We start from the raw sequence: 102067 nt of genomic DNA on the forward strand, positions 1-102067 counted from the left end.
ATGGTCATAATGAGCTCCTTGATGGTGGGTCCCAGCGTAGGAGCCGCCGCCGCCGTTGGGAACACCCGGGAAGTTGGGAATACCCCCGGCATGATTACCCACCCATTGCAGGCGGAGCGGGCGGGCGGAAGAATAGCCCTAGCGTGCTTTCTCGGCAGATCGGACCAAAAGCATGACCCGCATCCTGCTCATCGGCCCGCCCGGCTCAGGCAAGGGCACCCAGGCGCACCGGCTCAGCGGACAACTGCACATCCCGGAGATCTCCACCGGCGACATGTTCCGCAGCCATCTGGCCAACGGTTCACCCTTGGGCCGGGAAATCAAGGAATTCCTCGACGCCGGCAACCTCGTCCCGGATAATCTCACCACCGCCATGCTGCGGGACCGGCTGCAGGAACGGGACGCGAGGAACGGCTTCCTCCTGGACGGCTACCCGCGCACCGTGAGCCAGATGGACGACCTCGACGGCATCCTGGACGCCACCGGGACCAAGCTCGATGCCGTGGTGGAAATTACCGCCGACGACGATGAGATCGTCCGGCGGCTACTGCTCCGCGCCGAGGCCGAAGGGAGGGGCGACGATACTGAAGACGTCATCCGCCACCGGCTGGAGCTGTACCGGCGGGAAACGGAACCGGTCATCGCGCGCTACGGCCGGCGCAGCCTGCTGGTGAGCGTCGACGGCACGGCGGACATTGACGGGGTCACCGTGAGCGCACTGCAGGGCATCGAAGCCGTCAGGGCGCAGCCCTGAACACCCTGGACACAGCCCTGAACAGCGGGCGGCTCACCCGGCCTTCCACACATACCTCCGCTCGGGGCGTCCGACGCCATACTTGAGCGTCACGTCCACCAGCCCCTCGTCGTTGAGGTACTCCAGGTAGCGGCGCGCGCTGACGCGCGACGTCCCCACCTGCACAGCCAGTTCTGCGGCCGACACGTCGCCGCCACCGGAGCGCAGCGCCTTCTCCACTACCTGGAGCGTCTCTGCGCTGCAGCCCTTCGGCAGCGGCCGGTCCGCGCGTTCCAGCCCAAACACGCGGTTGACGTCCGACTGCTCCGCCACATCTTTGGACGAATCGAGGCTCTGGTAGGTGGTGCGGTAGTGCTCCAGCCGCTCCTGCAGGTCGGTCTGGGAAAACGGCTTGATCAGGTAGTGCACTATGCCGCCGCGGAGCGCCTTCCGCACCGTCTCCACCTCGCGCGCGGCGCTGATCACCAGCACGTCCAGCTCGGGCGCCACTTCGCGCAGTTGGTGCATCAGGTCCAGGCCGTTGACGTCGGGCAGGTGGATGTCCAGCAGCACCAGGTCCGGTTGCAGCCGTTCGGTCTCCAGCACCGCCTGCGCGCCCGTGTTCGCCACTCCGACGACGGCAAACCCCGTCGTGCGCTGGATAAAGCCGGCGTGGACTTTGGCCACCATGAAGTCGTCGTCGACGATAAGTACCTTGATCAAGGCCGCTCCTCCCTAAGCATCGGCAGTTTTGCGCATCAGCAGTGCCGTAAACACCGCACCGTGGTCGTTCCGCACGGCGAGCCGGCCGCCGCGCCGCTGGCAGACCACCCTGGCGAGCGCAAGGCCGTAGCCGCGGCCGCCGTCGGGCGAATTCTTGGTACTGAACCCCTGCCGGAAAATGTCGTCCATGACCTCCACCGGGACCCCCGGTCCCGAGTCCTGTACGTCAACCCGCACGCCGCCGTCGTTCTCTCCGATCAGTACCTCGACCTTCGCTTCGGCGGTGTTGGTGACCGCATCGAGTGCGTTGTCCACCAGGTTGCCCACCACGGTGGTCAGGTCGCGGGACAGTTCCTCATCCACCTTGCCCAGCCGGGATTCCTCGGCGAGCTGCAGGGACACCCCGCGCTCCGCGGCGAGGCTCGATTTGGCAATCAGCAGTGCGGCGAGGGCGGGGTCCTCGATCCTGCTGGTCACGTCGTCGTTCAGGCGGGTCCGGTTCGACGTAGTGCCATTGACGAACTGGACGACGGCGTCATACTCGCCGATCTGGATCAGGCCGGAGATCGTGTGCAGCTGGTTGGCGAACTCGTGTGCCTGCGCCCGGAGGGTGTCGGTGGCCGTCCGCGTCGTGCCCAGCTCGCGTTCCAGCGAAGCCAGCTCCGTCCGGTCGCGGAGGGTGGTGACGGAGCCAATCACGCGTCCGTGCGAGCGCATCGGCATCCGGTTCAAGACCACCAGCTTTTCCCCCACCAAGACCAGCCGGTCCGGGCCGGGCTGGTCCTGGGTGAGGACCTCGCGCAGCGCCGACGGCACCTCTAGAGCGGCCAGATTCTTCCCGACGCAGTCGTTCGGCAGACCCAGCAGGCTCCGCGCACTGTCGTTGACCACCGTGATCCGCTGCTGGGGGTCCAGCGCCACCACGCCTTCCTTGAGCCCGTGCAGCATCGCCTCCCGGTTCTCCACGAGGCCGGTGATCTCGTCCGGCTCCATACCCAGCGTCTGGCGTTTGACGCGGCGGGCCAGCAGGAGCGAGCCTGCCACGCCCAGGACGCTCGCCACTCCCAGGTAGGTCAGCAGGTTCGGGACGGCATCGCCCAGCCGCTCGAGCACCGAGGGGTAGCTCCTACCGACGACGGCGATCCCTACCATCTTGCCGGCGTCGTCCAGCACCGGCACGTGGGCCACCACGGCCTCCTCTGCCCCGGTTCCGACCACCCCGGTCCATGCCCGCCCGGACATCACCGCACTGTCGCCGAGTTCCAGCTGGTGGCCCACCAGAGACGGATCCGACGACGTCACCATCGTCCGGTCGGACCGGGCCAGCGCAACCTGGGAGGACCCCGAAATCGTGCGCACCGCTTCGGACACCGAGGGAAGCACCGATCCGCTTTGCGGCTGGGCATCCGGCAGGAGGCTTCGCACCGCGGGGGTAGCCGCCAGCGTCTCCGCAGCAGAAAGAGCCCGTCGGCCCTCGACCCGTTCAAAAGCTGCCGCCGACTGGGCCAGCGAAATCGCCACCACGGCCACCAGCACGGCCAGCACAATCAGGAGCTGCAGCCGAAGATACTGCCCCGCAAGGGACATTCCTCGCCGTCGAGTCATGTGCTGCTGTTCTTCCTGTGGGTTCGCGGGTGGGGGGTGAACTATACGGGACACGCTACCGGACTTTGGGCGCTGTGTTCCGCGGAGTCCGCAGCGCCTGGACCCTGTACGGGACGCCTCATGGGCAACTTGGTTGGGGGCCGGAAACGTGAACGAAATGAACTTAACTTTCTCTGCTTACACAAGCGTGAGCCCCGTCACGTTCGGCCCTAGCATCGGAAGCACCCGATCAAACGGATCAAAAACGAGAAGAGGAACAACATGCGCGGAATGAGCGCACTGCGCGTGGCCGCAGTAGCCGCAGGCATCGCCCTGATGGCGTCCGGCTGCGGAGCAACCGGCAAGACTGCCGCCGGCCCCTCCACGAGCGGAGCAAGCACCGCACCCCTTGCCGGGCTTCGCATCATGGTGCCGAACACGCCCGGCGGCGGCTACGACACCACGGCGCGCGCCGCGGCGAAGGTTCTCGAGGACGAGAAGCTTGCCACCAACCCCGAGGTCTTCAACCTGGCCGGCGCCGGCGGCACCGTTGGCCTGGCACGCATCGTCAACGAAAAGGGCAACGGCGACCTCGCCATGCTCATGGGCCTTGGCGTCGTCGGCGCAAGCTACACCAACAAGTCCCAGTCGAAGCTGACCGACACCACCCCGCTGGCCCGGCTCATCGAAGAGCCCGGCGCCATCATGGTCTCCAAGGACTCGCCGTACAAGACCATCGACGATCTGGTGACGGCGTGGAAGAAGGACCCGTCCAAGGTCAGCGTCGGCGGCGGTTCCTCAGCCGGCGGCCCGGACCACCTCCTGCCGATGCAGCTCGCCGGTGCCGTCGGCATCGATGCCAAGAAGGTTAACTTCGTTTCCTACGACGGCGGCGGCGATCTGCTTCCGGCCATTATCGGCAACAAGCTGGGCTTCGCGGCTTCCGGCGCCGGTGAATACATCCAGCAGATCAAGGCAGGCGATATCCGGGTCCTGGCAACCAGTGGCGAGAACCGGCTTGAGGGAGTGGACGCCCCCACGCTCAAGGAATCCAACATCGACCTGGTCTTCACCAACTGGCGCGGCATCGTGGCCCCTCCCGGCATCAGCGACGCCGACCGCGACGCCCTGATCGCCACCCTGGAGAAGATGCATGAATCAGCATCCTGGAAGGAGACGCTGAAGACGCGGGGCTGGACCGACGCCTTCGTCACGGGTGACGAATTCAAGTCCTTCCTCACCGACCAGGACAAGCGCGTTGCCGACGTTCTGACGAAGCTCGGCCTGGCGTGACCTCCTTGGCCTCCCGCCTCAAGGGCCGCTCCGAGCTGGGTGTCGCAGCCCTGCTCGGGGCGGTCGGCGTCCTGGTCCTCATTGACGCAGCGCGCCTGGTTGTGCCGTATTCCCAGTCGGATCCGGTAGGCCCCAAGGCCCTGCCGATGATCGTGGGAGGACTCCTGCTCATCTGCGCCGTATTGCTGGCAGTGAACGTTCTCCGGGGCGGAAGCGGTGAGGCCGAGGCCGGCGAGGACGTCGACCTGACCCACCCGAGCGACTGGAAGACCGTCCTACCTCTGGCTGGCGCCTTCATCGCCAACATCCTGCTGATCGACTGGGCCGGCTGGGTCATCTCCGGAACGGTGCTCTTCTGGGGCAGCGTTTGGGCGCTCGGAAGCCGCCATTACGTCCGCGACGGACTGATCTCCCTGGCTCTGGCGCTCCTGACCTTCTACGGCTTCTACCTCGGCTTGGGCATCGCCCTTCCCGCCGGGCTCCTTGAAGGGATTCTCTAGATGGACGTCCTGTCCTCACTCATGGACGGGTTCGCGACCGCGCTGACCCCCATGAACCTCCTGTACGCCCTGATCGGCGTCATCCTGGGCACCGCCGTCGGCGTCCTGCCCGGCATCGGCCCGGCGATGACCGTGGCACTGCTGCTCCCGGTGGCCACCGTCCTTGAACCGACCAGCGCGTTCATTATGTTTGCCGGCATCTACTACGGCGGCATGTTCGGCGGTTCCACCACCTCGATCCTGCTTAACACCCCCGGCGAGTCGTCCTCGGTGATCACCGCCATCGAGGGCAACCTGATGGCAAAGGCCGGCAAGGCTGCCCAGGCATTGGCGACGGCGGCCATCGGCTCGTTCGTCGCCGGCGCCATCGGCACCGCGCTCCTTGTGGTCTTCGCCCCGATCGTCGTGCAGTTCGCCGTGAGCCTTGGCGCCCCAAGCTACTTCGCCATCATGGTCCTGGCCCTGCTCGCCGTCACCGCCGTCCTGGGCTCGTCCAAGCTGCGCGGCTTCGCGTCCCTTGGACTCGGTCTGGCAATCGGCCTCGTCGGCCTCGACTTCGTATCCGGCCAGGCCCGCCTCACCTTCGGCTTGCCGCTGCTCTCCGACGGCCTCGACGTCGTCGTGATCGCCGTGGCGATCTTCGCCGTCGGTGAAGCCCTGTGGGTGGCGGCGCACCTGCGCCGCACCCCGCTGCAGATCATCCCGGTCGGCAGGCCGTGGATGGGCAAGGAGGACTGGAAGCGGTCCTGGAAGCCGTGGCTGCGCGGCACTGCCCTCGGTTTCCCCTTCGGCGCGCTGCCCGCCGGCGGCGCCGAGATCCCCACCTTCCTCTCCTATGTGACCGAGAAGCGGCTCTCCAAGCACCCCGAGGAGTTCGGCAAGGGCGCCATCGAAGGCGTCGCCGGGCCCGAGGCAGCCAACAATGCGGCCGCAGCCGGCACCCTGACCCCGATGCTGGCCCTTGGCCTGCCGACCAACGCCACCGCCGCCGTCATGCTGGCCGCCTTCACCCAGTTCGGCATCCAGCCGGGGCCGCTCCTGTTCCAAAACGAGGGTCCGCTGGTATGGGCGCTGATCGCCAGTTTGTTCATCGGCAACTTCCTGCTGCTGCTGGTCAACCTCCCCCTGGCCCCGGTCTGGGCGAAGCTGCTCCGGCTGCCGCGCCCCTACTTGTACGCCGGCATCCTCTTCTTCGCCACGCTGGGCGCCTACTCGGTGAACCTGCAGGCGTTCGACCTCATGCTCCTGCTGGTCCTGGGCGCGCTTGGCTTCATGATGCGCCGCTACGGGCTGCCTGTCCTGCCGCTCATCCTCGGCGTGATCCTGGGACCTCGCCTCGAAAAGCAGCTCCGCCAGGCGCTGCAGCTGAGCGCCGGCGACGTGTCCGGCCTGTGGAACGAACCGATCGCCGTCGTGGTCTACATCATCGTGGCACTGGTACTCCTCTGGCCGCTGGCGGCACGGCTCTGGCGCGCCCGGCGTCCCCGGACGGGCGGGCTCGTCGTTGCCGGCGGACCTGCTGTTGAGGGACCTGCTGTTGACGGACCCGCCGCCGGACCCGCTGCCGCACCCTCCGTCGAGGCGCCTGCTGCTGAGGCACCCGCTGATCGGGGGCCTGATGCAGGCCGCCGCCGCGCGGACGCCACCCATGCCAACCACGGACAGGAGAAATCGTGAGCATCATTGTCGGCTATATCCCCACGGCCGAGGGCACCGCAGCCCTGGATCGGGCCATCACTGAGGCCCAGAAGAACCAGAGCCGTCTGGTCATCATCAACTCCTCCCGGGGAGACGCCATCGTTGACAAGCGCTACGCCCAGGCTGAGGACATTTCCGCATTGACGGAGCGGCTGGACCGGGAAGGGATTGAGCATCTGGTCCTGCAGCCGGTGCGCGGCAACGATGCGGCCAACGAGGTGCTGGAGGCGGCGGAGAAGTACCGGGCTGAACTTATTGTGATCGGCCTCCGGCGCCGCACTCCCGTAGGCAAGCTGATCATGGGCAGTGCTGCGCAGCAGATCCTGCTGGAGGCATCCTGTCCGGTGCTGGCCGTCAAGGCCAGCTAGTCCCGCAACCAGGCACCACTCGACTAGCCTCAAGAGGTAGGGGCCCGCTCCGGCGGGTTCCTGCCTCTTTGGTCTTAAGGCAGAAGGACAGCATGCAGCAGCTCGCGATTCTCGATGACTACCAGCGCGTGGCCCACAGCTTCGCCGACTGGAGCTCCCTCGAACAGCGTGGCGTCGATGTCACCGTGTTCAACCAGCACCTCGCCACCGAAGCGGAGGTTGTGGAAACGCTGCAGGACGCCAGCATCATCATTGCCATGCGGGAGCGAACGGCCTTTCCCGGCCGGATCCTCGAACAGCTGCCCCGGCTGAAACTGCTGGTCACCACCGGTGCCGCCAACGCCTCGATCGATGTGGAGGCAGCTGCACGGCTGGGGATCACCGTCTGCGGAACGGACGGCTCCCCCACGGCTGCGCCCGAACTGGCATGGGCGCTGCTGCTGGCGTTTGCCAGGGACCTGACACAGGAGGAAGCCGCCCTGCGTGAGGGGCGCTGGCAGACCGGCGTCGGCTTCGAACTGGCCGGCAAGACCCTCGGGATTGTAGGGCTGGGGAAAATCGGGAAGCGGATCGCCAGCTACGGCCTGGCCTTCGGGATGGAGGTACTGGCCTGGAGCCAGAACCTGACCGAAGAGGCCGCCGCGGCGGCAGGCGCCCGGAAGGTCGGCAAAGACGAGTTGTTCCGGTGGTCCGACGTCGTGTCCCTGCATCTGCGGCTGTCGGCGCGTTCGGCGGGAACAGTCGGTGAACGTGAACTGCGGCTGCTCGGCCCGGACGGCGTGCTGGTGAATACTGCCCGCGGTCCCCTGGTGGAGCAGCAGGCGCTGGTCACCGCACTGCATGAGGGATGGATCCGCGGAGCGGCGCTCGACGTGTTCGATCAGGAACCGCTGCCGGCCGGCCATCCCCTCCTTGGCGCGCCACGGACCCTGCTGGCTCCGCACCTGGGATATGTGACCGACGCCAGCTACCGGGCCTTCTTCGGCGGCGCCCTCGAGGACGTCACCGCATGGCTGGACGGCTCCCCGATCCGGGTGCTGACGCCGTAGGAAGAAGCTGACTCGGAGACAACGAAAAGTGGGTAGCACTTCAGGGCGTTCCCAGCCCTGAGAACGCCCTGAAGTGCTACCTAGTTGGACGGTTGCCCGCACCTTCAAGCGCACCGTCACGCCCGACGGCAACCGGAACCGTCGAGCGTGACGGTGCCGGCGTCGCCGTCGACCGTCACCTGCTGTCCGCTGGCCACGCGCTGGGTGGCCACGCCCGTTCCCAGGACGGCGGGGATGCCGTACTCCCGGGCGACGATCGAGCTGTGGCTCAGTGGGCCGCCAACGTCCGTGACCACGCCGGCCGCCATCGCAAACAGCGGTGTCCAGGCGGGGGTGGTCATGCGCGCCACCAGCACCTCGCCCGGCTGCATGCTGGCAAAGTCGTCGGGGCCGTGCAGCAGCCGGGCCGGTGCGCTCACGTGTCCAGAGCTGGCGCCGACGCCGGTAATGACGTCCCCCGCCAGTTGCTGGGTACGTGCGGGCATCATGCTGCCAAACGCACGCTCCATCCAGCGGCTTTCGGGCAGCAGTTGCGGGGCCGAGGCTTTCCGCTGCCCCCGCCACAGCATCTTGCGCTGCTCAACGGCTTCTGCCCGCACGGGCCGGTCCGTGCCGGTGATGGCCGCGCCCGGCGCGGCCAGACCGAACTCGATGGCGTTGCGGAGCTCGTCGAAGCGTAGCCAGAAGATGTCGGACGGAGTGGCGATGACGCCCGAGGCCGTCAGCCGCTCCCCTAGTTCCAGCAGCATCCGGCGCATCAGCGGCCAGGCCAGTCCGACGTCGGCCAGTGCGTCCTCACGGACGGGCGCCGCTTTCTGCGCCCAACGCAGCAACCTGCGGAAGACGGCGCGGCGGCGCGGCCCCAGCCTGGTGCTGATCAGCTGGCTCTGCTCCTCCCGCCGGTCGGCAGACCGCTGCTGGCGCTCATACGGATCCTTCCCCTGCCCCCGCACGAAGTACCTCAGGGTCTCGAGCAGGGCGGAGGGGTCATCCGCCGGCACAGGGTTGACGAAGTCAAGGTTGTAGACGGCGTGCCCGTAACGGTCCAGGTGCCGCTGGAGGCGGGAACGCCACTCGTCCCACTGGCCCTGATCCACGCCCGCGCCTCCGCCGGGCCCTGAGGGAGGCGTGCCGCTGCGGAGAGCTGCGGCGATGCCGGCCGCTGATCCCTCCGTGATGGCCGAGGCAAGCTGCGGCCTTTCGCGCGTCCACACCGCCAGGTCATACAGGGATTTCTCCGCGCGGATGGGCTCGCTGTCGTAGCCGAGGAGGAAGACCTCCGCGGACGGGTCGCCGGCCTGCCGGACGAGCTTGTCGTAGTAGCTCCGGAACATGATCTCGCTGGTTGCGGCGATGGGGATGATCGACTGCACCGCGGTGTAATACGCCGCGCCCGCGTCCAGCAGCGCGGAAATGCCCTCCAGCAGTTCAGGGGCAGGACGGTCCGCCGGCTGTTTGGCCGCCCAGAACTTCACGAGTCCGCGGTACGTCGGGTGCGAGTGGTCGCGCCAGCCCTTAATCCCCATGTGGGCCTTGCCCTGCGCCAGCGCCCGCATCGCCGTCAGCGACCTGCCCATGACCCGCCGCATTCCGGCGCTGTTGTAGTAGTAGTACGCGTAGCCGTTGACGGTGGGCAGCGAGACGTCCCCGGGCCGGACCACGCTCTTGCCGAATGCCTCGTTCAGCAGGGCGTTCAGCGACCGCACCACGGCGCCGTCGATGAGGTCGGCGAACAGGGGCGACAACGGGTCGGGCAGCTGCTCGACGATGCTGGCCCGGAAGTACATCCCGTTCGGATAGGGCAGCGGCCACTCCGTCGGAGCATCGGCCGAGGGCTCGGGCAGCGCGGTGATGGGACGGGCCTGCAGGATGAAGAAGTCCCCTGCCGCCTGCGCCCACTCGATGTCATGGGGCACCCCGAAGTGCTGCGCAACGGCCGTTCCCTGCCGGGCCAGCGCGGCCGCCGCGTCGTCCCCGAGCACGGGCGCCCTGCGTTTACCTTCGGGCACCGGCTGCTCCTTGGTGCCCGTTCCGTCGTAGACCGTCATGACGTCTTTGTCCGCCGTCCGGCGCTGCCCTACCCGGCCCGTCGCGGCATCCACTATGACGTCGTCCGTGCTGACGGTCCCGCTGACCACGGATTCACCCAGCCCCCAGGCGGCGCTGATCACTACCTCGTCGCGGCGGCCGGTGGCGGGGTTGGCGGTGAACAGCACGCCGGCGGCCTCGGCGTCGACCATCTCCTGGATTACCACCGCGAGGCGCACCGTGGACGAATCAAAGCCGTTTCTTGCGCGGTACGCCATGGCGCGGGCATTCCACAGCGACGCCCAGCAGTTGATGACGGCGGCGGCGACGGCGTCTGGCCCGGCGACGTTCAGGTACGTGTCCTGCTGGCCGGCGAAGCTGGCCGAGGCGAGGTCCTCCGCTGTGGCCGAGGAACGCACCGCCACCCGCGCGGCGTGGTCGCCGCTGGACTCTCCACCGGCCACTTCTCCTAGGGCCGCCGCCTGGTGGCTCAGCCGGCCGTAGGCTGCGCGGAGTTCGGCGCCAATCTCCTCGGGCATCGCGCTCTCGGCGAACAGGGAGCGGATCTGCCGCGCGGCGGCCTCGTAGTCGTCGTTCGAAGCGCCGGCGGGAAGGGCGGCGAGCTCGAGGATGCGGCCGGCGATCCCATTGGCGTTGACGAAGTCCTGATAGGCCAGCGTGGTGAGTACGAAACCAGGCGGCACCGGAAAACCGGCCCGGGCCAGGTCGCCGAGGTTGGCACCCTTGCCGCCTACCTCGTCCAAATCACTGCGTCCCAGCTGGTCAAAGTCCTTGATGTAGGTCATGACCCCGCGTCCCTTCTGTCCGGGAGCCGGGACCGCGGCATTGCGGCTGGTGACCCCATTCCGGCGCTGCACCCTATCTTTGGCACTGCCCGCGATTCTGGCAATGGGGGAAGGCCAGCGGGAATGGCTACAAAGGGGAGCTGGCTAGGCGTCGCCCCGCGGCCGCCACACCACTACAGCCTGCGAACGGGGCCGGGGCCGCTGGCCGCGCGCCAGGCTCACCACGTCCCCGGCGGTGCCGGCGGCGAAAATCCGGGATTCCAGCGGCGCACGACGGCGGGACAGTTCCTCGGTCAGCTCGGTCACCCGGTGCTGCAGGGCAGCAACCTGGTTTTCGAGCTCCAGGATGCGTTTGATCCCCTCGAGCGATACGCCCTCATGGGATAGCCGCTGCACCTCACGGAGCCGGTTCACGTCCCGCTGGGAGTAGCGGCGGGACTTGCCCGGCGCCCTGCTGGGCGAGACGATGCCCAGCCGGTCGTACTGGCGGAGCGTCTGCGGGTGCATCTCGGCGAGCTCGGCGGCCACCGAGATGACGAAGATCGGCTGATCGAAGTTGATGTCCAAGGCCGGCACCCGTCGCTAAAGCCGGGCCTTGGCTGCCAGGCCCTGGCGGACGTCCGCGCCGGTGGTGGCGGCCGCAAATGCTTTCACGGCCTCCTCGGCTTCCTTGCTCAGGTTTTGCGGTACGGCGACGTCGATGGTCACCAGCAGGTCACCTGTAGCCTTCGACGTCTTTACGCCGCGGCCCTTCACCCGGAGCGTGCGCCCCGACGGAGTGCCGGCGGGAACGCGGACCCGGACGTGTTCGCCGTCGATCGTGGGAACCTCGATGTCGGCGCCCAAAGCAGCTTCCGGGAACGAGACGGGCACATGGATCCGGAGGTTGTCGCCGTCGCGCGTGTAGAAGTCATGGCTCTTGACGTTGACGGTGACCAGCAGGTCGCCGTTGCCCGCCGGGCCGTACTGGCCCTTGCCGCGGACGCGCACCTTCTGGCCGTCCTTGATGCCCGCGGGCACCCGGACGTCGATCACCTCGCCGTCCGGTTCACGCAGCCCGATGGTGGTTCCGCGGATGGACCCGGCGAAGGAGATGCTGGTGCTGGCCGTCCGGTCGGCGCCCTTCTGGGGGGCGCGCTGGTAGCCCGCCGGGCCGCCACCGAAACCGCCGCCGAACAGGTCGGCGAACTCGGGCGGGACGCCGCCAGCGGGGCTGAACCCGCCGGACTGGCGGCCACCGCCGCCGGTGAACAGGCCGCCGAAGAGGTCCTCGAAGCCGCCGTTCGCGGTGCTGCCCGCGCCGTGCGGGGCAAAGCGCGCGCCGCCGCCCATGGCCCGGATGGCGTCATACTGCTGCCGCTCATCAGGATCCGACAGAACGGAGTACGCCTCGGAGATGTCCTTGAACTTCTTCTCCGCAGCAGTATCCCCGGAGTTCGTATCAGGGTGGTATTGCCGCGCGAGCTTCCGGTAAGCCTTCTTGATGTCAGCGTCGGAAGCGTCCTTGGCAATACCAAGGATCTTATAGAAGTCCTTGTCCACCCAGTCCTGGCTAGCCAATGGCGTTTCCTTTCAAAAGTTACGGGTCGGTGGTTGAGCTTGTCGAAACCCGGTTTCGACAAGCTCAACCACCGAAGTAAATCTACGCCGGTACAGCCACAATCACCTGCGCAGCCCGGAGGACCCGCTCACCTGACTTGTAGCCGGAGCGGAGCACCTGGCTGACGGTGTCAACCTCGATGTCATCGCCGGGCTGCTGGATGAGGGCCTCGTGGATGGTCGGATCGAACTCCACGCCGGTCTCATCGATGCGGGTCAGGCCGTACGTCTTCAGCGCGTTCTCCAGCTTGGTGGCGATCGCGGCGAACGGGCCGTCCGCGAGGTCGCCGTGCTGGCGGGCGGCGTCGACGTCGTCCAGTACCGGCAGCAAGGAGTTCAGCACGCCGATGACGGCCATCTCCCCTGCCACGGCGCGGTCGCGTTCAACGCGCTTGCGGTAGTTGACGTACTCAGCCTGCAGGCGGAGCAGGTCGTTCTTCAGCTCCGCCGCCTCGGCGCCGGTGGTTGAGCCTGCCGAAACTCCCTGCGCCACGGACTCCTCGGCGGGAACCTCGACCTGGTTGAGGATTTCCTCAGCCTGGGCGAGGGCGTCGCCGTCGGAATCCGCAGAAGCGCCGGCTTCCGGCGGAGAGGACTGTCCGCCCTCCGGGTGCCGGGCTTCCCCGGTCACCGGGTCCACCTTGCGGTGGTCCCGGATGATCGGCTCGTCGCGGTTGCTGCCCTGGTCTCGGGAAGAGTTGTGCTCTTCTTCGTTACCGTGATGCGGCATGGTTACTTCTTCTCTTCTTCGTCGACGATCTCGGCGTCCACGATGTCCTCGTCAGCTCCCTTGCCGCCGGCGGGGGCGCCTTCGGCACCTGCAGCGCCGGTGGCGCCGTCCGGGGAACCGGCCTGGGCGTAGATGGCCTCGCCGAGCTTGGTCTGGGAAGCCTGCAGCTTCTCAAACGCGGTCTTGACGGCGGCGTCGTCGGTGCCTTCGAGGGCCTTCTTGAGGGCGTCGACGTCAGCCTGGACCTCGGTCTTGACCTCTTCAGGCAGCTTGTCGGCGTTGTCGGCGATCAGCTTGTCCACGGAGTAGGCGAGCTGCTCGGCGGTGTTCCGGGTGTCGGTGGCTTCGCGGCGGGCCTTATCGTCGGCTGCGTGCTCCTCGGCGTCCTTGACCATGCGGTCGATGTCTTCCTTGGAGAGCGCGGTGCCGCCGGTGATGGTCATGGACTGTTCCTTGCCGGTGCCCTTGTCCTTCGCCGAAACGTGCACGATGCCGTTGGCATCGATGTCGAAGGTGACCTCGACCTGCGGGACGCCGCGCGGAGCCGGTGCGATGCCGGTCAGCTCGAACGTGCCCAGCGGCTTGTTGTCACGGGTGAACTCACGCTCGCCCTGGAAGACCTGGATGGCCACGGACGGCTGGTTGTCGTCCGCCGTGGTGAAGGTCTCGGACCGCTTGGTGGGGATAGCCGTGTTGCGCTCGATCAGGTGCGTCATGACACCGCCCTTGGTTTCGATGCCCAGGGACAGCGGGGTGACGTCGATCAGGAGAACGTCCTTGCGCTCACCCTTCAGCACGCCGGCCTGCAGGGCCGCGCCAACGGCCACAACCTCGTCCGGGTTGACGCCCTTGTTGGGCTCCTTGCCGCCGGCCAGTTCCTTCACGAGCTCGGAGACAGCGGGCATACGGGTGGAGCCGCCGACAAGCACGATGTGGTCGATGTCGGAAAGCTTGATGCCGGCTTCCTTGATGACGTCGTGGAACGGCTTCTTGGTGCGCTCGAGCAGGTCCTTGGTCAGGTCCTGGAACTTGGCGCGGGTCAGCTGCTCGTCCAGGTGGACCGGGCCGTCCGGGGTGACGGAGAGGTACTGGAGCGAGACGTTGGTGCTGGTGGAGGAGGAGAGTTCCTTCTTGGCCTGCTCGGCAGCTTCGCGGAGGCGCTGCAGGGCAATCTTGTCCTTGGACAGGTCAATGCCCTTGACCTTGAGCTGGTTCAGCAGGTACTCGACGACGCGGTTGTCCCAGTCGTCGCCGCCGAGGCGGTTGTCACCGGCCGTGGCGCGCACCTGGATGGTGGAGAAGTCGTCCTCGTCCTTGCCGACTTCCAGCAGGGAGACGTCGAAGGTACCGCCACCGAGGTCGAAGACCAGGATGAGCTCGTCTTCCTTGCCCTTGTCCAGGCCGTAGGCCAGGGCGGCCGCGGTGGGCTCGTTGACGATGCGGAGGACGTTCAGGCCGGCGATTTCGCCGGCTTCCTTGGTGGCCTGGCGCTCGGCGTCGTTGAAGTAGGCCGGAACGGTGATCACCGCGTCGGTGACCTTTTCACCGAGGTAGGACTCGGCGTCGTTCTTCAGCTTCATGAGGACACGGGCGGAGATTTCCTGCGCGGTGTACTTCTTGTCATCGATGGCCACGGACCAGTCGGTGCCCATGTGGCGCTTGACGGAGGCGATGGTGCGGTCAATGTTGTTGACGGCCTGGCGCTTGGCGATTTCACCGACCAGGACCTCGCCGGACTTGGAGAATGCAACGACCGACGGCGTGGTGCGGCCACCCTCAGCGTTGGCAATAACGGTGGGCTCGCCACCTTCGAGAACGGAGACGACGGAGTTGGTTGTTCCGAGGTCGATACCTACTGCACGTGACATGTGTTGCTTCCTTCTTTCCGTGGAAACTTGGGGTTCGCTCACTCCTTGAGCGATCTGCACTCAACTTTACCCAGCACGGAATTTAAGTCAATCCAGACTTGAGTCAGGTGCGCTCAACTTTGCTCCAGCCCGAAGCCCTCTGGATGCAGGAAACCCCCGGTACGCGGCGGAATTCCGCGGAGCACCGGGGGTTTGATGAGCTGAGGCAGCCTGATTTCGCCCAGCGTGAACGTGCGCCTAGCCCCCCGAGGAGGCGCCGCCGTCGTCCTCCTTCAGTTCTTCAGCGCCGCCTTCGGGGGCTGTTCCGGCAGCACCGTAGTCGCCCTCCGGGTACTCGCCCTCCTCATCCCCGGGCAGCTCCTGGCCGACGGCTCCGGCCCGGCCGTAGTCGCCTTTTGGATATTCGCCTTCGTCCCGCTCAACGGACGGCTCAACCACCCCTGCGTCGCCGTAATCACCCACCGGATAGTCACCCTGGGGCTCGGTGGCTGCCTCATCCCCCGCCATTCCGGCATCGCCGTAGTCACCCTCAACGTACTGTCCGCTGTCCCCCTCGAGCGCCGGATTTTTGGAACCGGTGTGGGCCTTTCCTGCGGCGCCGGACTCACTGTTTTCGGTCATCGGTTGATCACTCCTTCGAAAGGACTGGGCGCGCCTGGTCCGGGCGCAGTGGCAGTCTACTCAGCCGGCGCGGGCCGCAACAGGGGCCGGAGCAGCAACGCCCTCGCTGGAGACGGCCGCCCAGTTCATGGACGCGATGATCGCGGCCACGGTCCAGGCCAGCCAAGAGGCCTCCGCCACGCCCTAGGCTGCGGGCTCCAGCCACCTACCCGAAATGCGGAGAAGGAGTAGCGTTTCCCTATGAGCATGCAGCCGGAAGATGTCTACACTCACGGCCACCACGAGTCCGTGGTCCGGGCCCATGCCTCGCGAACAGCGGAAAATTCGGCCGCGTTCGTCATCCCGCACCTCACCCAGGGCGTATCAGCGCTCGACGTCGGGTGCGGGCCCGGCAGCATCACGTGTGACTTCGCGCTTCTGGTGGCGCCCGGGACAGTGACAGGACTGGACCGCTCCCCCGACGTGATCACCCACGCCCGCGAGCTGGCAGCCGACCGCGGCGTGGAGAATGTGGAGTTCGTGGCGGGCAACATCTACGACCTTGACTTCGAGGACGACACCTTCGATGTGGTCCACGCCCACCAGGTCCTGCAGCACCTGACCGATCCGGTGGAGGCGCTCCGGGAAATGCGGCGGGTGGCAAAGCCCGGCGGCATCGTGGCTGTCCGCGACGCGGATTTCCACGGCATGAGCTGGTATCCCGCCATTCCCGAGCTCGACGAGTGGATGGAGCTCTACCAGCGAATCGCGCGCCGGAACGGTGCCGAGCCCGATGCCGGCCGCCGGCTCGTCTCATGGGCCCAGGCCGCCGGCTTCACGGACGTTGCGCCCACCAGCAGCAACTGGCTCTACGCCACCGGACAGCAGCGCCGCTGGCAGGCACGGGTGTGGGGCGAACGGGTACTGCATTCGGCATTCGCGGAGCAGGCCCTCGAGTACGGCTTCGCACAGGAGGCCGACCTCACGCGCATCTCAGCCGGATGGCACCGCTGGGGCTCCACCGACGACGGCTGGTTCCTCATTCCCAACGGAGAGATCATCGCCCGGGCCTAAGCAGCCCGGGCAAACGCGCCCTCGCCGCGCAAGGCGGGCACCGTCGTCGTCCTTGCACCAAGGCGTCATCCTTTAGCCAATAGTGGCCATCCGCCCAAGCGGCCACTTTTGGTAAATCGCTGCGCGGCACAGCCCGCCCCGCAGACCGACTAAACTTGATGGGTGCAATTCTCCCTTTGGCTGGCCCTCGCGGGCGCCGGCACCCTCATCAGCTTCACTCCGGGCGCAGGCGCCATCAACACCATGAGCAACTCGCTGACCGCCGGGTTCAAGCGCTCCACCTGGGGCATCCTCGGGCAGCAGGCCGCCCTGATTCTGCACGTCATCGTTGTGGCCCTGGGCGTCGGCGTCCTGGTTGCCGGTTCCCCCGTGGCCTTCAATGCCATCCGCTACGCCGGGGCCGCGTACCTTGTGTACCTCGGCATCAGGCAGTTCCTGCGGAAACCGGACCTGGACCAGGAGAAGGTCGCGGCACTCCGGAACGAGCCCGCCTGGTCCATGTTCCGCCGGGGCCTGTGGGTCAACCTGCTCAACCCCAAGGCCATCGTGTTCTTCCTGGCCTTCATGCCGCAGTTCATCCGGCCCGCCAGCCCCCTCCTGCCCCAGTACGCCGTGCTTGCGGCAACCGTGGTCCTCATTGACGTCCTCGTCATGTGGTTCTTCTTCGCAGCGGCGGCAAAATCCTTCCAGCGCTTTACCCACAATGCCCACGGCCAAACCGTGCTCAACAGGATTTTCGGCATCCTGTTCGTCGCGGTGGGTGTGTTGCTGGCGCTCATCCATTAAGCCCCGCCCGGCTCCAGGGCCATTTTTGTGACAGTAAGACCGGCAAACTTTACGCGCCTTGTCGATAATAAGGTCACTTACTAGCCAAGTGGGGCTGGCATCCTCCATGCTTAGCCCATGAACTCAACGACGAGCCCATACCGCGTCATCGCCGTCTGCACGGGCAACATCTGCCGTTCGCCCATGGCCGAGCTGATGCTGAGCGCCGCCTTCGCTGAAGCCGGGCTGGGCGACCTCGTGATCGTCGATTCCGCAGGCACCACGGCCTACGAGGCCGGACGCCCCATCGACCCGCGGGCGGCACGGAAACTCACCACCCACAACCTCTTGTCGGACCGGCATGTTGCACGGGAATGGCGCTCCGAATGGTACACCGAGCGGCACCTGATACTGGCGCTGGACGTGGACCACTACGGTTGGCTCCGGGCCTCCGCCCCCGATGACCAGACGCTGTCCCGGATCCGCATGCTCCGCAGCTTCGACCCCGCCCTGTCGGACGGCGATCCCCTGGAACAGGGCATCGAGGACCCCTGGTACGGCGGCCACGCGGACTTCGAGGCCGTGTGGGACCAGGTCCAGGCGGCCGTCCCGGGCATCGTCCGCTACGTGCAGGACGCAATCGCGCAGGATGCGAACGCGAATGCCGGCAACGAGGCGGCCCCGGTCCGGATAGAAGAGCATCGGGCACGCAACGGCAAGCGTCACAGCCACCCGGCTGGCAGCAGCCCGCTTCACAACGTCCAGGTTCAGGACAGCCAGCAGGTACGCTCTATTTCATGACCCCCGCACCTGTGATCATCGCCATTGACGGGCGGTCGGGCGCAGGTAAAACCACATTGGCCATCGAGCTCGCGGCCACGCTGCGGAACCACCACAAGGTCTCGATGTTCCACCTGGAGGACATCTATCCCGGCTGGGACGGCCTGTCGGCCGGCATCGAACGCTACGTCACCACGGTGCTGGCGCCCCTGAGCCGCGGGGAAGCGGCCACGTGGGTCAGCTGGGACTGGAAAAACCATTGCGACGGTGACCCGCGGGTCACCCTTCCCGCCGAGATCGTGATCGTCGAGGGCGTTGGGGCCGCCGCGGCCGCGGCCAGGCCGCTTCTGGACGCCGTCATCTGGGCGGACTCCCCTGACGGCGAGCGCCGCACCCGCGCGCTGGCACGTGACGGCGAGACGTACGAGCCGTTCTGGGACCAGTGGGCCGGCCAGGAGGCGGAGCTCCTGGCCGCGGACGACATCCCACAGCATGCCCATGTCCGGGTCCTCAACCGCGCGGACGGCACCGCCCCCGCGGACGCCCTGCAGGCACTGACCTACCTCCCAGCACTCACCACGGCGTTGGTTCCCGAGCTCTCCTCGCGGCGCGGCCTGCGCCTGCTGTCCGAACGCATCGAGGCCAGCCCCGATCCCGCCGTACTCTTCCGGGCGCTGTACGGCACGTCCGCCAATGCGGTCTGGCTGGACTCCTCCCTGCGTCCGGCCGGCGCGGACGGTCCCGGCAGGGAAACTCATGCGGCGGAGCGAAGCCGCTTCAGTATTTTGGCGGACGACGGCGGCACCTTCGGCCAGTCGGTCCTGCACAGTTCCGGCGTCACCCGGGTTACTGCCGGGTGCGCCACGGCCAGCGTGTCCGGCCAGTTCTTCCGCTGGCTGGAGACGGTCTGGGGACGGAAGGCGGTGCGCTGCCCCGAGGATTACCCGTGCGAGTTTGCGCTGGGCTGGCTGGGCTACCTCGGCTATGAGCTGAAGCGTGAAACCGGCGGACGGGACGTCCGCTCGGACACACCTGATGCGGGGCTGATCTTTGCCGGCCGGGGCGTGGTCCTGGACCACACGGACAACACGGTGTGGCTCCTTGCCCTCGACGCGCCGGACGCCACGGAGTGGCTTGCCCAAGCCCGTGATGCGGTGACCGCCGCACCGGAAGCCGGCGGCGGCAACGGCGTCGTACTTCCGGCGGCAACTGCCGCAATGCCAGCCGATGCCACTCCGCCGGCATTTGCCGGACGCGACAGTGAGGCGAGCTACAAGCGCAAGATCGCCGAAGCCCAGCACCAGATTGCCGAGGGTAACTCCTACGAGATCTGCCTCACCACCACCCTCTCTGCGGAGGCGCCGGCGCTCGAGCCGTGGGCGGCGTATCTTGCCCTGCGCCGGCGGAACCCGGCACCGTTCGCAAGCTACCTGCGGTTTGGCGGGCTCACGGTGGCCAGCACCTCGCCGGAGCGCTTCCTGCGAATAGCGTCCGACGGCGGCATGCGCGCCGAGCCGATCAAGGGCACCCGCCGCCGGGCTGCTGACCCGGACACCGACGCCGCCCTCCGCCACGATCTGGCCACGTCCCTCAAGGACCGGGCGGAGAACATCATGATCGTGGATCTGCTCCGGAACGATCTCAGCCATTTTGCCGAGCCGGGCTCGGTCACCGTCAGCCGGCTGTGCGAGATCGAAAGCTACGCCACGGTGCACCAACTGGTGAGCACCATCGACGCCGTTCTCCTGCCGGGATCGCCGCGGGCCGAGGCGGTGGCTGCCTGCTTCCCGGCCGGCTCGATGACCGGGGCGCCGAAAATCAGCACCATGGCCATTCTTGACCGGCTGGAGGAGGGACCGCGCGGCGTCTATTCCGGCGCGATCGGGTACTTCTCGCTGAACGGTGCCACCGATCTGGCCGTGGCCATCCGCACCCTGGTGGTGCAGGACGGCGGCCAAGGCGAAAACGTCCGGCTCAGTCTCGGTGTTGGCGGCGCCATCACCGCCGATTCCGTGCCGCAGGACGAGTACGAGGAGATCCGCACCAAGGCCTACGGCGTACTGTCCACCCTGGGTTCCACCTTCCCGGATTGACCAGACCTATTGGACGGTGGCCGTGAGGCGGGCGACGTTGTCCACGTACCTTGCCGCGAGAGGCCGGCGCATCCAGTCCCCGAGCCGGAGCTCGTGTGAGATGTCGCGATAGGTGTCCTCCACCGCGCGCATGCTGTTGACGGCGTCTGCACCCAGCAGCATCACCGAAACCTCCAGGTTGAGCGAGAAGGACCGCATGTCCATGTTGCTGGAGCCCAGGACCGCCACTTCGTCATCGATGGTGAAGTGCTTGGCATGGAGCACGAACGGCGCCTTGTAAAGGTAGATCCGCACGCCGGCCCGCAGCAAGGCCTCATAGTAGGACTGCTGGGCGTGGTGGACCAGGAACTGGTCGCCCTTCTCGGAGACGAACAGTTCCACGTCCACCCCGCGCTGGGCCGCGGTGGTGATGGCGTAGAGCAGGGAATCGTCCGGCACGAAGTAGGGGCTGCAGACGGAAATCCGGTGCTGCGCCGAGTAGATCAGCGTGTTGAAGAGCCGGAGGTTGTTCTCGGTGGTGAAGCCGGGGCCGCTGGGAACCACCTGGGCCGACACGCCGCCCGGCGAGGGCTCGGCAGTCAGCTGCAGCTGGTCCTCGAGTGACTCGTCGGTCTCGCTGAGCCAGTCGGTGGCAAAGACAACATTGAGCGTAGGAACGATCGGACCCCGCAGGCAGGCCATCAGCTCGATCCATTCCCGGCCGGCCTTGCGGTGCTTGGGGTTGTTGTAGGAGGGCTCGATCAGGTTCTGCGACCCCGTGAACGCGACTTCGCCGTCGATCACCATGATCTTGCGGTGGTTGCGCAGGTCCGGCCGGCGCCACTGGCCGTGGATGGGCAGCAGCGGCAGCATCCGTCGCCACTGGATGCGGCTCGCCTTGAGGCGTTTCAGCAGTTTGTTGTACCCCTTCACGCGCAGGGTTCCGATGTGGTCGAACAGCACGCGGACCTGGACGCCGCGGTCCGCCGCCTCTTCGAGGGCCGTGAGGAGGTCGTCCGTGACATGGTCCGTGCTCATGATGTAGAACTCGGCGTTGACGAAGCGCTTGGCTTTCCGCACCGCCTCGGTCATGGCCCGGATGGAGTCCGGGTAGCCGGGTATCAGCTCCACATGGTTGCCGTCCACCAGCGGGATCGATCCGAGCCGGCGGTTGAGTTCGGCCGCGGACCGGACCCATTCGGGGCCGGAATACTCACTGGCGACGTCGGAAAGCACCGCGCTGCCGGCACGGACCCGCTCGTTGACCGCCTGCTGCTGCTCGGTGCGGCGGCGAGACAGCTTGAAGTTGCCGAAGAGCAGGAAGAGGATCAGTCCCAGTGCCGGCACGAAGAAGATGCCAAGCAGCCAGGCCATGGCGGTGGTGGGCCGCCGGTTGCCCGGGATAATGCCGACGGCCAGGACCCTGATGACAAGATCCACGCCGCTAAGCAGCAGGATCAGCCAGGCCGGCAGTGAGTCCGCCAGCGGAAACGGCCACAACACAGTTGAAACCCCCGTTATTTCTTACCATCGCAGCCATTCCGTATGGAGCGGTGAAGCCAGCCTATCGGGCACCGGCCGCACTAAGCTTGAGGCATGACGTCTCGTACCTCCCACACAGTGCTGGTTTTCCTGGATCCGGACTATGAGAACGGCCGGATTGCCGACCCCGAAAAGCCGCAGCTGATGGCCACGGATTTGGGCGCCACCCGCGGTGACGGGGTGTTTGAGTCCATGCTCGCCGTCGCCGGGCACACGCGGAAGATTCAGGCCCACCTGGACCGGCTGGCCCGCTCGGCGCAGGCACTGGACCTTGAGATTCCGGGGCCGGACGACTGGCGCCGTGCAGTCGGGACGGGCGTCGCGGCGTTCCGCTCCGACAACCCGGCACCCTCCCCGGAGCTGGACGAGGCCGTGGTCAAGCTTATTGTCACCCGCGGCGTCGAGGGCGCCGCCGCCCCCACCTGCTGGGTTCAGGTCTCCCCCGTGGCCGTGGCCGGACGGCGCCAGCGCGAGACCGGCATCGACGTGATCCTCCTTGACCGCGGCTATGACAGCGACGCTGCCGAGCGCGCCCCGTGGCTGCTGCTCGGCGCCAAGACCCTGTCCTACGCGGTGAACATGGCCGCGCTGCGCCATGCCCACAAGCAAGGGGCGGATGACGTCATCTTTACGTCCTCGGACGGCCGCGTACTGGAGGGCCCCACGTCCACCGTGCTGCTGGCGAACGTGGAGAAGAACGAGGCCGGAACAACAGTCAAGCGCCTCGTAACACCGCAGCTGGACAGCGGCATTCTCCCCGGAACGTCGCAGGGCGCCCTCTTCGCCGCCGCCAAGGCCGCCGGCTGGGAACTGGGCTACGGCCCGCTGAAGCCACAGGACCTGGCCGATGCCGACGCCGTCTGGCTGATTTCCAGCATCCGCCTCCTGGCCCCGGTCAATCACATCGACGGCCGCGAAATCGGCACGCCGGCACTCCGCAAGCAGCTGACAGCCGAGCTGAACGAACTGTTCGCCGGAATCGAGTAACCCGGACGTCCCGCATAACGAAAAGGCACCGTTCGAAAAAATGTGGGACAAGCCGGTGCCCTGCGTTGTAGTCTTCTTCCACGGCCACTTGCCCACGCCCCGCGGCGGTGATGGCACATGGCTTGGTTCCGGGCTCAGCCGGAATGAGTACGTATAAAGGAATAGCCGATGTCTTGGGATGACAACTCCCTGCACGCATTGACAAACTCACTACCCACGGGCTGGGGGGCCCAGGCAGCGCTGCCGGGGGACATGGGGGAAATTACTGTGCGCTGGCAAGCCCACCAGATCATTACCGAACTGCTCGCCGAAACAGATCAGGCCAGCGAATGGCCGCGAACCCAGTTGCGCGCCCTGTTCGAAGCCCATCCGGATAATCCCGAACACGTGCTGCTTGAGCACCTCACCGCCACCACGGAGCTGGCCAACGCCGAAAACGGCGCCATCCCGGTGAGCGTCTCCTCCCAGGACCTGGCCGCGCCCGAGCCCGTGCCCTTCACCCGGCGCAGCAGGAACCGGATTGAAGCCATCCTTGCCGACAAGATGCTGATGACCGCGTTCCAGCCGATCCGCCGGCTTCCGGAGGGGCACGTGATCGGTGTCGAGGCCCTGACCCGGTTCGTCACCGACGACGGTGCCAGCGCGGACCACTGGTTCAATGAGGCCGAATCCGTGGGGCTGGGCACCGAGCTTGAACTCGCGGCGCTGCACCGGGCCCTTGCTGCGGCGCAGGCCGTGCCCGATCACATGTTCATCGCCCTGAACCTGACTCCGGCAACGTGCGCGGACCCAAGGATCCCGGGGCTGCTGGAACATTCCCAGCTGGCCATGGACCGGATCGTCATCGACCTGAATGGCCCCGTCCCCCTTGAGCAGTACGCGTCGCTAACTTCCGCCATCGCTCCGCTGCGGGGCCGTGGGCTGCGGATCGCCGTGAATGGTGCCGAGGTCGGCTTCACGTCGATGGACCAGGTCCTGGAACTGCACCCGGACATCATCAAGCTGGACCGGAGCTTCATCGCGGGCATCGAGGACTCCCCGGGACAGCGCCTGAGGGCCGCCGCCATGGGTGAACTCGCCCGGCACATTGACGCCGTCATTGGCGCCCAGGGCGTCGAGACTCCCGAGGAACTCGAGGCCGTGACCGAACTTGGCATGACGGCTGCGCAGGGCTACCTGCTGGGCCGGCCCTCCGTCCACCCGCTGGACTGGAATGCCTGGATCCGTTCGGAGAGCGAGACGGCCGCCAGCGGCCCGGCCTCCTGACGGGTTTCACTTCCTCACGGGTTTCCCGAAGGCGAGCTGGCAGTTTTTGGCGCTAGTCCTCCGCAAGGTCGGCGGCCAGGCGGATGTGGTTGTCCGCCAGCCACACCGGGTTGAAGGCCTTGCTCTGGTAGTTGCTGCCGGTGTCCGGGGCGATCGCCACCACCACTGACCCGTGCGGAGCCGCCCTGGCCACCCGAACCGCTGCCGCCACCGTCAGTCCCGACGACGGCCCGAGGGACAGGCCTTCGTCGTTGAGCAGCCGGTGCAGCATGGTGTACACCTCGTCATTCGGAATCCGCAGGAACCGGTCCAGCAGTCCGCGGTCGAAGACCTTCGGCCAGTCGGGCTTGGGCCAGGAGTTGCCCACCCCGTCCACCAGGATCTGGCCTGGATGCCCGCCGCTGTAGACCGAACCGTACGGGTCCGCGCCGATCACCTCCACATGCCCGCCGGACTTCTCCTTGAGGTACCGTCCGTTCCCGGTGATGGTGCCGCCGGTGCCCACGCCTGCGACGAAGTGCGTCACCCGGCCGGCCGTCTGCTCCCAGATTTCCGGCGCCGTCCCCTCGTAGTGCGCCCGTGGGTTGGCCGGGTTGTCGAACTGCAGCGGACGCCACGCGCCGGTAATTTCGGCCGTGATCCGGCCCGCGACCGCCCGCGCATTTTCCGGTGAATCCGAGGGCGCACTCCAGTCCGTAAACACCACCCGCGCCCCGTACCTGTTGAGGGCCTCCAGCTTTTCGGAGGAGATGGAATCACCGGTGACCACCACCACCGGATGGCCGGTCAGCGCCCCGATCAGGGCGAGCCCGATGCCGGTGTTTCCGGAGGTGCTTTCCACGATGGTCCCGCCGGGCTGCAGCTCGCCGCTCCGTTCGGCCGCGCGGACCATGCTCAGCGCGGTCCGGTCCTTGATGGAACCGCCAGGGTTCTCCGATTCAAGCTTGACGAAGACGGTGCTCCCCAGCCCGCGGCTCAGCACGTTCAAGGGCACCAGCGGAGTGTTCCCCACCCGCGCCAGCACGGCGTCAGCGTCCACGCCCGCATCCACGATCGGCGCCACGTGCCTTGGCTGGCGGCCGCTTCCCGTCACCGTGGTCATGATTCTCCTCCCCCATCGCCCCGACCGCCGCCATTGGGCCCCCCGTCATTCGGACCGTCGTCATTCGGACCGTCTGGGTCAGGTGTCCGTAATTCGGGCAGTCGTGCCAGCAGGTCCGCGAGCGCAGCACGAGCACTGTCAACCAGCACCGCTGCCGGCAGCTGCCCGGCCAGCAGCCCCGACAGCCGTGCCACGACGACGCCGGTGCCTGCTCCGGGCTCCCGGATTGCCGCATCCCGCAGATCCGTGTCCTGTGCCTCCGCTAAAAGGTAGGAGGCCGTCAGCGCCTCGATGGTGAGGAGTTTGGCTGCGGCCTCCACCGAGCGCTGCAGCTGCTGGAGGGCAAGGGGGGCCAGCGTGGAGTGGTCCTCCACGTCCGCGGACAGGGTGGGTGCACCCAACGTGGCAGGTGCCGCCAGGAACTTCAGCTCGGCCAGCAGGCCGGCGGCCGAGTACCAGAGCAGCCCCGGCAGGTCCTCGGACGCGAGCGGCGTGCCGGCCCGGGCCGCCTCGAGGTTGAGCTGCCGGATCAGGCGCTGCGGCGGATAGAGCTTGGCGATCCTCCGCTCGCTGCTGATTCCGACGTGGGCCAGTCCCAGCCGCAGTGCCTCGAACGCCATGGCCAGCTGCATGGGCTGGAAGTTTCCGCCGGACACCATCCGGCCCGAGGCCACATCCGTCAGGGGGTTGTCGCCCCGGCCGTTGAGTTCCACCTCGAGCGCCTCGGCCAGGGCTGTCACTTGGGCCCGGAACGCACCGTGCGTCTGCGGCGCGGCGCGGAAGGACAGCGCATCCTGGACAGACACCTGCCGCCGAGGGTCCTCCAGCCAGCCGCCCCGCACCAGGCGCCGGACATTGGCCGCGGAGATGCGCTGGCCGTCCACGGCCTTGGCCGACTGCACGGCCGGCGAAAACGGGCTGAGGTTCCCGCCGCCGTCGTACCTTGCTGTGGCCTCAAGCGAGAGCGCCAGCGCGGTGTCCGCCAAATCGGCGAGCCACTGGATGCGGCGGAGTTCCAGCGCGCCGGCCCCGATCGAATAGGAGTTGGCGCTGACCAGCGCCAGGGCCTCGCCCGGCGCCAGGACCAGCGGTTCCAGCCCGGCGGCGGCGAGCGCCTCCGCGCCGTCCTGCAGGCCGCCGTCGGGAGCAAGCGACTGGCCCTCCCCGATGGCGACGGCGGCAACCGCCGCCAGCTGGGTGAGGTCCGACGAGCCGACGGACCCGTCGGACGGAACAGCCGGCACCACACCCCTGTTGAGCAGTTCGGCATAAAAGCGGGCAGTTTCCGGGCGCACCCCCGAGCCGCCCCGCGTGAATCCGATGAGCCTGGCCAGGATCAGGGCCCGGACTTCATCCCGGTCAAGCAGCGCGCCGACGCCGCTGTGGTGGTAGCGCACCACCTGCAGCTGGAAGTCGAGGATGGATTCCTGCTCCACGGCGGTGTCCCGGCCGGAGCCGAGCAGGGTGTTCAGGCCGTAGACCCGGTGGCCGGAATCGATGGCCGCCTGCACCACCTCGCGGGACAGGCCCACGAGCTCGAGGGCGTCGGCGCTGAGGACCACCTCCACTGCGGGATCGGCCGCCGCGGCAGCCACGTCGTCGGCACGGATGTGGGCCGTCCCGATCAGGAACGTGCCGCGCCCGACCCCCGGCATCAGTCCGTCGTGTCCCCCGGTCCCTGCCATTGCACCAGCCCCGGCCATGGCGTTAGAAGTCCAGCAGGTTCCGGCGGAAGCCGCCATCGCCGTAGCTCGTCCGCAGCAGCCCCCGCCTGCGGAGCACCGGCGCCAGCCTGTCCAGCACCCCGTGAATGGTCGCCGGGTCGACGAAGCCGGAGAAGAGGAACCCGTCTCCGCCCACTGCAGCTCCGGTTTCCTCGAAGTAGTCGGCGATCTCCTCGGCCGTGCCGATGATGCTGTCGCCGGCCCCGCCGCTCCGTGCCTGCAGGATCTGCCGCAGCGTGGAACCCGGCGGCGCGGCCTTGGAGAAGTGCTCCAAGGTGCCCTGGTTGCTGTTGGTGCTTAGCTGCGGGAGCGGCGCGTCCAGGTCGAACTGCTTGAAGTCGATGACGGACAGGTAGGAGATTGAGTTGAGCTGGCTGTCGATGTCCCGCTGGGTCAGCTCCCGGCGCGCGGCCCGCAGCTCCTCCGCTTCGGCCCTGGAACCGGTGACGGTGGGTTTGAGGACGAACAGCACCTTGACGTCGTCGGGGTTCCGGCCGGCCGCGGCGGCCTCGGCGCGGATGGAGTCCCGGTACGCCTTCATGCCGTCGGCGCCGCGGGCTAGGGCGATCGCAACATCCGCGTTCGCACCGGCGAAAGCCTTGCCCCGCGGGGACGCCCCCGCCTGCACCAGCACCGGCTCCTCCGGCAGCGGGGCCGTGTTCAGCGGTCCCCGGACCCTGAAGAACTCCCCCACGTGGTGGATCGGCCGGACCTTGGTGTGGTCCGCGAAGATCCCTGCCCGGGTGTCCTCCAGGATGGCGTCCGGTTCCCAGCTGCGCCAGAGCTTGCGCACGACGTCCACGAACTCCTCGGCCTTCTCGTAGCGGAGGTCGTGCTCAATCTGCTGGTCCAGTCCGTAGTTCTGTGCGGCAAGATCGCTGCCGGAGGTCACCACGTTCCAGCCCAGCTGCCCGTTGGAGAAGTGCTGCAGCGTGGCCAGCAGCCGGGCCGCGGTGAACGGCGGGTAGAAGGAGGCGCTGATGGTGGGCACAATGCCCATGTGCTCCGTGGCGGCGAGCAGGTACGGCACCAGTGCCAGCGGATCGTGCTTCGGTGCAAAGGATGCCTGCGCCAGCGAGACCTCCGCGCTGCCGCCGTAGGTGTCGGGGACGGTGAGGGAGTCCTCGATGATGAACAGGTCCAGTCCCGCCCGCTCAAACTCACGGACCGCATGCTGGTAGGGGGCGGGCTTCCTCCAGTCATAGCCGATTCCGTAGCCGGGTGTCCCCCAGCCCTGGACCCCGAAGCCGTGGCCCACAAACCATCCAAAGTGCAGCATGGGAGTCACTGTATTCGGGGTCGAATCATTCACTGCGGCCTGGTTTCATCCGGCGTTACGGCGGTTCATCTTCCGTCATTATCCTCCCGGCCACCTGCTTTGTAACCGCAACGCGGGGTCACTCACGGCCGCTTCCGCAGCCCCGATTGGGCCGCAAGTGACCCTCCCCACCCGTTGCTGTTTGATGCGTTACGGAAGATGACGACGGCGGCGGTGCGCGCCGCCGTCGTCAGTGTTACGTTTTTGGGGAGTAATGAGTACCGGCACTAAGCCCTGACTGGCCGGTCGGCAACCCTCCTTCCACGGCGGGGTGCCTCAGGTGAATACTCGGCATATCGACCACTTCGAGCTGCAAGCGTGAGAAAAGGAGATCCGTCGTGTCAGACGCCCCCGCCGTTGCAACGCTGCCATCCCAGCAGGATAAACCCGAGGAAAAGCTGTTTTACCGCCTGATAACGGGCCCGGACGACCGTGCGTTCTGTGAGCGCATCTCGGCCGCCCTCGCCGAGGGGTACGTGCTGCACGGCAGCCCTGCCGCCACCTTCAACGGCACCGCCGTCATCGTGGCCCAGGCCCTGATCCTGCCCGCCGCCATCGCCACCGCTGACGCCGCCGTGGCCACCGCCGTGGACCGGCTGGACTCCGACGAGGACCTCGCCGAAGAAGCTTACGAGGGCCACGCATGAGCTACGCCGGAGACCTCACCCCGCAGGACGCCTGGGCCAAGCTCGAAGAGGGCGCCATCCTGGTGGATGTCCGCACCGAGGGCGAATGGGCGCACATCGGCGTTCCGGACACAAAGGCGACGGACAACGATCCCCTGTTCATTCAGTGGACCTTCCCCGGCGGCATTCCCAACCCCGACTTCGTCGAGCAGCTGAAGCAGCAGGCGCCGGAGGACACCGGCGTGGAGCTGATTTTCCTGTGCCGCTCCGGCCAGCGCTCCATCGCGGCGGCAATAGCCGCCACCCAGGCGGGTTTCACCGCCTACAACGTGCTCGAAGGCTTCGAGGGCGAACCCGACCGCTACGGTGAGCGCACCGTGAACGGCTGGAAGAACCGCGGCCTGCCGACCAACCTGGGAAAGAACTAAGTTGACCTTTAATCACGACGCCGCCGGCTGGAGCCCCGACACCCAGGCCGTCCGCGGCGGGCTTGACCGCACCAATTTCCAAGAGACCACCGAGCCCGTCTTCCTGAACTCCGGGTTTGTCTACGAGTCCGCCGCAGCCGCGGAGCGCGCCTTCACCGGCGAGGACGAACGCTTCGTCTACTCGCGCTACGGCAACCCGTCGGTGGCCACCTTCCAGGAACGGCTCCGCCTCCTCGAAGGCACTGAGGCGTGCTTTGCGACGGCGTCCGGAATGTCCGCCGTGTTCACCGCCCTGGGCGCCCTGCTCGGGGCCGGGGACCGGGTGGTCGCCAGTCGTTCCTTGTTCGGCTCCTGCTTCGTGATCCTCAACGAAATCCTGCCGCGCTGGGGTGTGGAGACGGTGTTCGTGGACGGTCCGGACCTCGAGCAGTGGCGCGCGGCCCTCTCTGTGCCCACCACGGCCGTCTTCTTCGAATCCCCGTCCAATCCCATGCAGGAAATCGTGGACATCGCGGCGGTCAGCGAACTCGCCCACGCCGCCGGCGCCAAGGTTGTGGCGGACAACGTCTTCGCCACCCCGCTGCTGCAGCGCTGCGGAGACCTCGGCGCGGACGTGGTGGTCTACTCCGGCACCAAGCACATCGACGGCCAGGGCCGGGTGATGGGCGGAGCCATCCTGGGCACCAAGGAATTCATCGACGGCCCGGTCAAGCAGCTCATGCGCCACACTGGTCCGGCGCTCTCCTCATTCAATGCCTGGGTCCTCACCAAGGGCCTGGAGACCATGGCGCTGCGCGTGAACCACTCGTCCGCCACGGCGCTGCGCCTGGCCGGATGGCTGGAGGCCCAGCCCGCCGTCAACTGGGTGAAGTACCCCCTGCTCAAGTCGCACCCGCAGTTCGAACTGGCGGCCAAGCAGATGAAGGCCGGCGGCACCGTCCTCACGCTGGAGCTTGCGACGACGGCCGGCCAGTCGGGCAAGGAAGCCGCCTTCGCCCTGCTGGACGCCCTGAAGATCATCGACATCTCCAACAATTTGGGCGACGCCAAGTCGCTGATCACCCATCCCGCCACCACGACGCACCGGGCCATGGGGCCGGAAGGACGCGCCGCGATCGGGCTGACCGATGGAGTGGTGCGGCTGTCCGTAGGCCTGGAGGATGCGGATGACCTCGTCGCGGACCTGGAGCAGGCGCTCAAGCAGATCTGAGCCGCAGGCGGCAGGATGTGGATATGCCAATTGACGTTAAAGCGGTGCGCAGCCAGACCCGCGGGGTCCTGAACGTCGCCCATTTCAATAACGCGGGAAGTTCCCTCATGTCCCGCCCTGTGGCGGACACGGTGACGGGCCATTTACGCCGTGAAGAGGAAATCGGCGGCTATGAAGCGGCCGAGGAGGCTGCTGATCGACTGGAAAATGTCTACTCCTCGGTGGCCCGGCTGATCGGAGCGCAGCCGAATGAGGTAGCCCTGGCAGAGAACGGCAGCCGGGCCTGGGCGGCGGCGGTGTACAGCTTTCCCTTTCTTCCCCGGATGCGGCTGCTGATCGGCCGCACCGAATACGGAGGCAATGTCATCGCGCTGCGCCAGCTTGCGCAGCGCAACTACCTTCAGATTGTGGTTCTCGACGACGACCCCCACGGGCAGGTTGACGTGGAGCATCTGCAGGCCGAGCTGGAGCGTGGAAACGTCGCCATGGTCGCCCTGACTCATGTGCCGATGGCCAATGGCCTGGTCAATCCGGCGGCCGAGATCGGCAGGCGCTGCCGTGCCGCCGGGGTGCCGTTTGTGCTCGACGCATGCCAGTCGGTGGGCCAGATGCCCTTGGACGTGCAGGCATTGGGCTGCGACGTGCTGGCGGGCACGGGACGCAAATTTCTGCGCGGGCCCCGGGGCACCGCGTTCCTCTACGTGCGCGCATCCGTCCTGGAACGGCTTGAACCGGCCATGCTGGACGGGCATTCCGCCGTTCCGGCCGGCACTGAAGGCTTTGAAGTCCGCGGCGATGCCCGGCGCTTCGAAAGCTGGGAGAGCAGTGCCGCGGGAAGGCTGGGTTTGGGCCGGGCAGTCGACTACGCCCTGGCCCTGGGGCTGGACGCTGTGCAGGATCGGGTGGCAGGGCTCGCGGAGCAGCTGCGGAGGGAGCTGGCGGCGGTTCCGGGAGTGGCTGTCCATGACCGCGGGATCACCCGCTGCGGCATCGTGACGTTTTCGGTTGCCGGACGCGAGCCCGGCAGCATAAGGTCCCGGCTGGCGGATCACCGGATCAACGTCTCGGTGGCCCCCGGGCCCTTTACAGACGCCCACGCCGTCCTCTCCCAGACAGCGCAAGGTCCGGACATGGTGGTGCGCGCCTCCGTTCACTACTACAACACCGAGGCCGAGATCCGGCGGCTGGTCGGTCTCCTTCGGTGAACGTCCTGCGATATGGCGGGTGTACGCCTGGCAGGCAGCCCATCTCGGCAGTCGAGCTAATTGGCTTCCGCCAGGGTCATCGCGAAGCGCTTCTGCCCATCGGTCCACTGCCCTGCCACGGAGAACCCGGCCGCTTCCAGCTCGCTGGCCACGCCTTCGAGGCGGAACTTGGCGGAAATTTCGGTGCGCAGTTCCTCGCCTTCGTGGAACCGGACATCCATGCCCACGCCCGGCAGACGCACCAGCATCGGTCTGGTGGCGCGGAGCCGCATTTCGATCCACTCTTCCTGGGGCATCCACACCGCCACATGTTCGAAGGCCATCACGTCAAAGTCGGCGCCCAGCTGCGTATTGAGAACCCGGAGCACGTTCCGGTTGAAGTCGGCAGTGACCCCCTCGGCGTCGTCGTATGCGGGAACAAGGACGCTTGGCGACTTCACCAGATCCGTGCCAAGAAGCAGCGAGCCACCGTCGCTGCCGAGCAGCTCACGGACGGCGGAGAGGAAACGGGCCCTGGCCGCCGGCTCGAAATTGCCGATCGTGCCGCCTAGGAACGCCACCATCCGGCGTCCCGCCCGCGGTAGCACATGCAGCTGGGTTTCGAAATCTGCAGCCACAGCCTCCAGCTCAAGGCCGGGAAAGTCTGGCGCCAGTTCGTTACGCGCGTCCAGCAGTGCGCTGTCGCTGACGTCCACGGCAACGTAACGGCGAAGGGATCCCGCCTCGCCCAATGCATTCAGCAGCAGCGGGGTCTTCCTGGAGGATCCGGACCCTAGCTCAATAAGCGTCTGAGCCGGGCAGGCGGCAGCCATCTCTCCGGCAAAAAGTTCAAGCACCTCACGTTCAGCCCGGGTCGGGTAGTACTCCGGCAGGCCCGTGATGCGCTCAAAAAGTTCGCTGCCCAGCTTGTCGTAGAACCACTTGGGCGGCAGTGTTTTGGGCGACCCGCCGAGCCCCGCAAGCACGTCCCTGTGCAGGCTTCGCTCCAAGTGGTCCGGGGGCAAATGATGAATGATGTCGGAGCGATCTGCAGAGAGGCTCAAGGGGCTACCTGTTCCTTCGTGAGGTTGGACATCGGACGTACGGCGACGCGGCTGGCGGTGGCGGTCAGAAGGCAGTTATCCGGTACTTCCTGCCAGCCGGGATCGTCGTCGATTGGTTCACTTGCCACCACCACACTTCCGGGGCCGGACCGCCAGAAGAGGGTGTCCCCGGCGGCCGTGGCCGCAATGGCCGTCCCGTCGGTGAGCAGAAAGTTCAACCGGCCAGGGGTCACGGCGGAGACATCCTGGACCACCCGCACCAGAGCATCGCCGGCAGAGTCCCCGGCGGCGAGCCGTTCCAGGACGAGGGCCCAGAGCAGCGCAGAGTCGGCCTGGGCTTCAAGTGCCAGCAGACGTGACGCCGGAAGTGAGGCAGCCAGCGCCTCCACTGCATGCGGCCAGCCCTCCACACGTCCGTTGTGGCTAAAGAGCCATGGCCCGTGCGCATAGGGTGCGGCAGCTGACTCCTCTGGCGACATCCCCGGGGTCGCTGACCGTACGGCCGCCAGCACGGCCCCGCTGGAGGTAACCCGGGCGACGTCGGCGAAGGTCCTGTCGGCCCACATCGGCATGGAACGGCGGTAGCGTGCAGGTACCGGATCCCCGGGCGCGTACCACCCGACGCCGAAACCATCGGCGTTGACAGTCCCGTACCGCTGGCGCCGTGGCGCCCAGGACTGTGTCAGGAGTCCGTTGCCGGGGGTGAGCAGCAGCTCCGCCAGCGGCATCGCCAGTCCGAGGTAAGCCAGGTGACGGCACATGGGCTAGCGCTCCTCCGCCAGGGTTGCATCGCGCGCCGTGCGGAAACCGGCAAAGATCTGGCGCCGGATCGGGTAGTCCCAATTCCGGAACGTCCCCCGGCAGGCGGCAGGATCCACCGCCCAGGAGCCGCCCCGGAGAACCTTGTAGTCGGAGCCGAAAAACACTTCGCTGTATTCCGGATAGGGGAACGCGGTGAAGCCCGGATGCGGCCGGAAGTCGCTGGCGACCCATTCCCAGACATCGCCGATGAGCTGGCGCACCCCCAGCGGCGAGGCACCTGCCGGAAAGGAGCCGGCCGGAGCCGGGCGGAGGGCCGCTCCGCCAAGGTTCGCGTGATGCGGTGCAGGGTCTTCATCACCCCACGGGTAGCGCCGGGAGCGGCCGGACGCGGGATCATGGCGCGCCGCCTTTTCCCATTCAGCTTCGGTTGGAAGCCGGCGCCCGGCCCAGCGGGCATAGGCGTCCGCTTCGAACCAGCACACATGCTGCACCGGCTCATCGTCGGGTACGGGTTCAACGACGCCAAACCGCGTCCTGGCCCACCCGCCGCCATCGCGTTCCCAGTACTTGGGAGCCACCAGTCCGGCTTCCCTGCAATGGTCCCAGCCTTTCCCGGTCCACCAGCGGGGGTCCCGGTAGCCGCCGTCGTCGATGAAACACCGGTAGGCGCCGTTGGTCACCGGAACCGTGTCAATCCAGAAGCCGGGGACGTCCACGGTATGGGCCGGGCGTTCGTTGTCCAGCGCCCACGGCTCCACCGAGGTCCCCATGGTGAACGGGCCAGCAGGAACCAGCACTTCCTTCGGCAGCGCATTCAGGTCCCTGGGCAGGACGCTGGCCGCCAACGGTTTTCCGTGCAGGACCGGCGTTCCGATCCTCAGCTGGTGCGTGGCCAGCATCGTTTCGTCGTGCTGCTGCTCGTGCTGGATGATCATTCCGAAGGCAAAGCCGCGCTCCACCAGCGGTGAGCCTTCCAAAGGGGTACGTTCCAGGATATCGAGCGCCTTGTCGCGCACCTCGGCGATGTACTTTCGGGACTCCTCCGGCGAGAGCAAGGGCAGCGAAGTCCGGCGGCTGCGCGGATGCTGGAAGGCGTCGTACATCTGGTCGATGTCGCACCGCAACGGCTCCATTTTGCCCACGTCGCGGACCAGCCAGAGTTCCTCCTGGCTGCCAACATGAGCCAGGTCCCAGACCAGTGGTGACATCAGTGGCGAGTGCTGCTTCAGCAGATCTTCCTCGTCGCATTCGGTCAGCGCATGCGTGCGCTTCCTGGCCCTTTCCAGACCGTTGGCGATGAAGGTCCTGAGTGCTTCGGAGTCGGCCGGGGTCCCGGGAAGGTCAGTACGCATGATCGGCATCCTCTTCGTGCTCCGGCCGGGCAAACCAACTGCCGGTTCTCTGCCAAAGGTCCAGCCGTTCGTCCGCCGGGCACCGGCCCCGCGCCGCATAGCGCTCCACAAAGTCTTCGGTCCGGGCCCGCGTGGCTGCGTCCGCTCCCAACCGCGGCAGAGCCGTCAGCGCGGCTTCAGCGCAGCCCAGTGCGGCCGCGGCAAGCACCGGGTTCGTCAGCCCGTCACGCGCAGCGGTCCTGATCGGGTCGGGCACGGACGCGGCCGGGGCGCAGGCGTCTGCGGCCAGATCGGCGGCCAGTTCATCATCCATGAGCGCAGTGACCATCGCCGTGACCGGCTCCCAGTCATGCCCCGCCTGCGCATCGATCACCCTGATTTCCATGAATCCGCGCGGCCTGACAGGCGGGAAAAGAGTGGTCAGGTGGTAATTCAGGTCGCTCAGGGTCGCAGGCCTGGGGCCCATCCCGCGCAGCCAGTCCCGCATGGTCAGCCCCTGCGGCGAGTCCCAGCAGGCTTCCGCTGAAGGGATGCACAGGACCAGTGCGTCGAGCGCGTACCGAGCCCAGGCCAGGCGGGGATCCTCAGAACGAGCATCCTTCGAACGCGGGACGGCGGCGGTCCGGGTGGGGTCAATGGTCAGCCAGGTGCGCTGCCGGCTGCTGAGCCATCCGCTGGGCAGGCCGTGAACGAAAGGCGAATTAGCGAACATGGCGACGAGGACCGGCAGAAGATTGTGCAATCGCGCCCAGCGCTCCACTGCGCCGTTGGTTGCAGGACCGTCGAATCCGGCTTCCAGGGAGATCTGGAGTGATGCCGTGGAACACATCATTGTTCGTCCAGCGGGGCCGCAGCCGGCGAAGTGCCTCTCCATGGACGCATACCGCGGATGTTCCAGGGACCGTACAGCCGGCCGGTCCGGGTCCAGGGCCACCTGGCCGAAGCAGAGGCCTGCGTCCTCAAGCCGGGTCTCCACAGCCGCAAGGTCTGCCCTGGTTGCCTCCACGAGAGCGGGAAGACCGGGCGCGCACGCGGAGCTCACCTCCAGTTGGCCGCCCGGCTCAAAGGTGATCACGCCGTCGCCGGGCAACTGCCCCGCGGATGCCGCCATCGCCCCTCTGACCCGTGCAACCGTAACCGGGATCTGTGGATTTAGGACGTCGTAGACCAGTCGCTCCACCTCCACCCCGGCGGCACCCGGCGGCCCCGTCTTAAAGCACACGGAGGCCACGTACATCTCGGCCTCGGACTCGGAAAGCGGGCGGAGGTCACGCCCGGCCTGCGCTGCGGAGTTCACGCGACACTCCCTTCCGACGGCGGTTGTCTTCAGGCGGCAAGCTAAACAGCACCTTTTCGGCCTTGTCAACGGCCCGGCCCGTAGCGATCAGTTCTATGACGCCGGAATCCGAAATGTCATGTGCGGCGAAAAACTTTACTTAGGTAAGCCTTAACTAATATCCTCTTCGGGTGACCACGCAGCTTGATTTCGCGCGGGTGCCCTTCGCCGCCGATCTGGCGGGTCACGGGGACAGGCCCGCCATTCTCACCGACAATTTCACTCTCACCTACCGGGACTTGGCACGCAGGGTTGATGCCCTCGCCCTCCGGTTGGGCAGCCAGCGGCGCCTTGTGGCACTGGCTGCGGCGAACGACGTCGACTCTCTGGTCGCGTATCTCGCTGCCCTGGTCGGCGGCCACCCGCTGATCCTGCTGCCGGAGGACAAGCCGGCGGCGCTCGAGTCCCTGGTGGCCGCTTACGACCCCGACGTCGTGCTGCGCTCTGCCAACGGAGAGACGGTGTTTGAGGAGCGCAGGCCCGGAACCAAGCACGAACTCCATCCGGACCTCGCGCTGCTGCTCAGCACGTCCGGTTCCACGGGTTCGCCCAAGCTGGTGCGCCTGTCCTCCGCCAATCTGCAGGCCAACGCGGAGTCGATTGCCGAGTACCTGGACATCGGCCCTGCTGACCGTGCCGCAACCACCCTGCCGATGTCCTACTGCTACGGGCTGTCCGTGATCAACAGCCACCTGCTGCGGGGCGCCAGCCTGGTGCTCACCGACCTGTCCGTCGTTGACCCGTGCTTCTGGGACCTTTTCCGTGCCGGCGGGGCGACGTCGTTCGCGGCGGTGCCGTACACCTTCGAACTGCTGGAACGGGTGGGCTTTGCCGGCATGGACCTCCCCGGCCTGCGCTATGTCACGCAGGCGGGTGGCCGGCTCGCCCCCGAACGTGTGCAGAGCTACGCCGAGCTCGGCCGCCGGAAGGGCTGGGAGCTGTTCGTGATGTACGGCCAGACAGAAGCCACAGCCCGGATGGCCTACCTTCCGCCCGCGCTGGCCGCCGAACACCCCGGCGCCATTGGCATCCCGGTGCCGGGCGGCGCCTTCCGCATCGAGCCGGTGCCGGGCCTCGAGCACGGCGAACTCGTCTACACCGGGCCCAACGTCATGCTCGGCTACGCGGAGACACCGGAAGATCTCGGCGCCGGCCGCACAGTCCACGAACTCCGCACCGGCGATCTGGCCAGGAAACACCCGGCCGGCGTCTATGAAGTCGTGGGGCGGCGCAGCCGGTTCGTCAAGATCGTTGGCCTCCGGGTTGACCTCGGCCAGGTGGAGCGCATCCTGGCCGACCTCGGCGTTGAAGCGGCGAGCGCAGGCACCGACCAGGGACTCGTGGTCGCCGTCGAGGGCAGCCACGACACCCAGCTGCTGGCCAAGGTCCTCGCCCAGGGCATCGGACTGCCCCGTGCGGCCCTGGAGCTGCACGCCGTCGAGCATCTCCCCCGCCTGGCCACCGGGAAAGTGGACTATCCGGCGGTCCTTGCGCTCTCAACCCCGGCGCCCGCAGAATCCGCGCCGTCAGGAGCCGGGCCGGACCGGCCGGGACCGGAAACCGTTCGGCGGATCTTCCGCGACACCCTGGAGCGCACCGACATCGGCGACGGCGACACGTTCGTCTCGCTCGGCGGCGACTCGCTGTCCTATGTGGCCACGTCCGTCCGCCTGGAGCAGTTGCTGGGCCATCTCCCGTCGGATTGGCACGTGCGGCCGATCTGCGACCTGGAGCAGCACCCGGGGACAAAGCCTGCCGGAAAGATGCGGCGGTTCTTTGCTCCGATCGAGACCAGCATCGTGCTGAGGGTCGTGGCCATTGTGCTCATCGTCAGCACCCACGTGGGGCTGATGAAATGGCCGGGGATGGCCCACGTGCTTATGGCGGTGGCCGGCTACAACTTCGCCCGGTTCCAGCTCAGCGGGGAACGGCTTCCCCGGCTCAGGCGCCAGCTCACCAGCGTCGCCAGGGTGGCGCTGCCCAGCATGGCGTTCATCGGAGTGGCCTACCTGATCACCGACCGGTATACGCCGGCCAATGTCCTGCTCCTGAACTCCGTGGTCGGCCCTGAAGCTGTGACCACGCAGTGGCACTTCTGGTTCATCGAGGTGCTGGTCTACATCCTTCTGGGCCTGACGGCCCTATTGGCCATACCCTGGGCGGACCGCACCGAGCGGCGGTTCCCGCTGCTCTTTCCGCTTGCCCTTACCGGCCTCGCGCTGCTCTCGCGCTACGACATTGTGGATCCCGGCATTCCCCACCCGTCGCCGACCCTGTGGCTGTTCGTCCTGGGCTGGGCCATTGCCCGGACCCGGACGGTGATACAGCGGTGTGCGGTGTCAGTCCTCGCGATCCTCACGGTCCCCGGGTGCTTCTTCGGGGATTCGAATCGTGAGCTGACGCTTGTTGCCGGAATCCTGCTGCTCACCTGGCTGCCCACCCTCCCCGTGCCCAGAGGGCTGCAGCGCCTGACGGTGCTTCTGGCCAGCGCTTCCCTCTACGCGTACCTGGTGCACTGGCTGGTCTATCCGCTACTGGCCGCAACCAGCCCGGCCCTTGCTGTGGCGGCGTCCCTGGCGGCCGGGATTGCTTACTGGGCGCTGTGCACACGCGTCATGGGGCTGTTGAGCCGGAGCAGCTTGGGCACGCTCCGCCGCCGGCTCAACATGCCCAAGACCCACAACGCCTGAATCTGACCGCCTAAGCTCAAACCGCCTGGGCTCACACGGCCTGAAGCTCGCGCGAGGCCACGGCGGAGACAAGCATGGAGCCAGCGGCCATGACGGGGTCGATGACCGGAAGTCCCAGTCTGCGCCGGAGGACGTCCGCCATGCCGATGCTCGTCAGGCCCGTACTGGCCTCCAGGATCACGTCCGCTCCGGCGTCCACCAGCATGTGGGCGGCTGCGAGCGCGTCGAAGATGCCGGTGGGAAGCAGGAAGCCGTCGGGCGTCTCCACGCTTTCGGGCCCGTCGATCAGGAGCATGCGGTCACCCAGGGCGTCTGAAATGGGACCGGGCACCGAGTGTTTGAGGCCAAGCACTCCCACCCGGCCACCGAACGAGAGGGCTGCCGCGGCCGCTGCGGAGCCAGCACCGATCACCGGGATATCCAGCAGGGCCCGCACCTCCGGCAATCCGGGGTCGGCAGCGCAGCTGATGACCAGCGCGTCGACGTCCGGCGCCATGTCCCGCGCGAGTTCCACCACCTTGGGCACCGCACGCTGCAACGACTCGGCGTCATAAACCCCGGAGGGCTGGTCCGGAACGCACCGCGTTGTCACGTCGAAGCCGAAGGTCTCCCGGAGCAGCTTTCCGTGCGAGTTAAGCAGGCGCCGGTCGGTGGTGGTCAAAGCCCTGATGATTCCTACGCGCATGGTCCGTTCCTTCCCCTGGCGGGTCTTGTGCTTCCACCCTAGCCACCCGACATTTCAGGCGGTTTACCGGAAAATGACCACCGGAAACATCCCCGCCCCACCAGCGCGAGGGGCTTAACTGTCCGTTCGCGCTTGGTATGCGCGGGGTTAGAGTGTGGGGTCAGAGTTGGCGGACGCGCAGCAGTTCCGGAGCGGGCTCGGCGTCGGGGCCGACGTACCCGTCGGTTCCCTTATGGGTGGCGCGCACGGCGTGCGCAACGACGGCACCCAGCCCGCCGTCGTCGGGCTCTGCCTTGTCCAGAACCACCTGCCGGACATTGCGCTGCTCAGCAGCGCCGGTGCCGCGCGCGAAGATCTCCTCGACGCCCCGCCGGGCCAGCTCCAGCTCACCGTTCTCGGCCAGCACCGGCTCCAGGAAGTCGATCAGCGAATGCACCACATCCCCGGCGGGCACTGGCCGGAAACTGCCGAAATCCAGCAGTTCGCCGCGCAGGCCGAAGTTGCTGGCCTGCCATGCTGCCATGCGCAGCAGCACCGTTGGCACGGGCGCGGGCTCCACACCCTCACGCCATTCCCGGCATGCCGATTCCACGAGCGCACGGACCAGGACGGCGATCAGCGCTGCGTCCTCGGCGCGGAGGCAGACGTCCGCCACCCGCACCTCCACGGTGGGATGGTTCCGGGACAGGCGTGCGTCGAAGTAGATCATGCCCTCGTCCAGCACCACGCCGCTGTCCAGCAGCCGGGTCACCACGCGCCGGTAGGAGGACAGGCTGCCGTAGATGGCAGACGGGCCCGACGACGGCCAGCGGTTCCACGCCTGCGTCCGGTAGCTCTCGAACCCGGTTTCCACGCCGTTCCAGAACGGGGAGTTGGCGCTGAGCGCGATCAGGACGGCCAGCTTGTCCCTGATCCTGTCCAGCACGGCCACGCCCTCGTCCGGAGATTCGATGTAGGTGTGGACGTGGAAGCCGCAGGTGAGCTGCTCCTGGGCGGTCAGGCCGAACCGTTCCAGCATCCTGGCGTAGCGCGGATCCGGCGTGGTGTGGCTGGACAGGGCCAGCGGCGAGGTGGCCAGGGCGGCAATCCGTGCACCGTGGCCCTGTGCGGCTTCGTCGGCCAGGTCACGGCCGGCGCGGATCTGGCGCAGCAGTTCCGCATGGTCCAGGCACGGACGGGTCTGCGTCTCGATCTGCTCAAGCTTGAGTTCGGCGCTCAGGCCCATTTCGTCGTCGTCGCACTTGGTTTCGGCCTTTTTCTTCAGCAGCCGGGGCCTGCCCGGAGCGTCGTCGGCGGCGAGTTTGCGGCCGGCCAGAAGCGCATCGGCGAGCGCCAGCGGCTCCCCGCTGACCGGATCAACGATCAGGAGCTCTTCCTCCACGCCAAAAGTCCGCATGCCTACATTGTGCGCCAGACCAGCGTAATCGTCCCCGACATGACGAAGCGCGAACGGACACTTGTGGCCCCAAACCGGCGGGTCAACAGGGGCTTAAGTGTCCGCTCGCGCTTAGTTAACGTCAGTCCTGAAAGTACTCGATCTTGGCGCCGATGGTGTTGAGCCGCTCCGCGAGGTCCTCGTAGCCGCGCTCGATGACGTAGATGTTGCGCAGCTCGGAAACTCCGCGGGCCGCCAGCATCGCCAGCAGGAGGCAGGCAGCGGGACGCAGCGCGGGCGGGCAGCCCACTTCCGCGGCACGCCAGCGCGTGGGGCCGTTGACGTAGATGCGGTGCGGGTCCAGCAACTGGATCCGGGCGCCCAGCTTGTTCAGCTCCGTCAAGTAGATCGCGCGGTTCTCGTACACCCAGTCGTGGATCATGGTCTGGCCCTCGGCATTGCCCGCGATCACCGCGAAGAACGGAAGGTTATCGATGTTCAGCCCGGGGAACGGCATCGGGTGGATCTTGTCCTCCGGCGCGCGCAGCTCCGAGGGCTTCGTGGTCACGTCCACCAGCCGGGTGCGCCCGTTGCGGGCCGTGTACTCGCCGGAGACCTCCAGCTGCTGGCCCATCTGTTCCAGGGTGGCCAGCTCTATCTCCATGAATTCGATGGGCACCCTGCGGATGGTCACCTCTGAGTTGGTGACAATGCCGGCGGTGATGAGGCTCATCGCCTCGATGGGGTCCTCCGAGGGGAAGTACTCGATGTCGACGTCGATGGTCGGTTTGCCGGTGATCTTTAGCGTGGTGGTTCCAACGCCGTCGATCTCCACGCCCAGCCGCTGCAGGTAGAAGCAGAGGTCCTGGACCATGTAGTTGGGGCTGGCGTTGCGGATGACCGTGGTGCCGCAGCGGTGGGCCGCGGCCATGATGGCGTTCTCCGTAACGGTGTCGCCGCGCTCGGTCAGCACGAAGGACCTGTCCAGTTCGTCGGTGGGAGGTGCCTGCACGCTGTAGAAGCCTGAACTGGCCTCCACGGACAGACCGAACTGCCGAAGTGCCTGCATGTGCGGCTCCACGGTGCGGATGCCCAGGTCGCAGCCCCCGGCGTAGGGCAGCCGGTATTCATCGGTCACATCAAGCAGCGGACCCAGCAGCATGATGACGCTGCGGGTCCGGCGCGCAGCCTCGGCGTCCATGGACGCCAGGTCAAGGTCCGCAGGCCGGCGGAGGCGGAGATCGTTGTCGTTGAGCCAGGTGCATTCGACGCCGATGCTGCTCAGAACCTCGACGATGCGGTTGACCTCCTCGATCCGGGCCAGCCGGCGCAGCGTCGTGGTGCCACGGTTGATGAGGCTGGCGCATAGAAGAGCGACCCCGGCGTTCTTGCTGGTGTTGACGTCAACGGAGCCCGAAAGCGTCCTGCCGCCCTCTACGCGGAGGTGGGTCATCTGCGATTTGCCGAGCTGGACGAAGCTGCGGCCGAAGATAGCCTCCAGGCGCTGGATCATTTTCAGGCTCATGTTCTGCTTGCCCTGTTCCATGCGGGCCACGGCACTTTGGCTGGTGCCGAGTTCCGCGGCCAACTGGCCCTGGGTCCACCCCTTCTGGCCGCGGGCGTCGCGGAGCAGAAGACCAACATGTTCAACAGTCTGTTGTGTCATGGGAAAAATATATCAGATATGAGTTATTCCGTCGCATCTGTCACCTACAGGAGGGGCGCCCAGCCCGTAATATACCCGTTATACGCATAAGCATTCAATAACGGGCGACAGTAGTGTGACAGAACCTGTGACGGCCTCCGCAGCCTCAGTCAAGGACCGTGCACTGGCCTTGACCGGCCGCGCATCCGGGAGCAAGCTAGCGGTACCTGTTGCGGCCACAAGGGAATGGGAGGCCGCCGTGTCCATTTTCAGCTCCGCCGTGCTGGGCAGGAAGTACCCTCTTGGGCGTCCGGCTTCAGCGCTGCTGTCCTTCGTGGTGGCTACAGCCGTGGGCTTCATTCCGGGACCAAGGCTGGACGACGGCGCGCCCCCGGCACCCGAATCAACCGTCACCCAGGCGTCGCCCAAGGCTTCTGCCACTTCCAGCAGCGCCGCGCAGGCGCAGCCGCCCGCGTCCCCGCAATCCCCGCGGCCGGTGGCCCGTCAGCCCGTACAGCCGCCAGAGTCCGGCAGGGTCCCATTGGGCAACGATGCTTCGTGGCCGCAGTGCAGCGGCGGCCTGCCCGACGACCCTGCGTTCGCGATTATCGGAGTCAACAACGGGCGCGCCAACACTACCAACCCCTGCCTCCACCAGCAGCTTGACTGGGGGGAGGACGCAGCTGGCGGGACCGGCCAGCCCCGCCTTGCGCTCTATGTGAACACCGCGAATCCCGGGCTGCGCGGCTCCTGGTGGCCGGTGAACAACGAGTACGGCGGCAAGGCAGTGGCCAACCCGTACGGCACCTGCCAGGGCAAGGAGGACGCGGCGTGCGCCTACATGTACGGGTACGCAAAAGCCTTCGACGACGCATACCTTCGCACCATCTCCGACCCTGAGACGTACCTCTGGTGGCTGGATGTCGAGACGGGCAACAGTTGGTCAGGCGACAGGACGGCCAACCGGGCGGACCTAGAAGGCATGACCGACTTTTTCCACAGCATAGGGGCCAGGGTGGGCATCTACTCCGCGGCGCGGCAGTGGGGACAGATCGTCGGCGAGATCGGTTCAGCCAGCAGCCTCTACTCCCTGCCAAGCTGGCTTGCCGGGGCGCACACTGCCGCCGATGCCAGGAGCATGTGCTCCGCGGCGCCCCTCACCGCAGGCGGCAAAGTGGTCCTCACCCAGTTTGTGGCCGGAGGCTTCGACTACAACCACTCCTGCGTCTGACGCACACCGCGAACATTTAGACTCGGCCCATGGATCACACCTGCAGCGTCCGCAAGGCCGCCCCCGAAGACGCCGAGGCCCTGGCCCGACTCCACTTGGAATGCTGGCGCGAAACCTACACGCACCTGCTTTCAGCGGGCTTCATGGCCAGGCAAGGCGTGGAAGAGCGGCTGACCATGTGGCGGCACCTTCTGAACGGCCCATACGCGGCCCGTCAGTTCGTAGCGGACGACGCCGGGAAGCTGGTGGGGTTTGCCGGCTCGCTTCCGACCGAGGAAGGGCTGAGGGAGCAGACCGAGCTCTGGGGCATCTACCTCCTGGCCTCCCACCATGGCAGGGGGCTCGGCCGGGCGCTGCTCGAGGCTGCGATCGGGAGCGAGGCGGCTGCGCTGTGGGTCGCCGAGGACAACCCCCGCGCCCAGGCCTTCTATCAGCGCAACGGCTTCGTCTTCACCGGCGCCAGGGACACGATCGAAGACTGGGAAGGGCTGGCCGAGATCCGGATGGCGCGGCCGGCAGGGTTGGCACACCCGGCGGGTTAGGAGCCCTGCAGCCACACCATGTTCCACGTGCCGGCCCACAGCGCGGCAGCCACGGCGCCGGCAGCGACCAGCACTCCGCCGAGCACCACCCAGACGTCCAGCACACTGTAGGTGGACACGCGCGCCCAGGTCCGGCTGGCGCCGCCGAACCCGCGGGCCTCCATCGTCACGGCAAGCCGGGTGGCGCGGCGGATGGCCTGGACCAGGAGGCCGAAGCTCTGCCCCAGGGTGGCCCGCATCCGTTGCCACGGGTTGCCGCGCGATCCGACGCCTCGGGCGCGCCTGGCCATGCCGATGGTCTGCCATTCCTCGGCCATCAGGCCGACCAGCCTCATCGCGGCCAGGGTCCCGAGCACGAAGCGGTGGGGCAGCCGCGCCTTTTGCGCCAGGGCGTCCGCCAGGTCGGTGGGATCGGTGCAGCTCATCAGCAGCACCGCAGGCAGGGCAATGGCCAGGCCCCGCAGCAGAAAACCCAGCCCCAGCTGAAGGGAACCTTCGCTCATGGACCAGAGGCCGACGTCGAGCAGTATTCTCCCGCTGTCCGGCGACAGGATGGAGGTGCTCCAGCCGCCGACGGCGGCCGCGAGGATCAGGGGCCAGCCGCGCTGCCACAGCAGCGAGAAAGTCAGGCCGGCCAAGGGGAAGACCAGCAGCTCACACACCAGAGCAACCGACGCCGACATCCAGTCGATGGACAGCGCCAGGACGAGGGTGATGAGGAAGACCGCCGCAAATTTGGCCAGCGGATTGGCGCGCGTCAGTACCGCCCGGTTTCCGACAAGTATCAGCGCTTCCCTCATGTCACCGTCTGTTCTGACGTTGGTTCAGCGGGTCTGGGCTCGGGCCGGCCGCCGGGGCCCAACCGCAGCTCGGTGCCGCCGAGCACATGGGTGAACTCCTCGTCATGGGTTACGGACACCACGGCTGTGCCGGCGTCAAGCAGTTCGGAAAGGAATGAGGCAAGCTCCGCCCAGGTGTTGGCGTCCTGGCCGAAGGTCGGCTCGTCCAGCACCAGCACCTGGGGGTGCGCCGCCAGGACGGTGGCCACGGACAGCCTGCGTTTCTCCCCGCCGGAGAGGGTGTAAGGGTTGGCGTCCACGAGATGCGTGAGGCGCAGCCGCTCCAGCAGCTCATCGACTCGCTCTTCGCCGTGGCCCAGATGGCGGGGGCCGAACTGCAGCTCGTCCAGGACGCGGCCGGTGACGAACTGGTGCTCGGGCTCCTGGAACACCGTACCGATCCGGGCGATCAGCTGCTCCGCCCTCCACTTGTAGGGGTCAATTCCGGCTCCGCCGCTCAACTCAACAGTCGCGGACACCTTGCCGGCCACCGGCGGGAGCAGCCCGGCGAGAGTCAGCGCAAACGTGGATTTGCCCGCGCCGTTGGGACCTGTGACGGTGAGCGCTTCGCCTGCCCGGACCTGTGCCGTTACGTCCCGCAGCACCGGTTCCGGAGGCACCGAACGGAAGCCGCGGCGGCGTGGACGTTCCCGCGACACGGCGAGCTTTTCGGCCGCCAGCAGCAGCTGGCCGGTGTTATGTCCGGAGGAGGTCGGAACGCTGGCACTTGAACGGCGCCGGGTTTCGGGAACGTAGCCGGGGACCCAGACGCCGGCGGCGGTGAGCATCCCGCGGGCCTGTTCGAGTACCTCGTCCGGGGTCCCGTCGATCAGCACCGCTCCGTCCGCGGCGGACCCCGGCTGCAGGACCACGATCCGGTCCACCAGGTCTTTCCAGGCCGCGACCCGGTGCTCCACCACCACCAGGGTGGCCCCGGTCTTGTCGAGGCAGCGACCCACGGCGTCGCGGACTTCCAGGACGCCGGCGGGGTCGAGGTTCGCTGTCGGCTCGTCCAGCAGGATGAGTCCCGGCCGCATCGCCAGGATGCCGGCAAGCGCGAGGCGCTGCTTCTGGCCGCCGGACAGGGACGACGTCGGGTGGTTCAGCGGAAGGTGCGCCAGCCCGACGTCCTCCAGCGCTTCATGCACGCGGCGCCAGATCTCGTCGCGGGGCACGGACAGGTTCTCGGCACCGAAGGCGACGTCGTCACCGAGGCGCGACAGCACAACCTGGGTTTCCGGGTCCTGCTGCATGAGCCCGGCGCGGCCGCGCCGGGAACGGGGCGGCGCGCCGTCGATGAGCAGCTCTCCGCTCTCGTCCGCGTCGTCACGGCCGGGAGTCCCGGCGTCGTCCGCGGAACTCCCCGCAGCGGAACTACCGCCCGCGTCGCTGTCCCCCAGCACACCCGCCAGGGCGTGAAGCAGCGTGGACTTGCCGGCTCCGGAAGGGCCCAACAGCAGGACCCGCTCGCCGGGGCGGATGTCCAGGTCGAGGGCATGGACCGCGGGTTTGGTGCGGCCGGCGTGGCGCCAGCCCCAGCCGCGGGCGGTGACCGCGGCGGGGCGGACACCTCCGTCGTGTTGTCCGGGCATTAGGAGAAGACGGGCTCCGTGGCTGCCTTGCGGGACGCGAAGGAGCTCAGCACACCTGTCCTGGCCAGGCCGCGCGTGGCGATCCAGGACAGCGCGCCGGCAATGACCGCGCCGGAAATGGCGCAGAACACGATGTACGCGAGCTTGTCGCCTGCTGCGTAGGCGATGTTCCAGCCCCAGGGGGCGAAGGAGTCGTTGAGCCCGCAGAACAGTCCGGCACCGGCCCCCGCAAGCAGCGAGGCGGGCAGGTTGAACTTCCGGTACGCGAAGGCGGCGAACACGAGCTCCGCCCCCAGGCCCTGCAGAACGCCGGAAATGAGCACCGTGGTGCCGTACTGCGAGCCCATGAGCAGCTCGCCGGTAGCAGCCACACCCTCGCAGAACAGGGCCGCGCCGGGCTTGCGGATGATGAGCATCCCCAGGACCGCCGGAATCATCCAGCCGCCGGCGTAGAGGCCGGTCAGGGGCGCGGGTAGATGGCGTTGATGGGGGTGGAGATGAGGTTGGCGCCCTGGGACCAGGCCCAGAAGATGACGCCGCCGGCAACGGCGATGAGCGCCGCCACGACGATGTCCGCCACGCGCCAGCTGTAGCTGGTCTTCTTGATTGCTGCAGTTGTCATGATGGTCCTCCTGAGGAACAGGAGGGGAAAGCGTTCCCCCGGCTGCCGATGGCTGAGCCACCTGCTGCCGGGCACTCTGAGAACTCGACTCCCTTGCGCCGGTACTAGCCGGATCAGGTTCGAGGGTCTGCGGCGGTCCGCACTCTCAGCGCCCATCCGCGGTTGCGCTGGCAGTTGCCTTTGCATCCCGACGGCGGCGCTCCCCTGTCGTGATAAATCTGCCCTTGTGGGCTGATCCAGTTTACACCTCGCCCCGCCCGGAAACCGGGGGCCGCTGTCACAATGCGGAAGTTTTCATGCGGCGTCAGGACAGCGGCCCGAGTAGATTGAGGCCATGACGCAACAGGACTCCGGCAGCGCTCCCGTGCCCGCCTTTGACCCCGACTCCTCCGAGGAACAGCCGGCGGGAGCCTTGGACGCCCTGATTGGGCAGATCGAAGGGGAGATCGCTGAACTGCAGTTTCCGAGGTTCAGCAAGGACGATGCCCTGGCGCTGGGCCTGGAACTGGTGGAACGGGGCAAGGAGGACAACCTGCCCATCGCCATCGACATCACCAAGGGGGAGCAGGTGCTCTTCCATGTGGCGCTTGAGGGTGCCACCCCGGACAACGAAGGCTGGGTGCGGGCCAAGCAGCGGACTGCTGAGCGCTACGAGGAACCGTCGTTGCTGGTGGGCCTGCGCGGCAGGGTCGGCGGCGGACGGATCGAGGACAACGCCTGGTTCGACCAGTCCACCTACGCTGCCCACGGCGGAGCCTTCCCCGTTTATGTGCGGGATGTGGGTGTGGTGGCTGTGGTCACCGTGTCCGGGCTGCCGCAGAAGGCGGACCACGACCTCGTGGTGCAGGCGTTGCGGGAGATCCACCGGTCCATACGGCTAGGCTAAGGACAGACCAGTGTTCATCACGCGAGGAGTTCCGCAATGAGTTTCTTCATCAAACTGCTTGGCACAGGCATCAGCCTGCTGGCAGGGTTCGCCGGCACCAAGGCCGTCGACACCATCTGGGAAAAAATCACGGGCCGGAAGCCCCCCAAGGGTGACAAGGACGACGTGCCCACCACGCTGCGCACGGCCCTCACGTTCGCCCTCGTCTCCGCCTCCGTAAGCGCGGTCATCCAGGTGCTGGCCAACCGCGGCACCCAGCGGGCCATCACCCGCTTCGCCAAGACCCAGGACATCGTCTAGGCCTCCCTGCTGGTCGCGCCTGTCGAGACCAACCACCCCTGCAGTCCCCCCACACGGGGTGGGTTGCCCGCAGCCCCTTCCGGGCCGAGACCGGGTTTCCCCAAGCACGGCAGGCCATACTGCTTCCGTTCTGAACCTGGCAGTGCTGATGACCTCGGCCGGGCTCACAACAGCCGGACCCGGCGCCGCAACCTGCGGTGCCGGGTCCGTTCGCATTCTGCCCCGGCGGCCCACCTCATGTCGCTTGGAGGCCATGAGCATGGCTTGGCGTGAGCAGCGCGAGTCCCCCCACGCCGCCGTAAAAAGCCTTGCATGCCAAGGTTTTTCCAACCTGGAGCCCGAACGTTTTTCCAACCCCCACGACTTTTAGTGGATGCCATCAGCGTCTTTACGAGGAGACAAAAATGGTACCCACACCACCTTTCCTGTCAGCCCAACGCCTGACCCTCCGACATCGCGGCCCGAGCCCTGCGTCCCGTCGCCGCGGCATTGCTGCCGCAACAGCCGTCCTGCTTGCGGCGACAGGAGCAGGAGCCTCCTTGGCGGCAACCCTGGTAACCCAGACGAACCCGAACAAGCTGACCGCCGTCGGACCCGTCAACACCGAGTACGGCTTTCCGTCCTGGTACGAGGACAGCAACAAAACGCGCGTCGAGCTGTGCCTGGACGCGGAGAACCCGCTCTGCGGTTTCCTGCCCGGGGACATCCCGGACGAGACTGCACCCATTTCATTCCCGGGAAACTTCCCGGAAGAGGCGTTCTACATGCTCGCCGGCTCCGAGCTGGCCCTTCCCGGCGGCGGAAGGGCCGTCCTGGTCCTGGGCCTGGAGGCGGCCTTCGCCAACACGGTCACCGAAGGCGACCAGGTGGTCTTCGGCCGCCAGCGCATCGTCGTCAAAGGCGCCCCCGCCAACACCACCCTGACCTTCCAGCACCCCTACGGCACCATCACCATCGACACCGACGGCACGGGGGCCGGCAAGCTCGTCGAAGACATCTCGCCCGCAGCGGGCAACTTCACCACCGCCCTGAAGAGCAACATCGGCCCCTTCCTGAAATGGGACCCCGCCACCGCACCGGCAGCCCCCGAAGGTTACCTCGGAGATCCGGGTCAAGACCACACCGTCACCGGAAGCCCCACCGGCTACAACAAGTTCTCCGTCAACGGCGGCGGCCTCACCCTCGAAACCGACCAGTTCACCGTGCAGGGCAAAATCTCCACCAACCAGGGCGTCAACGGCGACAGCGCCGTCCTGAACGGCAACATGATCGACGTGTTCGCCAGCAGTGGCAACGACGCCCAGCTCCAGATCGACGGGCAGGCCGGGGCCTTCGAAACCACCCCCATGCTCAGCGACCCGGACACCGGCCGCTACTACGCCCGGATCCAGTTCACCGGAACCGCACCGGCCACCGTGAAGATCACCAACATCGGCGACAAGCCCGCCAGCAGCAGCCAGATCAGCGTCACCAAACCCAGCGGCATCAGCATCACCAAGGCCATCTACGACGGAACGAACCTGACCGTCGGAGCCCTCTCCACTGTCGGCTACCCGCTGACCGTCACCGGCGTGGGCACGCTGGATGAGCCGGCAGCCGGAACCCCATCCGAAAAATCCTGGCCAGTGAAGGCCCCACCGGCAACCGTCACGGTGAAAACCGCAGCCGGCGGCACCGCCACCCTGCCGGTGACCGTTTCCGGCGGCGCGGCAACCCCGGTCGGACTGGACCCGGTCACCCCCGCCCCGGACCCCGGACCCGTCGTCGACACCGGCAGCGGCTCCGTCCCCGGCGAAACACAGCCCGCGACGGCGGTAGCCACCGCCGCCTCAACCGCCATCACCCGCGGCGGAACCGCCCAGCTGGACGGCAGCGCCTCCACCGGCGCCGCCACCTACAAATGGACCCAAGTCAGCGGACCCACCGTCACCTTCTCCAGCGACACCGCCGCCAAGCCCACTGTTACCGTCCCGTACTACGCCAAGACCACGGACACGGCACCCCTCACGGCCAAGTCCAACGACCCGATCCAGCTCCAGCTGATCGTCACGGACAAGAACGGCATCGGCAGCGCCCCGGCAACAGTAAGCCTCACAGTCCAGACGGACACGGTCGCCGTCGCCGGCTCCCGCCACCGGCTCGGCACCGAGCTGCGGATTACCGGCACGTCGACACTGGCCGGCAACACCGCCGTCTTGGTCCCGGCCACCACGGTGGTCATCTACGACACCACCCCCGGCCGGGCCGTCACCAAGATCGGCACCGCACAGGTCGACACCCTCGGCGCCTGGTCCTACCGGGCCAAGCCCGGACCGAACCGGCAGATCACCAGTGTGCTGGTCCAGTCCAGCCGCGGCGGCACCGCAACCGGAGTGCTCGCCACCCGGTAGATCCAGCGATCCGCCACTACGGGTCAGGCCCCGTCTGCACAGCAGACGGGGCCTGACCCTTTTAAGGATGTTGTTCAGTCCTCGACACACTCGAGCAGGTCGCCGGGCTGGCAGCCGAGACATCTCAGGCTCAGCCAGCGGTGCGGTTGCCGCCGTCGGACTCTGATTCACGGGCGGCCTTGGCGGCCTTCACCACCACGGCCTCCAGCTCGTCGGTGCTGAGCAGCTCCCTGTGGAGGTGCTTGGTGCGGTAGCCGGCGCGGCCCACCATGTGGGCGGATACCGGCACAGTGAGCAGCTGGAAGATCCAGGCCACGAGCAGCACCGGCCACACCCACCATGTACGCAGTTGCAGCCCCACCGCGGCGAGCAGGAGGAACAGCCCGAGCACCTGGGGCTTGGTGGCGGCGTGCATGCGGCTCATCAGGTCGGGAAAGCGCAGCAGGCCTATGGCGGCGGCGAGGGACATCAGGGCGCCTACCACCATGAACACTGCCGAAACTGCATCGATTACCGTGTCCACGGCATTCTGTTCAGGACTCACTGGGCTGCTCCCGCCTGTCGGCCACGAAGCGGGCCACCGTCACCGAGCCGATAAACCCGATGACGGACACAGCCGCCACCAGCATCAGGTTGTTCAGGTGCCGGTTCACTGCCATGTCGATGCACAGCGCCGCGCCGAGGATAGCCAGCAGCACGTCCGCCGCGAGGACCCGGTCCAGGAGAGACGGGCCGCGGGCGATGCGGATGATCGCGCCCGCGGCGGCGAGGGCCAGCGCCACAGCCGTGACGGCGAGGACAAGCTCCATCATGCGCCATCCTCCTGCTTCAGGGCGGCAAGCTCTTCCTTCGTTCCCATGATCCGGATGAGCTCCGCCTCGGTGTCGCGGACTTCCTTGCGCAGTTTGAGGACGTCCTCACCGTTCCGTACGTTCAGTCCGTGGATGTAGAGCGTGGAGGTGGACCTGTCCACCTCCACCACCAGTGACCCCGGAATCAGGGAGATCACGTGGCCGGTCGCCGTCACCATCAGGTCCGAATGGCTGCGCAACGGAACCGCGACGACGGCGTTGGTCACCTTGGGTCCCTGGGCCACCGCCAGGTAAAACACCTGGCAGCTGGCGGCCACCACCCGGCCGAGGAACACCACCGCGAACGGAACGGCCCTCAGCACGCTGAAGCGTCCGCTCAGCTCCACCGGCGGCAGGTAGAACAGGCGCGCCACCGCAACCGCCAGCAGGGCGCCGAAGAGCAGGTTCCCGGGCCTGAAGTCCTGCCAAAGTGCTCCCCAGACGATGACCAGCCAGATCAGCAGCGGCAGTTCCTGCCGCAGGGACACCCTTCGCCGGCTCACTTTCCGCCTCCGCTCAGCGCCGCAGCCGGCACGGTCGTGCCGTCACCGAGCACCGCCTGGATGTAGGCAGACCTGTCCAGCATGGCTGTGGCGGACTGGTCCGCCACGCGGAAGAGCGGCCCGGCGAAGACGGTGAGCGCCACACCCAGCACCACGAGGCCCAGCGTGGACCCCACCATGGTCCGCGGCAGCAGGCGCACCGCCGTCGCGCCGCCCACCGGGCCGGGCACCGCCAGCAGCACCGGGTCTGGGTGCTCCGCGTCCTCGGCCTTGCGCCAGAACGCGCGGTTCCACACCCTGGCGACGGCCAGGAGGGTCAGGAGGCTCGTCAGCACGCCGCCGATCACCAGGGCGTAGGCCAGCGGGGTTCCCAGGCCGATGCCGGCCTGCATCAGGCCGAGCTTGCCCAGGAAGCCCGAGAACGGCGGGATGCCGGCCAGGTTCATGGCGGGAACGAAGAACAGGAGGGCCAGCAGCGGGGACAGTTTGGCCAGCCCGGCCAGCCGGTCCACCGAGGAGCTGCCGCCGCGGCGCTCAATCAGCCCGGTGACCAGGAAAAGGCTGGTCTGGATGGTGATGTGGTGCGCCACGTAGAACACGGCCGCCGCCAGGCCGGCCACGGAGGACATGGCCAGGCCGAACACCATGTAGCCGATGTGGCTGACCAGGGTGAAGGACAGCAGACGCTTGATGTCGCTCTGGGCCAGGGCACCCAGGATGCCGACCACCATGGTCAGCAGCGCCACCACCATCAGGGGCGTGTTGAGGCTGTCCCCGGGGAACAGCAGGGTTTCCGTGCGGACCATGGCGTACACGCCCACCTTGGTCAGCAGGCCGGCGAACACGGCCGTCACCGGGGCCGGCGCGGTGGGGTACGAGTCCGGCAGCCAAAAGGACAGGGGGAACACGGCGGCCTTGATACCGAAAGCCACCAGCAGCATGACGTGCAGGAGCGTCTTGGTTCCCTGGTCCAGCTCCGAGAGCTTGATGGCCAGGTCCGCCATGTTGATGGTGCCCGTTGCGCCGTAGACCATTGCGATGGCAATCAGGAACAGCACCGACGACACCACCGAGACCACCACGTACGTGACGCCTGCCCGGATGCGCGGGCCCGTGCCGCCGAGGGTCATCAGCACATAGCTGGCCGTCAGCAGGATCTCGAAGCCGACATACAGGTTGAACAGGTCCCCGGAGAGGAACGCGTTGGAGACGCCGGCCACGAGGATCAGGTACGTGGGGTGGAAGATCGAGACCGGGGCGTCCTGGTCGCCGTCGGCCATGCCCTGCCCGGTGGCATACACGAGGACGGCAAGGCTCACCGCGGAGGACACCACGAGCATGAGCGAAGAGAACTGGTCCACCACCAGGACAATCCCCCACGGCGGCACCCAGCCGCCGATGTTCACCGCTGCAGTGCCGCCGTTCCAGACGGACGCCAGCAGCAGGCACTCCAGCAGCAGGGTGAGCGAGAGCAGGGCAATGCTCACCGCGCGCTGCGCGCGGGAATGCCGGATCAGTACGAACGTCAGCGCCGCCCCCAGGATGGGAAGTACGACGGCGAGCGGGGCAAGGCTTGCGAGGTTCACTTCGCCCCTCCATCCGTGTCCGTGCCTTTTTCTGTGTTTACGTCTGTGTCTGTGACAGGGGCGATCTTGCCGGATCCCGGCTTCTCCTCCAGGGCGGCATGCTCCGCCAGAAGGGTCCGGCCGCCCGCCTCGACAGTCGCCGTCGACTCCGCCGCAGTGGAACTGTCCGATCCCCGCATGGGCAACGGGAACTCGGAGGTTTCCACGGGGATGACGGCGTCGTCCTCCGCGTCGAAGCTGGGGGTTTCGGCCACGCGGCGGTCCTCGATGTCGTCCTGGATGTCGTCCTGCCGGGCAAGCAGCCAGGTCCGGTAGATGATGCCAAGCATGAAGGCCGTGACAGCGAAGGAAATAACGATGGACGTCAGAATAAGTGCCTGCGGCAGGGGGTCGTTGTAGGACGCGGGGTCCGTATCCTTGCTGAAGAAGGGAGCCCGGCCGGCGTAGCCCCCGGTGGCAAGGATCAGCAGGTTGGTGGCGTTGGCCAGCAGCATCAGCCCCAGCAGCACGCGCGTGAGGCTGCGTTCCAGGATCAGGTAGATGCCGCAGGCGTAGAGGGCGCCCATGACGGTCAGCAGGGTCAGGTTAACGGTCATGACGTGCCGCCTTGGGTTGATCCGGCCGGAATGCCGGCGGGCACCTGATCGCTGCCCTCGATGCCCTCCTGCTCGCCGTCCTCCTGCGCGTCCAGCTGCAGGGGACGTTCTTCAAAATGTTCGTCGATCTCGGCGCCAAGGCTGCGGAGCACATCCAGCACCAGACCCACAACGACGATGTACACGCCGGTGTCGAAAATCGTGGACGTGACGAACTTGATGTCGCCAAAGACCGGCAGCCAGAACTCAATAATGGCGCTCTGGAACACCTGGCCGCCCAGCAGCACTGGCGCGGCGCCGGACAACGCGGCGGTGGCCAGGCCGATCCCGAGCAGGGTGCCGGCGCTGATGGGGGTGGCCTCGTGCAGTTCGAAGCGGCCGCCCGCCAGGTAGCGCAGTGTGAGGGCCAGCCCGGCCATGAGTCCGCCTGCGAAGCCCCCGCCGGGGAGGTTGTGCCCGGCCAGCAACAGGTAGAGCGAGAAAATGATCATTGAGTGGAAGACCAGGCGAGTGACCACTTCGAAGATGATGGAGCGGCGTTCCGGTGCCAGCGTGCGCCCGGCAACGAGCCACGGGTCCCGCGCGGCGGCCGCAAACTTGCGGGTCAGCGCCAGGGCGGCACCGTCCCGCGATGATTTGTCCACGCCGTGGCGGCGGCCGACGGTCCCCTCAGCCACGGCGGACGCTGTGCGCAGCCGGTCCCCGCGGCCCCGGACGAAGATGAGGCTCGCCACGCCGGTCGCGGCCAGCGCCAGCACGGAGATCTCACCGAAGGTGTCCCACGCGCGGATGTCCACCAGGGTGACGTTGACGATGTTGAGCCCGCCGCCGCCCTCGTAGGCCAGCTTGGGGAACTCGAGGGAGACGGGCGTGGCGATCCGGGCACCCATGGCGTGGATGGCGGCGAAGACCATAGTGGCGCCGAAGGACAGGCCGATGATCACGCGGACCACCCGGTACTTGCCCCCGGTGCGGTCGCGCAGCTCCGCCGGGAGGCTGCGCATGGCCAGCACGAACGCCACAAGGATGATCGTTTCCACGAGCATCTGCGTCAGGGCCAGGTCCGGGGCGCCCTGCAGCGCGAACATCAGGGCGATGCCGTAGCCGGTGACGGAAACCATGAGCACGGCAAGGAACCGCTTGTTGGCCCGGACAGCGGCGAGCGCCCCGATCAAGATCCCCGCGCCTGCCACCAGTTGCAGGGGCGAGTTGGGGTCGACGAAATACAGCCCTTCGGGAAGCGGCTTGTTCGCAGCGATCAGGGCGGACAGGGGCAGGACAAAGGCGACGCTGAGGATCACAGCCAAGTAGAAATACAGCGAACCGCGCTGCGTGCGTCCGGTGATCCACACGGCGACGTCGTCCAGGGCACCAATGGTCAGCTGGTAGCCGCGGTCGGCGTCGAACCAGGGCGGAATGGCGCTCTGGATCCGGTCCACCAGCCCCCGCCCGTAGAACATGGCCGCGCCGGCGGCGAACGTGATGGCAGTCAGTCCCAAGGCTGGGGTCAGTCCGTGCCACAGCGCCAGGTGCCCGGCGGCACCGGCCGCGCTGCCGGCGTCGGACGTTCCTTCCGTGAGCTGCGATCCCTCGGTAAAGAGGGCCGCGTACGGCTGAATCCAAGCGTCCACAGGCGCCGGCCACAGGCCGTACACGATGGTGAGGACGCTCAGGGCGGCCGGGGCTGCCAGGAAGGAGGGGCGAATGGCCTCGAACGGGGTGCGGGCGACGCCCGGCTTCACCGCAAAGGCACCCCACATGAAGCGCGCGCTGTAGGCGAAGGTCAACACGGAGCCGAGCACCATGCCCGTCAGGACCACTGCGCCCCAGGGGCCGTGACCGGGCGCTGCAGTGAAGTGCACGAACGCCTCGAGTACCGATTCCTTAGCGACGAAGCCGCCCAGCAGCGGGATGCCGGCCATGGAGGCGGCGCCGATGCCGGCAACGATGCCGAGGGCACGGGAGGAGAGGAAAACGCCCGAGAGCTTGCGGATGTCGCGCGTGCCGGACTGGTGGTCGATGATGCCAACTACGAGGAAGAGCGTCGCCTTGAAGAGCCCGTGCGCGAGCAGCATGGCGAGGCCGGCGAGGGCGGCGTCAGGTTTTCCGAGTCCCACCACCATGGTGATGAACCCGAGCTGGCTTACGGTGCCGTAGGCCAGGATGAGCTTGATGTCCGTCTGTCGCAGGGCCCGGTAGCCGCCCACCAGCATGGTGGCCAGGCCGAGCCCGAGGACGATCGGCAGCCAGTAGGCAGTGTCGGTGAAGCCCGGGGCGAGGCGCGCCACGATGTACACGCCGGCCTTTACCATGGCGGCGGCGTGCAGGTACGCGCTCACGGGAGTTGGCGCTGCCATGGCGCCCGGAAGCCAGAAGTGGAACGGGACAAGCGCGGATTTGGTCACCGCACCGACCAGGATGAGGACGACGGCGGCGGCCACGGCTCCCGCTGCCGGACCGGAAACCAGCCCTGGTGCCTGTTCGAGAATGGCGGAGATCCGGTACGTGCCGGCGCTGGCACCGAGCATAATCAGGCCAACGAGCATGGCCAGGCCGCCGGCGGTGGTGACCACGAGGGCCTGCAGCGCCGAGCGGCGGGCCGCGAGCCGTGTCCGTGCATAACCGATCAGGAGGTAAGACAGGACCGTGGTGAGTTCCCAGAAAATGAACATCATGAGCAGGTCATCCGCGGTGACCAGGCCGAACATGGCCCCGGCGAACGCCAGCAGCTGGGCGCCGAACCCGCCCAGGTAGCTGTCTTTGTCCTTGAAATATCGTGCGCAGTAGACCAGCACCAGGGCGCCCACACCGAGGACCAGCAGCGACATGACCCACGCCAGGGCGTCCATGCGGAAGGCGAATTCGATGCCGAGGCTTGGAATCCACGGGACGGTTTCAGCGGGTGCGCCGGTTTCTGTGTAGGCGTTGGCGCCATAGACCGCGGCATGCTGGAACAACAGCCACACAAACGAACCGGCCGGCACCGCGGCCAGCGCATAAAACGAGTTGCGGCCGAACCTCCGGAAGACGAACGGCGCCACAGCGGCCACCGCGAAGTGCACGGCAAGGACTGGGATCACTGGTATCTCCGCAAAGTCAGAATTCGGTTATCAAAAGTTGGAGCTGGCGGTCATTCGTTGGGTTCGGTTCCGCCAGTTTATCAACGGGGCACTGACAGTTTTTCCCGCGGAGCCGGGCCCAGGGTAAGTTTCGCCAGTTCGCAGGAGGGTTGCTGGGTCCCCGTTCGCCACGGGCGGATAGCATCGGCCTATGAACTCCGCAGCCGCATCCGAGGCAACGCAGCCGTCGTCGGAACTTGAAGCAGGGCCGCAGGCGTCCAGCAAGGGCCGCGTTCTGGCCTGGGCAGCCTGGGACTGGGGGTCCGCGGCGTTCAACGCGGTCATGACGACGTTCGTCTTCACCGTCTACCTCACGTCCCAGGCATTCGGCGGTGAAGACCGTGCCTCGGCCGTGCTGGGTGGAGCCCTGGCCATTGCGGGCGCGGCCATTGCCCTGCTCGCGCCCGTCACGGGTCAGCGGTCCGATACCGGGGGCCGCCGCAAGCTCTGGCTGGGAGTTAACACGGGCGCCGTCGCAATCCTGACAGCACTGTGCTTCTTCGTCTTTCCGCGGCCCGAATTCCTCCTGCTCGGGGTGTCCCTGATCGCCCTGGCCAACGTGTTCTTCGAGTTCGCGGGCGTGAACTACAACGCCATGCTGGCGCAGATTTCGACGCCCCGGAACATCGGCAAGGTCAGCGGGTTCGGCTGGGGCATGGGCTACCTGGGCGGCATCGTGGCCCTGCTCATCGTGCTCCAACTCTTCGTGCAGCCGCGCTTCGAGTGGTTCGGCGCCTCCACGCAGGACAGCCTCAACATCCGGCTGGTGGCCGTGTTCTCAGCGCTGTGGTTCGTCATCTTCGCGCTGCCGGTCATGTTCGCGGTCCCGGAGCTGCCCAAGCCGAAGCGGGCCGCAACCCTCGGCTTCCTGGCCTCGTACGGGCTGCTGGCGCGCAGGGTCAAGGCGATCTACCGGACCAGCCCGCACACCATCTTCTTCCTGCTGGCCAGCGCCATCTTCCGGGACGGGCTGGCGGCGGTCTTCACCTTCGGCGGGATCATCGCGGCCGGCACCTTCGGCTTCGAACTGCCGCAGGTCATCTTCTTCGCCATTTTCGGCAACGTCGTGGCGGCCGTAGGCGCGGTCATCGGCGGTTTCCTGGACGACAGGGTGGGGCCCAAGGCCGTGATCATCGCCTCCCTCACCGGGCTGCTGGTCGCCGGAACGGTCATCCTGGTGCTGGGCAATGACAACCACATGCTCTTCGGGATGCCATGGTCAGGGGCCACGACGTTCTGGGTTTTCGGCCTGTTCCTCTGCCTGTTTGTTGGGCCGGCGCAGTCCTCGTCCCGTGCATATCTGGCCCGGCTGGCCCCGCAGGGCGAATCCGGTGAGCTCTTCGGCCTGTACGCGACCACCGGCCGCGCCGTCAGCTTCCTCGCCCCGGCCCTGTTCACGCTGTGCATCACCGTTGCCACTCCCTTGGTGGCTGAGGGGGACGCGCAGCGCTGGGGCATTTTGGGCATCATGGTGGTGCTGCTCGCCGGACTGCTGGTCCTCCTGCCGGTCAAGGCCCCGAGCGACGCCGAGATCGCCGTCGTCCCCCAGTCCTAGCCTGCCCCCGGGCAGCGAGCGCGCACGGACATTTAGGCATTCCGCAGGGCGCACAGTTTCAGCCGAAATCACGAGTTCGCAGACTAGGCTGATGTTATGAACGTGGAAGAGACGGATCTCCCGGGTTTGGGCCGGCGCAAGGACTTCATGACGGCATCCGGCCGGCGTATTGGGGTGGTGGAACTCCGCGAGGGCCAGACCGAACTGTTCGTCTCCACCTGGGATGACCCGGACACCTGCCAGGCCTCGATACCGCTGACCGGCGATGAGGCGGCAACGCTGGGGAATCTGCTCGGCGGCCAGCACCTCGCGATGAAGCTGACGGAGGCGCACAGGGAAGTTCCGGGGATCACCACGAGGCAGTTCTCCATCGCCGCGGATTCCCCGTTCCAGAACCAGCCCATGGGCAAGGCCTGCATCCGCACCCGGTGCGGTGTTTCGATTGTGGCGATCATGCGTGAAGGTGAGGTGGTTCCCTCACCAGGTCCCGACGTCCTCCTTCACCCCGGCGACCTGCTGGTCGCTGTCGGCACGCAAGAAGGCCTGGACGCTGCGGCCGACATCCTGCGCAACGGCTAACGGTCATGGACCGCGTGGCCCTGACGCTCATCGAACTGGGGGCAGTCGTGTTCTGCCTGGGCCTGCTGGCGAGGCTGGCCGGGCGGATCGGGATGTCCCCAATCCCGCTGTATCTTGTGGGTGGGCTGTGCTTCGGCGCGGGCGGGCTGGTGGAGCTGAGCGGCATGAAGGAGTTCTCCCACCTGGCGGGCGAGATCGGTGTGATCCTGCTGCTGCTTATGCTCGGTCTGGAATATACGGCGACGGAACTGGTGACGGGTCTGCGCAGATCGTGGAAGGCCGGAATCCTCGACTTTGTCCTGAATTTCGTCCCCGGGGCTGCCTTGGCTGCCCTGCTCGGCTGGGGAGTTGTCGGCGCCATGGTTATGGGTGGCGTTACGTATATATCGTCATCGGGCATTGCGGCCAAGGTCATCACGGACCTTGGCCGTATCGGTAACAGGGAAACCCCGGTAGTGCTCTCGATCCTGGTTTTCGAGGACCTGGCGATGGCTGTCTACCTGCCGATCCTCACCGCCACGCTCGCTGGGGTCAGCTTCCTCGGCGGCCTGCAGACCGTGGGCGTCTCGCTGGCTGTTGTCACCGTGGTGCTGCTGGTCGCCCTGCGGCACGGACACCACGTCTCCAAGGCCGTGCACAGCGAGAATTCCGAGGTCTTCCTGCTCAACCTGCTCGGCGCAGCCCTGCTCGTGTCCGGCCTGGCGGCAGCACTGCAGGTGTCCGCCGCGGTGGGCGCCTTCATGCTCGGCATCGCCATCTCCGGCGCCACGGCCCACAGCGCAACGCGGATCCTCGAGCCGCTGCGTGACCTCTTCGCCGCCATCTTCTTCGTGGCGTTCGGGCTCAACACCGACCCCGCCTCCATCCCGCCGGTGCTGGCGTGGGCGCTTGTCCTTGCGGTTCTCACCGCCGCCACCAAGATCATCACCGGAGCCTGGGCCGCGAAGCGCGCAGGCATCGCACGTCCGGGTCGCTTCCGCGCCGGAGCCGCGCTGATCGCCCGCGGCGAGTTCTCCATTGTCATCGCCGGCCTCGCCGTGACCTCCGGGGTGGTCCAGGCCGAGCTCGCCGCCCTGGCCACGGCCTACGTCCTAATCATGGCGGTCATCGGCCCGTTGGCTGCCCGCTACATCGAGCCACTCGTCAAGAAGTTCTCCCGCCCGGCGCGGCCGGAGCCGGTCCCGGCCTGAGATCCTGCGCAGGCGGACGGAAAACCGCGCTAGATGTCAGTGCGGTGGAAGTTCAGGTGGCTGCGGCTTGCGGTGGGCCCGCGCTGGCCCTGGTAGCGGTTGCCGTACTCGCCGGAACCGTAGGGGTACTCGGCAGCGGACGTCAGCCGGAAGAAGCAGAGCTGGCCGATTTTCATGCCGGGCCAGAGCTTGATGGGCAGCGTGGCCATGTTGGACAGCTCCAGCGTGACGTGTCCGGAAAAGCCGGGGTCGATGAAGCCGGCCGTGGAGTGGGTCAGCAGGCCGAGGCGGCCCAGCGAGGACTTGCCCTCGAGGCGCGCGGCGATGTCGTCCGGCAGCGTAACGGTCTCGTACGTGGAGCCGAGCACGAATTCGCCTGGGTGCAGGATGAACGCTTCACCCTCCTCCACCTCCACCAGCCGGGTCAGGTCGGGCTGATCCTCGGCGGGGTCGATGTGGGCGTATTTGTGGTTGTCGAAGAGGCGGAAAAAGCGGTCGATCCGGACGTCCACCGAGGACGGCTGGACCATCGCGGCATCGTACGGATCGAGGACGATCCGTTCGGAATCAATTTCGGCACGAATGTCGCGGTCAGAGATCAGCACACCCTCAAAAATACCATTGCCTCCGCTCTGCCCTGCCGCTGTGCTGCGTGAACAATCAGGCCGACGGTCTCACATCACACGGCCAGAAATAGAGCCGGGGATATTTTGAACAGGTCTCCAGGCAAATCCGAGCGGGGTCTCAGTCCGCCGTCGTCCGTCCTTCGATAACGTGGGGCAGCTTCTCAAGCTGCCGCACCGCCGCCCTGAGCCGGCCCCGATATGCCGGGCGGACAAAGCTCCAGAAACTCTTGGACGGTGCCTCCAGCGCGAACCGCACCCGGGTTCCGGCGCTCTCGGTGCTGAGGTAGAAACCGCCGCGCAGGAGGGACGGACCAGCCACCACCTGGAACTGGATTTCCGCGCCGGGCCGCGCCTGGGTGATCTCGTAATCGCGCGCCACCGGACGGCCTCGGGGACTGTCCATGGTCACCTGGTACCTGGCCCCCACGCTACCGGCGCTGCCCGAGCTGAGCCCCACGCTCCGGATGTCGGTCTGCCATCTCGGTAGATTCGCGCCGTCCAGGAGGAATGAGTAGACCGTCATGGCGTCGCGCGCAACGAGGACCTCGTGTTCTGCACCTGCCATGGGGATCCTTTTCCGACGTCGGGCCTGCCTTGCGTAGCCCGTTCCCCTGTACTGCAGCTAACGAGATTCAGGATAGTCACCTGCGCCGGTGCGCGGCCGCGCACCGCCCGGGCCTTTACCGAACAGTTACGGGAGCCTTCCCGGCCCGGTTTACCGACGCGATGACTCGGGATCCAGATGGCCGGCGTCGCCACACAACTGCGCTAAGCTAGGTTCTGCCCCGGGCAGTTTCCGGTGCGACTGCGGCTGTAGCTCAATGGTAGAGCGCTAGCTTCCCAAGCTTGATACGCGGGTTCGATTCCCGTCAGCCGCTCCACACCACCCTCATTGCGCGGCCCCCGGCGTCACACCGCCCGGCGCACCACCCGCAGCAGTCCCCGCCGGTTCCGCAGGTCCACCTTCAGCGTCAGCTCACCTTTGCGGGCAAGCACGACGGCGACAGTCGCGGCCGCGAGCGCCGGCACCCCTCCCGCCACCAGCAACCCGGCGTGCGGATCCACATGCTCGGCGATGAACCCGATCATGGGTCCGCCGAGGGCCTGGCCGCCGATCAGCACCATGATGTACAGGCTCATCACGCGGCCGCGGATGCTCATGTTGGAGCTGGTCTGCACCAGCTGGTTGGACGCGGTGAGGAACATCAGGCACCAGAACCCGGACAACACCAGGGCGGCGCCGAACAGCGGCAAGGTTGGGACGGCGGCGGAAAAGCACAGCATCAGCCCGTACATGCCGGCCGCCAGGACCACCGACCGCAGCCGGAGCTGCCGCCGCCGGGTAGAGGCGACCGCCCCGGTCAGCGCCCCGAGTGCCACGAGCGCATTCAGCATCCCGTAGCCGCCCGCGCCGATTCCGTACACGCGGTCCGCGAACGCGGCGAGCAGCACCGGCAGGCTCATGGCGAACACGGAGATGAAGCCCACCATAAGCCACGGCCAATAGATGGTGGGCTTGCTCAGCGCGTACCGCAGCCCCTCGCGCAGCATGCCCTTGGACCTGGGCGCCGGCGGGCTGACGAACAACTCGTCGCGGCGCAGCAGCAGGAGCATGGCCACGGTGGAGCAGCAGGCCGCGGCGTTGGCAGCGAAGGCCCAGCCGGCGCCGACGGCGGTCAGTAGCACCCCGGCGGTCGCCGGACCGATGAGGCCGCCCAGCTGGAACGTCGTCGAGTTCACGCTGATGGCGTTGCGCAGATACCGGGGCCCGACAAGCTCATGGACGAACACCTGCCTGGCCGGCTGGTCCAGCACGGTGACCAGGCCAAGTACCAGCGCGATGACGTAAACGTGAAAGACCTCGATCCTCCCGCTGAGCGCCAGGGCGGCAAGCGCAGCGGCGAGGACAGCCGCGGCCGACTGGCACAAAATGAGGATTTTGCGCTTGGAGAACCGGTCCGCGACCATTCCGCCCCACGGTCCCAGCAGAAGTGATGGCAGGAACTGCAGCGCCACTGTGAAGCCGACGGCGGTGACTGAGCCGGAAAGCTGGAGCACCAGCCAGTCCTGGGTGATCCGCTGCATCCAGATGGCGATGACGGCAATGAAGTGGCCCGTGGCGAAGAGCCGGAAGTTGGGAACCCGCAGCGAGATGAAGGTGTGCCGCCACGGAAGGCGTTCACTGACGACGGCGACGGGCTGGGTGACGGTGGCCAGTGGCGGCGGTGGGGGTGTCACAGGGGTTCCTCAGGTGAGCGGGCCGGCGGGGACGTCCTCAACGCTATGGCGCGCACCTTCAATTGTGGAAGACTATTGCTCCTATAACTATCATTGCCGAACGTAATGATGGCCCGGTGGAAGGAAGTCGCATGTTCGAACCGGCCCAGCTCAGATCCTTCGTGGCCGTTGCCGAAACGCTGAGCTTCACCAAGGCAGCAGAACGCTTGGGCCTGGCTCAGCCGACGGTCAGCCAGCACGTGCGCAAGCTTGAGGTCGCGGCGAAGCGAACGCTCATCAGCCGTGACACGAGGGACGTCAGGCTGACGGACAACGGCGATGCCATGGCCGGCTTCGCACGGAGCATTCTTGCGGCCCACGACGCCGCGGCCCGCTATTTTTCAGGCTCGGCCATGCGCGGGCGCCTGCGCTTCGGTACCGCCGACGACCTCGCCATCACCGGCCTGCCACGCATCCTGCGCGAGTTCCGGCAGATCTACCCGCAGATCAACCTCGAGCTCACGGTCGGCCAGAGCGACCAGCTGTACAAGCGCCTGAATTCCGGTCAGCTCGACCTCGTCTTCGTGAAGTGGGTGGCCGGCGCCAAGGACGGCACGGTGGTCCAGCACGACACCTTTTCCTGGGTGGGCCTCGAACAGACTGCGCTGGAACCCGGCCATCCGGTGCCGCTGATCGCCTATCCCGCGCCCAGCCTGAGCCGCAAGCTTGCCATCGACGCGCTCGAGTCCGTGGGCCGGACCTGGCGCATCACATGCACCACCAGGCAGATCAGCGGCGTGCTGGCGGCAGTCCGCGCCGGCATCGGGGTGGCCGTGATGCCGTCCTCGCTGGTTCCCGAGGACCTGAAAATCATCACCCGCCGCTTCGAGCTGCCGCCTGTGGGGGATGTGGATTTCACGCTGATCAGGAACCCACTGGCAAACGCCGAGGTGATCGACGCCCTGACCCAGGCCATCATGGGAAGAACCCTCAAGAAGCCTGTCTGAGCCGGCCGGGACCGGGGTAAGGCAGCAAAATGATTGATAACGGTTCGCAGCTGGCCTATGCTGTGACTGTTGCGGTCATGCAGCGGCCGCAAAATATGCACAGGTTTCGATAACGAACATGCTTGGTAATGACGCCCGTGTGTTCGGGATAGGTACGCCGTGACCACAGCCGCAAACCCCCGCTATACCCGCCACTCCATGACCGTGGACGCCGAATACGTCGGCCAGCCCAACTGCGAAAAATGCGGAACAGACGAGTTCATCTACCTTGAGTCCTTCGTGCCGCCCAAGCACCGCCAGGACGGCACCGTCCGGAAACTGGGCGAAGTCGCGTATACCTGCACGCGCTGCGAGGACTTTTCCGCACACAGCGTTCCGGCGTCGTGGGCTCCACCTGGCTGGTATCTGGGCTAAGCAGCATCCGGAAACAGAACGGGCGGGCACCTTGTGGGTGCCCGCCCGTTCTATTGCCCAATAAGTCTCGCTGGATCAGCGAGCCCCCTAGATCAGCGAGTCGGAGAGGTGGTTGGGCGTGCCGAACCGGTGCGCCGTGATGCTGACGGCCTGCTCGTGCAGGAACGGCAGCATTTCAATACGGCCGGCCTCGGTCACCTCGTGGGCGTAGATGGCCAGGTCCGGACGGCCGCCGGTCGCTTCGGCCAGGTCAGCTGCGGAGCCGCCGATCAGGCGGATGCGTCCGCCGGACAGCTTGTCCGCCGCGGCGAGACGCCCCGCGGATGCCAGCCACTCGGCGTCGTTCTCCACCGTCACGGGGATGTCCAGCCCGGTGAGCACGGAACGCAGCTGGGCGGGAAGTTCGACGCCGGAGGAGACGGTGAGCGGGGCAGCGGCTAGTACGCCGGCGGCTACTGTCCGGACGAGCGCCCGGAGGGATCCGCCGTCGGACAGCCGGACGGTGACCGGCAGAGCACGGTAGCGGAAAATGTTCCGCTCGGCGCTCAGGCCCGAGACATCCTTGGCGGTGCCGAATTCGTCCGCCCAGGCGAGGGCGTCGGAGCCGAGCGACCGCTGCAGGGCCTCCAGGCCGGCAGCGCCGAGTTCGCCCTTCACTGCGTCCACAAGCCGCTGCACCCTGCGGTTGGCGATGCCCGCCGAAGCGCCCTGGGTGCTCTCGGTGCTGGTCCAGCCGCCAAGACCGGCGAGGTAGTTGGGGCCGCCCGCCTTGGTGCCGGCGCCAACCGCCGACTTCTTCCAGCCGCCGAACGGCTGGCGCTGCACGATGGCACCGGTGATGCCGCGGTTGATGTAGAGGTTGCCTGCCTGGATGGTGTCCAGCCACAGCCCCAGCTCGTCGGTGTTGAGGGAGTGCAGGCCGGCGGTGAGGCCGTACTCGATCTGGTTCTGGATGGCGATGGCCTCTTCCAGGGTGTCCGCGGTCATGACACCGAGGACGGGACCAAAGAACTCGGTCAGGTGGAAGTAGGATCCGCGCTTGACGCCGTAACGCACGCCCGGGCTCCAGAGCCGGCCCGTCTCGTCCAACTTGCGGGGCTCAACGGCCCAGTTCTCACCGGCGCCGAGGGTGGTCAGCGCGTTGAGGAGCTTGCCGTTGGCGGGCTCGATGATCGGGCCCATCTGGCTGGTGGGGTCTTCCGGGTAACCGACCTTCAGCGACGTGACGGCGTCGATCAGCTGGTTGTGGAAGCGCTTGGACTTGGCCACGGAGCCCACCAGGATCACCAGCGAGGCGGCGGAGCACTTCTGTCCGGCGTGGCCGAAGGCCGAGTAGGCAACGTCCTTCGCGGCGAGGTCCAGGTCTGCGCTGGGGGTGACGATGATGGCATTCTTGCCGCTGGTCTCCGCGAGCAGTGGCAAATCCTTGCGGAAGGAGCGGAACAGCTCGGCGGTTTCGTAGCCGCCGGTCAGGATAACGCGGTCCACGGCGGGGTGCGAGATCAGCTGCTGGCCGAGCTCGCGTTCGCCCAGCTGCACCATGGTGAGCACGTCGCGAGGCACGCCGGCCTCCCAGAGTGCCTCGATCATCACGGCGCCGCTGCGGCGGGCCTGCTTGGCGGGCTTGATCAGGACGGCGGAGCCCGCGGCGAGTGCCGCGAGCGTGGAACCGGCGGGGATGGCCACCGGGAAGTTCCACGGCGGGGTGACCACGGTGAGCTTCGCCGGAACGAAGGTGGCGCCGTCGACCTGGTCCAGCTTGCGGGCAGACTCGGCGTAGTAGTGGGCGAAGTCAACGGCCTCGCTGACTTCGGGGTCGCCCTGGTCGATGGTCTTGCCGGTCTCGCTGGCCATAACCTCAAGCAGGTCAGCGCGGCGGGCCTCGAGGACGTCACCGGCGCGGTGCAGGATTTCGGCACGCTCCGCGCCGGACAGCGCACCCCAGGCCTTGCCCTTCTCGACAGCCGTTGCAATAACGGAGTTGAGGGTGTCCGCGTCGGCGATGGTGGCAGCGTCAACGGAGGCGTTGCCCAGGGTCGACGTCGGGACGCGGTCCAGGATGGCCCGGCCCCAGTCGCGGTTCGCGGGCAGGGACGGGTCCGTGTCCGGGGTGTTCTGGAAGCCGGTGCGGGGCATCGGCTCTGCCGGGAGGCTGCGGTTCTGCAGGCGGTTGGGCGGCGGGACCTCGTCGTCGAGCTCTTCCAGGGAGGACAGGAAGCGCTGCTTTTCGCGCTCGAACAGTTCCTCGTTTTCGCTGAGTTCGAAGACGGCGGACATGAAGTTTTCCTGGCTGGCGCCCTCTTCGAGGCGGCGGATCAGGTAGGCGATGGCGACGTCGAATTCGGCCGGATGCACCACCGGTGTGTAGAGCAGCAGGGAGCCGACGTCCTTCTTGACAGCCTCGGCCTGGCCCTGCGCCATGCCGAGCAGCATCTCGAATTCGACGCCGGACTCGACGCCGCGCTGCTTGGCCAGCAGCCAGGCGAAGGCGATGTCGAACAGGTTGTGGCCGGCCACGCCGATGCGGATGTTGCCGATCCGGTCAGGGTGCAGCGCGTAGTTGATGACGCGCTTGTAGTTGATGTCGGAGTCGAGCTTGGTGCCCCACGTGGCCAGCGGCCAGTCGTGCAGCGAGGACTCCACCTGCTCCATGGGAAGGTTGGCGCCCTTGACCACGCGGACCTTGATGGCGGCGCCGCCGTCAGCACGACGGGCGGCTGCCCATTCCTGCAGCCGGACCATGGCGGCGAGCGCGTCCGGGAGGTAGGCCTGGAGCACGATGCCGGCTTCCAGGTTCTTGAACTCGGGCTTATCCAGGATCCGGGTGAAGACCGCGATGGTCATGTCCAGGTCCTTGTACTCCTCCATGTCCAGGTTGATGAACTTGGCCTTCGGGAAGGAGGCGGCGCGGGCGAACAACGGGGTGAGCTTCTCGACGACGTGCTCCACGGCCTCATCGAAGGCCCAGGCCGAGTGCGGGGCCACGGTGGAGGACACCTTGATGGAAACGTAGTCCACATCCGGGCGGGCCAGCAGCGTGTGGGTTCCCTCGAGCCTGCGGGAGGCCTCGTGCTCGCCCAACACAGCTTCACCGAGCAGGTTCACGTTGAGCTTGATGCCGTCCTTGCGGATCTTGGCGATGGCCGGGCCCAGCTTGGAGTCGGTGGCGTCAACGATGAGATGGCCCACCATCTCGCGGAGGACCTTGCGGGCCACGGGAATGACGACCTGCGGCAGAACCGGGGCCATGATGCCGCCCATCTGGACAGCGCTGCGCATGTACCAGGGCAGGAAGGCGGGAACCTTCGGGGCGAGGGCTGCGAGGTTGCGGGCAGCGACGTGCAGGTCCTCGGGACGGACCACGCCGTCCACGAAGCCCACGGTGAAGTCCAGCCCGTTCGGGTCCTTGAGGACGCCGGCGAGCTGCTCGGCGGAGGCATCCACGGGAACCTTGCTGGCTTCGGTCAGCCAGCGGCGCACGAGGGCGATTGCGTCGGTGGCGAGGGCCGTCGCTTCGGCGACGTCGGACCCTGCCGAGGGGGTGGCGACGGCGCCGGCTACAGCGGCGTCCTTGCCTGCCTGCACGCGGTGATCCGTTGCGGTGTTGGTCATGGCTTTCCTCGTTCTTTCAGTGCGATGTGATCGTCTTATTTATCAGTATGAGCCTCACGTCTATTAAGATAAAGCGATCCTTCCTAAGCAGTACACGTTAGAAATACCGATCGTTCTTAAAGTCCGCCAGGGGCCCGATAACGACGCCCCTCGGGGCCGCGACCAGAGGGGTGAGGAAGCGTCGCAGACATCCCTGCAGGACCTGAGGAAGCGACGCGGAAACCCAAACGCTTCCTCAGCTTTCGTCGCTAAAAGATGAACCCTCCATCAGCTTTCGTCGCTAAAAGATGAACCCTCCCGCACCAGAGGTGCGGGAGGGTTCATCGGTAACGCGTCAGAAGAGAATGGGCTACACCTGCGTGTGCATTTCCACTGCCTCGTCGTGCCGCGGGCTGTTCGGGTTCATCAGCGAGTGCCGTTTGCCGTAGCCGAAGTAAATCACCAGGCCGATTACGAGCCAGATACCGAAGCGCAGCCAGGTCTCCCAGTGCAGCTGGAACATGAGGAAGGCGGAGGCCAGGACGCCGAATGCGGGGACCACCGGCATCAGCGGCAGGCGGAAGGTTCGGGGCGCCTCCGGCTTGGTGTAGCGGAAGATGATCACGGAAACGCACACCACCACGAACGCGGCGAGGATGCCGATGTTGGTGAGGTCGGCGACGGCCTTGATGGGGAACACGCCGGCCAGCAGCGCCGAGGCAATGCCACCGATCCAGGTCACGCGCTGCGGCGTACCGTGCCGGTCCGTCTTCGAGAACCAGCCGGGGAGAAGGCCGTCGCGGCTCATGGAGAACCACACGCGGGTGACACCGAGGAGGAACGTGAGCATCACGGTGAGGATGGACAGCACCGCGAAAACGGAGATGATGGTGGCGATGACGGGAAGGCCCACGCCCTGGAACGCTGACGCAAAGCCAGCGGCGGGATCGATGTCCCTGTAGTTCTGCATGCCTGTGAGCACGAGGGTGGCGGCAACGTAGAGCAGCATGGCGATGATGAGGGACAGGATGATCGCCTTGGGCATGTGCTTCTTGCCATCGGTCGCCTCTTCGGCCGCGGTACTCATGGCGTCGTACCCAAACACCGCGAAGAACACCGTGGCCGAGCCGGCCAGGACGGGTCCAAACCCGCTGGGCATGAACGGGTTGAAGTTTTGGGTATTGATGTAGAAGACGCCCAACCCGATGATGAACAGGATCAGGACAACCTTGATGGCAACGGCAATCAGTTCGAACCGGCCGAAAGTCTTGGTGCCGCGCGAGAGGATCCAGGTAACCAGCAGGCAGACAAGGATGGCGGGAAGGTTGATAATGCCCCCCTTGCCCTCGTCCGGCGTCGACGTCATCCAAACCGGCATATGAATCCCGATGCCGGACAGGAAGGCGTCGAAGTAGCCCGAAATGCCAATGGCTACCACGGCCACGATGGCGATGTACTCCAGCAGCAGGTCCCAGCCGATGAACCAGCCAATGATTTCGCCCAGGGCCACGTAGCCGTAGGTGTACGCCGAGCCGGCGCGCGGGATCATGCCGGCGAACTCCGCATAGGAGAGCGCAGCGGCAGCCGAGGCTAGGCCTGCGATCAGGAAGGAAAACAACACCGCAGGCCCGACGCCGGGCGTGTCGGCACTACCGTGCGCCACAAGTCCGGCCAGCGAGAAGATGCCGACGCCGATGATGCCGCCGACGCCGATCGCGGTCAACTGCCACAGTCCGAGGGACTTAAACAGTCCGCTGTGCTTGTTCTCTACTTCGATGTCGTCAATGGGCTTCCGCCTCAAGATTGACTGCGATGGATCTGTTGTACTCATCGGGACTCCTGCGTAGGTGCGGCCCCACCATTTCGCCCTGTGATGGGGATAACTCAATCTGTTTAGTATGCAAGCAGTATTGCATTAGATAAAGTGCATACTTCTAACCAGTATTCGTTAGTCCAACTATTCATTTCTGCAACCCGAGGAACAACCCATGCTTGACGTCCGCCGGTTGAGGCTGCTCCGCGAGCTGAAGATCCGGGGCACGCTCGCCGAGGTGGCAGCAGCCCTGCAGTACAGTCCATCCTCAGTCTCCCAACAATTGGCCCTGCTTGAGAAGGAAGTGGGCGTGGAACTGTTGAGAAAAACAGGTCGCCGCGTGCAGCTGACCCCGCAGGCTGAGGTTCTGGTGGCGCATACAGCGCACTTGCTGGAAACCTTGGAGCAGGCCGAGGCTGACCTGGCCGCGTCCCTGACCACTGTCTCGGGCACCGTGCGGATCGCCGTCTTCCAGTCCGCGGCACTGGCGCTCATGCCGGACGCGCTGACCCGCCTCGCCGCGACCTATCCCGAGGTCCGGATCGAAATGACACAGCGCGAGCCCGAGACGGCGCTGCATGAGACATGGGCCCGTGACTTCGACCTGGTCATCGCCGAGCAGTACCCCGGCCACGCCGCGCCCCGCTACCCGGAGTTGGACCGCGTGCGCCTCACGAGTGACGCCATCCGACTCGCGGTCCCGCCGGCCGCCGAGGGCAGGCCGAAAGTGGACTCGCTCGCGGACACGGCAGAGATGCCCTGGGTGATGGAACCGCGCGGCGCGGCCTCACGCCACTGGGCAGAGCAGGCCTGCCGGAGCGCAGGCTTCGAGCCCGACGTGCGCTTTGAAACAGCCGATCTCCAGGCCCAGATCCGCCTGATCGAGTCGGGGAACGCCGTCGCTCTGATGCCGGACCTGGTGTGGACCGGCCGGGGCACAACGGCCCAACTGCTGGACCTTCCCGGCAAGCCCAGGCGGACGGTCTTCACATCCGTGCGGCGTTCCGGCGCGCAGCGGCCCGCCATCCTCGCCGCCCGCGAAATCCTTGCCTCCACTGCCGCCTCCATTGCGGCCGCCCAGGAAATCGACACCGGAGCGGACGCCTCCGGCGCCCCCACAACGGCCACGACAACGGCGACGGCATCCGAAGGAACGGCAGCCGAGGGCACAGAAGGAACCGCACGAGGCGGAAAAGCGGTGTAACGGATGTTCCCTGGCTCACAGCCAAGCGTTGACCCCGGCGTTAGACTGTTGACGTTATGAATCGCACAATGTTTAAGTCCAAGATCCACCGGGCCACCGTCACGCACGCGGACCTGCACTACGTGGGTTCCGTCACCGTTGACCTGGACCTGCTCGATGCTGCCGACATCCTGCCCGGTGAGCTCGTGGCCATCGTGGACGTCACCAACGGCGCCCGTCTCGAGACCTACACCATCGCCGGCGAGCGCGGTTCCGGCGTCATCGGGATCAACGGCCCCGCAGCCCACCTGGTGCAGGAGAACGACACCGTCATTCTGATCACGTACGCGCAGATGACCACCGACGAAGCCAAGGCCTACCAACCCAAGGTTGTCCACGTGGACAAGGACAACCGCATCATCCAGTTGGGCAACGACCCCGCCGAAGGCCTCACCCCGGGTCTGCTGCGGCCCCCGTTCGCACTCAACAACGCCGCGCTGAGCTAGCACCGGCGCCTTCGGGTACCGGGTAAGACAACACAACAGCGAGATCCCTGCCACAACGTGAACCGCGGCTGAATAAATCTGATTAGGCTGGGATGGTGGATGCTGCCCCCTGCCTCAGCCTGCCCTTGGCGGCAACCCCGTGCTAGGCGTCCTCGCAGGCTTTTTCGTGGTCTGGTCCATCATTCTGGTGGGCATGTTCGTGGGCAGGCGCGACATCCTCGGCGAGAACGCGCGCCAGGTCCTCAGCGGGCTGACCTTCTTCGTTGCCAGCCCCGCGCTGCTCTTCGAGACGCTGAGCCGGGCGAGCCTGCGCGACGTGTTCGCCGCGCCGCTGCTCGTGGCTGCAGTCGGCGCCGCCACCACAGCCGCACTGTTCTTTGTCATCGTCAGGTTCCTGCTCAAACGCACCGTGCCGGAATCACTGATGTCGTCCATGAGCGCCTCACTGGCCAACTCCGCCAACCTGGGCATCCCCATTGCCGTGTACGTCCTCGGCGATGCCAGCCATGTCGCTCCCCTGCTGATCTTCCAGCTGGCGTTTTTCACGCCGATGTTCCTCATGGCCCTCGATGCCACCACCAGCTCGCACCGGACCACGCCGCCCCGGTTCATCATGCTGGTCCTGAAGAACCCCATGATTGTGGGTTCGGCCCTTGGGCTGCTGGTCGCCGGAACGGGCTGGCAGCTCCCGCCGCTGCTTCTGGAGCCCATCCACCTGATCGGCGGCGCCGCAATTCCGGCCATGCTGATGGCCTTCGGCATGAGCCTGAACGGCTCCAAGCCGCTGCAGGCGGCCGCCGGCCGGAGAACCGATGCCCTGCTGGCCAGCGGCTTCAAGCTGTTCGTGCACCCGGCCATCGCCTACCTCTTCGCGCGGTTCGCCCTCGGACTGGACGGGCCGGCGCTGTTCGCTGTGGTGGTCACGTCCGCCCTGCCCACCGCGCAGAATGTGTTCGTTGCCGCCAGCAGGTACAAGGCCGGGCTCACGGTCGCGAAGGACACCGTCCTGGTCACCACGATCGTGGCCGTGCCTGCGATGATCGGTGTGGCCCTGCTTCTGGCATAACTGCCGCCCCATCCCCGACCGCTCCGCGGCTGCCGCCCCGACTTGGAGGAACCTTGAACACCACCCTGGACACCGTGATCATCGGAGGCGGAGCCATGGGTTCCGCTGCAGCCTGGGCGCTGGCCGCCCGGGGGCGCGACGTGACCCTGCTCGAGCAGTTCACGCCCGGCCACCTTAAAGGTGCATCGCACGGCGCCACCCGGAACCTGAGCCTTGCCTACGCTGAACCCGAGTACGTGGCCATGCTCGCGGAAACGCTGAGGCTCTGGAGTGAGCTCGAGGACGAGACCGGCGAACGGCTGCTGGTGCGCACCGGCGTCGTGAACCACGGCCCCGACCCGCGCCTCGGCGAGATCCACGCAGCTCTGAACAGCGCCGGCCTCCGGGCGGACTTCGTTCCGCTGGCTGAAGCCGGCGAGCGCTGGCGCGGCATTCGCTTTGACCAGCAGGTTCTCCACATGCCCGACGGCGGCCAGCTCAACCCGGAGGCCGCCCTTCCGGCGTTCCAGCGGCTCGCGGCACGGAACGGCGCGGCCGTCCGGCACGGCGTGAAGGTTGTGGGGCTGGAAATACTCGACGACGGCGTCCGGCTGACCGTGGACGACGGGGGCCGGACGGAGGTGCTCACCGCCCGGCAGGCGGTGGTCACCGCGGGCGGCTGGACCTCCAAGCTGCTGGCAGGATCGATCGCCACGCCGCGCCTGACCGTCACGCAGGAGCAGCCGGCACATTTCGGCATCACCGACGACGGCGCCGCCTGGCCCGGGTTCAACCACTTCCCCGGCGAGGGCGGGGATTACGCCGGCTGGTACTCCCCCGTGTACGGCATGCTGACCCCCGGAGAGGGCGTCAAGGCGGGCTGGCACGGTGTGGGGCCCGTGGTGGACCCGGACCGGAGATCCTACCTGCCCGAACCGCGCCAGCGCGCAGCGCTGCAGCAGTACGCGAGGGACTGGCTGCCCGGCGTGGACGCCGACGCCATGACCGACATCAGCTGCACCTACACCACCGCCCCGGACCACAACTTCGTGCTGGACCGGATCGGGCCCGTGGTCATCGGGGCGGGCTTCGCCGGCCACGGCTTCAAGTTCACTCCGGTGGTGGGCCGGATCCTCGCGGACCTTGCCACCGGAGAGGGCCCCGCGCCGGAGATCTTCGCTGCCTCCCGGGCTTAGACGCTAGCTTCCGGATAACTCCCGCCCCGGCTAACCGCGCTGGTGCCGGTCCAGGAGCCGGGCGCAGCGGATGAACCCAAGGTGCGAGTACGCCTGCGGATGGTTCCCCAGATGAGTCTCGGTGCCCGGATCGTACTCCTCCGGGAGCAGCCCGGTGGGTCCGAACAGATTCACCAGCTGGTCGAAGAGGTCCCAGGCGTCGGCGATCCGGCCTACCGCCACGTACGCCTCGATCAGCCAGGTGGTGCAGATGTGGAAGCCGCCCTCCAGGCCCGGCAGACCGTCGTCGTACTTGTACCGGAAGACCGTGGGTCCCACCCGCAGTTCCCGCTCCACGGCCGTGACGGTGTCCAGGAACCGCTGGTCGTTGACGTCGAGCAGGCCGGACAGCCCGATGTGCAGCACCGCGGCGTCGAGGTCGGGGCTGTCGTAGGCGACGGTGTAGGACGCGGCGCTATGGTCCCATCCCTCGCGGAGCACCTCGTCCCGGATGGTGGCGGCCGTGTCAGCCCAGGCCGGCTGGGGGCTTCGGCCGTGGCGGGCAGCGGTGCGGAGGGCCCGGTCCAGGGTAACCCAGCACATCACTTTGGTGTAAATGTGGTGCCGCGGCGCGCGGCGCGCCTCCCAGATGCCGTGGTCCGCCTCATGCCACCGAGCCAGCACGGCGCTGGCCATCTGGACCAGCAGCTCCCAGTGCCCGTCCGCCAGAGATCCCCGGGACTCACTCAGCCCGTGGATCAGCTCCGCAATCGGGCCAAACACATCCAGCTGGACCTGGTGGTCCGCGGCGTTGCCGATCCGCACGGGACGCGATCCCGCATATCCGGGGAGGCTCTCGATGATGGCCTCCGTTGACAGCGGCGCGCCCGTCACGGAATACAGCGGATGCAGCCACTCCGGCCCCGGGGCGTTCGCCAGGATGCCGGTCAGCCACCTGAGGAATCCGTCCGCCTCCACTGTTGACCCCAGGTCCACCAGGGCGTTGACAGTCATGGAACCGTCACGCAGCCAGCAGTAGCGGTAATCCCAGTTGCGGGTGCCGCCGATGCCCTCCGGAAGGGACGTGGTGGGAGCCGCGAGCACGGCGCCGGTGGGCTCATGGACCAGTGCGCGCAGCACGAGGGCCGAACGCCGAACTAGGGACGGTTTGACGGACGGCAGCGTCAGGCCCTTCACCCAGCGGTTGGAATGATGCGCGACGGCGGCCCTGCGGTCCGCTTCGTCCGTCCCGTCCGGGTGCTGGGGTTCCGTATCGCCGCACCGGAGGTTGAGGACAACCGGTCCGTGCCGCAGGTTAACCTCGGCGGTGGCTGTTGCGTGCCGCCCGTCCGAGGTGATGGCGAAGCTAACGTCCGGCGCCAGCAGAATGATGGGGTCGGAGGTGCCGACGACGTGAAGCTCGCCGCCGCGGGCCTCCATGCTGAACGGCGCATTGGCGTAGTCCGGCCGGGGCGCGAAAACGATCCGGGCCGCCCCGGTTCCGGACAGCACCCGGACCAGGCTGGTGATGCCGTCCGGGGCCGGTTCAAGATAGTCCGTCACGGTGACGTCCGCCCACCGCGTTTCCACGATCATGGTGCTGTCCACGTACCGCTGCCCCAGCACCCGCGACGCCTTGACCGGTTCCACGGAGAAGTGACCGGCGGCGTCGCCGCCCAGGATATGGGCAAAGAGGGAGCCAGAATCCGGCAAGGGGTGGCTCATCCAGCAGATCTTTGCCTCGGGCGTCACCAGCGCGGTGGAGGAGCCGTTCCCGATCATGGAGTGCCTCTCCAGGCCCACGGCGTCCTCGCCGAAAAGCCAGGCACGGCGCAGTTCGAAGAGGATTCCGAGCACGCGCGCGAAGGACTCCGGATCCTTCAGCCGGTGTTGGGCCGACGCGGGCAGGTCCCCCACCCACAGGCCCATGTCCGGGCCGCGGAGCGTGGTCATGGCCAGTTCGTCGCTCATGGCATCGCCCGCGTACAGCGCGGCGCTCACACCCAGCCGCGCGCGCAGGTGGTCCAGGGCATCGGCCTTGGAGGGCTGCACCACGGACAGGTCCAGGACGGAGCCGTCCACAATGAAGAACAGTCCGAGGGCCCGGGCAACCTCCTCCGCCTTCGTGGCAGACTTGGCCACGACGTCCGGGGCGGCGGACCTGGTGTGGACAGAGACCGCGACGGGCTTCCGTTCGATGCTGATTCCCTTGTAGGCACCCACCGCTTCGAGCAGCGCCTGGTTTGCCTGCTGCAGCACCGACTCGGTGGCCAGGGACAGTCCGTGGGCGAATCCCATGTCGAACTCCGCGCCGTGCGAGCCCACCAGGTGGACCTCTGCGGGAAGCCTGGAAACCGCAGCCAGGTCGCGCAGGGACCGTCCGGAGATGACGGCGGCATGCGTGTTTGGCAGGGCCGCCAAGGCCCGGAGGGCGATGGCCGCGCCGCCGAGGGGCAGTGTTTCCGTGGAGATGCCTTCGGCGGCACACAGGGTTCCGCCGTAATTGCAGGCGACGAGCAGTCCCGGCGTCCGCGCCAAGATCTTCAGTTCGCCGAGCAGTTGGGGTGTCAGTCCGTCGTCGCCCGCCTCGGACTGGACGAAGGCCCGCAGCAGGCCCAGCGGAAGGGATTTGGTCAGCAGTGCGGAATCGGCCACCGTCTGGTTAAGCGGAGTGGGCATGCGCGGCAATCCTTCGGATCATCCCCAAGCGGTCTTGGACACTTAAAGTGTCCGCCGCGGCCGTTTCCCCTGAATATCCCGGTTATTGCGTTCGTGTAACTTCGTGGCCTCCGGTCCTGTCAAGCATCAGCAGGTGGGCGAATCGACCTGCGGGTTTAGTCAAGGGCAGCCCCGGACAGGGCCGGCAAATGTTTCGTTGCCGCAGAGCTCAGACGCTCACCAGTCCGGCCGCCTCCGCCAGGAGCTCCACCGAGCGCAGCCGCTCTGCGGTGCCGGTGCTCTGGTGCGCCACGATGAGCTCGTCGGCATCGGCGTGCCGGGCGAAGCCCTCCAGGTAGTCCAGCACGACGTCCGCGGTGCCCACAGCCGAGTACTTCATCATCTGCGAGACGTGCTGTCCCTGCGGCGAGTCCAGGATCATGTCCGCTTCGTCGTCGGTGAATTGCCGCCCGCCACCGAAGAACAGCGAGACGCGGGCCCGCATCGTGGCGCGCAGCATCTCCTGGGCGTCCGAGGCAGCATCGGCGGCCACCACGTTGACGCCCGCGATGACGTGGGGGGCGGACAGCTGCTCCGACGGCTTGAACTCCCGGCGGTACACGGCGACGGCGTCCTGCAGCGCATTCGGGGCGAAGTGGGAGGCGAAGGCGTACGGCAGCCCCAGCTGGGCCGCCAGCCGTGCTCCGAAGAGGGAGGAGCCCAAAATGTACAGGGGCACGTTGGTTCCCCTGCCCGGTGTTGCCTCCACCCCCTGCACGCGGGTGGGCCCTGTCAGGTAGCCCTGCAGTTCCAGGACGTCCTGCGGGAAGGTATCGGCCGAGTGCGGGTCACGGCGCAGTGCCCGCATGGTGTTCTGGTCGCTGCCGGGCGCACGTCCCAGGCCCAGGTCGATCCGCCCGGGGTGCAGGGTCTCCAGGGTGCCGAACTGCTCGGCGATGGTGAGTGGAGAATGGTTGGGCAGCATCACACCGCCTGCCCCGAGCCTGATGCTCTCGGTGTGCGCGGCGACGTGGGCGATCAGCACGGATGTGGCCGACGACGCGATGGAAGACATGTTGTGGTGCTCGGCGTACCAGACGCGCTGGTACCCGAGCTTTTCGGCCAGCTGTGCCATGGCGACGCTCCCGGCAAAGCTCTCCGCCGCCGTCTGGCCCTTGCCGATGGTTGCCAGGTCGAGGATGGAGAGGGGAACAGTCACGGCAGGACGGCCTTTCGTAGGGGGTTGCGCAGCTGCCGGCCCAGCGGTGGTCCGGCACATTGGGAACAACGACGACGGCACCCGGGTTATTTCTGTCTGGCCCGGTGACGCTGTCCACATATCCCGTCCATGCGCCTGCCGCTATGCTGGCGGCATGGCCAACAAGTCCACTGCAGATAAAGTAGCCACCATCCAAAAGGGCTATGCCCTGGAGGGTGCCACCATCGAGCTGGGTGCCGCCATCGTCGACGGCGAACTGCACAAGGACGCTCCGGTCCGGCTGCCGCTGTCCATGATGAACCGGCACGGGCTCGTGGCTGGCGCCACCGGCACGGGCAAGACCGTCACTCTGCACATGATGGCGGAACAGCTCTCGACCGCCGGGGTGCCCGTGTTCCTGGCGGATATCAAGGGCGACCTTTCCGGGCTAGCCACGGCGGCCGCCGGGAGCGACAAGCTGGCGAAGCGGACCGAGAGCATCGGGCAGGCATGGTCGGGGAAGACGTTTCCGGTGGAGTTCCTGGCCCTCGGCGGGGACGGCGACGGCATCCCGGTCCGCGCCACGATCACGTCGTTCGGGCCCATCCTGCTCTCCCGCGTACTGGAGCTCAATGACACCCAGGAATCCAGCCTCCAGCTCGTGTTCCATTTTGCGGACAAGAACAACCTCGAGCTGGTGGATCTGAAGGACCTGCGCGCCGTCATCCAGTTCCTTACCGCCGACGAGGGCAAGGAAGCGCTCAAGGAACTGGGCGGCCTGTCCAAAGCCACTGCCGGCGTCATCCTGCGCGAGCTGGTGGCTCTCGAGGCGCAGGGCATGGAGCGTTTTTTCGGCGAGCCGGAGTTCGACACCGCCGAGCTGCTCCGCACGGCGCCTGACGGGCGCGGCGTCATCAGCTGCCTGGAGCTGCCCACCCTGCAGACCAAGCCGATGGTTTTCTCCACCTTCCTGATGTGGCTTCTCGCGGATCTGTTCGAGGACCTGCCCGAAGCCGGTGACCTCGACAAACCCAAGCTCGTGTTTTTCCTCGACGAGGCGCACCTGCTCTTCAATGACGCCTCGAAGGCCTTCCTGGAAGCCATCACCACCACGGTCCGCCTGATCCGCTCCAAGGGAGTGGGCATTTTCTTCGTCACGCAGACTCCGAAGGATGTCCCTGCGGATGTCCTCGGGCAGCTGGCCAACCGCGTCCAGCACGCGCTCAGGGCTTTCACGCCGGAGGATGCGAAGGCGCTCAAGGCCACCGTCTCAACGTTCCCTGTGAGCGACTATGACCTCGAGGAGACCCTGACGTCCGCGGGCATCGGCGAGGCTGTCATCACGGTCATGAACGAGAGGGGCGCGCCGACGCCGGTTGCCCTGACCCGGCTCCGGGCACCGGAGTCCGTCATGGGCCCCAGCACCGGCGAACTGGTCCGGAGCAGCGTGGCGGGGTCGGCGCTGCTCGCGAAGTATGGCACCGCGGTGGACAACGTCTCCGCCTACGAGAAGCTGACCGGCAAGGCCGGAGCGCCCACCGGCGCCGCGGCAGCCGGGCAGCCGCCGGCGCCCTCGCCCGAGGTGTTCGTCCCCGGCAGTCCCGACCCAACGGCGGTCGACGACGAAGCCCGCCGCATCGAGGAGGAGATCCTTGGCCGTCCCAGCAGCAGGCAGCCTGGCAGCGGTGGCGCCGGCAGCGGGCCAGTTTCCCTGCCCCCGGCCAGACGCCAGGCTCCCCAGTCCGGCGGCATGATGGGGGACATCACCGGCGCCCTAGGCGGGGCCCTTGGCAGCGGCCTGAAAAGCATGGCCCGGTCCATGGGAACGCAGCTGGGCCGGGAACTCCTGCGGGGCGTTTTCGGCACCTCGTCCCGGCGGCGCCGCTAGCGGAAAAGCAGCGCCGACAGCGGCGGGTTAGACCCGCCGTCGGGCGTTTCCGCGTGCCCGCCGAGCGTCACGGGGACCGCCGCTACTCCATAGTTGGCTGACCTTGCAGGTAACGTGGGGTGAGTGCAAATGAGTCAAGCGTTGGTGAAGACGGCGGCCGGATGGCTGTTGGGCCTCATGCTTGCCATCGTTGGCGCCATCGTTTCGGTCAACCTGGTCAACTCCTCCGTGGCCAGTCCGCAGCAGCCGGTGCGCGAATACCTGGAGGCCCTGCAGCACGGCGAAGGCGAGCGGGCGCTGGGCCTGCTCCGTGCGTCGGTGCCCGACGCCGACCCCGCCATGCTTGACGGCACGGCGCTGCAGACGTCGGCCGCGCGGATCACGAACGTGAAGCTCGGCGCCGCAGTAGGGCGCGGCGGCAACCGGGTGATGGTGCCGATGGACTACACCATCGACGGCAGCCAGCTGCACACCGAGTTCCTGCTGGAGAGCACCGGCACGGAATGGCTGTTCTTCCACAAGTGGTCCTTTGTGCCGTCCACGCTGCCCACCGTTAGCGTGACGGTGGTGAACTCCAGTGAGGCAACGTTTAACGGCGTGCCGGTGAACATGCCCGGCGGCCACAACAGCTTTGCGGTGTTCTATCCGGGCGAGTACGAGGCGTCCCTCAACGGCCAATACTTCGCCGCACCGCCCACGCGGGCCACGGTCTCCGGACGGGAGGCTCCCGCCGCACCGCTGAACCTGCTCACGCATGCCACGGACGAGCTGAACCAGGCGGTGTCCGCACGGGTCAAGGAATTCCTCGACAAGTGCGCGGCCGAAGCCGGCCAGCAGCAGCGGCTCCAGCCCGACTGCCCGTTCTACCACGTCACCAACAACCGCGTTGTGCTCGGGACCATCAAGTGGAGCATCACCGAGTACCCGAAGATCACCATCGAGCCCTTTGACGGCAAGTGGGTGGTGGCGCCGCTGGACGGCAAGGCAAAGCTCACTGCCGAGCAGATCGACCTGTTCAGCGGGGCCGTCTCGCCCCTGGACGTGCAGCACGATTTCAGCTTCACGACGCGTCTGGACATCAACGGCGACACCATCAAGGTCACGCCGCTCCTCACCTTCTAGGGCCCGCCAGCTCGCTGAACCGGGCTGGTCCAGCTGCGGCCAGCGCAACGAACCCCTCGCCAAGACCTCCCGAACCTGGGCGATCATCGCTTGGGGGCGTGAACGACGTCGTAAAAGAAGCGAAGCACCGGCAGCCCCCGAACAAGGGCTGCGTTGTCCCGCCGCCGGTCCTTCTTGAACTGCCGCGGTTCGGGGTGGAAGGCGATTCCGTCGAGTTCCACTATGAGGCCCGCTGGCGGCGCTGCCGGGCTGGCCCAGCTTAGAACCCGCTCACAAAACGGCAGTGGCCCGGTTCTGCGCCGCGAGGGCGGTAAACCGGGCCACTTCAGTCAGCGCTGCGAGGGCCTTAGTCCATGCCGCGCAGGTCCAGCACCAGGTCGGTGTCGCCGTCGGCCTGCAGCACCACCGGGATGCCCCAATCCTGCTGGTAGAGGTGGCACGCGGCGTGGTCCGGGATCTCGCCGTCCTCGGTTTCCGGGCCGTCACAGGCCGCGGCGCGGGCCGTAATGTGCAGCACGCCCTCCGGAACGTCGGAGGCCAGTTCCAGCGTGCGGAGCAGGCCCACGGAGGTCCCGCCGCCGGACACGAGCAGCTCCGGCGGGGTGGAGGAGATCTTCAGCTGGGTGGGGTCGCCCCAACGGTCATCGAGCTTCTGGCCGGTGGGCGCCGTGAAGCGGACTGTGAGCTCCATCAGGCCGGGCGCCACAGGGCTCTTGGGGCGGTGCGTTTGTGAGGCGCCCTCGTCCACCTGCTGCGCTTCCTTGGGGATGGGTACGTACACGAGCTGGTGCTTGTTCGCTTCGACCACCACCAGCAGCGGTTCGGAGCCCGCCACCTGGGTGTGGTCGACGATCACGTCGGACGGTTCGGCCAAGCCCCGCGCCAGTGTGGACACGGTGCCGGCGGCCGGATCGTAGCGGCGCACCGCACCGTTGTAGGTGTCTGCAATGGCCACGGACCCGTCCGGGAGAACCGTGACGCCCAGCGGGTGCTGCAGGCGCGCCTCGGACGCCCCGCCGTCGCGGAAGCCGAAGTCGAAGAGGCCCTTGCCCACGGCGGATTCGACGGTGACCGTTCCGTCGGCACTGATGGCCAGCTTGCGCAGGGCGGAGGTCTCGGAGTCGGCCACCCAGATGTTTCCGTCGGCGTCCTCGGCCAGCCCTGACGGCTGCGCGAACCAGGCCTCGTGGGCGGGCCCGTCCAGCAGGCCTTCCAGTCCGTTGCCGGCGACGATCGAGACATCCCCCGTCAGCGGCTCGTAGCTGAAGATCTGGTGCACACCGGCCATGGCGATCACCACGGCGTTCAGCTTGCTTGACCAGATGACGTCCCAGGGCGAGCTGAGGGCAACGTCCAGGGGGTGGTCTCCCAAGCGCCCGGTGAAGCCAGCAGCGTCCTCGTCCACGCGGGCGGGCCCGGTCTCGAGGAGCCGCTGCACGCCGCTTCCAACGAGCGTGGTGACGGTTCCGTCGGCGAGCGACAGTCCCCGCAGGCGGTGGTTGACGGAGTCGGCAATTACGACGTCGTAGCCCGTCTTCGCTGCCACATCTTCCGGCAGCAGGACAAGACCCTGCGGTTCGTTGAACCGGGCGGTGCCGGCGGCGCCGTCGGCGTGGCCCTTGTCCCCGGAACCATACGTGCTCAGCACGGTGTGGAAGTCAGTGCCGAGCTCCAGAACGCGGTGATGGCCGGTATCGGTGACCAGCCAGGTGCCGGCGCCGGCGGCAGCACCGGCGCCGTGCGCGGACCCCCGGCCGGATGGAAGATAGAGGGCCTTGCCCGGGAACCGAAGGGTTCCAGACGTGGGCTCCGGAGCCACGTAGGGGCCGTTGCCGCGGTGCAGGGTGCCGCGGGCCTCGTGCTCGGCGATCAACTCGGGAATGAGCACGCCCAGGCCGTCGGCGTGGCCTTCGCCCGACAGGTGCGCCACGATGTAACCCTCCGGGTCAATGACCACCAGTGTGGGCCAGGCCCGGGCCGTGTAGGCCTTCCACGTTTCCAGCTCGGGGTCGTCCAGGACCGGGTGGTGGATCTCGTAGCGCTCCACGGCGGCGGCCAGCGCCACAGGATCGGCCTCGTGCTCGAACTTCGGGGAGTGCACGCCCACGGTGACCAGGACGTCGGAGTACTTTTCCTCCAGCGGCCGGAGTTCGTCCAGCACGTGCAGGCAGTTGATGCAGCAGAAGGTCCAAAAGTCCAGGAGCACGATCTTGCCGCGCAGGGCTTCCAGGTCCAGAGACTTGCCGCCGGTGTTCAGCCAGTTGCGGCCCACCAGTTCGGAGGCGCGGACCCGGAGGTGGGTGCGTACGGTTTCGCTCATCAGCGTCCTTCCAGCTTTGAGTTGCGTTCGGCCAGCTTGGCGTCGCGTTCAGCCAATTTGGCAAACATATCGTTGTAAGCGGTGAGATCGGCGTCGTTATTCCTGTCCGCCGCCCGGTCGGTGCGCCGGGTTTCGCGTTCATCTGATCGGGACCACATGATGGCGACGCCGATCGCCACCAGCAGTGTGGGAATTTCGCCGATGCCCCAGGCCACGGCGCCGCCCATTTGCTGGTCCAGGAGGGCCGAACCTCCCCAGCTGCGGCCGAGGTTGCCGAAGTAGTCGGCGGCCAGCAGGTTCGTGCCGCCCATGATGGCCACGCCAAAGAAGGCATGGAAGCCCATGGTGGCCAGCAGGAGCAGGAGCCGCAGGGGGTACGGCGCGCGGCGCGGCAGCGGGTCGGTGCCGATCATGCTGAGCACGAAGATGTAGCCCGTCAGCGCAAAGTGCAGGTTCATCAGCTCGTGGCCCACGTGCTCCCGCATCGCCAGGCTGAAGGCGTCCGAGTAGTAGAACAACACAATGGAGCCGGCGAAGTTGGCGGCGGCGAACAGCGGGTGGGTGACCACCTGCGAGAACTTCGAGTGCACGAACAGCAGGAGCCATTCCCGGAGGCCGCGGGATCCGTCGTTCCTTGCCGGAAGGGCCCGGAGCGCAAGCGTCACGGGGGCGCCGAGCACCAGGAAGATCGGGGCCACCATGGTGAGGGCCATGTGGTCCACCATGTGCGCGGAGAACAGTACGCGGCCGTATACCGACGGCGGTCCCGACGTGATGTAGGTCAGCACCAGCAGGCCGATGATCCAGTTTGCGGTGCGGAACCAGGACCACTTGTCCCCCCGTGCGCGGACCTTGGCCACGCCCAGGACGTAGGACAGCAGACCGAAGACCGCCACGGCAATCCAGAGCCAGTCCAGGCGCCACTCGGTGAGCCAGCGTTGGGGCGTCAGTCCAGGGGGCAGCTCGTAGCCGGAGAGGATGAATGCGGGCGAGGCGTCCGGGGCATAGGAAGTAGGTTCTGGTGGCGCCGAACGGCCCAGTGCGACGGCGATGCCTGACGTGGCACCCATGATCAGGAGTTCGATGAGAATCAGCTGCCAGAGCACGCGCCGTGCGGACAGGGCCGCCCCCGCCCGGGCCAGCTGCGGGATGACCCACTTCCGGTGCATGAAGCCGATTCCGCCCAGTACCAGTGTGGCAGCCGACTTCGCGAGGATCAGCTGGCCGTAGGCCGAGCCGAAGAGGTCACCCCAGCTGGTCACCCGGATGCTGGCGTTGACGACGCCCGATGCGAAGACCAGCGCAAATGCGAAACCTGCGAGCGAGGAGAAACGGCGGAGGACCGGTTCGGTGATGTCCTGGCCTCCGTGCGGGGACACCTGGCCGCTACGGGCCTGGTTGCGCGGGGCGAGGATGCCGGAGAGCAGGGCCAGCATGATGATGCCGCCCACCCAGACGCTGACCCCCACCAAGTGCAGGCCCAGCGAGTTGATGGCACCCTCGTGGTCGTTGGAGCTGGCGGAGTGGCCAATCAGGGCAGTGGGAATCAGGCCGATCAGCGCCAGCAGCAACGTAAACGCCAGGCCGGTCAGCGATCGCACCCCGAAGAGGGCCGTTGTCACTACGGCGGCGATGATTGTCACGGCCAGCCAGGCGCGCCCAGTTTCGATGTCAGTCATGAAGTACACGAGGGCGCGGGTGAATTCGGCATCCCCCGAGATGCCCTGCCCCGCCACGTCGGAGTATGTCAGCACCAGCACGGCGATAGCGGACAGCGTCCACGTCACGCCCGCCGCAGCCGCGATGGCAAGGGCACGGGTAAAGGCCGGGTGCTCGGGTGCTTCATTGTCTTTCGACCGCGCACCACCGAGCTTGTGCGGCAGGATACCAGCGGCAAAGATGAGCCCGCCGATTACTCCGGCCAGGGAAACGTTGTGGATGGCCTTGCTGACAGGCAGCCCCCAACGTACCAGCGCGCCGGGGTCTGAAACTTCACGGGCGGCTGCCGCGCCGGAGAACAGCAGCGCGGCCACGAGCCCCAGGAAGAGGGCCCCGAGTCCGGCCAGCTGCCAGGCCCGCTGAATGCCGAAGGCACTGTCAGTGCCCCGGGTGCCCGAATCGGGCGCGGGTTGCGGAGTAAGGGGTTTTGCTGCTGAAGGCACCTATCCATTGTCCGCTACCGTCGCCACGGCGGCGAATCGGAGGTTCGGCGAAGCGAGGGTTAAAGCAAGAGGAGCGGCAACCCCGAGGGTTGCCGCTCCTCTTGTAGCTGCGAAAGGACTACTTCTTGGAGACAGCGGCCTTCAGCTTGGAGCCAGCGGTCAGCTTGACGCTGTGGCCGGCTGCAATCTGGATGGTCTCGCCGGTCTGCGGGTTGCGGCCAGTGCGGGCTGCGCGGTCGGTGCGCTCAACTGCGAGCCAGCCCGGGATGGTGATCTTCTCGCCGGCGGCGACAGAAGATTCGAAAACCTCGAACAGTGCATCGAGCACGGAGTTGACGGCTGCCTGGCTGGTGCCGGCCTTGCCTGCTACCTCTGCAACAAGTTCACTACGGTTCTTAGCCATGTATGTCCTCCTGGACGCTCTTGATTCTGGAGCCTGCATGCGGCGTGCGTGCAAGCCACTGTTCGAAAACTTACCAGCTTGCACCCATGAGGGGGATAAATTCCGCGTGTTTCCGCGACTTTTTGACCTAAATCACCGCTATTTCAAGGATTTCCAGCCGAATGCGGCCTCCGGACCGGACCCTCCTGCAGGTTTAGGCGTCTCCCCGCCGGATCCTCGTTCAGATTCCGCTGCCCCAGTCGGCACACTTCCTCACATCCCGTCGCTTCAACCCGGGCGCTTCCGCACCCTTGGCGGGGAACTGCGGAAGCGTTGGGGAGGTCCGTTGGTTGAGCCTGTCGAAACCCGGCGCCTGGGGCGGGATCGCCTGGCGGGTTAAATGCGGGAGAGCCCCAACCATGACTGGTTGGGGCTCTCGACCGTTTTTCTAATGGTTGTCCGGCGGTGACCTACTCTCCCACACCCTCCCGGGTGCAGTACCATCGGCGCTGTGGGTCTTAGCTTCCGGGTTCGGAATGGGACCGGGCGTTTCCCCCACGCTATGACCGCCGTAACCCTGTGTCCCGTTCCCCGGTGTGTGCCGGGGTGGGAAAACTTGTGGTTACACACGTTGCTGCAGGTTGTTGCAGCTGTGATGTTGTTATTGAGTTGTTGGTTTCCTGGACCGTGAAACCCGGTGGCGGGTTTGTTGGTTGGGAACCACATAGTGGACGCAAGCAGTCTTGTTTCTTTTTACTCTCCCCATGGTGTGAACGTCTTTTGAATCCGTTCACGAAGAAGAGTGTGTGGTGTAAGTTATCGGCCTATTAGTACCGGTCAGCTTCACGAGTCGTTAGTCCTCGCTTCCACATCCGGCCTATCAACCCAGTGGTCTGGCTGGGGGCCTCTCACACACAAGGTGTATGGAAATCTCATCTCGAAGCGAGCTTCCCGCTTAGATGCTTTCAGCGGTTATCCCATCCGAACGTAGCTAATCAGCGGTGCACTTGGCAGTACAACTGACACACCAGAGGTTCGTCCGTCCCGGTCCTCTCGTACTAAGGACAGCCCTTCTCAAATTTCCTGCGCGCGCAGCGGATAGGGACCGAACTGTCTCACGACGTTCTAAACCCAGCTCGCGTACCGCTTTAATGGGCGAACAGCCCAACCCTTGGGACCTACTCCAGCCCCAGGATGCGACGAGCCGACATCGAGGTGCCAAACCATGCCGTCGATATGGACTCTTGGGCAAGATCAGCCTGTTATCCCCGAGGTACCTTTTATCCGTTGAGCGACGGCCATTCCACAATGTACCGCCGGATCACTAGTCCCGACTTTCGTCCCTGCTCGAGATGTCTCTCTCACAGTCAAGCTCCCTTGTGCACTTACACTCGACACCTGATTGCCAACCAGGCTGAGGGAACCTTTGGGCGCCTCCGTTACTTTTTAGGAGGCAACCGCCCCAGTTAAACTACCCATCAGGCACTGTCCCTGACCCGGATTACGGGCCGAAGTTAGATGTCCAAAGTGACCAGAGTGGTATTTCAACGATGACTCCACCCGAACTGGCGTCCGGGCTTCAACGTCTCCCACCTATCCTACACAAGCCACTCCGAACACCAATACCAAACTATAGTAAAGGTCTCGGGGTCTTTCCGTCCTGCTGCGCGTAACGAGCATCTTTACTCGTACTGCAATTTCGCCGAGTTTATGGTTGAGACAGCGGGGAAGTCGTTACTCCATTCGTGCAGGTCGGAACTTACCCGACAAGGAATTTCGCTACCTTAGGATGGTTATAGTTACCACCGCCGTTTACTGGGGCTTAAATTCTCAGCTTCGCCTTGCGGCTAACCGGTCCTCTTAACCTTCCAGCACCGGGCAGGAGTCAGTCCGTATACATCGTCTTGCGACTTCGCACGGACCTGTGTTTTTAGTAAACAGTCGCTTCCCCCTGGTCTCTGCGGCCCCGATCCCCTCCCACCAGCAAGTGGTGTTCAAGGTTGGGGCCCCCCTTCTCCCGAAGTTACGGGGGCATTTTGCCGAGTTCCTTAACCATAATTCTCTCGATCGCCTTAGTATTCTCTACCTGATCACCTGTGTCGGTTTGGGGTACGGGCGGCTAAAACCTCGCGCCGATGCTTTTCTAGGCAGCATAGGATCACCGAATCCCCCCTTTACGGGAGTCCCGTCAGATCTCAGGCACATGAACAGCGGATTTGCCTACCGTTCGCCCTACATCCTTGGACCGGGACAACCATCGCCCGGCTCGGCTACCTTCCTGCGTCACACCTGTTAATACGCTTGCCTCCCAGGATCAGGTCCCGCGCTCCACCAAAACCCTTCCATCCAAAGGACGGTCGGGCAGGTCTCGGGCGGTTAGTATCCCCTGTTCAACATGGGCGGTTTTTCGCCGGTACGGGAATATCAACCCGTTGTCCATCGACTACGCCTGTCGGCCTCGCCTTAGGTCCCGACTTACCCAGGGCAGATTAGCTTGACCCTGGAACCCTTGATCATCCGGCGGACGGGTTTCTCACCCGTCTTTCGCTACTCATGCCTGCATTCTCACTCGTGTAGGCTCCACCGCTGGTTTACACCGCGACTTCACCGCCCACACGACGCTCCCCTACCCATCCACACTCCTGAACCACGAAGGCTTGGAAAATATGTGAATGCCACAACTTCGGCGGTGTACTTGAGCCCCGCTACATTGTCGGCGCGGAATCACTTGACCAGTGAGCTATTACGCACTCTTTTAAGGATGGCTGCTTCTAAGCCAACCTCCTGGTTGTCTTCGCAACTCCACATCCTTTCCCACTTAGCACACGCTTAGGGGCCTTAGTTGGTGGTCTGGGCTGTTTCCCTCTCGACTATGAAGCTTATCCCCCACAGTCTCACTGCTGCGCTCTCACTTACCGGCATTCGGAGTTTGGCTGACGTCAGTAACCTTGTAGGGCCCATTAGCCATCCAGTAGCTCTACCTCCGGTAAGAAACACGCAACGCTGCACCTAAATGCATTTCGGGGAGAACCAGCTATCACGAAGTTTGATTGGCCTTTCACCCCTACCCACAGCTCATCCCCTCCATTTTCAACTGAAGTGGGTTCGGTCCTCCACGACGTCTTACCGTCGCTTCAACCTGGCCATGGGTAGATCACTTCGCTTCGGGTCTAGATCACGCCACTGCAACGCCCTGTTCAGACTCGCTTTCGCTACGGCTTCCCCACACGGGTTAACCTCGCGACGTAACACTAACTCGCAGGCTCATTCTTCAAAAGGCACGCCGTCACCAGAATCAGACTGGCTCCGACGGATTGTAAGCACACGGTTTCAGGTACTGTTTCACTCCCCTCCCGGGGTACTTTTCACCTTTCCCTCACGGTACTGGTCCGCTATCGGTCATTAGGGAGTATTTAGGCTTATCAGGTGGTCCTGACAGATTCACACGGGATTTCTCGGGCCCCGTGCTACTTGGGATACTCATCAAAGGCGGTGCACAGCATTACGGTTACGGGGCTCACACCCTCTACGGCCGGCCTTTCAAGACCGTTCACCTATACCAGCACTCACACCTCCCCGGTCCGGCAGAACCAGGACAACAAGTCCCACAACCCCGCCCATGCAACGCCCGCCGGCTATCACACATGGGTCGGTTTAGCCTGATCCGCGTTCGCTCGCCACTACTAACGGAATCACTGTTGTTTTCTCTTCCTGCGGGTACTGAGATGTTTCACTTCCCCGCGTTCCCTCCACGCACCCTATGTGTTCAGATGCGGGTCACCAGATCACTCGCGCGTCTGGCGGGGTTTCCCCATTCGGACACCCTGGGATCACAGTCCGGTTATCGACTCCCCCAGGCTTATCGCAGATTCCTACGTCCTTCTTCGGCTCCTAATGCCAAGGCATCCACCGTGTGCTCTTAAAAACTTGACCACAAAAGATCAAGGAGTAATTTTCGAGAGAACCATGAAAACCACCCAGGCCCGCCACACCCCGAAAGGCGAGACCAGCCCGGACAGATCCAGGTTCATATTCTTGGAAATTGCTTCTTATAAAAGATGCTCGCGTCCACTATGTAGTTCTCAAACAACAACCCCGTACCACACACCCCACACACACCCCCAAAAAAAGGGCAAACCATGCGATCGGTGCAGCCAGGAAACCAGAAACAAACAAAACCCGGACACAAGGGAAAAAACCCCCGCCCCCGGCCCTGTTGCCTCAGGACCCAACAGTGTGCCAAACACTAAACCGCATCACCCCGCCCCGCACCGTTCCAGGACAGCCACCCCCGAAAGGGAACCCGTCCGTACTAGACACAGGACAAAACCACGCGGCCGCTATTCGTTGATATTCCACCCATGAGCACCCGCCGCAGAACGATCGCCTGCGCAGCGGGCCTTTACTCCTGACAAACCACACACCCCGCATACACGGAAAAAGCATGGGCCTGTAGGTGCTCCTTAGAAAGGAGGTGATCCAGCCGCACCTTCCGGTACGGCTACCTTGTTACGACTTAGTCCCAATCGCCAGTCCCACCTTCGACGGCTCCCTCCCACAAGGGGTTAGGCCACCGGCTTCGGGTGTTACCAACTTTCGTGACTTGACGGGCGGTGTGTACAAGGCCCGGGAACGTATTCACCGCAGCGTTGCTGATCTGCGATTACTAGCGACTCCGACTTCATGGGGTCGAGTTGCAGACCCCAATCCGAACTGAGACCGGCTTTTTGGGATTAGCTCCACCTCACAGTATCGCAACCCTTTGTACCGGCCATTGTAGCATGCGTGAAGCCCAAGACATAAGGGGCATGATGATTTGACGTCGTCCCCACCTTCCTCCGAGTTGACCCCGGCAGTCTCCCATGAGTCCCCACCACTACGTGCTGGCAACATGGAACGAGGGTTGCGCTCGTTGCGGGACTTAACCCAACATCTCACGACACGAGCTGACGACAACCATGCACCACCTGTGAACCGGCCCCAAAGGAGAAACCACATTTCTGCGGCGATCCGGTCCATGTCAAGCCTTGGTAAGGTTCTTCGCGTTGCATCGAATTAATCCGCATGCTCCGCCGCTTGTGCGGGCCCCCGTCAATTCCTTTGAGTTTTAGCCTTGCGGCCGTACTCCCCAGGCGGGGCACTTAATGCGTTAGCTACGGCGCGGAAAACGTGGAATGTCCCCCACACCTAGTGCCCAACGTTTACGGCATGGACTACCAGGGTATCTAATCCTGTTCGCTCCCCATGCTTTCGCTCCTCAGCGTCAGTTAATGCCCAGAGACCTGCCTTCGCCATCGGTGTTCCTCCTGATATCTGCGCATTTCACCGCTACACCAGGAATTCCAGTCTCCCCTACATCACTCTAGTCTGCCCGTACCCACCGCAGATCCGGAGTTGAGCCCCGGACTTTCACGGCAGACGCGACAAACCGCCTACGAGCTCTTTACGCCCAATAATTCCGGATAACGCTTGCGCCCTACGTATTACCGCGGCTGCTGGCACGTAGTTAGCCGGCGCTTCTTCTGCAGGTACCGTCACTTTCGCTTCTTCCCTACTGAAAGAGGTTTACAACCCGAAGGCCGTCATCCCTCACGCGGCGTCGCTGCATCAGGCTTTCGCCCATTGTGCAATATTCCCCACTGCTGCCTCCCGTAGGAGTCTGGGCCGTGTCTCAGTCCCAGTGTGGCCGGTCACCCTCTCAGGCCGGCTACCCGTCGTCGCCTTGGTGAGCCATTACCTCACCAACAAGCTGATAGGCCGCGAGTCCATCCAAAACCGCAAAAGCTTTCCACCCCCCACCATGCGATGAGGAGTCATATCCGGTATTAGACCCAGTTTCCCAGGCTTATCCCAGAGTCAAGGGCAGGTTACTCACGTGTTACTCACCCGTTCGCCACTAATCCCCGGTGCAAGCACCGGATCATCGTTCGACTTGCATGTGTTAAGCACGCCGCCAGCGTTCATCCTGAGCCAGGATCAAACTCTCCGTTGAAGTAAAACAGACACAACCAGGCACCACGGAAATAACGCGGAACCAGGCTGCACAAAATTTGAAACCAGCCAAAAACACCAGACCACACCACGGAGGTGGCAGGCCCGGCAAATTCAACCAATTTAATAAAAAATCGGTATCAACAAACTTGGCACACTATTGAGTTCTCAAACAACAGACACACCCGGCACCACCCAAACTTCCGTTCAGGATCGCTCCGGAGCAACTTTTCAAACTTACCCGGTTTCACTCCCCGATGCAAATCCGTGTTTCAGGATCCTCATCGGCAGGAAAACCAGCCCCACCACACTCCAGCGACCTAAAGAGTCACCAAATCATGGTCTAAATTTCGGGGATTTGGCCGCCCGCGGTGACCAGCTCTTCGCTGTCTCCCTCGCGGCGACTTAGAAAACAGTACACCCACCCCACCCCCAAAGCAACCCAGCCAAAAGAGGCACGAACCCGCGCCAAAACCCGCGAAATGGCGCGGTTTTTTGGGCACTGCAAGGCGGTCAACGAAGCCACCCAGGGTCCGGATCAGTTTTATGGACCGCGTCACAGTCGGGCACGTCGGCCTGGGCCGGCAGCTGTTGGCCCCGTGCACCGGGAACCCTCCCCAGCTCACCCGCGCGTCCAGGCTGCGGGCCCGCCGCCAGCCGGCACCTGGCCTCCGGAAACACAGCCTCCACCAACCACAGCCCCGCAAAAACGTCCGGGAACTTGCTGCGGTGAAGTTCCCACCGAAGAACCTCGGGTCACCGGCCGGGACAGCCCCGGCAGCGGCGCCCCGGCCCTGCCTCAGGTAGGCCGCGGGACGCGATGGGACGAAGGACCTCCAGGACAGGGCCCGCGGTGCCGCCGGCGCAGCTGCCGGCACCGCAGCCGGTTGTTGGCGCCGCGGCAGGCAGTCGCCGGACGGGCCCGGCACCTCCGGCGGGCGGCGGCTTTTAAACCGCTCAGGCCCCGACGTAGATGTCGGGGCCTGGGGCGGGATCGCCTGGCGGGTTAAATGCGGGAGAGCCCCAACCATGACTGGTTGGGGCTCTCGACCGTTTTTCTAATGGTTGTCCGGCGGTGACCTACTCTCCCACACCCTCCCGGGTGCAGTACCATCGGCGCTGTGGGTCTTAGCTTCCGGGTTCGGAATGGGACCGGGCGTTTCCCCCACGCTATGACCGCCGTAACCCTGTGTCCCGTTCCCCGGTGTGTGCCGGGGTGGGAAAACTTGTGGTTACACACGTTGCTGCAGGTTGTTGCAGCTGTGATGTTGTTATTGAGTTGTTGGTTTCCTGGACCGTGAAACCCGGTGGCGGGTTTGTTGGTTGGGAACCACATAGTGGACGCAAGCAGTCTTGTTTCTTTTTACTCTCCCCATGGTGTGAACGTCTTTTGAATCCGTTCACGAAGAAGAGTGTGTGGTGTAAGTTATCGGCCTATTAGTACCGGTCAGCTTCACGAGTCGTTAGTCCTCGCTTCCACATCCGGCCTATCAACCCAGTGGTCTGGCTGGGGGCCTCTCACACACAAGGTGTATGGAAATCTCATCTCGAAGCGAGCTTCCCGCTTAGATGCTTTCAGCGGTTATCCCATCCGAACGTAGCTAATCAGCGGTGCACTTGGCAGTACAACTGACACACCAGAGGTTCGTCCGTCCCGGTCCTCTCGTACTAAGGACAGCCCTTCTCAAATTTCCTGCGCGCGCAGCGGATAGGGACCGAACTGTCTCACGACGTTCTAAACCCAGCTCGCGTACCGCTTTAATGGGCGAACAGCCCAACCCTTGGGACCTACTCCAGCCCCAGGATGCGACGAGCCGACATCGAGGTGCCAAACCATGCCGTCGATATGGACTCTTGGGCAAGATCAGCCTGTTATCCCCGAGGTACCTTTTATCCGTTGAGCGACGGCCATTCCACAATGTACCGCCGGATCACTAGTCCCGACTTTCGTCCCTGCTCGAGATGTCTCTCTCACAGTCAAGCTCCCTTGTGCACTTACACTCGACACCTGATTGCCAACCAGGCTGAGGGAACCTTTGGGCGCCTCCGTTACTTTTTAGGAGGCAACCGCCCCAGTTAAACTACCCATCAGGCACTGTCCCTGACCCGGATTACGGGCCGAAGTTAGATGTCCAAAGTGACCAGAGTGGTATTTCAACGATGACTCCACCCGAACTGGCGTCCGGGCTTCAACGTCTCCCACCTATCCTACACAAGCCACTCCGAACACCAATACCAAACTATAGTAAAGGTCTCGGGGTCTTTCCGTCCTGCTGCGCGTAACGAGCATCTTTACTCGTACTGCAATTTCGCCGAGTTTATGGTTGAGACAGCGGGGAAGTCGTTACTCCATTCGTGCAGGTCGGAACTTACCCGACAAGGAATTTCGCTACCTTAGGATGGTTATAGTTACCACCGCCGTTTACTGGGGCTTAAATTCTCAGCTTCGCCTTGCGGCTAACCGGTCCTCTTAACCTTCCAGCACCGGGCAGGAGTCAGTCCGTATACATCGTCTTGCGACTTCGCACGGACCTGTGTTTTTAGTAAACAGTCGCTTCCCCCTGGTCTCTGCGGCCCCGATCCCCTCCCACCAGCAAGTGGTGTTCAAGGTTGGGGCCCCCCTTCTCCCGAAGTTACGGGGGCATTTTGCCGAGTTCCTTAACCATAATTCTCTCGATCGCCTTAGTATTCTCTACCTGATCACCTGTGTCGGTTTGGGGTACGGGCGGCTAAAACCTCGCGCCGATGCTTTTCTAGGCAGCATAGGATCACCGAATCCCCCCTTTACGGGAGTCCCGTCAGATCTCAGGCACATGAACAGCGGATTTGCCTACCGTTCGCCCTACATCCTTGGACCGGGACAACCATCGCCCGGCTCGGCTACCTTCCTGCGTCACACCTGTTAATACGCTTGCCTCCCAGGATCAGGTCCCGCGCTCCACCAAAACCCTTCCATCCAAAGGACGGTCGGGCAGGTCTCGGGCGGTTAGTATCCCCTGTTCAACATGGGCGGTTTTTCGCCGGTACGGGAATATCAACCCGTTGTCCATCGACTACGCCTGTCGGCCTCGCCTTAGGTCCCGACTTACCCAGGGCAGATTAGCTTGACCCTGGAACCCTTGATCATCCGGCGGACGGGTTTCTCACCCGTCTTTCGCTACTCATGCCTGCATTCTCACTCGTGTAGGCTCCACCGCTGGTTTACACCGCGACTTCACCGCCCACACGACGCTCCCCTACCCATCCACACTCCTGAACCACGAAGGCTTGGAAAATATGTGAATGCCACAACTTCGGCGGTGTACTTGAGCCCCGCTACATTGTCGGCGCGGAATCACTTGACCAGTGAGCTATTACGCACTCTTTTAAGGATGGCTGCTTCTAAGCCAACCTCCTGGTTGTCTTCGCAACTCCACATCCTTTCCCACTTAGCACACGCTTAGGGGCCTTAGTTGGTGGTCTGGGCTGTTTCCCTCTCGACTATGAAGCTTATCCCCCACAGTCTCACTGCTGCGCTCTCACTTACCGGCATTCGGAGTTTGGCTGACGTCAGTAACCTTGTAGGGCCCATTAGCCATCCAGTAGCTCTACCTCCGGTAAGAAACACGCAACGCTGCACCTAAATGCATTTCGGGGAGAACCAGCTATCACGAAGTTTGATTGGCCTTTCACCCCTACCCACAGCTCATCCCCTCCATTTTCAACTGAAGTGGGTTCGGTCCTCCACGACGTCTTACCGTCGCTTCAACCTGGCCATGGGTAGATCACTTCGCTTCGGGTCTAGATCACGCCACTGCAACGCCCTGTTCAGACTCGCTTTCGCTACGGCTTCCCCACACGGGTTAACCTCGCGACGTAACACTAACTCGCAGGCTCATTCTTCAAAAGGCACGCCGTCACCAGAATCAGACTGGCTCCGACGGATTGTAAGCACACGGTTTCAGGTACTGTTTCACTCCCCTCCCGGGGTACTTTTCACCTTTCCCTCACGGTACTGGTCCGCTATCGGTCATTAGGGAGTATTTAGGCTTATCAGGTGGTCCTGACAGATTCACACGGGATTTCTCGGGCCCCGTGCTACTTGGGATACTCATCAAAGGCGGTGCACAGCATTACGGTTACGGGGCTCACACCCTCTACGGCCGGCCTTTCAAGACCGTTCACCTATACCAGCACTCACACCTCCCCGGTCCGGCAGAACCAGGACAACAAGTCCCACAACCCCGCCCATGCAACGCCCGCCGGCTATCACACATGGGTCGGTTTAGCCTGATCCGCGTTCGCTCGCCACTACTAACGGAATCACTGTTGTTTTCTCTTCCTGCGGGTACTGAGATGTTTCACTTCCCCGCGTTCCCTCCACGCACCCTATGTGTTCAGATGCGGGTCACCAGATCACTCGCGCGTCTGGCGGGGTTTCCCCATTCGGACACCCTGGGATCACAGTCCGGTTATCGACTCCCCCAGGCTTATCGCAGATTCCTACGTCCTTCTTCGGCTCCTAATGCCAAGGCATCCACCGTGTGCTCTTAAAAACTTGACCACAAAAGATCAAGGAGTAATTTTCGAGAGAACCATGAAAACCACCCAGGCCCGCCACACCCCGAAAGGCGAGACCAGCCCGGACAGATCCAGGTTCATATTCTTGGAAATTGCTTCTTATAAAAGATGCTCGCGTCCACTATGTAGTTCTCAAACAACAACCCCGTACCACACACCCCACACACACCCCCCAAAAAAAGGGGGCAAACCATGCGATCGGTGCAGCCAGGAAACCAGAAACAAACAAAACCCGGACACAAGGGAAAAAACCCCGCCCCCGGCCCTGTTGCCTCAGGACCCAACAGTGTGCCAAACACTAAACCGCATCACCCCGCCCCGCACCGTTCCAGGACAGCCACCCCCGAAAGGGAACCCGTCCGTACTAGACACAGGACAAAACCACGCGGCCGCTATTCGTTGATATTCCACCCATGAGCACCCGCCGCAGAACGATCGCCTGCGCAGCGGGCCTTTACTCCTGACAAACCACACACCCCGCATACACGGAAAAAGCATGGGCCTGTAGGTGCTCCTTAGAAAGGAGGTGATCCAGCCGCACCTTCCGGTACGGCTACCTTGTTACGACTTAGTCCCAATCGCCAGTCCCACCTTCGACGGCTCCCTCCCACAAGGGGTTAGGCCACCGGCTTCGGGTGTTACCAACTTTCGTGACTTGACGGGCGGTGTGTACAAGGCCCGGGAACGTATTCACCGCAGCGTTGCTGATCTGCGATTACTAGCGACTCCGACTTCATGGGGTCGAGTTGCAGACCCCAATCCGAACTGAGACCGGCTTTTTGGGATTAGCTCCACCTCACAGTATCGCAACCCTTTGTACCGGCCATTGTAGCATGCGTGAAGCCCAAGACATAAGGGGCATGATGATTTGACGTCGTCCCCACCTTCCTCCGAGTTGACCCCGGCAGTCTCCCATGAGTCCCCACCACTACGTGCTGGCAACATGGAACGAGGGTTGCGCTCGTTGCGGGACTTAACCCAACATCTCACGACACGAGCTGACGACAACCATGCACCACCTGTGAACCGGCCCCAAAGGAGAAACCACATTTCTGCGGCGATCCGGTCCATGTCAAGCCTTGGTAAGGTTCTTCGCGTTGCATCGAATTAATCCGCATGCTCCGCCGCTTGTGCGGGCCCCCGTCAATTCCTTTGAGTTTTAGCCTTGCGGCCGTACTCCCCAGGCGGGGCACTTAATGCGTTAGCTACGGCGCGGAAAACGTGGAATGTCCCCCACACCTAGTGCCCAACGTTTACGGCATGGACTACCAGGGTATCTAATCCTGTTCGCTCCCCATGCTTTCGCTCCTCAGCGTCAGTTAATGCCCAGAGACCTGCCTTCGCCATCGGTGTTCCTCCTGATATCTGCGCATTTCACCGCTACACCAGGAATTCCAGTCTCCCCTACATCACTCTAGTCTGCCCGTACCCACCGCAGATCCGGAGTTGAGCCCCGGACTTTCACGGCAGACGCGACAAACCGCCTACGAGCTCTTTACGCCCAATAATTCCGGATAACGCTTGCGCCCTACGTATTACCGCGGCTGCTGGCACGTAGTTAGCCGGCGCTTCTTCTGCAGGTACCGTCACTTTCGCTTCTTCCCTACTGAAAGAGGTTTACAACCCGAAGGCCGTCATCCCTCACGCGGCGTCGCTGCATCAGGCTTTCGCCCATTGTGCAATATTCCCCACTGCTGCCTCCCGTAGGAGTCTGGGCCGTGTCTCAGTCCCAGTGTGGCCGGTCACCCTCTCAGGCCGGCTACCCGTCGTCGCCTTGGTGAGCCATTACCTCACCAACAAGCTGATAGGCCGCGAGTCCATCCAAAACCGCAAAAGCTTTCCACCCCCCACCATGCGATGAGGAGTCATATCCGGTATTAGACCCAGTTTCCCAGGCTTATCCCAGAGTCAAGGGCAGGTTACTCACGTGTTACTCACCCGTTCGCCACTAATCCCCGGTGCAAGCACCGGATCATCGTTCGACTTGCATGTGTTAAGCACGCCGCCAGCGTTCATCCTGAGCCAGGATCAAACTCTCCGTTGAAGTAAAACAGACACAACCAGGCACCACGGAAATAACGCGGAACCAGGCTGCACAAAATTTGAAACCAGCCAAAAACACCAGACCACACCACGGAGGTGGCAGGCCCGGCAAATTCAACCAATTTAATAAAAAATCGGTATCAACAAACTTGGCACACTATTGAGTTCTCAAACAACAGACACACCCGGCACCACCCAAACTCTCGTTCAGGATCGCTCCGGAGCAACTTTTCAAACTTACCCGGTTTCACTCCCCGATGCAAATCCGTGTTTCAGGATCCTCATCGGCAGGAAAACCAGCCCCACCACACTCCAGCGACCTAAAGAGTCACCAAATCATGGTCTAAATTTCGGGGATTTGGCCGCCCGCGGTGACCAGCTCTTCGCTGTCTCCCTCGCGGCGACTTAGAAAACAATACACCCACCCCACCCCCAAAGCAACCCAGCCAAAAGAGGCACGAACCCGCGCCAAAACCCGCGAAATGGCGCGGTTTTTGGGCACTGCAAGGCGGTCAACGAAGCCACCCAGGGTCCGGATCAGTTTTATGGACCGCGTCACAGTCGGGCACGTCGGCCTGGGCCGGCAGCTGTTGGCCCCGTGCACCGGGAACCCTCCCCAGCTCACCCGCGCGTCCAGGCTGCGGGCCCGCCGCCAGCCGGCACCTGGCCTCCGGAAACACAGCCTCCACCAACCACAGCCCCGCAAAAACGTCCGGGAACTTGCTGCGGTGAAGTTCCCACCGAAGAACCTCGGGTCACCGGCCGGGACAGCCCCGGCAGCGGCGCCCCGGCCCTGCCTCAGGTAGGCCGCGGGACGCGATGGGACGAAGGACCTCCAGGACAGGGCCCGCGGTGCCGCCGGCGCAGCTGCCGGCACCGCAGCCGGTTGTTGGCGCCGCGGCAGGCAGTCGCCGGACGGGCCCGGCACCTCCGGCGGGCGGCGGCTTTTAAACCGCTCAGGCCCCGACGTAGATGTCGGGGCCTGGGGCGGGATCGCCTGGCGGGTTAAATGCGGGAGAGCCCCAACCATGACTGGTTGGGGCTCTCGACCGTTTTTCTAATGGTTGTCCGGCGGTGACCTACTCTCCCACACCCTCCCGGGTGCAGTACCATCGGCGCTGTGGGTCTTAGCTTCCGGGTTCGGAATGGGACCGGGCGTTTCCCCCACGCTATGACCGCCGTAACCCTGTGTCCCGTTCCCCGGTGTGTGCCGGGGCGGGAAAACTTGTGGTTACACACGTTGCTGCAGGTTGTTGCAGCTGTGATGTTGTTATTGAGTTGTTGGTTTCCTGGACCGTGAAACCCGGTGGCGGGTTTGTTGGTTGGGAACCACATAGTGGACGCAAGCAGTCTTGTTTCTTTTTACTCTCCCCATGGTGTGAACGTCTTTTGAATCCGTTCACGAAGAAGAGTGTGTGGTGTAAGTTATCGGCCTATTAGTACCGGTCAGCTTCACGAGTCGTTAGTCCTCGCTTCCACATCCGGCCTATCAACCCAGTGGTCTGGCTGGGGGCCTCTCACACACAAGGTGTATGGAAATCTCATCTCGAAGCGAGCTTCCCGCTTAGATGCTTTCAGCGGTTATCCCATCCGAACGTAGCTAATCAGCGGTGCACTTGGCAGTACAACTGACACACCAGAGGTTCGTCCGTCCCGGTCCTCTCGTACTAAGGACAGCCCTTCTCAAATTTCCTGCGCGCGCAGCGGATAGGGACCGAACTGTCTCACGACGTTCTAAACCCAGCTCGCGTACCGCTTTAATGGGCGAACAGCCCAACCCTTGGGACCTACTCCAGCCCCAGGATGCGACGAGCCGACATCGAGGTGCCAAACCATGCCGTCGATATGGACTCTTGGGCAAGATCAGCCTGTTATCCCCGAGGTACCTTTTATCCGTTGAGCGACGGCCATTCCACAATGTACCGCCGGATCACTAGTCCCGACTTTCGTCCCTGCTCGAGATGTCTCTCTCACAGTCAAGCTCCCTTGTGCACTTACACTCGACACCTGATTGCCAACCAGGCTGAGGGAACCTTTGGGCGCCTCCGTTACTTTTTAGGAGGCAACCGCCCCAGTTAAACTACCCATCAGGCACTGTCCCTGACCCGGATTACGGGCCGAAGTTAGATGTCCAAAGTGACCAGAGTGGTATTTCAACGATGACTCCACCCGAACTGGCGTCCGGGCTTCAACGTCTCCCACCTATCCTACACAAGCCACTCCGAACACCAATACCAAACTATAGTAAAGGTCTCGGGGTCTTTCCGTCCTGCTGCGCGTAACGAGCATCTTTACTCGTACTGCAATTTCGCCGAGTTTATGGTTGAGACAGCGGGGAAGTCGTTACTCCATTCGTGCAGGTCGGAACTTACCCGACAAGGAATTTCGCTACCTTAGGATGGTTATAGTTACCACCGCCGTTTACTGGGGCTTAAATTCTCAGCTTCGCCTTGCGGCTAACCGGTCCTCTTAACCTTCCAGCACCGGGCAGGAGTCAGTCCGTATACATCGTCTTGCGACTTCGCACGGACCTGTGTTTTTAGTAAACAGTCGCTTCCCCCTGGTCTCTGCGGCCCCGATCCCCTCCCACCAGCAAGTGGTGTTCAAGGTTGGGGCCCCCCTTCTCCCGAAGTTACGGGGGCATTTTGCCGAGTTCCTTAACCATAATTCTCTCGATCGCCTTAGTATTCTCTACCTGATCACCTGTGTCGGTTTGGGGTACGGGCGGCTAAAACCTCGCGCCGATGCTTTTCTAGGCAGCATAGGATCACCGAATCCCCCCTTTACGGGAGTCCCGTCAGATCTCAGGCACATGAACAGCGGATTTGCCTACCGTTCGCCCTACATCCTTGGACCGGGACAACCATCGCCCGGCTCGGCTACCTTCCTGCGTCACACCTGTTAATACGCTTGCCTCCCAGGATCAGGTCCCGCGCTCCACCAAAACCCTTCCATCCAAAGGACGGTCGGGCAGGTCTCGGGCGGTTAGTATCCCCTGTTCAACATGGGCGGTTTTTCGCCGGTACGGGAATATCAACCCGTTGTCCATCGACTACGCCTGTCGGCCTCGCCTTAGGTCCCGACTTACCCAGGGCAGATTAGCTTGACCCTGGAACCCTTGATCATCCGGCGGACGGGTTTCTCACCCGTCTTTCGCTACTCATGCCTGCATTCTCACTCGTGTAGGCTCCACCGCTGGTTTACACCGCGACTTCACCG

Annotated in this window: 70 protein-coding genes, 1 tRNA gene, 8 rRNA genes, 2 pseudogenes and 2 riboswitches; of the genes and pseudogenes, 34 read left to right on the plus strand and 47 right to left on the minus strand. The window is 65.5% G+C overall.

Annotated elements, in window-relative coordinates; genetic code table 11:
* Positions 1-172: 172 nt before the first annotated feature.
* Positions 173-754 carry an adenylate kinase gene (locus QFZ33_RS23410; RefSeq protein ID WP_307031461.1) on the plus strand — a complete coding sequence of 194 codons (582 nt, stop codon included), beginning with the start codon at positions 173-175 and terminating at the stop codon, positions 752-754.
* A gap of 33 nt (positions 755-787) precedes the next feature.
* On the opposite strand, the gene QFZ33_RS23415 is transcribed toward QFZ33_RS23410, so the two are convergent.
* Positions 788-1456: a response regulator gene (locus QFZ33_RS23415; RefSeq protein WP_307031463.1), complete on the minus strand. Its 669-nt coding sequence runs from the start codon at positions 1454-1456 to the stop codon at positions 788-790.
* A gap of 12 nt (positions 1457-1468) precedes the next feature.
* Entirely contained in the window at positions 1469-3043 is a 1575-nt protein-coding gene (locus QFZ33_RS23420) for a sensor histidine kinase (RefSeq protein WP_307031979.1), read from the minus strand.
* Positions 3044-3322: 279 nt separating this feature from the next.
* Between QFZ33_RS23420 and QFZ33_RS23425 the strand changes: the two genes are divergently transcribed.
* The 5 genes from QFZ33_RS23425 (at position 3323) to QFZ33_RS23445 (ending at position 7948) form a co-directional block, all read left to right on the plus strand.
* Positions 3323-4333 carry a Bug family tripartite tricarboxylate transporter substrate binding protein gene (locus tag QFZ33_RS23425; RefSeq protein ID WP_214845592.1) on the plus strand — a complete coding sequence of 337 codons (1011 nt, stop codon included), beginning with the start codon at positions 3323-3325 and terminating at the stop codon, positions 4331-4333.
* Complete coding sequence (locus QFZ33_RS23430) at positions 4330-4833, plus strand: tripartite tricarboxylate transporter TctB family protein (protein WP_307031466.1); 504 nt, start codon at positions 4330-4332, stop codon at positions 4831-4833. The genes QFZ33_RS23425 and QFZ33_RS23430 overlap by 4 nt, the downstream gene beginning before the upstream one ends.
* Complete coding sequence (locus tag QFZ33_RS23435) at positions 4834-6510, plus strand: tripartite tricarboxylate transporter permease (RefSeq protein WP_307031468.1); 1677 nt, start codon at positions 4834-4836, stop codon at positions 6508-6510.
* On the plus strand, positions 6507-6899 hold the full coding sequence (locus QFZ33_RS23440) for a universal stress protein (protein WP_307031470.1): 393 nt from the start codon (positions 6507-6509) through the stop codon (positions 6897-6899). Before QFZ33_RS23435 ends, QFZ33_RS23440 begins: the two co-directional genes overlap by 4 nt.
* Positions 6900-6991: 92 nt before the next feature.
* On the plus strand, positions 6992-7948 hold the full coding sequence (locus QFZ33_RS23445; RefSeq protein WP_307031472.1) for a D-2-hydroxyacid dehydrogenase family protein: 957 nt from the start codon (positions 6992-6994) through the stop codon (positions 7946-7948).
* Positions 7949-8064: 116 nt separating this feature from the next.
* Here QFZ33_RS23445 and QFZ33_RS23450 read toward each other — a convergent pair whose 3' ends face one another.
* The 6 genes from QFZ33_RS23450 to QFZ33_RS23475 form a co-directional block, all read right to left on the minus strand.
* The gene (locus QFZ33_RS23450) at positions 8065-10782 is read right to left on the minus strand and encodes a PEP/pyruvate-binding domain-containing protein (protein WP_307031473.1); all 2718 of its coding nucleotides are present in this window, start codon (positions 10780-10782) and stop codon (positions 8065-8067) included.
* A 144-nt stretch (positions 10783-10926) separates the two neighbouring features.
* The gene (locus QFZ33_RS23455; RefSeq protein ID WP_307031475.1) at positions 10927-11349 is read right to left on the minus strand and encodes a heat shock protein transcriptional repressor HspR; all 423 of its coding nucleotides are present in this window, start codon (positions 11347-11349) and stop codon (positions 10927-10929) included.
* A gap of 15 nt (positions 11350-11364) precedes the next feature.
* On the minus strand, positions 11365-12342 hold the full coding sequence (locus QFZ33_RS23460; RefSeq protein ID WP_307031477.1) for a DnaJ C-terminal domain-containing protein: 978 nt from the start codon (positions 12340-12342) through the stop codon (positions 11365-11367).
* 82 nt (positions 12343-12424) lie between these two features.
* Positions 12425-13111, minus strand: coding sequence for a nucleotide exchange factor GrpE (locus QFZ33_RS23465; RefSeq protein WP_307031480.1), 687 nt, complete (start codon positions 13109-13111; stop codon positions 12425-12427).
* A 2-nt stretch (positions 13112-13113) separates the two neighbouring features.
* Positions 13114-14979, minus strand: a complete 1866-nt coding sequence (gene dnaK, locus QFZ33_RS23470) for a molecular chaperone DnaK (protein WP_307031482.1) — start codon at positions 14977-14979, stop codon at positions 13114-13116.
* A 237-nt stretch (positions 14980-15216) separates the two neighbouring features.
* Positions 15217-15600 (minus strand): hypothetical protein, encoded by a 384-nt coding sequence (locus QFZ33_RS23475; RefSeq protein WP_307031485.1) that lies wholly within the window; start codon positions 15598-15600, stop codon positions 15217-15219.
* 240 nt (positions 15601-15840) lie between these two features.
* Here QFZ33_RS23475 and QFZ33_RS23480 point away from each other — a divergent pair, with 240 nt between their 5' ends.
* From QFZ33_RS23480 to pabB, 4 genes and pseudogenes are all read left to right on the plus strand, one after another.
* Positions 15841-16653: a class I SAM-dependent methyltransferase gene (locus tag QFZ33_RS23480; RefSeq protein ID WP_307031487.1), complete on the plus strand. Its 813-nt coding sequence runs from the start codon at positions 15841-15843 to the stop codon at positions 16651-16653.
* Between the two features lie 162 nt (positions 16654-16815).
* The gene (locus QFZ33_RS23485) at positions 16816-17439 is read left to right on the plus strand and encodes a LysE family transporter (protein WP_307031489.1); all 624 of its coding nucleotides are present in this window, start codon (positions 16816-16818) and stop codon (positions 17437-17439) included.
* Between the two features lie 117 nt (positions 17440-17556).
* Positions 17557-18075: pseudogene (locus QFZ33_RS23490) on the plus strand (low molecular weight protein-tyrosine-phosphatase); the annotation flags it as partial.
* Positions 18076-18215: 140 nt separating this feature from the next.
* Positions 18216-20291, plus strand: a complete 2076-nt coding sequence (pabB, locus tag QFZ33_RS23495) for an aminodeoxychorismate synthase component I (protein ID WP_307031491.1) — start codon at positions 18216-18218, stop codon at positions 20289-20291.
* A 6-nt stretch (positions 20292-20297) separates the two neighbouring features.
* On the opposite strand, the gene cls is transcribed toward pabB, so the two are convergent.
* Positions 20298-21770 (minus strand): cardiolipin synthase, encoded by a 1473-nt coding sequence (gene cls / locus QFZ33_RS23500; RefSeq protein WP_307031981.1) that lies wholly within the window; start codon positions 21768-21770, stop codon positions 20298-20300.
* A gap of 96 nt (positions 21771-21866) precedes the next feature.
* On the opposite strand from cls, the gene QFZ33_RS23505 reads away from it, so the two are divergent.
* Both QFZ33_RS23505 and QFZ33_RS23510 read left to right on the plus strand, forming a co-directional pair.
* Positions 21867-22799 carry an aminodeoxychorismate lyase gene (locus tag QFZ33_RS23505; protein ID WP_307031492.1) on the plus strand — a complete coding sequence of 311 codons (933 nt, stop codon included), beginning with the start codon at positions 21867-21869 and terminating at the stop codon, positions 22797-22799.
* A gap of 168 nt (positions 22800-22967) precedes the next feature.
* Positions 22968-24065, plus strand: a complete 1098-nt coding sequence (locus QFZ33_RS23510; RefSeq protein ID WP_307031494.1) for an EAL domain-containing protein — start codon at positions 22968-22970, stop codon at positions 24063-24065.
* A gap of 52 nt (positions 24066-24117) precedes the next feature.
* On the opposite strand, the gene QFZ33_RS23515 is transcribed toward QFZ33_RS23510, so the two are convergent.
* The 3 genes from QFZ33_RS23515 to QFZ33_RS23525 are packed head-to-tail and all read right to left on the minus strand — an operon-like array spanning position 24118 to position 28170.
* Entirely contained in the window at positions 24118-25167 is a 1050-nt protein-coding gene (locus QFZ33_RS23515; RefSeq protein WP_307031495.1) for a PLP-dependent cysteine synthase family protein, read from the minus strand.
* Positions 25164-26852, minus strand: a complete 1689-nt coding sequence (locus tag QFZ33_RS23520) for an aromatic amino acid ammonia-lyase (protein ID WP_307031497.1) — start codon at positions 26850-26852, stop codon at positions 25164-25166. Before QFZ33_RS23520 ends, QFZ33_RS23515 begins: the two co-directional genes overlap by 4 nt.
* A 22-nt stretch (positions 26853-26874) precedes the next feature.
* Complete coding sequence (locus QFZ33_RS23525; RefSeq protein WP_307031499.1) at positions 26875-28170, minus strand: NtaA/DmoA family FMN-dependent monooxygenase; 1296 nt, start codon at positions 28168-28170, stop codon at positions 26875-26877.
* A gap of 249 nt (positions 28171-28419) precedes the next feature.
* Positions 28420-28534, plus strand: a riboswitch (SAM riboswitch).
* Positions 28535-28547: 13 nt separating this feature from the next.
* Between QFZ33_RS23525 and QFZ33_RS23530 the strand changes: the two genes are divergently transcribed.
* From QFZ33_RS23530 to QFZ33_RS23545, 4 genes are read left to right on the plus strand one after another with little or no spacing between them, the layout of a single operon-like run.
* Positions 28548-28856, plus strand: a complete 309-nt coding sequence (locus QFZ33_RS23530; RefSeq protein ID WP_307031501.1) for a DUF1737 domain-containing protein — start codon at positions 28548-28550, stop codon at positions 28854-28856.
* Complete coding sequence (locus tag QFZ33_RS23535; protein ID WP_307031503.1) at positions 28853-29263, plus strand: rhodanese-like domain-containing protein; 411 nt, start codon at positions 28853-28855, stop codon at positions 29261-29263. The genes QFZ33_RS23530 and QFZ33_RS23535 overlap by 4 nt, the downstream gene beginning before the upstream one ends.
* A 1-nt stretch (position 29264) precedes the next feature.
* On the plus strand, positions 29265-30473 hold the full coding sequence (locus tag QFZ33_RS23540) for an O-succinylhomoserine sulfhydrylase (protein ID WP_307031505.1): 1209 nt from the start codon (positions 29265-29267) through the stop codon (positions 30471-30473).
* 23 nt (positions 30474-30496) lie between these two features.
* On the plus strand, positions 30497-31678 hold the full coding sequence (locus tag QFZ33_RS23545; protein ID WP_307031507.1) for an aminotransferase class V-fold PLP-dependent enzyme: 1182 nt from the start codon (positions 30497-30499) through the stop codon (positions 31676-31678).
* A 56-nt stretch (positions 31679-31734) separates the two neighbouring features.
* On the opposite strand, the gene egtD is transcribed toward QFZ33_RS23545, so the two are convergent.
* The 4 genes from egtD to egtA are packed head-to-tail and all read right to left on the minus strand — an operon-like array spanning position 31735 to position 36132.
* Positions 31735-32721: an L-histidine N(alpha)-methyltransferase gene (gene egtD, locus QFZ33_RS23550; RefSeq protein ID WP_307031510.1), complete on the minus strand. Its 987-nt coding sequence runs from the start codon at positions 32719-32721 to the stop codon at positions 31735-31737.
* Positions 32718-33482: an ergothioneine biosynthesis protein EgtC gene (gene egtC / locus QFZ33_RS23555; protein ID WP_307031511.1), complete on the minus strand. Its 765-nt coding sequence runs from the start codon at positions 33480-33482 to the stop codon at positions 32718-32720. Before egtC ends, egtD begins: the two co-directional genes overlap by 4 nt.
* Positions 33483-33485: 3 nt before the next feature.
* On the minus strand, positions 33486-34835 hold the full coding sequence (gene egtB, locus QFZ33_RS23560; protein WP_307031513.1) for an ergothioneine biosynthesis protein EgtB: 1350 nt from the start codon (positions 34833-34835) through the stop codon (positions 33486-33488).
* Positions 34825-36132, minus strand: a complete 1308-nt coding sequence (gene egtA / locus QFZ33_RS23565) for an ergothioneine biosynthesis glutamate--cysteine ligase EgtA (protein WP_307031516.1) — start codon at positions 36130-36132, stop codon at positions 34825-34827. The genes egtB and egtA overlap by 11 nt, the downstream gene beginning before the upstream one ends.
* Before the next feature lie 170 nt (positions 36133-36302).
* Between egtA and QFZ33_RS23570 the strand changes: the two genes are divergently transcribed.
* Complete coding sequence (locus tag QFZ33_RS23570) at positions 36303-38861, plus strand: AMP-binding protein (protein WP_307031517.1); 2559 nt, start codon at positions 36303-36305, stop codon at positions 38859-38861.
* A 31-nt stretch (positions 38862-38892) separates the two neighbouring features.
* Here QFZ33_RS23570 and QFZ33_RS23575 read toward each other — a convergent pair whose 3' ends face one another.
* The 3 genes from QFZ33_RS23575 to QFZ33_RS23585 form a co-directional block, all read right to left on the minus strand.
* Positions 38893-39546: an aspartate/glutamate racemase family protein gene (locus tag QFZ33_RS23575; protein WP_307031519.1), complete on the minus strand. Its 654-nt coding sequence runs from the start codon at positions 39544-39546 to the stop codon at positions 38893-38895.
* Positions 39547-39706: 160 nt separating this feature from the next.
* Positions 39707-40942 (minus strand): glutamate--cysteine ligase 2, encoded by a 1236-nt coding sequence (locus QFZ33_RS23580; RefSeq protein ID WP_307031521.1) that lies wholly within the window; start codon positions 40940-40942, stop codon positions 39707-39709.
* A gap of 121 nt (positions 40943-41063) precedes the next feature.
* Entirely contained in the window at positions 41064-42587 is a 1524-nt protein-coding gene (locus QFZ33_RS23585) for a UDP-N-acetylglucosamine 1-carboxyvinyltransferase (RefSeq protein ID WP_307031523.1), read from the minus strand.
* Positions 42588-42825: 238 nt separating this feature from the next.
* Here QFZ33_RS23585 and QFZ33_RS23590 point away from each other — a divergent pair, with 238 nt between their 5' ends.
* Both QFZ33_RS23590 and QFZ33_RS23595 read left to right on the plus strand, forming a co-directional pair.
* Positions 42826-43797 carry a hypothetical protein gene (locus tag QFZ33_RS23590; protein ID WP_307031525.1) on the plus strand — a complete coding sequence of 324 codons (972 nt, stop codon included), beginning with the start codon at positions 42826-42828 and terminating at the stop codon, positions 43795-43797.
* Between the two features lie 29 nt (positions 43798-43826).
* Complete coding sequence (locus QFZ33_RS23595; protein ID WP_307031527.1) at positions 43827-44339, plus strand: GNAT family N-acetyltransferase; 513 nt, start codon at positions 43827-43829, stop codon at positions 44337-44339.
* Here QFZ33_RS23595 and QFZ33_RS23600 read toward each other — a convergent pair.
* The 3 genes and pseudogenes from QFZ33_RS23600 to QFZ33_RS23610 all read right to left on the minus strand — a co-directional run bounded on the left by QFZ33_RS23600 (position 44336) and on the right by QFZ33_RS23610 (position 47392).
* Positions 44336-45139 (minus strand): energy-coupling factor transporter transmembrane component T family protein, encoded by an 804-nt coding sequence (locus QFZ33_RS23600; RefSeq protein ID WP_307031529.1) that lies wholly within the window; start codon positions 45137-45139, stop codon positions 44336-44338. The genes QFZ33_RS23595 and QFZ33_RS23600 overlap by 4 nt on opposite strands.
* Entirely contained in the window at positions 45136-46770 is a 1635-nt protein-coding gene (locus tag QFZ33_RS23605; RefSeq protein ID WP_307031530.1) for an ABC transporter ATP-binding protein, read from the minus strand. Before QFZ33_RS23605 ends, QFZ33_RS23600 begins: the two co-directional genes overlap by 4 nt.
* Positions 46770-47392: pseudogene (locus QFZ33_RS23610) on the minus strand (ECF transporter S component). Before QFZ33_RS23610 ends, QFZ33_RS23605 begins: the two are co-directional and overlap by 1 nt.
* 72 nt (positions 47393-47464) lie before the next feature.
* Positions 47465-47608: riboswitch (TPP riboswitch) on the minus strand.
* Between the two features lie 118 nt (positions 47609-47726).
* Between QFZ33_RS23610 and QFZ33_RS23615 the strand changes: the two are divergent.
* The 3 genes from QFZ33_RS23615 to QFZ33_RS23625 all read left to right on the plus strand — a co-directional run bounded on the left by QFZ33_RS23615 (position 47727) and on the right by QFZ33_RS23625 (position 50968).
* Complete coding sequence (locus QFZ33_RS23615) at positions 47727-48278, plus strand: heme-degrading domain-containing protein (RefSeq protein ID WP_307031532.1); 552 nt, start codon at positions 47727-47729, stop codon at positions 48276-48278.
* A gap of 36 nt (positions 48279-48314) precedes the next feature.
* Positions 48315-48578, plus strand: coding sequence for a DUF4235 domain-containing protein (locus tag QFZ33_RS23620; RefSeq protein ID WP_102973435.1), 264 nt, complete (start codon positions 48315-48317; stop codon positions 48576-48578).
* A gap of 539 nt (positions 48579-49117) precedes the next feature.
* Positions 49118-50968 carry a hypothetical protein gene (locus tag QFZ33_RS23625; RefSeq protein WP_307031534.1) on the plus strand — a complete coding sequence of 617 codons (1851 nt, stop codon included), beginning with the start codon at positions 49118-49120 and terminating at the stop codon, positions 50966-50968.
* A gap of 130 nt (positions 50969-51098) precedes the next feature.
* Here the strand turns inward: QFZ33_RS23625 and mnhG are convergent, their stop codons facing one another.
* The 6 genes from mnhG to QFZ33_RS23655 are packed head-to-tail and all read right to left on the minus strand — an operon-like array spanning position 51099 to position 57584.
* Positions 51099-51512 carry a monovalent cation/H(+) antiporter subunit G gene (mnhG, locus tag QFZ33_RS23630; RefSeq protein WP_307031536.1) on the minus strand — a complete coding sequence of 138 codons (414 nt, stop codon included), beginning with the start codon at positions 51510-51512 and terminating at the stop codon, positions 51099-51101.
* Positions 51502-51780 (minus strand): monovalent cation/H+ antiporter complex subunit F, encoded by a 279-nt coding sequence (locus tag QFZ33_RS23635; protein WP_307031538.1) that lies wholly within the window; start codon positions 51778-51780, stop codon positions 51502-51504. Before QFZ33_RS23635 ends, mnhG begins: the two co-directional genes overlap by 11 nt.
* A complete protein-coding gene (locus QFZ33_RS23640; protein WP_307031539.1) occupies positions 51777-52322 on the minus strand; it encodes a Na+/H+ antiporter subunit E in 546 nt (181 codons plus the stop codon). Before QFZ33_RS23640 ends, QFZ33_RS23635 begins: the two co-directional genes overlap by 4 nt.
* Positions 52319-53908 (minus strand): Na+/H+ antiporter subunit D, encoded by a 1590-nt coding sequence (locus QFZ33_RS23645; protein WP_307031542.1) that lies wholly within the window; start codon positions 53906-53908, stop codon positions 52319-52321. Before QFZ33_RS23645 ends, QFZ33_RS23640 begins: the two co-directional genes overlap by 4 nt.
* On the minus strand, positions 53905-54504 hold the full coding sequence (locus QFZ33_RS23650) for a Na(+)/H(+) antiporter subunit C (protein WP_307031544.1): 600 nt from the start codon (positions 54502-54504) through the stop codon (positions 53905-53907). Before QFZ33_RS23650 ends, QFZ33_RS23645 begins: the two co-directional genes overlap by 4 nt.
* On the minus strand, positions 54501-57584 hold the full coding sequence (locus QFZ33_RS23655) for a Na+/H+ antiporter subunit A (RefSeq protein WP_307031546.1): 3084 nt from the start codon (positions 57582-57584) through the stop codon (positions 54501-54503). The genes QFZ33_RS23650 and QFZ33_RS23655 overlap by 4 nt, the downstream gene beginning before the upstream one ends.
* A 190-nt stretch (positions 57585-57774) precedes the next feature.
* Here QFZ33_RS23655 and QFZ33_RS23660 point away from each other — a divergent pair, with 190 nt between their 5' ends.
* From QFZ33_RS23660 to QFZ33_RS23670, 3 genes are all read left to right on the plus strand, one after another.
* Complete coding sequence (locus QFZ33_RS23660; RefSeq protein WP_307031548.1) at positions 57775-59178, plus strand: MFS transporter; 1404 nt, start codon at positions 57775-57777, stop codon at positions 59176-59178.
* 96 nt (positions 59179-59274) lie between these two features.
* Positions 59275-59757 carry a cation:proton antiporter regulatory subunit gene (locus QFZ33_RS23665; RefSeq protein ID WP_190605578.1) on the plus strand — a complete coding sequence of 161 codons (483 nt, stop codon included), beginning with the start codon at positions 59275-59277 and terminating at the stop codon, positions 59755-59757.
* Between the two features lie 5 nt (positions 59758-59762).
* Positions 59763-60947 carry a cation:proton antiporter gene (locus QFZ33_RS23670; protein ID WP_307031551.1) on the plus strand — a complete coding sequence of 395 codons (1185 nt, stop codon included), beginning with the start codon at positions 59763-59765 and terminating at the stop codon, positions 60945-60947.
* A 29-nt stretch (positions 60948-60976) separates the two neighbouring features.
* Here the strand turns inward: QFZ33_RS23670 and dcd are convergent, their stop codons facing one another.
* Complete coding sequence (gene dcd / locus QFZ33_RS23675; RefSeq protein WP_214845472.1) at positions 60977-61552, minus strand: dCTP deaminase; 576 nt, start codon at positions 61550-61552, stop codon at positions 60977-60979.
* A gap of 139 nt (positions 61553-61691) precedes the next feature.
* Positions 61692-62138, minus strand: a complete 447-nt coding sequence (locus tag QFZ33_RS23680; protein ID WP_307031553.1) for an SRPBCC family protein — start codon at positions 62136-62138, stop codon at positions 61692-61694.
* A 242-nt stretch (positions 62139-62380) separates the two neighbouring features.
* Between QFZ33_RS23680 and QFZ33_RS23685 the strand changes: the two genes are divergently transcribed.
* A tRNA-Gly gene (locus QFZ33_RS23685) sits at positions 62381-62454 on the plus strand.
* 28 nt (positions 62455-62482) lie between these two features.
* On the opposite strand, the gene QFZ33_RS23690 is transcribed toward QFZ33_RS23685, so the two are convergent.
* On the minus strand, positions 62483-63811 hold the full coding sequence (locus QFZ33_RS23690) for an MFS transporter (protein WP_307031555.1): 1329 nt from the start codon (positions 63809-63811) through the stop codon (positions 62483-62485).
* Between the two features lie 131 nt (positions 63812-63942).
* Here QFZ33_RS23690 and QFZ33_RS23695 point away from each other — a divergent pair, with 131 nt between their 5' ends.
* Positions 63943-64797: a LysR substrate-binding domain-containing protein gene (locus QFZ33_RS23695; RefSeq protein ID WP_307031557.1), complete on the plus strand. Its 855-nt coding sequence runs from the start codon at positions 63943-63945 to the stop codon at positions 64795-64797.
* A gap of 159 nt (positions 64798-64956) precedes the next feature.
* A complete protein-coding gene (locus tag QFZ33_RS23700) occupies positions 64957-65211 on the plus strand; it encodes a hypothetical protein (RefSeq protein ID WP_307031559.1) in 255 nt (84 codons plus the stop codon).
* Between the two features lie 87 nt (positions 65212-65298).
* Here QFZ33_RS23700 and QFZ33_RS23705 read toward each other — a convergent pair whose 3' ends face one another.
* Positions 65299-68823, minus strand: coding sequence for a bifunctional proline dehydrogenase/L-glutamate gamma-semialdehyde dehydrogenase (locus QFZ33_RS23705; RefSeq protein ID WP_307031561.1), 3525 nt, complete (start codon positions 68821-68823; stop codon positions 65299-65301).
* 349 nt (positions 68824-69172) lie between these two features.
* Complete coding sequence (locus tag QFZ33_RS23710) at positions 69173-70633, minus strand: amino acid permease (protein ID WP_307031563.1); 1461 nt, start codon at positions 70631-70633, stop codon at positions 69173-69175.
* A 157-nt stretch (positions 70634-70790) separates the two neighbouring features.
* On the opposite strand from QFZ33_RS23710, the gene QFZ33_RS23715 reads away from it, so the two are divergent.
* From QFZ33_RS23715 to QFZ33_RS23730, 4 genes are all read left to right on the plus strand, one after another.
* Positions 70791-71819 (plus strand): LysR substrate-binding domain-containing protein, encoded by a 1029-nt coding sequence (locus QFZ33_RS23715; protein ID WP_307031564.1) that lies wholly within the window; start codon positions 70791-70793, stop codon positions 71817-71819.
* Between the two features lie 56 nt (positions 71820-71875).
* Positions 71876-72304 carry an aspartate 1-decarboxylase gene (panD, locus tag QFZ33_RS23720; RefSeq protein ID WP_307031566.1) on the plus strand — a complete coding sequence of 143 codons (429 nt, stop codon included), beginning with the start codon at positions 71876-71878 and terminating at the stop codon, positions 72302-72304.
* A 139-nt stretch (positions 72305-72443) separates the two neighbouring features.
* Positions 72444-73370, plus strand: a complete 927-nt coding sequence (locus QFZ33_RS23725; RefSeq protein WP_307031568.1) for an AEC family transporter — start codon at positions 72444-72446, stop codon at positions 73368-73370.
* Positions 73371-73423: 53 nt separating this feature from the next.
* A complete protein-coding gene (locus QFZ33_RS23730; RefSeq protein ID WP_307031570.1) occupies positions 73424-74545 on the plus strand; it encodes an FAD-dependent oxidoreductase in 1122 nt (373 codons plus the stop codon).
* A 30-nt stretch (positions 74546-74575) separates the two neighbouring features.
* On the opposite strand, the gene QFZ33_RS23735 is transcribed toward QFZ33_RS23730, so the two are convergent.
* Positions 74576-77203: a trehalase-like domain-containing protein gene (locus QFZ33_RS23735; protein WP_307031572.1), complete on the minus strand. Its 2628-nt coding sequence runs from the start codon at positions 77201-77203 to the stop codon at positions 74576-74578.
* Positions 77204-77411: 208 nt separating this feature from the next.
* A complete protein-coding gene (locus QFZ33_RS23740; protein ID WP_307031574.1) occupies positions 77412-78401 on the minus strand; it encodes an LLM class flavin-dependent oxidoreductase in 990 nt (329 codons plus the stop codon).
* Positions 78402-78555: 154 nt separating this feature from the next.
* On the opposite strand from QFZ33_RS23740, the gene QFZ33_RS23745 reads away from it, so the two are divergent.
* Together QFZ33_RS23745 and QFZ33_RS23750 are read left to right on the plus strand one after the other, a co-directional pair.
* Positions 78556-80268, plus strand: coding sequence for a helicase HerA-like domain-containing protein (locus QFZ33_RS23745; RefSeq protein ID WP_307031576.1), 1713 nt, complete (start codon positions 78556-78558; stop codon positions 80266-80268).
* 129 nt (positions 80269-80397) lie between these two features.
* Positions 80398-81390 (plus strand): hypothetical protein, encoded by a 993-nt coding sequence (locus QFZ33_RS23750; RefSeq protein WP_307031578.1) that lies wholly within the window; start codon positions 80398-80400, stop codon positions 81388-81390.
* 83 nt (positions 81391-81473) lie between these two features.
* On the opposite strand, the gene QFZ33_RS23755 is transcribed toward QFZ33_RS23750, so the two are convergent.
* The 12 genes from QFZ33_RS23755 to QFZ33_RS23810 all read right to left on the minus strand — a co-directional run.
* Positions 81474-81611 carry a hypothetical protein gene (locus QFZ33_RS23755; protein ID WP_307031579.1) on the minus strand — a complete coding sequence of 46 codons (138 nt, stop codon included), beginning with the start codon at positions 81609-81611 and terminating at the stop codon, positions 81474-81476.
* Between the two features lie 125 nt (positions 81612-81736).
* Positions 81737-83710 (minus strand): NHL domain-containing thioredoxin family protein, encoded by a 1974-nt coding sequence (locus QFZ33_RS23760; RefSeq protein WP_307031581.1) that lies wholly within the window; start codon positions 83708-83710, stop codon positions 81737-81739.
* Positions 83710-85872: a cytochrome c oxidase assembly protein gene (locus tag QFZ33_RS23765; protein ID WP_307031583.1), complete on the minus strand. Its 2163-nt coding sequence runs from the start codon at positions 85870-85872 to the stop codon at positions 83710-83712. The genes QFZ33_RS23760 and QFZ33_RS23765 overlap by 1 nt, the downstream gene beginning before the upstream one ends.
* A gap of 118 nt (positions 85873-85990) precedes the next feature.
* Entirely contained in the window at positions 85991-86275 is a 285-nt protein-coding gene (locus QFZ33_RS23770; protein ID WP_076799663.1) for an HU family DNA-binding protein, read from the minus strand.
* Positions 86276-86711: 436 nt separating this feature from the next.
* A 5S ribosomal RNA gene (rrf, locus tag QFZ33_RS23775) occupies positions 86712-86828 on the minus strand.
* A gap of 232 nt (positions 86829-87060) precedes the next feature.
* Positions 87061-90187 (minus strand): 23S ribosomal RNA (locus QFZ33_RS23780).
* 534 nt (positions 90188-90721) lie between these two features.
* Positions 90722-92246: ribosomal RNA gene (locus QFZ33_RS23785) — 16S ribosomal RNA — on the minus strand.
* 1066 nt (positions 92247-93312) lie between these two features.
* Positions 93313-93429, minus strand: a 5S ribosomal RNA gene (gene rrf, locus QFZ33_RS23790).
* 232 nt (positions 93430-93661) lie between these two features.
* Positions 93662-96788: ribosomal RNA gene (locus tag QFZ33_RS23795) — 23S ribosomal RNA — on the minus strand.
* 536 nt (positions 96789-97324) lie between these two features.
* Positions 97325-98849 (minus strand): 16S ribosomal RNA (locus QFZ33_RS23800).
* A 1065-nt stretch (positions 98850-99914) separates the two neighbouring features.
* Positions 99915-100031 (minus strand): 5S ribosomal RNA (gene rrf / locus QFZ33_RS23805).
* A gap of 232 nt (positions 100032-100263) precedes the next feature.
* Positions 100264-102067 (minus strand): 23S ribosomal RNA (locus tag QFZ33_RS23810); the annotation flags it as partial.

It is taken from the genome of Arthrobacter globiformis (assembly GCF_030815865.1).
Classification (GTDB): domain Bacteria; phylum Actinomycetota; class Actinomycetes; order Actinomycetales; family Micrococcaceae; genus Arthrobacter; species Arthrobacter globiformis_B.

Coding starts and splice junctions, on each gene's coding strand:
- egtB (WP_307031513.1), bottom strand. CDS start 34,835: ATGCGTACTGACCTTCCCGGGACCCCGGCCGACTCCGAAGCACTCAGG.
- QFZ33_RS23575 (WP_307031519.1), bottom strand. CDS start 39,546: ATGCGCGTAGGAATCATCAGGGCTTTGACCACCACCGACCGGCGCCTG.
- QFZ33_RS23770 (WP_076799663.1), bottom strand. CDS start 86,275: ATGGCTAAGAACCGTAGTGAACTTGTTGCAGAGGTAGCAGGCAAGGCC.
- QFZ33_RS23620 (WP_102973435.1), top strand. CDS start 48,315: ATGAGTTTCTTCATCAAACTGCTTGGCACAGGCATCAGCCTGCTGGCA.
- QFZ33_RS23705 (WP_307031561.1), bottom strand. CDS start 68,823: ATGACCAACACCGCAACGGATCACCGCGTGCAGGCAGGCAAGGACGCC.
- QFZ33_RS23595 (WP_307031527.1), top strand. CDS start 43,827: ATGGATCACACCTGCAGCGTCCGCAAGGCCGCCCCCGAAGACGCCGAG.
- QFZ33_RS23435 (WP_307031468.1), top strand. CDS start 4,834: ATGGACGTCCTGTCCTCACTCATGGACGGGTTCGCGACCGCGCTGACC.
- QFZ33_RS23585 (WP_307031523.1), bottom strand. CDS start 42,587: ATGACACAACAGACTGTTGAACATGTTGGTCTTCTGCTCCGCGACGCC.
- QFZ33_RS23715 (WP_307031564.1), top strand. CDS start 70,791: ATGCTTGACGTCCGCCGGTTGAGGCTGCTCCGCGAGCTGAAGATCCGG.
- QFZ33_RS23660 (WP_307031548.1), top strand. CDS start 57,775: ATGAACTCCGCAGCCGCATCCGAGGCAACGCAGCCGTCGTCGGAACTT.
- panD (WP_307031566.1), top strand. CDS start 71,876: ATGAATCGCACAATGTTTAAGTCCAAGATCCACCGGGCCACCGTCACG.
- QFZ33_RS23520 (WP_307031497.1), bottom strand. CDS start 26,852: ATGGCAGGGACCGGGGGACACGACGGACTGATGCCGGGGGTCGGGCGC.
- dnaK (WP_307031482.1), bottom strand. CDS start 14,979: ATGTCACGTGCAGTAGGTATCGACCTCGGAACAACCAACTCCGTCGTC.
- QFZ33_RS23670 (WP_307031551.1), top strand. CDS start 59,763: ATGGACCGCGTGGCCCTGACGCTCATCGAACTGGGGGCAGTCGTGTTC.
- QFZ33_RS23695 (WP_307031557.1), top strand. CDS start 63,943: ATGTTCGAACCGGCCCAGCTCAGATCCTTCGTGGCCGTTGCCGAAACG.
- QFZ33_RS23615 (WP_307031532.1), top strand. CDS start 47,727: ATGACGCAACAGGACTCCGGCAGCGCTCCCGTGCCCGCCTTTGACCCC.
- QFZ33_RS23515 (WP_307031495.1), bottom strand. CDS start 25,167: ATGACCACGGTGACGGGAAGCGGCCGCCAGCCAAGGCACGTGGCGCCG.
- QFZ33_RS23475 (WP_307031485.1), bottom strand. CDS start 15,600: ATGACCGAAAACAGTGAGTCCGGCGCCGCAGGAAAGGCCCACACCGGT.
- QFZ33_RS23480 (WP_307031487.1), top strand. CDS start 15,841: ATGAGCATGCAGCCGGAAGATGTCTACACTCACGGCCACCACGAGTCC.
- QFZ33_RS23750 (WP_307031578.1), top strand. CDS start 80,398: ATGAGTCAAGCGTTGGTGAAGACGGCGGCCGGATGGCTGTTGGGCCTC.
- QFZ33_RS23650 (WP_307031544.1), bottom strand. CDS start 54,504: ATGACCGTTAACCTGACCCTGCTGACCGTCATGGGCGCCCTCTACGCC.
- pabB (WP_307031491.1), top strand. CDS start 18,216: ATGACCCCCGCACCTGTGATCATCGCCATTGACGGGCGGTCGGGCGCA.
- QFZ33_RS23410 (WP_307031461.1), top strand. CDS start 173: ATGACCCGCATCCTGCTCATCGGCCCGCCCGGCTCAGGCAAGGGCACC.
- QFZ33_RS23635 (WP_307031538.1), bottom strand. CDS start 51,780: ATGATGGAGCTTGTCCTCGCCGTCACGGCTGTGGCGCTGGCCCTCGCC.
- QFZ33_RS23420 (WP_307031979.1), bottom strand. CDS start 3,043: ATGTCCCTTGCGGGGCAGTATCTTCGGCTGCAGCTCCTGATTGTGCTG.
- QFZ33_RS23510 (WP_307031494.1), top strand. CDS start 22,968: ATGTCTTGGGATGACAACTCCCTGCACGCATTGACAAACTCACTACCC.
- QFZ33_RS23665 (WP_190605578.1), top strand. CDS start 59,275: ATGAACGTGGAAGAGACGGATCTCCCGGGTTTGGGCCGGCGCAAGGAC.
- QFZ33_RS23525 (WP_307031499.1), bottom strand. CDS start 28,170: ATGCTGCACTTTGGATGGTTTGTGGGCCACGGCTTCGGGGTCCAGGGC.
- QFZ33_RS23760 (WP_307031581.1), bottom strand. CDS start 83,710: ATGAGCGAAACCGTACGCACCCACCTCCGGGTCCGCGCCTCCGAACTG.
- QFZ33_RS23600 (WP_307031529.1), bottom strand. CDS start 45,139: ATGAGGGAAGCGCTGATACTTGTCGGAAACCGGGCGGTACTGACGCGC.
- QFZ33_RS23745 (WP_307031576.1), top strand. CDS start 78,556: ATGGCCAACAAGTCCACTGCAGATAAAGTAGCCACCATCCAAAAGGGC.
- QFZ33_RS23580 (WP_307031521.1), bottom strand. CDS start 40,942: ATGCGGACTTTTGGCGTGGAGGAAGAGCTCCTGATCGTTGATCCGGTC.
- QFZ33_RS23535 (WP_307031503.1), top strand. CDS start 28,853: ATGAGCTACGCCGGAGACCTCACCCCGCAGGACGCCTGGGCCAAGCTC.
- QFZ33_RS23450 (WP_307031473.1), bottom strand. CDS start 10,782: ATGACCTACATCAAGGACTTTGACCAGCTGGGACGCAGTGATTTGGAC.
- QFZ33_RS23505 (WP_307031492.1), top strand. CDS start 21,867: ATGACGTCTCGTACCTCCCACACAGTGCTGGTTTTCCTGGATCCGGAC.
- QFZ33_RS23545 (WP_307031507.1), top strand. CDS start 30,497: ATGCCAATTGACGTTAAAGCGGTGCGCAGCCAGACCCGCGGGGTCCTG.
- QFZ33_RS23710 (WP_307031563.1), bottom strand. CDS start 70,633: ATGAGTACAACAGATCCATCGCAGTCAATCTTGAGGCGGAAGCCCATT.
- QFZ33_RS23425 (WP_214845592.1), top strand. CDS start 3,323: ATGCGCGGAATGAGCGCACTGCGCGTGGCCGCAGTAGCCGCAGGCATC.
- QFZ33_RS23680 (WP_307031553.1), bottom strand. CDS start 62,138: ATGGCAGGTGCAGAACACGAGGTCCTCGTTGCGCGCGACGCCATGACG.
- QFZ33_RS23735 (WP_307031572.1), bottom strand. CDS start 77,203: ATGCCCACTCCGCTTAACCAGACGGTGGCCGATTCCGCACTGCTGACC.
- QFZ33_RS23445 (WP_307031472.1), top strand. CDS start 6,992: ATGCAGCAGCTCGCGATTCTCGATGACTACCAGCGCGTGGCCCACAGC.
- QFZ33_RS23605 (WP_307031530.1), bottom strand. CDS start 46,770: ATGCCCGGACAACACGACGGAGGTGTCCGCCCCGCCGCGGTCACCGCC.
- QFZ33_RS23465 (WP_307031480.1), bottom strand. CDS start 13,111: ATGCCGCATCACGGTAACGAAGAAGAGCACAACTCTTCCCGAGACCAG.
- egtC (WP_307031511.1), bottom strand. CDS start 33,482: ATGTGCCGTCACCTGGCTTACCTCGGACTGGCGATGCCGCTGGCGGAG.